Genomic DNA, 115,343 nt, shown 5'->3' with positions numbered 1-115,343 from the left:
TCGTCGAGAAGCCTACGCCTTGTGCTCCGGCGCCAACGACTTGATCAATGTTAGCGATTGTTGCAGCATTACTCAGTCCCATTCCGCCTGCTGGAGTCGTTCCCAGCTTAATATCTTTACCTGTTTCGGAAATAAACTGAATTTTGTTATCTTTGGACAGAGAAGCTGTAATTTTGCTATCCATTCCAGCTTCTTGCAAAGACGCATTGATGTCTTTAATCAAACTATCCATTGCAGCCTTAGCTACGTTTGGATCTGCATTGTTAGTATCATAGCTTTTTGCAGATGTGCCTTTGTTAAGGTCAATTGTGACTTCGCTTTCAGATCCAACAGTAAATTTAATTGTTGCACCTACAGCGAGACTAACAGCAGCAGCTGTGAGCGAATTCCCCGCTTGAAGTCCAGCACGTTCTACTGTCGAAGGGTCACCTTTGACTGTTGTACCTACTTGTGCTGTAGCCAAACCGAAGTCACCATTAGCTCCAGTAAACTTCAATTCGCTTTTGGAGCCAGTAGATTTCGCCGAATACTCCATTACACCTGTCGAACTAACCTTAATATCAACCAAATCAGACAACTTAACCCCACCAGATGTGGTTCCGTCGAGTGCTGTTTTCAAAGCTGTAGCAGTTTGTAAAGCGTTAGCAGTTGATGCTACATCAACATTTACACCGGATAAATCAAACGTTCTGTTATCCACAACAATAGTCGATCCCGCCGAGAAAGTAATATCAGTACCAGCTGTGATAGCAGCAGTAGCTGTGATTTTAGCGCTTGTAGCTTGTGTCAGCTTGTCGCTGCCGTTAGATCCAATACCACCATTCAGCAACTTCTGAGTATTGAACTCAGTTGTGTTACCGATACGGTTGATTTCGGAAGTCAGTTGGTTCATTTCATCTTGCAGCGCTTGACGGTCGGAATCGGTGTTCGTTCCGTTCGCGGATTGGTTCGCGATTTCGCGTTGACGTTGCAGGATGGAGTGAGTTTCGTTGAGCGCGCCTTCAGCCGTTTGAATCAGCGAGATACCGTCTTGAGCGTTACGGGAAGCTTGATCGAGACCGCGGATTTGACCGCGCATTTTTTCGGAAATTGCCAGACCGGCAGCATCGTCGCCTGCGCGGTTAATGCGAAGACCGGACGCCAGTTTCTCGATGTTTTTGTTCGTGTTGCTCGTGTTGATCGACAATTGGCGGTGAGTATTCAAAGCTGGAATATTATGGTTGATAATCATTGTGGTATTTCCTCCCTGAAATTGTTTAATTCCACGTCCATGTGGATGGTTTGGTTTGCTATGAGCTGGGCTTTGAGGTCGGCCGCCCCTGTCACCAGCTCATGATATATATATCGGCACTGTGCAGAGTTTGTTTATAGCAATTGGAAACTTTTTTGAAGACTTTTTTATCAACCTTATTCGTTCTTGCTTACCGGCATTTTAATTCGCATCTGCTGCATCAGGCGTTCGAAATCACTGGCGGCCGGAGCAGCGGATTCCACATTGGATTCCTGGATAGAGAGATAGACCTCTTTGCGAAAAATCTCGACTTCCCTCGGAGCTTTGATGCCCAGACGCACTGTATCTCCTTCGACGCCCAGAACAGTCAGTTCGATATTATCCTGAATAACGATCGTTTCTCCCTTTTTGCGCGAAAGTACGAGCATCTCATAAGCCTCCTTCTATTGAAGCAGATTCTTGGGTAGTGTCGGCTGCCCACAGTGGATAGCGGGTCTGGTACGCCGAATTGTGCAGAACGACCTGCTTGCTTTTGCGATTTGAAGGATTGAATACGATCGGCGCCAGGATATTCATGCTCGATTGTTCGATCTCTTCGTGCAGCGTTACAATGCAGCGAACAAAAATATGCTCGCCAATACCAAGTTCAGCAGCGTCTCCCGTGCCCAATTCAAATTCGTAAGCCGGGAAGAAAATGAAAGGATCCGTCAGCAAGAATGACAAAGCTCCCTGTTTCAATGACTGCAAATAGAAGAAAGGCCCATCTTCCATCGGCAGCAGCGCGAATTCCGTCTCGTCTTCGAAACCAGGAATGCCTTTTTCAAAGCGGTAAATCTGTTCGACCGTAATTTCTTTGCTTCCCCAGGCCGATGTCTCGATAATCATTCGATTCACTCCTCGTGTTCGGTTAACTTCAGGTGTTTAAATAACAATAAAAGAAAAAGCCTATAGATCACAATCTCTTGCGCATCTAAGGCTTGTTTGTTTTATATTTTATACGAATTATAACATGGTATCCAGAGCAGGCGGAATATATTCCACCTTATTGTATTGCTGAACATACATATCGAGCTTTCCCCGTGTGTATCCAATTTCGGGACGATTCACCTGGACTTGAATATCGACCTCGGCCGGGGTGAAATGGATTTGAGGCGGTCGCACATTAAACGTCACATCGACATTATCCATGGAAGCTTTTCCTCGGAACTCAGGAAGCGGATTCCCTTCTGTGTCGGCTGCGTAAATATCCGCAATCGGATTACTGCCTTTTTCGTTAATAGCTGCCATCCGTTCACCAAGCTGAGCCCGAGCAGCCAGCGCCTGCAAAAAATTCTGTTGAAACCCCGCAATCAGGCGATCATTCATTTCTTTAGGTTTCCCACCATGATAAGCGGCAAAGGCGCGACTCTGATCGACCCGAAGTTCAGGTTTGTACTGCTCAATAGACAGCTGGGCCGGCTGTGTATGCTGCTGCAATTCAGCTTTAGGCTGACTTATGGAAAGTTGGCCCGGATCGGCATCAATCATGAATACGGCTGGCGTCTGACGGATTTGCAATTGAGGAATCGGCAGCATCAATATCCCTCCTTGTGCGTTATCTCATGAAGTCGACAAGCGACATATTAATAATTTTAGATCCAACGGACAATGAAGCGTTATAGATGTTTTCTTCAATCTTCGATTTGATCAGCAGTTCCGCGTAATCAGCATCTTCCGTTTTGGATTGAAGCTCGGTCAAATTCGATTCCAAATCTCCCAGACGCATCTGCATCAGTTCAATCCGGTTCGTTTTGGCTCCGATTTCGGCATGGACAGAAGAAATCTTCTCAGTCCGCTGATCGATAAGCCCCAGCTGCGCAGAAATATCCTTAAGATTACCGTCTTTGAGAGCTACATCCAAATTATTGATAATAGCAAAAATGTTATCTTCTTCATCTCCGCCAAAAACTTCGTTACCTGTAGTATTGATCGACATTTGCACACCGGCTCCAACCGCATAATTCACTTTTGCATGATCTGTCTTCAAAGAGCGAACATTAGTAGTCTCTGCTGTTCCGTCTTGGCCTTTAACAAAGTCATAAGGCTTCTGATCGTAAGTTTCTCCATTAAAAATATATTTGCCGTTCAGCTTGCTGTTCGCAATATCGACCAGTTGGTCTTTGAGCTGCAGGACTTCCTGACGAACACTATCATGGGCCGATGCGGGATTAGTTCCATTTGCGGCTTGAACGGTGAGTTCACGCAGACGCTGGGAAATAGAATCCACTTCGGATAGCATCTTATCGTTAAAGTCCAGCCAGGATACCGCGCTATCCACGTTGCGTTGGTACTGCTCATTTGAAGCAATCTCCTGACGATAGCGCAGCGAGTAAGTCATACCCGTTGGATCGTCCGAAGGCTTATTGATTTTCATGCCTGTCGACATCTGCAGCTGCGTATTGTTCATCTTGGAAGCATTGCGGTTCAGGTTGTTCAACAAAGTGGCGCTCATCATGTTGGACGTTACTCTCATCGGATTAGTTCTCCTCCCTTAATGGATTAGTTTATCGGCCGACTGTTCCGGTGCCGTTGATTAGCTTGTCGAGCATTTCGTCATATGTGGTCATAAAGCGTGCAGATGCATTATAAGCCTGCTGGAATTTAACCAGGTTCGTCATTTCTTCATCCTGCGACACGCCGCTGACCGACTGCCGATTCGTATCAACCTGTGTCGTGAGCGACTCCGCATTGGCGACTTTACGATTGGCTTCTTGAGCTTGAATGCCCAATTCGCCTACCATACCGCTGTAACGGTCTCCGAGCGTCGCCGTTGTTACTCTGCCCGAAGCATCGGTAGTCGTGAACTTGCTGTCTTTCAAAGAAGCGAGGATTAAGGACAATCCGTTGTTGCCTTTGATCGCGTTACCGTTCGCATCCAACCGCAGCGAGGAGGCGATCTTGGTCGGATCCTGCGCGATGGTAGGATTCAGCGTAATACTTCCGGCCGTAACGTTAGTCGTTCCGTCTGCATTCGTGAAGAAAGCGACGCCGCCCTTAGAACTTCCGTCTGTCGTGAAGCCCAGCTGATGCAGTCCGTTAAGGCCGGCTACCGTCAGTTTGGTTTCTCCCTGCAGCGAAGCGCCTTTCGGGAAACCGGTCCCCGCTGTCAGCGTCGTACCGTCGGAGAGGGTTACATTCCCAGACAATATTGTACCTTCCGGGAACGAAGACCCGGCCGGAATCGTAACATCCACGTTTCCGTTAGCCAGCGTATTTGCAATCTTATCCAGTTCATTCCGATAATCGTTCGTAAATTTATCCCGAGCAACAAACATGCCGTGAATTTCTCCGCCTGAAGCGCCGGACAATACCGTTTCCAATGCATTCCCCGGTACCAGAGGCGTCCCCGCATCCGGAAGGATCGCTGCCGTTTCTCCCGTGACGAGAGCCGCACCGCCGTTACCGAGCGTGATATTGTAACCAGCGGCTGTATCGGTAACGGTTACGTTCACGATTTTGGACAATTTGTCGGTCAACAGATCCCGCTTATCCCGCAGATCGTTGGCATTGTCTCCCAGGCTCTCGATCCGGCCGATCGAACGGTTCAAATCTACAATAGAGTCCATATACGACTGCATTTCTTTGCCTTTGATCGCGATGTTGGTTGTAAGGTCGCTGGTCATGTTATCCAACTGACGAGCCGTCTGATTAAGCGCTTCAGTCAAAGCCAATGCATTTTCCTTCACGACTTTGCGAGCTGTTACGCTTTCCGTGTCTTTACTCAGATCGGACATCGATTTCCAAAAGTTATCCATAACGGTGCGCAGTCCTGTCGTCGAAGGCTCGCTTACGATGCCTTCAAGCTTGCTGAGCGCTTCCGCCTGCTTTGTCCAGCTGCCGAGCGAACTGTTTTCGTTACGAAACTGCGTATCGAGATATCCTTCTCTGATGCGCGTGATGCTCGTGAATTCTACACCTGTACCGAGTTGGCCCGGGTTGAGCGAACGCATTGATCCGTAGGCTTCCATAGGGATTGAAGCCTGCATATTCACACGTTGGCGCGTATAGCCTTCCGTATTGGCGTTTGCGACATTATGTCCGGTTGTTTCCAATGCGGCTCTTTGAGTTAACAAACTGCGACGCGCCGTTTCTATTCCATGAAATGTAGATGCCATAAGATCCTCCTAATTCTCTATGTTAACCTCTCGCATTGAAAAATCCGGGATTGCGATGAGCAGCTCCGTAATTGTTAGCCGGGTGAGTATAAGTGTAGCTGTCTGCCGGTGTTCCGACCATAAGATCAATCGAAAGATTGATGAACGAGAGCGACTGCTCGGTGAGCTGCTGATTAATGTCATTTAACGATTTGAGTTCCCGGAGAATGTGGGCCAATCGCGCCTGAATCTGCAGGAGGCGATTCTTGTCTTCGGGATCAAATAGGAGCCGTGCCAATTCGGTCATCGTCAGATTAAGCTTCGATTTGATCCCTTTTTCCTGCATAAGAGCATAAGCTGCTTCCGCACGATGCTGATCCAGCGCCCCGATCGCTTTGATCATTTTGGATTCCTGGTTGTTGATCGCGATCAGCCGGTCCACATCGTTCTTCATGATCGCCGTTTTCTTCTCTTCGCCAAGCTCGAGCATCCGCTGGTGCGCCGTCTCCATTTGTTCCAAAATTTCAAGCAGTCGGTTCAATGCCACTGTTCATTCACCTATCTTTTTCATAGTATTTGGTTTCTGTATAAAAAGAGGACTTCTTCAAAAACGCCGGATTGACCGGGTCTTTGAAAAAGTCCCCCATTCCGTTATAACCTTTATCGGTTATTACGCCAGATATGGTAAGAGCTTTTCGGCAATTTTATTCGCATCCACCGAATAAGTTCCTGCAGCAACCTGCTGCTTCAGATCTTGGATGCGTGCAGCGCGCTCGCTGTCAGCCGGCTTGTTTGCTGCGTGCAGCATCTCCATCGCCTCCGTGGAAATTGTCACTTCGTCTTTGCGGGCCGACTTCTTGGTTTCTTCGGTACGCTGGGTTTCGCTTGTCCGTTGGTAAGGGTTAAGGGCACCGATTCGAGCTGTGTCGTTGATTTTCATAATATGATAACCTCCTGAAGGTTTAATTTTCGCCGTCTAAGTAAAAGCACCGATAAGCTTATAATAAGTTTATCGGCGCCTGTTCAAACAATGTTTAGAGCTATTCAAAGAAAAAAATTAAATTGTCAAGCGTAAATTTGGGCTATTTCTGTTTCGCAGTTCCTATTGCTGGGTAAAGCGGCACGGATTTTTTAGTCTCTTCTCAAGCGATCGACCGTTTTATAAGCGCCTCCGCCCTGTTTCTTAGGTTCTTCCACTTTCTCTTTGCCGGCTTCACGCAAATCTCCGGCCAATTTCGTGCGGCACGAATCGCACATATTTCCTTCACGGATAAAGGTTCCGCACACTTCGCAGGCGTAACTGAGATTGGGTGCGTTGGCAATCGAAATGCGGCCTTCCCGGATAAACGTCGTGATCTGTTTGACGGCAACTCCCGTGTCTTCAGACAGTTCCTGCATATTCGCGCCTTTGTTCTCACGCAGATATTTGACGCAGGCCTCGTATTCGTTCTCGATATCTTTTGCGCAGTTTGCGCAGATTCCTTTGAAATTCATTACAAAAACCTTGCCGCAGCGCGGACAGTTGGCCAAATTCATAGGGTAGTTCCTCCTTGTCGTTCTCTGCCGATCCAGCGGCATGTTCTACACTTATATATCGGATAGCTGTCATCTATCTGTTAAAGTTCGATTCCACTCCTACCATTTTAACGCAAAGATCCATGATTACAAGCGCTTTTACGAGCGGGCAAGCGTCAGGCTGTACACAAGAACGGGGCGGCCGAAGCCGATCTCCAGTGTCTTGAGTACGGAGGCGCAGACGGCGGCCGTCGTTCCGGTTGTGTAAATATCGTCGATCAATAGGATGCGTATAGGAAAAGATCCTCGGGGATCTTTCCCACTTCCTATAGAGTCCCATTGTTTAAAAAACCGGGGGTCTAAATTAGGAGCCAAGCAAAAGGCCCCGTCCAAATTCTGCAGCCGCTGGGCGCGCGTTTTGAAACTTTGCTTGCCGGTATGTACGCTGCGGGCCAATAATTCGCCAGCAGGCAGGCGCAGACGCCCGGCTAGCCGTCGTCCCAGCAGCTCCGCCTGGTTGAATCCGCGTTCTTCCAGACGCTCGGCGCTGACCGGAACCCAGGTGATCCAATCCGCGCTCCAAGCGGAGGAACGCCGCGATGAATCGAACACGGACCGCGGAAAAGCAAAAGGACCGGATTCGGCAAAAGGCTTGGACAATTCGAGCTGCATGCGGCGGTAGGTCTGTTCCAGCAGGATCGAAAAAGGTTCGGCAAACCGTTCCCGGGCACCGTATTTGTATTCGGCGATCCACGCTCGCATCACAGCATCGTACACCACGGCACTCCGGTTCATGACGAAAGCCCGCAGCGCTGCTTCCGGCCGCAGACAATCGGGGCAGCCGTGCGCGCGCCCGCAGATCGGGCAGCGGGGCCGGGCGATCCGCGGAACCCTGGCCGCGCAAGATTCGCACAGCAGAGGCAGCGAAGCTCCTAACCGGGCGGAGCGTCCGCAGACCAGGCAGCTCTCAAGGCGCGGAGACAACAACCGCCGCAGGGCGCCGAAAATTCCCGTGGCTTCGCTCATCGTTTGGGCGTCCGGCTTGATTCACGTTCGGTAGGCAGCAAAAAAGGAACGGCCAATCGGTTCATCCGCCGAATTTGGCGCCGGGCACCGGCTTGGGCCCGCGTTTTCTGTACGGCGGCGAATACGACGCGGCCCCGTGGATCGTCGGCCGAACGTCCGGCACGGCCGGCCATCTGGACAAGCGAGGCTTCGTCGAACAGCCCGCTGTCCGCGCCCCATACGTAGACGTCGCTTCGCGGGACCGTGACTCCCCGCTCCAGAATCGTCGTCGTCACCAGAATCCTCACGTCCGCCGAGCGGAACGACAAGACTTTATCGCTTCTTTCTTCATCCTGCGAAGAAGTGGCCCCGATCGGAACTTCCGGGAATACCCGCCGCAGCAGCGCAGCGAGAGGCTCAGCCTGTACAATCTTCGGCACGAAAATAAAGATCTGCGCTCCGCGCTCCAGCGAATGCCGCCAGCGCTTCAGCAGCGGATCCGGCAGGCTTCCCCGGCGTAGGCAGTCCACAAGCGGCGATATCCGCAGCAGCTCGGGGACGGGCAGCGGATACCGGTGGTAGCGCACCGGCACTTTCGCGCAGGCCAGCCGGCCGCTTCGGACCAACGACTGCAAAGATTTCGGAGGTGTGGCGGACAGGTACACCGTTCTGCCTCCGGCCGCCCGGCACTTCTCTGCGGCGTAAGCCAGCATCGGATCGCCGTGAAAAGGAAAAGCGTCCAGTTCATCGATTACCACGAGATCGAAGGCACCGGCAAAACGCATCAGCTGATGCGTAGTGGCCAGGGTAATCCCGCTCCGGCGCCAGCGTTCTTCGCTTCCTCCATATAAAGCGGCCGGCGCTTCATCCGGAAAGGCCGCCCGCAGCCGGGGTACAAGCTCCAGCACGACATCGCGCCGCGGCGTAGCGACCAGAACCTGGCCGCCCCAGCTGCGTACGCTCTCGATCAGCGGAAACAGCATCTCCGTCTTGCCGGCCCCCGTGACGGCCCACAGCAGAAAGCGGCTGGCCGGATCGGAAGCGGCATAGCCGGAAGAATCGGGGCGCCGGCCGCCGGAAGCTGCGGCGGCTGTCTCGGCCCGCGCGGCGAAGAATCCGCCGCCGCGCCGCAGTTCGCGCCCGGCCCTGCCGGGCCGCGCAGGTCCCGGTTCCGCTTCGAGGAACCGGACCGCAAGCTCGGCCGCGGCGGTCTGCGCCGGGCTGAGCTTCCAGCGCGCGAGCCTTGCGCGCAGAGCGGCCTGCGGCAGCGAAGCTGCCGCAGGCCCGCTTCCGGGCCGCGCAGCGCCCGGAAAGCCCCGCCCGCCGCGAGCTGCGCGCGGCGGGCCCTGCAGCAGCAGCCCGCAGGAGCGGCTGCGCCCCAGCGCGCGGCACGCCTCGCAGCGTGCGCAGTCCGCCGAACCGCAGGCGGCGCAGGCTCCGCCCGCAGCTTCGCTGCCGCAGCGCATACAGCGATGCGCGGGCAGGCGGCCCCCGGCGCTGCGGAGCCGGATCTTCCCCGGCAGGCGGTCAGGTAATCCGCCTGCGTCGAAGCTTGATCCTATGCCCTGTTCTTCCCCGCTTTTCCCTACTGCGCTGCACAGCTTGATCCGCCGCTGTAAATAAGCCCATTGGACGATGGGCTTCCAATGCGGCTCCATCTCCGGTGCCAGTTCCCGCAGCATGGAGATCAATTCCTCGCTCAATAGAGATCTTCCTTCCATTAATCGAACGAGCGTATCGGCATGCTCCGGCAGCCGAAGCTTCCAATGAGGCTCTGACAGCGAATCTGAAGCGTCCAATCTATCCTGCCGGTTGCTCCAGCTCTCCTCATAAGGCCCTCTCCCTTGGACTTGGGGTTCCACCTCCAGACCAAGCAGCGCAGATCCGGTTTCGGGCTTCTCTATATTCAACTCGTGTCTCAGACTGCTGCGAATCCAACGTTCCCAGACGGCTGGCTTCCCTTTTGCAAATCCAGAAGGAAGAGATTGCCCGGCCAATCGCGAGGCCCACTGCAGCGGCATGCCGAAAGAGAGGACACGAAGCCCCTTCTTCGGCAGATCCGAAGATCTATGCTTAATTCGATTTGCATAAGGAGCAGAAGACGTTTCCGGCCGAGACGCCCACCATGTCCGGTCCACTCTCAGATCCAGAGACAAATAAATCCGCACCCCATTTTCTTCGTCTACCGCGTATACAGCCGCATTCATCGCAGTTCCCCCATTTCGCATTTTCAAAAAATCCACAAAAAAAAGCACATCCTTTTCGCCCATTTGAGCGTATAAGGAGTGTGCTTCGTTCCTCGGGGCCGACGAAAACTTTCCGACCCTCACGTTATTTTATTCACTTACTAACAATTAGCAAGCATTTTCCGGCGAAAAAGCCGGATTCCCAAAGTTGGGGTTCGCCTATCAATTCCCTACTTTCGCTCATAAAATGAAGGACGTTTTCTCCCTTTTGCGGAAAACGCCAATTTACAGCGTGACCCAGCCCATTTTGATCGCATTGATTACGGCCTGCGTACGGTCTTCGACTTCCATCTTCTGCAGAATACTGCTGACATGGTTTTTAACCGTTTTCTCGCTGATAAACAGGAATTCTCCGATGGCTTTGTTGCTCTTGCCTTCGGACATCAGACGGAGCACTTCGGCTTCCCGGCGCGTGAGCGGATTGTCTTCGCCGCCGATAAACTTAACGCCGGCTTCTTCGTCGCGCTGGTTGTCGTACAAGGTTCCGCGCTCGTTCGTGAACGTCATTCTTTGCAGCTGCTGAATCAGTTTGCCTGTCACTTTCGGATGGATATAAGCGTGACCGGCGGCTACGCTGCGGATCGCGTTAATCAACGATTCCGCTTCCATGTCTTTCAAGAGATAACCGCTTGCTCCCTTGCGAAGCGTCTCGAAGACATAGCTTTCATCATCGTGGATCGACAGCATGATGACTTTGATGTCCGGGAAAATTTCGCGGAGTTTTGCTGTCGCTTCCACACCGTTCTCATTGGGCATGTTGATGTCCATCAAGATGACATCGGGTTTGTAGGCGTTGCAGAATTCAAGTACCTGGATGCCGTCGCTGCATTCGCCGATGACCTCGATATCGTCCTCCATGTTCAAAATCCTTTTCAATCCTTCACGGAACAATTGGTGATCGTCAGCCAAAAGCACTTTAATTTTAATTTGTTCCGAGTTCATGCTCTCCATCTTCATACCCCTTTCCATTTTCTACATTCGTCGGGATATGGATCACGATTTTGGTTCCTTGATTCTCGGCTGATTCGATCTCCATTCTTCCCTCAAGCAGCTCGACTCTTTCCCGCATTCCTATCAAACCGAAGTGCGTATGCTGGTTCGCCTTTTGTTCCAAGATTTCCGTGTTAAAGCCGCTTCCGTTATCCCGAATCGAGATTTTGACAAGCTGCGTCTGGTAGGCGATCTCGACGACGACATGAGTCGGGTCTCCGTGCTTGGCCGCGTTGGTCAGCGCCTCCTGGATCAACCGGAAGACGGCAGCCTCCATTGCGGAAGAAAGCCGATACTCTTTGCCTCTCGTCTCGAATACGGTGCGAATCCGGTTCTTGTCCTCGTAATCGCGCGTATACTTGCGAAGCGTCGGAATCAATCCGAGGTCGTCAAGCGCCATGGGCCGGAGATTAAAAATGACTTTGCGGATTTCTTCCAGGCTGAATCGCACCTGCTTTTTGAGATCCGCCACTTCTTCTTGAACGCGGCCGTATTCCTGTTTCCCCAGCATGCGTTCGACGATCTCGGTCCGGAGCGCCAGGTTAGCCATCAGTTGCGCCGGACCATCATGAATTTCCCTGGAAATGCGTTTGCGTTCTTCTTCCTGAGCCAGAATGATTTTCAAACCGACCATTTGGCGGGTTTTGGCGGATTCCAACATTTTGGTCGCCTGTCCGACTTCTCCGCCGGACAAGTATTCGGTAACGACACTCATTTGCGAACCCAACGTCTCCGCGCGTTCGATGGAATTCACCGAATTCCGCACACGAAGTTGGAGCTCGTCACGCCGTGCTCTCAAATAAGCTTCTTTTTCCTTGTACACCGAAAGCTCCAACTGGAACTGCGTCGCCCGCTCATAAGCCTGCCGAATATCATTCTCCGTATATTTAACGAAATCCCGGCTCACTTCCGTGAGCCGGATACGGGAAAGACGAAATTTCCCTTCGAGATCATCCACGTTGTCGGCGGTATCCGAAGTTTGTTGAATTACACTCTGCAGTTCCTCGGTGAGCGAGTTGAGTTCGGCACGGGACTGATCCAATATCTCAAAAATTTGATACTTGCTGTCTTCGACGACTTGGATGGCATTTTTGATGACTCGGTCTAAAGCATCCGCTTGGAAATCCACGGGCAAAATCGACTCCATTCTCTCCGGCGTTCACCATGTATTGGATTCACGTTCAGATCCGGTGATCGTTCAGAACCTATCGTATCATGACTCGATAGTCACAGTCTTCGTTTCTTGTTCCCATTTTACGGACAATCCAAGCTGCTCTGAAACCAGTCTAACCGGGACTAAAGTCCTATTTGATACACTTATCGTTGCCGCGTCGGCTGTTTTAAGCTTTCCATTTAGAATATAGTCCTTTTTATTCAAGTTTAATACAAGCAGTTTGTCGCCGCGCAGAATACGGATGGTACCCGTCTTGGCATTCCAGCCCGAGGTTCCGCCAAACGCATCGGTAATGTATTTGACCGGCAGATACGTGACGCCTCCGCGAATAACCGGAGCCGCATCCATCGTGCTGGATGCCGCGTTCGTCAGCAGCGTCTTCGAACCTACGGTCATTTGGGCACGGATACCGGTCGGAAGTCCAAACGAGCCGGATGCGGCCGGAGACGTGGTCTTGATATTATCGATCTCCACAAAGCCGCTGGACGAACGTTCATCCTGCCCTTCTGCCAAGTTTACCACATAAATGCGTTTGACCTTAGCCGGATACGCAATATTTCCGTATTGGTTCAAATTGACGGTCAGCCTTTTCCAACCCGTAAAGTTAAGGGTCTTCGCCAGATCGACGTAAACCGTCTTGCCGCCGGCATCCACGATCTCGGCACGAAGCCAGTTGTAGCTGTTGTCTCCGAGCAGATCCAGACTCATCGAACTTGCGCCCGAAGTAAGCGTCTGTCCCGAAGATCCGTTCAGATTGGCGTATGCGTATTTGCTGCCGGTTCCCGCCGTCATGTCGTAATCGATTCGAAGAACCTTCGAGTTCGAGTGGGTACCGCTTCCCGCTTTGATCTGCGCGCTGCCGGTCACAGACGAAGGACTGCCCGTGAAGGTAAAGCCGGACTTGGCCGTTTCGAAGTTTTCCCAATCGGTCTCTTCGACGTCGGCAAGCGTAAGCATCGTCTCGAACCCTTCGTAACTTGCGATCGCATAGCCGGTCTTCGCGCCGCTGTCGACCGAAGTCACAGTCAGTGCCCCGTCTTTGATACTGCCTTTGAATCCGACGAATTCCCATTTGAGCGCCGCAGGGTCAATGCTGACCGTACTGCCGTTCTTCAGCATGGCCGCTGCCGAAAGAGGCACTACCGTACCGGCTTTGAGCGGCGCGGATACGGCTCCAAGATTAAGGCCCGTCAACGAGTCGGCACCCAACACTTCGACTTGAAGCGTGGAAGCGACTCCGCTGCTCGATGCCGTAAGCGTAGCTGTTCCGGGCTTTTTCGCTGTCACGGTACCGCCGCTGACGACTACGTTCGCATTGTTCGACTTCCAGGACGGATTGATATTGGCAGCGGCAATCGGATTGTAGTACGTATCGTAGCCTTTGACGCTGTAGCTCACCGTCTCTCCGATCAGAAGCTGTTTCTTGCCGCTGACCGCGAAGCCTTTGAGCTTGCCTTCCGGAGCCGTCGTATACACACCCAACCCGTTGACTACGCTGCGCTGGACTTCTCCGCCATACTCGGTCGTAAAGGTCAGCTGCGCCTGTTCTTCGCCAAGCGGGCGCGTGACCATGGTCGTCGAGCCGCCGCCGTCCAGGTTGATGCCTTTCCAGACGCCTATATTGGTCATCAGCGACTGCAGCTCTCCGAGAGACATGCCGCTGCTTGCCGCGTTGTCCTGCACCGTAACGATGTAGGCATAACGGCCGCTCTGCGAATAGCCAAGCGCGGTCCGGGCCCGGTAACCGCCGATCGAATCGACATTTCGGGAGAACGAAGAAGGCTGGCCGTTATCCACCAGTATCGTATGGCCGCCGATCATGACTTCGAGCGAAGTCGGATCCAGTTTTTGACCTGTCGTTTTGGATACGAGGCTGTAGTCGGTTTGCACTTTCGCTCCGACGGTCAGGTTTTCTTTTAAATAAGCCGCCGCCGTTCCGTGTGCCCGCAAAATGTACGCGCCTTTGGGTACGGTCCCCGCCAGCGCTTTGCCGAGCGAGACTTTGGTGACGATACCGTTCTCTACCAGCGCTTCGGAAGGCGTAGTCGAACTGTTCTTGGGACGCTGCTCGTTGCCCCACGCATCCGTATAGATGTACATCGCATTCACATGACTGAGACTCTTGTCCGCTTCAAGGGTATAGGAGACCAGGTTGATACCGGAAAGTTCGAACGGCTGATCCGTACCGGACGTAACCGTGCCCGAGAAATCGTACTGATCGATCACCGGCTTGCGGTCTTTCGTTACGCCGAACGCATACATGCCTTTGAGCTCGGAAGGGCTGGACATCAGCACCCCGTTCGACACTTGGGCTCCCATCGGAGCGCCTTCCGCAGCCGTATTGAAGTAGTCTCCATTCACGCCGGCAACGGCATCCGTTTCTTTGGCCATCCCGCTGACGGTCTGCAAGGTCGTAAACTTGCCGCCCCGGCCTGTCATCACATCCAACTTGACGTAAGGGTTCTGCAGATCCACCTGGATCACGTCCGCCAATCCTGCTGCCGTTTTCCCCGAACGGGGCACGGAATATTTATAGGTCAACAGCTTCGCGCCCGATGTCAAAATTTCTTCCGACATCTTGTCGATCGACACGGCTGCTGCCGCAGATACCGTCTGCGCACCCGTAAGCGCTCCCCAACCCGGTACGGCCAGAGGCTGTACGACCAGTGCTCCGGCCAGTACCGCGATCATCCATTTTCTGCCTGCTTTCAACGTGTTGCTGCCCTGCTTGTTCATGAGGTTCGGTTTCGCTCCCTATCTGTACAGATTCGTTCGCGTATGTATACGTGTAGGCCTGCAGCCAATCTTATACGCCACTATAGATAATAGACTGTAACGGCGGACAAAAGTTCCTATAGATCTATAAAAACCGGCAAGCTCATCGGCCTGAACCCGGTCCCTCGATCCTTTATCTATGATACAACACCTTATTTTACCTTACTTCGATAAAATAAAAAGAGAAAAGCGATCGATTCCTTAAAATTTTAAGGAATCGATCGCTTTTATTGAGGGTCTTAAAAAACCTATGCGTACACGCCATAGATAAAACAGTTTTTGTGACCAGATGAATAGTTAGTTCAAATAGCCTGCTTCTTGAAGCACTCTTTGCAGCATAGTAGCCGCTTCGGCTTGAGTCGCGTTTCCTTTCGGATTAAACTTCCCGTCGGAGCCGCCTTTGATGACTCCGGCTCGGACCGCTTTGGCCGATTCCGTCGTAAAGGTGATGGCTTTGTTGTCTTTGAATTTGCCCAGCACGTCTGCCGTTCCGTTATTCAGCGTCGGATCGATTCCGGCATAATGCAACGCGCGGACCATCATGGCGGCCATCTGTTCGCGTGTGATCGGATCGTTCGCGCGGAACGTACCGTCGGTGTTGCCGTTGATGATGCCGGCTTTCACCGCCGCGCCGATCGCGCCGCCGAGGTAGCGGCTGTAATTGGCGTCTTTGAACTGATTAGCCGCGACCGCATCGTACGGCAGCCCCATTCCTCGCGCGATATACTCGGCAAACGCCCCTCGGTTAATGGTCGCGTTCGGTGAGAAGGCACTTCCGTTTTTGGTTTCCAAAATAAATTTGGAGGCCAATTCGTTCACCGTGTCTTTTGCCCAATGCGAATTCATGTCGGCGTATGCGTAGGTCGTGGTCACGGGTGTTAATACCCGGCTGCCGACGGTCGTTCCGTTTATGATCGTTCCTGTCTTCGAAGCATCCAGGTAGCTCGGTACGAAGAACGGACGCGAAGAATCGCTGTCTTCATAGACGACCGAAGTCTTCTCCTTAGGCGAAGAAACGGGCAGCTTGAAGTAATAATTGCCGGTTACGGCCGGCGCATTCGCGCTGTCCGACATGCCGGAAGTCAGCGGTGTAAGGCGAATATCGACTGGATCGGTCAGCGCTTCGGCACTGCTCTCCATCAGCGTGGAACGCAGCGCGATCGACGCTGCCGCCGGTACCGGTTCAATGGCCACCTGCACGTAAGCGCTGGTCGGTGAAGCGCTCATCAGCGACTGCACACTTTTGAGCGGCAGCTCAAGCAGCGTGTTTTTATACCGAACCGCTACGGAGAGATTGTTCGACTTTCGGGCCATTTCCGCCAAAATCGGCAGCGGGATATTGACTACGCCCGAGTTGTCGGTCGCAGGCGTATCGAACACGACCGAGCGGGTGCCGTTGGTCAGCGAAGTTTCCAGCGCCGATTGAAGTGCGGCCGGCTGCAGCGTATACGTATGCGTATCCTGATTGTATTTGGTGTTGGAGATGGTCGATGTGGCCGCTCCCATGCCCAGGATCGACATGCTGCTTCCAAACTCCGATCCGCTCATGACGGGCAGAGATTGGCCTCCGGCCGCTCCGCTTCCTGCAGCGGTTCCTGTCAAGTTGTCTACGGCCAGGCGGCTAAAAGCTGGAACAGGGGTATTGCCTGCGTTTTTGAGCGGTTCCTTGCTTGGCGTGTACGATATCTGTACTTTTTGACCGGCTTTTACCGGACTGCTCAGATTGAGGCTGACCGTGCTTCCGGTAATCGAGACATTCGAGATTCCCGCATACGCTTCATCGGCGAACACGTTGAACTGCTCGACTTGCGGAACGGCCGAAGCCATCAGCGCTCCGGTGAACGTAAGCTGCAGCGCCGTGCCGTTCACAGTCGCGGAACGGATGCCGCTGCTTCCCGATGCGGCTCCGACCGGCTGCAGGTTCAAGTAACCAGCCGCATTCAGATTCAGGTCGGTCAGTTTTAGTACGCCCGGCACATACGAAACACTGATACCGCTGGCGGCAATCAAGGAAGAAGCCAGCGTCAACCGGACTTTGGGGCCGTCTACCGCCACTGCGGTCACGTAGACCGGCAGTCCACTGGCCAGCACGGAAAATTGACTATTCGTCGGCAGCTGGTCCGTAGCGAGTGCTTCGTTATAGTTCAGAATCAATTCTTTGCCTGACAGTTCCGCCGAGACGAATTCGGGCGGACGACGGTCCAGCAGATTGCGAACGTTGAACGATTGGAAAGCCGACAGGTTCTGCCCCGACGAATCCTTGATCGGATAAGCGCCCGGCGAGTAACTGACGCTGACGATCGAACCGTCCGGAATGGTGGATGTCGTATACAAAGTGATCGACTTGCCGGTATAGGTGATTCCTTCGATGCCCAGAGTCCCCCCGTCCGCCGTGGCTCGGAACTGTTCGTAGGCCCGATTATCGATCGACCCCAATGGGCTGGCGAACGTCAAGTTTATGCTTCGGGAATACGCGGTCCCTTCCACCGGTTTCGGCAGCGCCGTTTCAATCTTGTTGGTCACGGCATAGCTGTTCAAAGCCGCGGCTTTGTTACCCTTTAGGTCGCGCAGCGGACGCACATCCGGCACATAAGAGATCTTCACGTCTTGGCCGACGGCTGCTCCCGTGTCCAGAGTCAGATATACGCTCTCGCCTCTAACGTACATATCGTTCACGCTGCGCTTCTCCCCGTTGACGGTTACCGAATAGCTGCTCAGCAGCGGGTAGCTGACGCTGTCCAACTGCTTATTGTACGTCAAACGGATCTGATTGCTGCTGTTCATGGCCGCGCTCTGGATTGTCGGCAGCGTAGTGTCGGCAGCTGCCGTGCGGAAGCTCCACCGCTCCTGACCGTTAAGCCCGGCATATTGAATCCCGGTGCTTACGGCGTCGGTCACCGATCCGGCAGGCAGATCGACATAATAAGAAGTTCCCGCGTCCATCACCGAAGCAGGTACGATCAGAACTTCAGCGGTGTTCGACGGATTCACCGATACCTGCGCCGCTACCTTGGTTCCATTTCCTTTGTTTAACGTAATGTTTCCGCTGCCGAGCGCCACTTTCCGGTTGAACGCAATACGGATCGGCGCGTCCAGCGGAACGTCGATGCTCCGGTCAGCCGGCGAGAGCGAAGTCATGGCGATCGACTGACCGTCCGTAATGGTCGAGAACGACCAGTTCAACGGACGCTCGGCACTTGGGAATGCATTGCCTTCCGCATCTTGAAGCGAGCCGTTCATCAATGCGACGGAGTAGACATATCCCGCTTCAACCGGCTTGGTCAGCGTCACCTTCAACGTCGATGTGCCGAATCCCGACAGCTGTCCCGAGCTGAGCGGCAGCGTCTCGTGCACCGCTCCGCCGCTTCGCGTTACGGTCAGAGAGGCGCCGCTGATCGAAGACGGATAGATCGGCCGATTGAACGACAGCTGCAGATTACTCGATTTGGCAGCGCCGACCGCGCCATTGGCAGGGCTAAGCGCTGTTAACGTCAGTGCGCTGCCCGTGCTGGCTGTCGTGAATGTCCAATCGCTCGCCTTGGACGTTCCGGCATAAGGGCGGCCGTCCAGATCGATGAGCGCTCCCGCGTCGACCGTCACATAATAAGAGAATCCACTGACCAGCGCGGCATGAGGAACCAGTATGATCCGCGGATTATCCGTATCCACGGTCAACGAAGAAGCGTCTACCGTCTCAATCAATTGATTGGTATCCAGCCGATAGATCTTAACCGATTGCTTCTCGCTGTCCGCCGCAGGCAGAATCGGCTCCGAGAACGTTAGCGCAAGCGGATCGTTTAGAGAAGCTCCTACTACAACCCCCGGACGCGGAGAAAACCCAGTAACAACAGGCGGCTTATCGTCTTTGGCCACGGTGCGGAACTTCCAGCTTCCTGCCGCAAGCGCGGCTGCCGGATTGTTCGCCGTATCCGCAAAGACGGCAGCGGTATAGCTAACTTGGTATTCCGTGGAATTATCCAAATTCAAGCCGCTGATCACGATTCGAGCCGTATTACTTCCTTTCACTTGATCAGCAGTCAATAGGATCGGCGGTCCGGCTGTGCCATTAGTTCCGTCGAGCTTGGCGATTCGCAGGTTCTCGATCTCCGCTTCATTAAACTCCACGTCTTCATCGAAGTCCAACACAAGCTCCGACTTGACCGGAACCGCTATCGTTCCATTTTTCGGCAGCTGCGCCCGCAGCTTGGGAGCCGTCTTGTCGTCCGCGTCCGCCGCCGTATGGAACGTCCATGTCGTCTTGGCCGTCGACGGAATGCCGGCCCAAGGCACAGCCACTTCCTGAGCCGTGGCAGGCTTGGTCTTCAAGATGCCTGCCGAAGCTTCGACGTAATAGTCCGTATCGGCTTCTAGCGCGGTAGAAGCATCTGCCCATACCGCAGCTTCCAACGGCAGGTCGACCCTCAGGCCGTCCGCCGATATCCGCAGTTTATCTCCGCGAATCGTGAACAAGGGAGCATCGATACCATCGGTTTTCTTATTCATTGTGAAAAATTTACCGGTCGGCGTATCGCCGAGCTGCACCGGGCTCTTGAACACGATCGACAGCGCAGGACGCTGCGATACGCCTGTTGTCGTGATCGTTGGAGCAAAAGCAGCCTGCAAAGCTACGACTTCCCCGGCAGCCTGCGCCACGGAATAACTGCCCGTGATTGGGATCGGTCCGGCTGCAAGCAAATTGGCCGCCAGTACGCATACCAGTCCTGCGGCGATTTTGTTTTTCATCGTAAGTTCCTTCCCTTCTTGACTCCTTCTATCCATGCCCGTCAAAACACATTCTTTATTATTTGTCGGCAGGAGCAAGCCAGAATGTTAGGGAATGGTTGGGGGAAACGCAAAAAGAACCCCCTAATATCAAGAGGGTTCTCATTTGGTGAAATCGTATAATTAATCGCCGGCTTGAGCTTTAAGCTCTTCGGCTTTGTCAGTACGTTCCCACGGCAGATCCAGATCGGTACGACCGAAATGACCGTAAGCCGCCGTCTGTTTGTAGATCGGACGGCGCAGATCCAGCATGCGGATAATGCCGGTCGGGCGCAGGTCGAAGTTGTCGCGCACGAGCTTCACCAGCGTTTCTTCGCTGACTTTGCCGGTTCCGTACGTGTCGACGCTGATCGAGACCGGGTTGGCTACGCCGATCGCGTACGCCAATTGAATCTCGCATTTGGCGGCCAATCCGGCTGCTACGAGGTTCTTCGCGACATAACGCGCCGCGTAAGCGGCCGAACGGTCGACCTTCGTCGGGTCTTTGCCCGAGAATGCGCCGCCGCCATGACGCGCATAGCCGCCATACGTGTCCACGATAATCTTGCGTCCGGTCAGACCGGCATCGCCCTGCGGACCGCCGATCACGAAGCGGCCAGTCGGGTTGATGAAATACTTGGTCTCGTCGTCCAGCAGTTCAGCCGGAACGACGGACAAGATGACCTGTTCCTTGATATCACGTTGGATTTGCTCCAGCGTGATTTCTTCGGCATGCTGCGTCGACACGACGACCGTATCGACACGCACCGGCGTATCGCCGTCGTACTCGACCGTAACCTGCGTTTTGCCGTCCGGGCGTAGATATTCAAGCGTGCCGTCTTTGCGTACTTCCGCCAGACGGCGGGCAATACGGTGCGACAGCGCGATTGGCAGGGGCATTAGTTCCGGCGTCTCATTCGTTGCAAAGCCAAACATGAGCCCCTGGTCACCGGCTCCGATGTTCGCCGTCTCAAGCTTCATCTGCTCGGTATCGCGCGTCTCCAGAGCAGAGTTAACGCCCTGAGCGATATCGGCCGACTGCTCGTTAAGAGCCGTCAGCACCGCGCATGTATTGTAATCGAATCCGTACTTGGCACGAGTATAGCCGATATCCTTGATCGTCTGACGAACAATAGACTGAATATCGATATATTCCGACTTCGTGCTGACTTCGCCGATTACCAGCACCAGTCCCGTAGCCACCGCAACTTCGCAGGCGACCCGAGCATTCGGATCATTAGTTAAAAAGGCATCCAATACCGCATCGGAGATCTGATCGCAGATCTTGTCCGGATGACCTTCCGTTACGGATTCAGATGTAAACAAACGCCGTCCTTGAAGCGACATAAGCGTGTACCTCCTTGAATTGTTGCAAAAAATTCCCGTATACAAAAAACGAACCTTGCCCGGTAAAGGGGAAGGTTGGGGTGTTCCATCCTCGTCTTCAATCCTACTGAATTAAAATGAGACTGTCAAATAAAAAAAGAGAGCCATAATGGCTCTCTTTTTCGAAAAATTATTATTGCAAAGCAACTGGAGCTGCAGTTGTATTACCAAGTGTATCAGTTACTGCAATTGGAGCAATAGTTCCAACTGTTACGTTGTTAGCTGGATCTACCACTGTAATACCAGTTACAGTGATTCTGAGCGTGCTATCGTCAACCCAAGTAGTGCTGACAGCTGCTGTACCGTTTGGATCCAAAGCAGCATCAACGACCGATTTAACGTTAGCTTTGCTCGAAGCATTCAGATCTTCGCTGAATACCAGATCGTCTGTTACGTTAGCTTCATACTCGAAGCCAGCTACTGGAAGAGTGGTTGTTACTGTTGGAGCGAACTGATCTACTGTCACAGTAGTAGTTTCTGTATCAGTACCACCAACGTTAGTAGCTGTAGCAGTAATAGTGTACGCTGTGCCTGGAGCTGTTGCATTCAAACCAGTCAACGTTACCGAATAAGTGCCGTTAGCAGCTGTTACAGTTTTAGTATCTGCCGTTGTTGCAGGAGTACCTGTAGTAGCAGAAACTACAACTTGCGAACCTGTAGGAGCTGTACCCGTTACAGTAACACTAGTTTGGTTAGTTCTAGCTGCCAGAGGCGCGATTGTAACAGTCGGAGCTGCTACGTTGCCTTGAGTACCAGTAGTGTACAGGCTAGATTCAGCAGCTTTGTTCTTAGCAGCCGAAGCATCAGTGATGGTAGTATTACCAGCACGTACTTTTACGCTATATTGAGCAGCTGGAGCTCCTGTCAGAGCAATTCTGATGGACTTAGACGCAGCATCCCAAGTTGTAGTGTAGCCTGTCGAAGGAACAACATTACCTGTAATGCGGTTAGTAACGATCAGATCCCCAGCCCAAGCGCCTTCGTTAGCTGGATCTAAGTTCTCGCTGAATGGAAGCAAGATTACGTTGTTTTGGAAAGTCAGTGTAGCATTATTAGCTACGTTTACTTCCGGAGCAACTTTATCTGCTACAAGAGCTGTAGTAGGAGTCACTGTAGTGTCTACGCCATTACCAGCTACAGTTGTAATTCTATTGTTTGCTGCAACTTTAACATCCAAACCAACAGAGCTTGTACCCACGTTTGCGGAAGTAGTCAGAGTTACTTTATCTCCGCTAACTGTTGCGTTTTGAACAGTAGCGCCAGTAACCACAAAGTCTGTCGCACGCGCAGATTCAATCGACTGATCGAAAGTTACTACGATTTTGTTGACATCAGTAAGTTCCGCAGTCAAAATGTCTGCTTGAGCTGCCGATGTAAGGATAGCTGTACCTGGGTTATTAAGTGGATTGTTAGCGAGATCTGTCACGCCTAAAGGAGTAACCGAATCCAATGCACCCATATCAGTAGCAACATTGTTAATTGTGCTTGGCAGAGTAATTACTACGCTCTTATAGTTGTTAGCTACACGGATCTGAGCGTTAGTTGGGAGACGCATTTGACCGTTATAATCGATCACGTAGTTATTCGTATCTTGAAGTTTAGCAGGATCCATAGCTTCGTCGAACGACAATGTAACTGTTCTGTTAGCAACATTTACTACAGCTGCTCCAACAACGCTAGGATTAGCTGTATCACCGACAGTGAATGGTCTAGTTACTGGCTCAATAGCGTTTTCCAGAACCGTTCTGTCTTTAACTCCAGCAATAGCCAACGAGTAAGTTCCGCTTTCCAATTGGTTGTTAGGAATGCTCAGGACTGCAGTTCTTGTACCAGTTCCAGCCGCGCTCAGAACTGCAACAACTTTGCCGTCAGAATCTGTCAATGTAAAGTTCGTAGTTGTAAAGTTTACATTGCGATCGAAACGAACTGTAATTTGTCCAGCATTAGCACCAGTTGTGTTGTAAGTGATATCTGTAACTACTGGGCGAGTTTGGTCAACCACTGCAGTTACTGCGAATTGTTTCACAGTATTAGCATTACCTGTGTAATCGCTAACCGTATCTACGAAGAGGTTAGTTGTGTATGCAGGCAACACGCTTGTACCTGTGAAGAGCAACTCGTATTTGTTACCAGCAAGACGATTAACTTCCGAAGGGTAATTCTTCGTAGTACCGTTCAACCAGTAGAAGTCAGAAGTTGCAACCGTGTTAGGGTCGATTTCTTCGCTAAACGTTACAACTGCTCTTTCCAGAGTAGCGGAAATTTCCGATACTGTTGGAGGAGTTGTGTCAGTAGCTACTGTGAATTCGTTGTTTGCGCTCAACGATTTCAGACCAGCGTAGTCTTCAACCAGCGAAGAAGTCAGCGTGTGCGTTCCTACAGGGAATGCAGTGTAAGGACGCAGTACAGCTTCACGGTGGTTTTCGCTCAGTTCTACCGAACCCACGAAAGCAGTGTCGTTAAGACGGAAGTTGTTAGCGTTAGCTGTACGAATTGGCTCAGAGAAGGTCACTTTAACTGCTTTTGTTCCCAGACCTGTTACAGCAGTTACTGTAGGCAGTACATTGTCCAGTGGACGGAATGTCAGGTTAGCAGTTGGCAGTGTTGCTGTACCAGCTGTTACGCCCGTTACACGTACAGTGTAGTCTTCTTGGTTAGTGAAAGTAAGAGCGTCTTTCAATGTCAGACGAACAACATTTCCACCTTCCAGAAGTTCAGCAGAATCAACTGCATCAGTAGCCAGGGACGTAATCACGTATTTGCTCTTGTCTTCTGCAGTAGAAGCGTTAACTTCGCCGTTAAAAGTAACGTCAACTTCTTTAAGGTTAGTAGCTGCTGCCGATTCTGCTTTAGTAGCTGTCGTAACTTTCCAAGTTACGCTTTCGCTGTACTCTTTACCAGCGTAAGTGAATGTTACTGTTGTTGCTACGTTAGCTTTCAGAGCAGTAGCAGGTTTAACTGTTACTTTTTCTCCGTTAACCAGTGTGAACACTACAGTTGCGCCGTTGTCTGTTACTTCGTACGAAGTTACAGCCGGTTTAACTACTGCAGTTTGGTAAGCGTAAGCTGTGTCAACCAGCAGACCGCGAGTTGCAGCTGCCGAGAAGTTAGCTGTTCCGCTTACGAGGCCAGCGTTGATTGCTGCTTGTACTTCACCTTTAGCCCAAGCCGATGCTGTGTTGTTGATTCCTGTAGTAGGAATTTCCAGCTTAGCTGCGCGTACCAGTGTAGCTGCCATTTCTTGAACTGTTACTTTACCGTTCGGGTTGAACAGTTTTTTAGCTCCAGTTGTTGTACCTTTCATGTAGCCGGCTTTAGTAACGGCTTCCACGTAAGATTTGTACCAAGCGTTCGCATAGTTTTTGTCCTGGTAAGTGTTAGTACCAGTAGCTGTAGTGTCAAGGTTAGTGAGCAGAGCTACAACTTTTGCGAATTCCGCACGAGTCATGTCTTTGTCCAGGTAAGCTTGGCCGTTAGGGTAACCAGCGAAGATTCCTTGAGTTACCAGTGCGTCATACTTTTCTTGCGTAGTCATTGTTGCTGCGGAGCTGACCGAAGCAAACATCGAGAGAGCCATAGCCGTAGAAAGGGCCAGGGATACAATTTTCTTCATACCTTTGTGTTCTCCTCCTTGGAGTGTAACTGTGTTTTTTTTGTCTGTAGTTGGTTCGCATTCGCTCATGATACTCATTAGCTGATTGCACCCCCTTTCCAGAGTTGAGCATGTTAAGTATAAATCAGGTCTGTGACGGGTATCACAGAAACATAGAAACCATGATGTCGGATAAGTAAGCACAAAACAAAGGATACCCAATCCCGCTTCCCGTATTATACATTGGTCGCTAACCCTAGTAAAGTCCAATTTCGCACAAACGCACACAACTTTACGGTTTTACGGCCAAAGTTTGGAAAATCAGGGGTTTTCACCGCCTTGTTTTGACACTCATTGATTTAGACGTATGAGGTTACAATAAAGTTGCGACATTTTAAAAACTTTTTTGCTTTTTTTAAAAAACACTCAAAACCTTATGTGCGTCAAGGATGTCCACTCATTTATTTAAACCGGCAGACTTTTTTATAAACAAAAAAAGCGCCGTAATTCGACGCTTTTTATCCCTGTGCGTATTCTTCTACTATTATAGAAAGAATCGGATTCGAAAAGACGCTGGTCTTAACGAATGCGAAGCGCCAGCTGGATGATTCTTGCACGCATCTGCGGATCGACATCCAGCTTCTCGTACATTTCGTCGATCGGTCTCTTGTTGTCTTTGTATGTCTTATCGTGCTTGATGGTCGCGTGCGACCAGGAGATCAATTCGCTCTCGGCTTCGGACAGGTCGTTGAACGCATTGTGGAAGCCGGTCTCGATCACCAGTTTCTCCATGAGTTCCTGTTCCACTTCTGCCGTCTTCTGTTCTTCGGCTACTCGAGCTTCCAGTATTTTGGAGCGCTCTTCGAATTTCGTTTTGGCTTTTAAGTAATCGATCTGTGCTTTTGACTTAATCGGTTTCATCGTAACGTTATCCACCTTCACAGTAAGTATTGTTATTCGCTATTTTAACGCAAAACGACTCAAAACACAAAATCTTATTGGAAGACCTCCCAAAACCGACAAAAAAACCCGAACCCGGCCTACAGCCGGATTCGGGTTTTTCGAGTCTTCAGCGCCGTAAGAGCAGGCTTAGCTGAAGTTTTTCGGGAAGATGCTGGTACTCTTCTGGAGCAGTGCTACCGCGATTTTCGCAGCTTCCGCACGAGTCAGATTGGCTTTCGGGTTGAAATTGAAGCTGGCTTGCTTCTGTCCTGGGACAGTTACCGCTGCGCCCGACATGATCTTGGCACTGTTTACGGCCATGATTGACGGCAGCGAGTAGCTATCTGCTTTGGTCGAATCCAGGAAGGCTTTGGCCGCTTTAGCTTTGAGCTTATCGCCGTTGGCATCGGTCTTGAGCTTGAGCGCACGGGTGATCATGACCGCAGCCTGCTCGCGGTTAATCGGTTGATCCGGAGCAAACACTCCGTCAGTCAAGCCGCTGACAATCCCTGCGCGAGCTGCCGTTTCGATATGCGAGTAATCCCAAGTCGAGGATTGAGCGCCCGGAACCAGATCGACAAAGGTTTGTTTGCCGCCCGAGTTAAGCGGCAGCTGCAGTCCTTTGACGAGCAGCGTTGCGAACTCGCCGCGCGTCGTCTGGTCATCTGTACCGAATTGATCGAATCTCAGGTTGTTCATCAAGCCTTTGGAATACATGCCGTTCAGAATGTTCCGTGCCCAACCATGGTTAGTCACGTCCGTGTAGCTGCGGCTGAGCTTGACGACTTTGTAATAACCGAAGTCGTCAAATGGTACGGTGACGGTATGTTTCTTGGCATCGACGTCGCCGCCGATATTTTTCCATTGTCTATCCGCTCCGTAATGAAAGACCGAGATCGTCGTACCGGCGTCTTCAACAACGTTTTTATTATAAGCAAGTGTCAGTTCACCGCGCTGCGAAGGCGTAACGATCCGCTCCGAAGACATCGCCGGATCTCCGAACAAACCAGATACCGAATATGGAGCCAGGCCATTCGTTGGAGGAATGTAATCCGATTGACCTTGGTTGCCTCTTTCGCCTAATCCGCCGCTGATCCAGTAGACGTTCGATACCGGGGTGAAATTCCGAACGCTTTCTTGAGAGTTGAAGCGCAGCAGGTATTCGTCCGGAATGCTCCATGTCTTCAGGTTTGTTTCCGCTGTTGTCAGGCCGATCCCCGGGAAGCCGATCAGGTTGCCGTAGTCGTTGCGACGTTCTACGACGCCATCTGTTGGATCGGCAATACCGAACATCAGCTTCGTATCCGGATAATACTTGGTAATTCCGTTCAGTGTGGTGGATTCCAGTACGGTCCCTTTCGGTAAGCTGAGATCCAGCGATTTGTTGAATACACTGTACTTGGCTGCGACTTTCGGTGCCATATAAGCGGCATCGACCGCTACAGTGCCCGTATAGTACACGTCGACTTGGCCGTTGATTTTGCCGCCCGTTTGCTCGATCGTGAATTTGATCGTCGTGGACTTATCCTGCTTCAATCCCACGTAATCGTAAGTGAAACGGTCTTTGCCCAGGTCAGGACGTTTGAGTGCTTCTTCTTTGCCGAACTTTACGGAAGTCGCCCCTTCCGCTTCAATATCGAAGTGGATGTAGTTGCGTGTTACGACGTATTTGTCGTCTACGCTAGGCTGAGGTGCCAACAGGCGATACGCGCTGACTTCACGTACGATTTCGATCTTTTGGCTCGTTTTCGCTCCCGTATCGTTGATCAGATCCAGGGTATAGAAGTAACTTCCCGGATTTTCGGACAGCAGATCACGTACGCGCAGAACGAAATCTTTTTGGCTTCCCGCAAACTCGTACACGTACGTTTTGCCGTCGTAGACAAAGTTCCCGGTTCCCTGCGCGCTGTTACTGTCACTTGGGATAGGAAGAGTAAAGACCTGCTTAGTTCCCTGGCTGATAACCAACTGAGCAGCGCCGCTGCCCCGCGCCACAAGATCATGCTGTTTGAGGCTCGTCGTATACTTGTTATCGTTGTAGATGAAGTCTGTCGTCAGGTTGAACATTTTAGCTATATTTGGGTCTTCCGCGGAGAACTGGCCTGTAGGCAGCTCGATACGGTTGTTACTGGATGCCGGAATGAAGTTCGATACGGTGGACACGTTCTCATCAACCACATAGATTCGGAGTTCTTTCCGAATCTCGCGGCCGATTCCTTTTTCGTCTTTGCCCGTGCCCGTAAATACAATCCGGTTCTCGCCGAAGACCAGAGGTCCGGTTGCCGCGGAAACGCCAAGAGAAAGAGAGAATTTACCTTTGCCGCTAACCACGGTCGATTTGAAGCCCGAACCCGATGCCGGCGTAACGCCGTTCACGAATACTTCCGCTCCGAAGAAACTGTTATTCAAATCAAAACCGATATACTCGCCTTTGACGATGATCGTTTTGGACTCACTCGAATTCATCGTATACGTCTGCCCGTCCTGCAGGTTGGAGACGTAAATGTAGTTTTTCGATACGAACGAAATTTTGACGTCTTTGTACGCCGAAGCATCTTTATATTGGAAACGAACATTTTGCGTACCGTTCTGGAAATTGGTAACCCGATATACGAATTTGGTGTTTGAAAGGGTCTCAATCAGTTCCAAATTGATTGCGGCTACTCCAGTCGGCAAGTATTTGGCTTCCAACGCCGTGGTCGGAACACTGGACGTATCGACCTCAATCTCGAAGCTGCTGCCATTGACTTCGGCTCCGTTAAGAGCTTTCTTGGCTCCACGGTCCGAAGCGGACTGATACCCTTGCAGATAATACAAGCCAGTGATTACGGTTTGGCCCGGTTGGTACGTAAAGCTGAACGTTTTGCCGCGGTTTACGGTCGTTCCGTACGTCAGGCGAAGTTCATGGTTTTGCGTAGGCGAATCGGGTACGCCGTTGGTTTGTTTGAAAGCCATGTTCGGCAGTTCGAAGGTTACTACGCGGTAAGTCGGTACGACGCCGCTTGTTCCTTGAATCACCTTTTCCGAAATCACTGTGGCCTCTTGACCACTGCCTGTCTCATTGGGATCGACGATGATCTTGCCATCTACTTTGAATTCTTTTCCGTTATCCGGAATCAGAACCTGACCGGTAAGTGTAGGCGTTGTCGTCGCTGTCCAGGTCGGCTTGTCGTTCAGCAGATCCATATCGGTGTCGGTGTCTTTCAAACCGAGCGACGTGAACGGATTGGTCTCATCATAGTAATAAAGTTCATGATCGATAACGATGCTATCCGAGCCGTTTTTGATTTTGAATTTGAGTTTGTTCAGTCCCGGCAGCAGCTTCAGCTCCGGCGAGAAGAACGAACCGTCCGCCAATAGCGAAGTCGATCGATCTTCTGCTCCGTTCAGGGAGACTGTAACACTGGTAGAGTTCTGAACCTTGCCTCGCATCGTGATGCGTTCAAGCGGCACGACAACCTGTGTACCTTCATTCAAGTTTATCGGGCTGGAGCCTCCAAGGATCTGCAGGCTTTCGATATAGGCAACTTGATCGAACAAGACGTAAAACACTTCCGAACGAGTCATGCTGCCTTGTTGACCGGAGAACGTAATCATATTCATACCTGGATAGAGCGTAAGGCTTGCTTTGAAGCGATTATCGGGGCTTGTCGTGTCTTCGTTGATGACGCCCGGCGTCACTTTCGAGCTGTCCTGCGTCCAATTCCCGGTTGTCGGATTCTCGTTTAACTGCCGAACTTCAGCAGAAAGGGTAGAACCGGCTACTTTGAAATAACTGCCGTTAACCGAATAGTTACCGCTCGTTACGACCGGCACGTTATCGCGCTTCGGCTTGGTACCGCTATCGAGTTTGAAAAGGACCGTGCTGCGCAGCATTGAATCGTCCGGGCTGAAAAAGCTCGTCGTTACGTCGGCCGCCCGTGCCATTCCTCCCGGAATCAGCGTTATGACAAGCGCTGCAGCGAGCAGCAGGCTGATGAATGACTTAAATTTTGCTTTCAAAATATGTCCCCCTTAACTATTTTACGATTGTCAGTGATCGGAAACGACATCTTCAAATCAATCTCCAAAGCCTCGCTCCTTTCTCCTCGTTATGCTTTTTATCGGCCTTCCCTTTCTAATATGTTATAAAAACCCCCTTATTTTTTTGAATTCTTCCAAAATAGTCGGATAAACGAAAAAAAGCTCCGTTTCCGCCGAGATCGGTGGAAGCAGAGCTTTGGTTAGCGATGTCTACATGGATGAAGCAGGAACGCTTAAGGTTCCGTGCGGTCTCCCGGTTTGACCCGCAGTCGGGAAAGGAACTGCAGAACGGGCCGCTTGGTCTGTCCGACCAGCCCGATGACCTCCGCACCGATCTGCATAAAGAACATCATCACGCAGATGACGACGAAAGTCACCCAGTTTGCTTCGAACATGGCCGAAGCCGATTGAATGACGGCCAGGACTCCGAAGAATGCCGCGATTCCGTAGATAATCAGCACCGTTTGGCGGTGGCTGAATCCGAGTTCGCGCAGGCAGTGATGGAGATGGCCTTTGTCCGGCGCAAAAATCGGCTTCTTCTGAAGTTTGCGGCGCACAATTGCGAAGAAGGTATCCGACAGCGGCACGCCGATAATGATCAGCGGCGTGATGAAGGACAATACGGCGATCTGTTTAAAACCGAGCAGCGAAAGCATGGCCAGACTGAATCCCAGGAATAAGGAGCCCGTGTCGCCCATGAAGATCTTGGCGGGATGGAAATTGAAGAACAGAAATCCGATAATCCCGCCGAGCAGCAGAAGACAGAGCAGAGCGACAAGCAGATTGCCGTTGATCAGTGCCATCACGAGGATCGTGCCGATCGCGATACCGGATACCCCTGCTGCCAAGCCGTCCAGGCCATCGATCAGGTTGACCGCATTCGTTACGCCGACAATCCAGAAGATGGTCAGCGGAATGGCGATCCAGTTTTCAAGTGAAGAATAAGCATCCATAAAAGGGATATTTACGAAATTGACTTTGATATCGAATCCGAATACGACGACAGAAGCCGCAGCGATCTGAATAAGAAATTTGAGTTTGGCGTTCAGATCGAAACGATCGTCCAGGGCACCGGTGAGTACGATGATCGTACCGCCTGCAAGGAAGGCTTTGATGAAGTTCCCGTCTCGCTGCGACAATTCGAACGGAAGGAAAGGCATAACGGCCAGCAGCGCGATGACAAAAGCGAGAAAAATCCCAAGTCCGCCGAGTCTTGGCATAATGCGCGTATGCACTTTACGGGCGTTCGGTACGTCTACGGCTCCCACCTTGATGGCGAAGCGTTTGACCAACGGCGTCAGACCGAGAGCCAATCCGAGCGCAAGTACGAAACCGAGAATATAGACGATGACCATGATTGTCTCAAACCTCCAATGTGTTTCAACCGGGAATCATTATACCGCGCCCCGCGGCCGAATACCAGCACGAATATACGGATTCATCCGTAGTTCCCTGCTTATTTGACGCTTTTTTTCACTTTTTTGATTTTTTGCATAAACCGCGGCAGTGCCATCATGCGCGGCAGACGCGAAGGTTCCTTGGCCAAACGATAGAACCATTCCAGTCTCATCTTCTGCATGAAGACCGGGGCACGTTTCGTTTTGCCGGAAATGACATCAAAACTTCCACCTACTCCCATGATGACCGCAGCTCCAAGTTCATGCTTGTGGCGGGCAATCCAGGGTTCCTGCGTCTTGGCGTCCCTTGCGACAAACAGCAGATCGGGATTGGCTTGGCGAATATTCCCGATGATTTCGGCATTCTCCGCTTCTCCGAAGTAACCGTTGCGGACGCCCGCGATTCGAACTTTCGGATATTGTTTCTGTAACCGGCTCGCCGCTTCCTGAACCACTTCTTCCGCCGCGCCAAGCAGATAGGCGGTCCATCCCAGCTGCTCGCCGCGTTTCATCAGCTCGTGCAGCAGGTCGAATCCGGCGACGCGTTCGGCGACCGGATCCCCGAGCTCTTCCGCCGCCCAAACTACGCCCGCACCGTCCGGCACGATCAGTTCGGCTTCACGCATGGCCCGCATATTCTCTTCACTTTCGAGTGCGGCCATGATCATGATAGGGTTCGCGGTAATGACCTGATGCGGTTTGCCGGAAGCCACGGCGCGTTCGAGAACCTTTACGGTTCCCGCCATATCCAACTTCGACACATTCACTCCAAGGATTCGGGTAACCGGCACCTGTCCGATTCCATCCTCACGCTGGGTTTGACTCATAGGTTTCGCTCATCCTTTTTGTGCAAAATATTCGGCGATCGCCCGCGCGGGACGAGCCGCTTCCGCCTGCAGCGCGGCAATCAGCGGCTCCCGGTCCATTTTCCAGCTCTCGGCCTCGTCCAGCAGATGGGCCAATTCTTCGGACAACCGTTCGGGACGAACTTCTTCGCTCGTGCCGATCGCTTTAACCTTCAAACGGCTCAAGAAATTATCGATTTTCGGATCGTACGAGATGCCGGCCAGCGGCACACGCTGCGATGCGGCATAAATCAAGCTGTGCAGACGCATTCCGACAAGCGCCGAGCAGCGGCCGACTTCGAGCAGCATCGCCTGCGGATCTTCTGTCTGGCGCGTTGTAATCTTGGAGCCGAGCGAAGCGACGTCGCCCATACGCTCGATCACGTAGTTGGATGCCGCTTCATCATCCGGCAGATGGAAAGGCAGGAAACAAAAATGGACATTCCGGCTCTCTGCCAATTTGCGAAGGCCTTCGGCGATTCCCGAAAGTTCGGCGCGGTCCGAATTCCAAAACCGGACCGAGACGCCGATCTTCGGCAGATCTCCCGGTTTTTCGGCGGGAAATTTCGAGACGGCACCTGTCGGAAGCGGCAGTCCCATGACCGGATCCGGAACCACTTCGATGCGTTTGCCGTCCATTCGCATGGACTGCAGCAGCTGCGCCGACTCCTGATCGCGAACCGAGATATAATGGCTGCGTTTGAACGCACCGTGAATCAGGGGATAAAAAAGCTTGCGGCTGACCGGGCCTACCCCCTGCGCATAGATGAAGACCGGTTTGCCGATCCATTGAGCCAATCGGATAATGCCGACGTAATAAGGGATTGTTTTTGAACTGGTCGCATCCTGCAGCAGGCTTCCGCCGCCGCTGATCAACCCGTCGCTTTCCCGAATGGCCTGACGCACTTCCTTCATGCTCATCCGGTGTACCGCTTTGACGCCGTATATGCCCGAAGTCCAGGAAGGATCGCCGGACAGGACAATCGGTTCAAACGCGATACCGCTTCTTTTTCCTTCTTGCTCCAAAGCGGTCAGAATCGATTTGAGTACCGCTTCATCCCCACTGTTGCGGAATCCGTAGTAGCCCGAGATTACAATTTTGCGAGCAGCGGCGACCATTTCTTCCAACACCTTTCGATGATTTGCCATACGAGCACAAAGGCAAGAGCGACAATAATGCCGAGTCCCATGCCGAGCAGGTCGCGGACCAACGAGATCCAGAGCGGCGTATGAATATGTGCGAACGTATCAACCATGGAGAGCTGGCCGATGGACGCAATAATCATAATGTAGATCGCATGACGATATTTCAGAGCGATAAATACTCCAACGATAAAGATCGGATGTCCCATCAGGAACTCTTTGAAGCGCGGCCGGACACCTACCGTATTTTCAAGCAGGGTACGGAACGTTTTCTCAAGTCCGCTGGCGCTGCCGCTGTTGCCTGTACGCGACAGATAATACCAGCCTGCAACGGCCGCGACCAGAGCGATGGCTACCATAGCGAACGTAATCGGCATGCGCATAATCTTGCCGACGCTTCCGAAAGCCGAATTTTTACGATAAAAGAACACATACAGAGCCGTCAGCGCGATCGGGGCCAGGTGCAGCAGGCTGACTCCACGGAACTGATCGAGTACCAGCTGATACGTGACGTGGTTTAAGAGCGCGATAATGAACGGAACCGCGATCAGGGCCATGGCACTGGTACGAAGGAACAGCAGGATGCTGTGCGTCAATCGTCTGCCTACGCTAAAGTTCCGTCCGTTCTCATGGAGACGGTCGATTTTGCGTATCGCGAACACCATCGCGATCGTCGGAGCGCTGATGGCCGCAAACAAAGCCAGGGCTTGTTCCATCATATGCGGACGGAGCACATACAGCCCAACGGCTCCGATCAATCCCACTACAAAGGAAAGCAGCGTAAGCGGAGGAACAAAGATCGATACGAGCAGCGCAATCAGGGCAACTGCACCGAGGATGGAGATCCAGCGGAAATAGTTCTGTCCGGCCATTTCGGCCACTTCGAACGAAGACGCCGTTCCCATCTCGAAACCGTAATTCTGAATACGCTGGATCGCGCCTTCCGGTCCTTCCAGACTTTCGACGATATTCTCGAGCGTGTCGGTAATCCGGCCTTCGACACTGTTCGTCTGTACCGCCGTATGGATGAACATCATACGAATATTCCGGTCTTTCGCCGCGAGTGCGAAACGATCGGACAGAATTTCCGGATCCAGAGCCGAGTCTCGTCCGCTGAGCGAATACAGACGGACCACATTATAATTGGTTTCCTTGGCCAACGTCTCGAAACCGCGCTGCGCGCCCCGCAGATTCTCGATCGCAGCAATGCCGATTCCGCGTTCGTTGAGAAGTTCCGCAAAATGATCCAGATGCCGCTCATCCGGTTCTTCCGCATATCCCGGTACTTCTTCGCCTTCGAACAAGATACGGTCGACTCCCATCGCTTTGAAGCGATCCAGCAAAGACGCAAGCGCCTCCTCGTTGTAGACCGAGCTGTTACCCAGACGCGGAAGCAGTTGGAACCCGCCCGCTTCGATCTGCTTCATGGAGATCGGATCCGGCTCCATCGTTTTCAACACCGCGTTTTGTACCGGCGTCGCAATTTTCAACCCGCTGCGTCCATTCAACGACCAGTCTTCGACCGCGATCTCCTGACTTGCGAAAGCTTTGCGGATCATCGGTTCGATCTGCTGCTGGGATTCCGCATCCGTAAACAGCAAGTATGTAGCATTTTCGTTGGCCGTCAGCACCTTACCGGTCAGACGGGCCATATCCTGCTCGCTGTATACGGTGATTCTGCGAGCGTTGGACAGTTCGGTCAGGGTTGCTTCGTAGACCGCCATCGTATGAATGCCGGCGTCTTTCAATACCTTCAGCTGCTCTTTGATAAATGCGTTGGGATTTCCCTGATAAGAAGAAAGTTGAATCAGATCCCGGTAATCGAAAACCATTTCCACATTTTTGGACGTTCCTTCTGTCCGGATCCGATCATAAGCCACCGGGAGAGAAGCAACGATCCCCAAAATCACCAGGATCCATAATCCTTTTACTGCAGCCTTATTCCACTGCCGCCATTTCTGACTCAAGTTCGATATACCTCCTTGCCGGGCGTTAAGTCCCGGCATTGTTCAAGTTGATAAGTCAGACGCCTCCTGCCGAAACGCGCCGATTCGGCGCGCTTCGGCAAGAGGCATCGTCGGGACTTCCGGAAATCCGGCCGCTTCCCTATGAATTCCGGGGCGCGGCCGGGCTGATGTCAACTGCCAAACAGAATCATAGAACTTAGGCGTCTACTCGTGCCGTCACTGCCGTAACAAGGCGCTGTACGGATTCTTCCGCGCCCGCCAGCGAATCGCCGCGTACCGCGAAGTAGACTTTGATCTTCGGCTCGGTTCCCGAAGGCCGCAGCACAAACCAAGAATCGTCTTCCAGGATATACTTCAGCACGTTCTCCGATGGCAGGCCGTCGATGCCCTGCGCATAATCAAGCGTCTGTACGACCTTGACGCCGGCCACTTCCGTCGGCGGATTCTCGCGCCAGTCGGACATGATCGATTGAATCTTGGCCAAGCCGTCTTTGCCTTTCATCGTGCGCGATTCCAGACGTTCGATAAACGTACCGAACTGCGCATACAGGCTTTCGAGTACATCGTACAGCGTTTTGCCCTGCGTTTTGTAATAGGCGGCTGCTTCCGCAATCAGCATGGAGGCCAGTACGGCATCTTTGTCCCGTGCGTAGCTGCCAGCCAGATAACCGTAACTTTCCTCATAACCGAACAGGAAAGTATGCTCGCCCGTTTGTTCGAACTGGGTCATTTTTTCTCCGATATACTTGAATCCGGTCAGGGTATTCAATACTTCCGCTCCATAATGACGGGCAATGGCCGCACCCATCTCGCTGGTCACGATCGTCTTGATGACGGCTCCGTTCTTAGGCAGCGTCCCCGCTTCCTGCATACGTCCCAGTACATAATCAACCATAATCGCGCCCGATTGGTTGCCGCTCAGGACCACATACTGTCCTTCTTTGTTGCGTACGACAGCGCCCATACGGTCGCAGTCGGGATCGGTGCCGATCAAAATATCGGCGTTCAGCTCTTCGCCAAGCTTCATGGCGAGCGTAAACGCTTCGCGTTCTTCCGGGTTAGGCGATTTGACCGTCGGGAAATCCCCGTCCGGCTGCTCCTGCTCCGGCACGACCGCCACATTCTTGAACCCGATCTTCTCCAATACCTGGCGCACCGGCAGGTTGCCGGTACCGTGCAGCGGCGTGAATACGATCTGGAGATCGTCTCCCTGGCCTGCGGCCAACTGCTCGCGGCTCAAGGACAGACCGGCTACGGTCTCGATAAAAGCTTCGTCTTCCGCATCGCCGAGCCAGACCAGAAGTCCCTGCGCTTCCGCTTCTTCACGGGTGATCCGTTTGATTGCGGAAAACGACTGCACGCCCTGTACGAGGCTGATCACACGTTCCGCTTCGTCGGGAATCAGCTGTCCGCCTTCATGATTATAGACTTTGTAGCCGTTGTATTCCGGCGGGTTGTGGCTCGCCGTAACCATGATGCCGCCATCGGCCTGCAGATGACGCACCGAAAACGACAGCTGCGGCGTTGTGCGAAGAGAAGGATACAGCTTGGCCACGATTCCGTTAGCCGCTAACACAAGAGCCGCTTCCAGAGAAAATTCAGGGGAAAAGTGGCGTGAATCGTGCGCAATGATCACAGACGGCTGTCCGTCTTTGCCCTGCGCCGTTTCGAGTATGTACTCCGCCAGACCCTGGGTCGCTTTGCCGACCGTGTACCGGTTCATACGATTGCTTCCCGCGCCAATTACGCCGCGAAGTCCGCCCGTTCCGAATTCAAGCTCCCGGTAGAAACGATCTTCCAGCTCATCCGGCTGCGATTCCAGCCCGCGCAGCTCCTGCTTGGTTTGTTCGTCGATGCTTGGGTCTTCCAGCCATTGGCTGACTACCGCCGCGGTTTTTTCGTTCAACATATTTCTTGTACCTCCCTGTCCGGATTGTTGGGGTGAAGAGGCAGCCGTGCGACTATTCGCGGTCCGCGAGCGCAAACATCATGTCGCCTTCGGCTACTACTTTTCCGTCCACTTTCGCCACGGCGTGTCCTTTTCCGATCATTCCTTTGAAGCGGGTCATTTCGACCTCAAGCCGCAGCGTGTCGCCGGGCTTGACCTGGCCGCGGAAACGGAACCCGTCGATGCCGGCAAAAAAACCGAGCTTGCCGCGGTTTTCTTCCACGATCATCATCGCGACGCTTCCGACTTGGGCGAGAGCCTCAACTATTAATACCCCCGGCATGACCGGATAACCCGGAAAATGCCCGGCAAAGAAAGGTTCGTTCACGGTTACGTTTTTAATGCCGACCGCACTTTTGCCCGGTTCGACCTCCAGAATCCGATCCACCAACAAGAACGGCGGGCGGTGCGGAATAATTTCTTGAATCTGCTGCGAATCCAAAATCACATGCAAAACTCCCTTCAGCAATTTCCCCCATCATTATACAGTTTCCAGCAGCAAAAAGAAATCGCGGAAAACCGCAGCACAAAAAGAGCCGTCCGGTCGCAAAGACCCGAAGAACGGCTCCGATTCGCGTTTGGACACGGCTCTTTCTTCCAACAACCCCGATCAAGGGCGAAAATCATAAGGCTAGGGAGCGAAAACGAGGTCGAACACATGTCTCCACGTTTCGGGCCGAAGCGCTTCTTGCCATTCCTGTTTTCCCATATAGACATAACCGAACACCATACCTCCGGCCAGACACAACGCGAAAAAAAGCAGAAAAAGAGTAAACCGAAGCATCCGTCTGCCAAACGTTCTTTTGCGGCGTACGGGAACTTCGCTTTGCTCATCCATCACCTTTTCCACTTCGACTCCTCCTTGCCGCAAAGTCCGAAGCCCCGGAATGCATCCGGAGCTTCGGACTCTTTCATAATGAAGCTTATTAGTTTGAAATTCTATTATTGACGGATCCCGTTGGCGAGTGTCGCCATCGTATCGCTGGATGTGAGTGCTTTGGCAGCCAATTGATACGCTCTTTGAACCTGCAGCAGATCGGTCATCTGTGCGGTCAAATCGACGTTCGACTGTTCCACATACCCTTGTCTGACTTGAGCGGTCACTCCCGTATTCGTCAGCACTTCCGCTTCGTTTGCGCCTTCCGCCAGAACGAAGATGTTACCGTCCGTCTGTACAAGACCTTCCGAACGGTCTACCCGTGCTACGGAAAGCCGGCCGGCCGGTGTGCTTGTACCATTAGGATTCAGAGCGCGTACCGTACCGTCGCTGTCCACTTGCAGCTTGGAATTGGCAGGAATCCGGATCGGCTGACCATTGGTACCCATAACCGGGTGTCCTTGATTGGTCATCAGATAGACGTTCCGGGCATCATCGCCGAGCGAAGCCAATTGGAATCCGCCTTCGCGTGTCCAGGCTTTCTCTCCGTTCACCTGAACTTCGAAGACCCCGTTGCCTTCAATCGCGATATCCGACAAACTGCCGGTTTCTTTGAGTGGGCCTTGGGTCAGGTCGATCGTCACTTCGCTCATCCGGGCACCGAAACCAAGGTTAAAACCGGCATCCGTACGTCGTCCGTCCAGTTGGAAGTCTTTTCCCTGGCTCTGAACGCGGGTCAGCGTGTCTTGAAAGCTGCCTTGTTTGGCTTTGTAGCCGACCGTGTCGACATTGGCGATATTGTCCGAAATCAGGTCGAGCTTGCGCTGGAGGCCGTTCATTGTCACCGCAGCGCTGATCATCGAGTTATTCATGAATGTGCCTCCTTAGTTATACTCTTCCGACTTCGTTAACCGCTTTTTCCAAACTCTTATCATAGAACTGCACAACCTTCTGGTTGGCTTCGTAAGCGCGAAGGGCTGCCGTCATATCAACCATCGACTGGGCCGCGTCTACCGTGGAACGCTCCAGATGCCCTTGCTTCACATCGATCTGATCGGCGTCCGTCGCTGCGCGAAGCGAAGCCGCTCCCTGCGTTTTCTCCGTGAACAGCCCTTCGCCGTCGCGGGTCAGTCCGTTCGCCTGTTCCGCAACGGTGATGCCGATCCGTCCGGATGCCGCGCCTGTCGCTTTGTTGAAGATCGTTCCGTTCTCTCTCACCCAGTAGTCGTCCATGGAACCGGTCAGCACGATCGGCTGTCCATCCTGTCCGAGTACGTTACGATTCATCGAAGTCACCAAACGTCCGTCCGAAGACAAGTGCAGATCGCCGTCGCGTGTATAGCTTACGCCGCCCTGCGGATTTTCTACGTTAAAGAAAGCCTGAGGCTTGTAAATGGTATCGCCGTTTGCCTGAATCGCTTTGCCCGAAGCATCAAACACCACGTTTCCGCCCTGCGGATTCACGACCTGAATATCGGAAACGAGCGCCAAGTCGTCCGAAGACAGAGTCTCCGTCACGTCGCCCTGAACCATCATCGAAATGCTCTCTTCGGCAAACACACCGGTATTCAGCTTGCCGACCTGACGGTTATCGCGGCCTGCATCGCCGTTTTGCAGAGCGACCATCACTTCCGGGAAAGAACGTGCCGTGCTCTCCACCTGTTTGTATCCTGTGGTGTTCAGGTTGGCGATGTTCTGTGTAACCGTATCGTGTCTGCGCTGCTGCGTCATCATGCCTGCGGTAGCCGTATATAATCCTCTAAGCATTCGATGTGTTCCCCTTTCCGATATCGCGGATGCGGTTTGACTTCTGGAGGTGAATGAGTCAGGCTGTCATCGTCCGTGTCCATGCGGCTGGAGCTCCAAGAAAAAAGCCCCCGGCCTTGTTGTATTATATATCGGCAGATCCGGGAAATAGTTAAGCGAATTTTAAAACTTTTTTTTGGCTCTTTGATCGAGGTGGTCGAGCATCTTCTGCGTACCCTTGACCACGCAGTGCATCGGATCTTCCGCGGTCCAGACCGGCACTCTCAACTCGTGTGCGAGCAGATCGTCCAGGCCGTGCAGCAGGGCCCCTCCGCCTGTCAGAACGACGCCGCGGTCGATAATATCGGCGGACAGTTCCGGAGGTGTGCGTTCCAGTACCGATTTGGCGGCACTAACGATCAGCGCAACCGATTCGTCCAGCGCTTCCTTGACCTCGGCCGAAGTCACCGATACGGTGCGAGGAAGACCGCTGACCATATCGCGTCCGCGGATATCCACTTCCGCCTGACGGCCGTCCGGATGTACGGAAGCGATATTGATCTTGAGATCCTCCGCCGTCCGTTCGCCGATCAACAGCTTATATTTATTTTTAATGTAACGGATAATCGATTCGTCGAAGGTGTCGCCTGCCACTTTGATCGAGGAAGACGTTACGATGTCGCCCATCGACAGCACGGCCACATCTGTCGTTCCGCCGCCGATATCGACGACCATGTTGCCGCTTGGCTGATAAATATCCATGCCTGCGCCGATTGCCGCCGCTTTGGGTTCTTCTTCCAGGTAAACGTCTTTCGCTCCGGTACGCTGGGCCGCTTCACGGATCGCTTTTTGTTCGACGGAAGTAATATTGGTCGGCGCGCAGATCAATATCCGCGGATTGCTGTACCAGCTTCGTCCGCCTACTTTATTGATAAAGTAACGCAGCATCGCTTCCGTAATATCAAAGTCCGCGATAACGCCGTCACGCAGCGGACGCACCACTTCGATATTGCCGGGCGTACGTCCGACCATGCGGCGTGCTTCTTCGCCGACAGCCAGAACGCGTTTCGTTTCTCTCTCCACGGCCACAACCGACGGCTCGTCGATCACGACTCCCTTGCCCTTCACGTAAATCAGCACGTTCGCCGTGCCCAGATCGATCCCGATATCCTTGCTCAACATGTCTTTTCGCGGCCTCCAGCATCCTTGTTATTCGGCTTTTTTTACTGCGCGCTTCCGTCGGCGCCCTAGAAACTACCAGCTTTTAACATACCATATTTATAGGGCCTACATCAACGGGCATTCCGCGGAAATCGGGACCAAAAACGCAAAAAATCCAAGTTCAAAAGAACTTGGATTTGCAAAGCGGAAAGAATGAAGAGGAAAGGTTAAGCCCAGGTCGGCTGAACGGTGAAAGCCGGCGACTCGCTGCGCACAGCCGTTTCCGGTACCGCTGCCGTTTCCTTGGAAACTTCCGGCATCGAAACGCGCCAGATGTCCGCTCCAAGGCCTACCAGCTTTTCGGTCAGATTGACGTAGCCGCGGTCGATGTGATGCGTACCGCCGACTTCCGTCGTACCTTCCGCTACCAGACCGGCACAGATCAAGGCTGCACCCGCACGAAGATCCGTCGCCGTTACTTTGGCGCCGACAAACTTCGTTTCGCCGCTGACGAACGAAGAACGTCCTTCGACTTTGATCTCGGCATTCATCAGACGGAACTGGTCGACGTGCATAAAGCGGTTTTCAAATACCGTTTCGGTCACGACGCTTGTTCCGGTTGCGCTGAGCAGCAGAGCCATCATCTGCGACTGCATGTCGGTCGGGAAGCCCGGGTACGGCAGCGTCTTGATGTCGACAGCCCGAAGCGGCTTGTCGGCAATCACGCGGATTCCGTTCTCGTCCGGCAGGACCGTAACGCCCATTTCTTCCATTTTGGCCACGACAGGTCCCAGGTGGTCGGCAATAGCGCCTTCCACATAGACGTCGCCGCCCGTAATCGCAGCCGCTACCATGTAGGTACCTGCTTCGATCCGGTCCGGAATCACGGTGTGCGGAGCCCCGATAAGCTTCTCGACGCCTTCGATACGGATCGTGCCCGTACCTGCGCCGCGAACCACTGCACCCATAGCGTTCAGATAGTTGGCCAAGTCGACGATTTCCGGCTCTTTTGCCGCATTCTCGATCGTCGTTGTGCCTTCAGCCATTGTAGCTGCCATCATGATGTTTTCTGTCGCGCCTACACTGGCTACGTCGAGATAAATCTTCGCACCGCGGAGTCTGCCGTCGCTTTTGGCTTCGACGTATCCTTCGCCCAATGTAACGGTCGCTCCCATCGCCTCGAACCCTTTGAGATGCAGGTCGATCGGGCGCGTACCGATTGCGCAGCCGCCCGGCATCGAGATGCGGGTAGAGCCCAAGCGCGCAAGCAAAGGCCCCATTACGAGGAAGGAGGCGCGCATCTTGCTCACCCATTCGTAAGGCGCTTCAGATGAAGTCAGATTCCGTGCATCTACGCGGATGACTTCATCCTGGTATGTAATGCCCGCTCCTAACGATTCCAAAACTTTGTTAATGGTCATAACGTCGTCAAGAGGAGGCGCATCAGAGATGACGCTAACTCCTTCTTGTCCCAATAGACTGGCAGCGATGATAGGAAGCACCGAATTTTTGGCACCGCTAACTTTGACGGTTCCGGTCAATCGTTTGCCGCCGCGGACGATAAATTTGCTCATCTACGTATTCCCTCCGCGCGTTTAATTTGCGTTTAATTGTTTGTGTTTGTGGTATTGTGCACATGCCGGTTTAGAAAAACCGGTTCATCTTTTGATTAAAGGGGCCAAACAAACCTAATCACTGATTAACCCAAGCGTTCCGACTTAAAACAATTTCATGACTTTACAAGCCCAATCTGAGCAGCTGCGACCATCCGATGTAATCCAACATGAATTTCGCGACGAAATGCCCGAGCACAATCGCCAGCAGTACATGCAGCATTTTCCCCTGCGGACTCTGCGGATGACGGGTAATCAAATCGAGCTTCAAATTCTGCAGTGCCCACCAGGCCAGAATGATACAGCCCAGCGATACGACCATAGACAGAATGCCGGAGACCCCGGTTTGCGAGAAAGATTCGAGGGCGCTTCTCCCCATCGTCTTCACTCCTTTCATTCGTCTGGTCTTGCTTTGCATCCGCACATCGGTATTTTTGCGGACTCCTCTATAATACTGGGAAGTGAGCGAAGAATCCAGCACATTTCAAACAATTTTTACAAAAAGACGCCCATAACTTCCCATAGATGCCCGTTCTTTGCCTTTTGCTTGCTCGCTTAAAAAATGTAAGCGTTACATCCGAACCAGGCGCTTTCAAAGTCCTTTCCTTTTATCGGTTGGTATTTCCGGGGAAATAAGACTTGATGCAAAAAAAGCCGATCTCCGAAGAGACCGGCCCTGCATTATTTGTTGACATGATCCGTCGAAGTGACTCCGATTCGAGTCATGGCACGTTTGAGAGCGAGTTCCGCACGGCGGTGATCAATCTCGTCCTGATGCATTTTGATGCTTTCGATCCGCAGCTCAGCTCTTTCCAGGGCTGCGCGAGCGCGATCGACATCGATGCTTTCCGGCAGTTCGGCGCTTTCGGCCAATACAACGACCTTGTCGCGGCGGACTTCAAGAAATCCGCCGTGCACAGCGATATGCGAACGTTTACCGTCATGCTGCACGGTAAGCGCGCCGATTTGAAGCGGAGCGACCGTGGCTACGTGGCCCGGCAGGACGCCCATATCGCCTTCTACGCTTTTGGCGATGATACTGGTGACATTACCGGAGTAAATCAAACGCTCCGGCGTGACGATTTCCAGCAAAAAGGTGCTCACTTCTATCCCTCCTCACCCGAAGCATGGAAGCTTACAGGGTTTTCGCCTTTTCAACGGCTTCTTCAATCGTGCCGACAAAGAGGAATGCCGCTTCCGGCAGATTGTCGTGCTTGCCGTCGAGAATTTCACGGAAGCTGCGGATCGTTTCCTTAACCGGCACATAACGGCCTTTGAGGCCCGTGAAAGCTTCGGCAACGTGGAACGGCTGCGACAGGAAGCGCTGAATTTTACGTGCGCGCGATACGATGATTTTATCATCCTCGCTCAGCTCGTCCATACCGAGGATGGCGATGATGTCCTGCAGCTCGCGATAGCGGGCCAGCAGCTGCTTAACGCCTTGGGCAACGTCGTAGTGCTCTTCGCCTACAACGTCCGGAGCCAGAATCCGCGAACTCGAAGCCAGCGGATCGACGGCCGGGAAGATACCCATTTCGGAGATCTTACGCTCCAGGTTGGTTGTTGCATCCAAGTGGGCGAAAGTCGTCGCCGGAGCCGGGTCGGTATAATCGTCCGCCGGTACGTAGATCGCTTGGATCGACGTTACGGAACCGGTTTTGGTCGAAGTGATCCGTTCTTGGAGCTGACCCATTTCGGTAGCAAGCGTAGGCTGGTAACCTACGGCCGAAGGCATCCGGCCCAGCAGGGCGGATACTTCCGAACCGGCTTGGGTAAAGCGGAAGATATTGTCGACGAACAGAAGAACGTCACGGCCTTCTTGGTCGCGGAAATATTCCGCCATGGTCAGACCCGTCAGAGCGACGCGAAGACGCGCACCCGGAGGCTCGTTCATCTGGCCGAATACCATCGCCGTTTTGCTGATAACGCCGGATTCTCTCATTTCGTGATACAAGTCGTTGCCTTCGCGCGTACGCTCGCCAACGCCTGCGAATACGGAGATACCGCCGTGTTCCTGGGCAATGTTATTGATCAATTCCTGAATCGTAACCGTTTTGCCTACGCCTGCACCGCCGAACAAACCGATTTTACCGCCTTTTGCGTATGGAGCCAGAAGGTCGATAACCTTGATGCCGGTTTCGAGCATTTCAGCCTGTGTCGACAGTTCGTCGAACTTGGGAGGCTCACGGTGGATCGGGTTGCTGACAGCAGCTACCACTTCGCCCGCTTCATCGATCGGCTGACCAAGAACGTTAAATACGCGGCCCAGTGTAACTTCGCCGACCGGTACGGTGATTGGAGCACCCGTATCGACCGCCGCGCTTCCGCGCGTCAATCCGTCGGTGGAAGACATCGCGATGCAGCGCACCGTGTTGTCGCCCAAATGGTTGGAAACTTCGAGAGTCAGTTCGATCGTCTGGCCGTTTTCCGTCGCTTTTTGAACCTTGAGCGCATTGAGGATTTCCGGAAGCTGACCACGTTCGAATTCCACGTCGACAACCGGACCCGTGATGCTGATGATGCGTCCTGTATTCATGCTTGGTTTTCCCTCCTACAAGCTTCAGCTTTGTGCGGCGCTCGCGCCCGCCACGATTTCGGTAATTTCCTGGGTAATGGCCGCCTGGCGCGCCCGGTTGTAAGTCAATGTATATTCGTTGATCAGCTTGGATGCGTTCTTGGTTGCCGAACCCATTGCGGTCATCTTGGCTCCAAGTTCGCTCGCTTTGCCTTCCAATACGGCTTTGTAAATGAGTGTTTCCGCATAACGCGGCAGCAGCTCACCAAGTACGACTTCCGCCGAAGGCTCGAATTCGTAGGACTGAAGCGCGCCGCCATCGAAGGAGACCGGCTCCATCGGCAGAAGGGCTTCAACCTGCGGAATTTGAGTAAGTGCATTCACGAACTGGTTATAGCATAAGTATAGGGCGTCGGTATGTCCCAGCTCGTAATCCTGTACCGCACGTGCGGCCACCGTTTTGATATCCGCAAAAGAAGGCGAATCGGACAATTCCGTTACCGTTTCCGCGATCTCGATTCCGCGTCTGCGGAAGTAATCGCGGCCTTTGCGGCCGATCACGTACAGCACGTACTCGTCCGGAGACGAATGCCGATCGCGAAGCTCGTTGGATACGCGGCGCAGAACGTTCGCGTTATAACCGCCGGCCAGACCGCGGTCCGAAGTGATGACGAGATAAGCCGTTTTGCGGGCTTCCCGTTTCTCCAGCATCGGATGACGGATTCCCGTACTTGCGGATGCGATACTCGCTACCACTTCACGCAGTTTCTCGGAGTACGGACGTGCCGCTTCCGTCTTTTCCTGCGCGCGGCGCAGCTTGGAAGCTGCTACCATCTCCATCGCCTTGGTGATCTGGCGGGTATTCTGGGTACTCTTGATCTGACGCTTGATCTCGCGTATTCCTTTTGCCATTTTGTTCACCTCCAGACTTTGCGAAGCAAAGTCACTTCGTAAGCATCTACCACAGACTTTGCGAAGCAAAGTCACTTCGTAAGCATCTACCACAGACTTTGCGAAGCAAAGTCACTTCGTAAGCATCGTGCCCGATCAGGAAACGTACGCGCAAAGCCGCTCTCCCCTTGCGGAGAGGATGCGGCTTTACCCATTCGCAGCCCTAGGGCTTATCTTAAAGACCTGCACAGCTGCGATTAAGCCGATGTCGCAAATCCTTTTTTGAACTTTTCGATTGCGGCAACCAGTGCCTTCTCGTTGTCGGACGTCAAGTCTTTGGTCTGGATGATCGAGTCCAGGATCGCTTGATGTTCAGTCGTCATGTACGCGAGGAATTCGCGTTCGAAACGGCGAACGTCGGCAACCGGGATATCGTCAAGCATGCCTTTGACAGCCGTATACAAGCTTACGACCTGCTGTTCGACCGACAGAGGCTGGTTTACGCCCTGTTTGAGGATTTCCATCATACGCGCACCGCGGTTGAGGCGGGACAGCGTCGATTTGTCGAGGTCCGAACCGAACTGCGAGAAAGCCTGCAGCTCCCGGTATTGAGCCAGATCCAGACGCAGGGTGCCGGCCACTTTCTTCATGGCTTTGATCTGCGCGGAACCGCCTACCCGCGATACCGAGATCCCGACGTTGATCGCCGGACGCTGACCGGAATAGAACAGGTCGGATTCCAGGAAGATCTGTCCGTCGGTGATCGAGATTACGTTTGTCGGAATGTAGGCCGATACGTCGGAAGCCTGCGTTTCGATAAACGGCAGTGCCGTCAACGAACCGCCGCCGCGGGCATCGCTCAGCTTGGCTGCGCGTTCCAGCAGACGGGAGTGCAGGTAGAAGACGTCACCCGGATAAGCTTCCCGACCCGGAGGACGGCGGAGCAGCAGGGACAATTCGCGGTAAGCGGCAGCCTGTTTCGACAAGTCGTCGTAGATGACCAGCGCGTGCTCGCCTTTGTACATGAAGTATTCGCCCATTGCGCAGCCCGCGTAAGCGGAAATGTACTGAAGCGGAGCCGGATCCGAAGCCGATGCCGTAACAACGACCGTGTATTCCAGCGCGCCGGTACGACGCAGGGTTTCTACAACTTGGGCAACGGTGGACTGCTTTTGTCCGATTGCGACATAGACACACTTCACGTTGTTGCCTTTTTGGTTGAGAATGGTATCGATTGCGATCGTCGTCTTACCCGTTTGACGGTCGCCGATGATCAATTCGCGCTGTCCGCGGCCGATCGGAACCATCGAGTCGATGGCTTTGATCCCGGTCTGCATCGGCTCATGAACCGATTTCCGGTCGATAACGCCCGGAGCGGAACCTTCTACAGGGCGGAAGTGCGGCGTATCGATCGGACCTTTGCCGTCAACCGGCTGTCCGAGCGGATTGACAACGCGTCCCAGCATGGCTTCGCCAACCGGAACTTCCATAATGCGGCCCGTACGTTTAACCTGGTCACCTTCACGGATATCCTTGTAAGGACCGAGGATAACGATACCGACATTGTCTTCTTCCAGGTTGAGGGCCATGCCCATTACCCCGTTGGAAAACTCAAGCAGTTCTCCCGACATTACATTGTCGAGTCCGTGCGCACGCGCGATACCGTCGCCGATTTGAATAACGGTACCCACTTCGGCGACTTCGATTTCATTTTGATATTGTTCGATCTGGCTCTTAATCAGCGTGCTGATTTCATCAGGTCTGATACTCAAGTGGTTTCCCCCCTGTCACTATGCTTGTCTTTCAAAAGACTTTTCGAGACGGGCCAACTTGCCCGCCAGACTTCCGTCGTAGAGCGTATTGCCGATAACGACTTTCGCGCCGCCAAGCACACTTTTGTCCACGATATTTTGGATCGTGATTTTCTTGCCGGTCAGCAGGCCAAACCGTACAGACGCTGCCGATTTTTCTTCTTCGGTCAAAGGGAAAGCGGTATATACCCTAGCGTCGGCCAAGCCGAGCGCTTCATTGGAGATCTGCTCGTAACTCTCGCGCAGTTCGCCGAACAGCTGTGTCCGACCCCGTTCGATCAACAAATCGACCGTGCGGATGACCGACACGGATACGCGGCCTTCAAAAGCGCTGTTCAGCACTTTTTTCTTGTTTTCCACGGATACACCGGGCGAAGATACGAACTTGCGCAGGGCCGGATCGGACGCGAAAGCTTCCGTAATGGCACGCAGCTCGGCCTGGGTCTCGGTCACTTTGCCTTCGGCGAAAGTCACTTCGAACAGTGCGCGCGCATAACGTTTCGCGACCCGCGTGTCGCGGCTCATGATTTCGTCCCTACGTCTTTCAGGTACTGATCGACCAGGCCTTCGTTCGATTTCTCGTCGATTTCCTTCTCGATCAGCTTGGAAGCGATCTGAACGGAGACTCGGCCGACTTCGCTGCGCAGGGCAGCCATGGCTTTGTTCTTCTCGCTCTCGATGTCGCGGAGAGCTTCGTCTTTGAGGCGAACCGCGTCTTCCTTGGCCGAGGCGATCATCTGATCGGCCTGCTTGCCGCTGGTTTGTCTGGATTGTTCAATAATGTCGTAAGCTTCCTTACGCGCCTGCTGGAGAGCTTCTTTCTGTTGTTCCACGTATGCGGACGCTTCTTCGCGTGTGGCAGCCGCTTCGTTAAGCTGGCTGAGCACCAAATCACGGCGCTTCTCCATCATGGACATCAGAGGTCCAATCGCGTAACGATTCAGCAGCAAGTAAAGAATGATGAAAGCGATCAGCGTAATTACTGTAGAGGTCCATACAAATTGCACTAAGGGTCACTCCTTTCCAGGCTCGTCAATCACACAATCAGTTCAAAAAGAAGGCGCGGAGGCTGCTGCCATCCCCGCCATGGTATGTTTCGAAAAAGTATTAAGCCGCTGCCCAGAAGATGAAGGCAAGAACGACACCGATGATCGGAAGGGCTTCGACCAGACCTACACCGATAAACATTGTAGTTTGCAGCGTGGATTTCGCTTCCGGTTGGCGAGCGATACCTTCTACCGTTTTGCTGATGATCAAACCGTTACCAATACCCGCGCCGAGAGCGCCCAAGCCTACTGCGATTGCAGCGGCGATAAATGCCATAGGTCCCATTAATAAAATCCTCCTTGGTTTGTTGAACTTGAATTTTATAGTCAGCCGAAGCTGCGGTCCGTTGAAAGAACGCATTCCGGCTTAAGACTCGTGTGCCGCATTGCGTTCTGTAAGATGCCTAATGCTCTTCGTGCGATTCGATCTTCTGAGATATGTAAACCATAGCCAGGATCATAAAGACGAAGGCTTGAATGGCGCCTACAAAAATACTGAATCCTTGCCATACCATCATCAGCGGAATCGCAGCGATCATACCGACCACATTGACCGCAGCCAATTTCAGGATCACGCTGATCAAGACCTCGCCGGCAAAGATGTTGCCGTATAGACGCATGCCGTGCGTGAGCAAGCTGGAGAACTGTTCGATCAAGTTGATCGGCAGGAAGACGGGATACGGTTCGAGATAGTGTTTGAAATAACCTTTGGCATTGTTCTTGATCCCCAGGAAATGCACCATCACGAATACCAGTGCGGCCAGCGCCATGGTAACGGAAACGTCGGCGGTAGGCGACTTCCAGAACGCAACCTCGATATGAGGATGTGCGGTTCCGGCAGCGGCTGCTGTGTTAAACGCATCGACGACGGAGACAATCGGTTGACCGAAGATGGTGGCATCTTCCACATGTTCGTATCCGAACACGATACCGAATGGAAGCCCCAGCATGTTGCTGACGAAGATGAACATAATCAGCGTAACGCCAAGCGTGATAAACTGCTTGCCTTTCTTCAAGTCCATTGTCCCGGCAATCTGGTTCTGAACGAACTCGATCACCCATTCCATGAAGTTTTGAAGTTTGCCCGGATTCTCGATCGACAGGTTGCGTGTGGCCAGCTTGGCGATCAGGAAGACGACCAGGCAGCTCACAATCAGCATCGTAATGATCGAAAGGTCGAACGGAATTCCTCCGAGCTCGATTATCGGAGCTTCATGCATTTTTTTCACCCCTTTCTTCAGCTAATCTTGCTTTCTCTTTCCGCCGCTCTTCGAAAAGGGCCATTTCGGCCCGGCTTTCTTCGCGATTCGCGGCGATACCCGCAATCAGCAGAATGAACGGAGCGACGACCAGACTTCCCAACAAGGCCTGCAAATTGACTTCGTGCGGAAACTCGATCGCGACGACGATGGCGCCGATCGCTGCGAGCGCACGTAAGGAAAACCCCAGTCCGCCGCGGGACTTTCGTCCTTCCGCAGCGGCTTCGGTAATCTTTCTCACTTTGTATCCCAAATAGTAGGCACTCATACAGCTTACGCTGGCTCCGAGGCCGATCCCCAATACAACCGGATGATGGTGGGGAGCAATCAGCATCCAGACCGCGCCGATCAACAAAACGGTATAGGTGACGCGCGTTAAAAGCCGCATGTATTTCGGTAATTCGCTTTGCGGATATTCACTCATCGCTTCCCTCCAAGACTTTACGGACGATGGCATAGATGCCAAACGCTCCAAGGACAAGGCCGATCAGCACGCCGAACCCGATCCACAGACCGGAGCCGCCCAGCTTTTCGTCCATCCAGCGCCCGAAGAGAAACCCGACCATCGTAAAAACGGCAAGGTCGATACCAATCGCGCTGACAAGCCCGATGGCTTTCCACGGGCCTTTGTTAAGACCGGTTTTCGTATGCTTGTTCATCGGCTGTCAACCTCATAATCCCCATTCATTTTACTGAACAGTAGGAGTTATTGTCAATTCGACGAACTTTTCCTTTTGAAGGGTCAATCCCGCACCACTCCAAGGTTTTAAATTCGCAGAACGACTCCTCTCCGCGGTGTTTCGGCCAAGGCCGGCACTGCCGAGAGGCGATGACGATGGTTTGACTTCAGCCAAACGATTTCCGTGAAAGCGTATTAACCGTACAGCTATACTGTATACTGTTTACCCGGTAAATCACAATGCAACTTCGGGACCATTTGTGTCTATTGTGTGAAATTCTTCCGGACGTTCCGTTTTAAATCCGAAACTGTGAAGAATCGCATTGACAATACGTTGCGACGCTTTGCCGTCTCCGTACGGGTTGGCGGCCCGGCTCATGGAGTCGTACAAGACCGAATCGCTAAGCAGAGCTTGAGTCCGTTGATACACCTTCTCTTCTTCCGTTCCCACCAGCTCAAGCGTGCCGGCTTCGATGCCCTCCGGACGTTCCGTCGTATCGCGCAGGACAAGTACAGGTACGCCGAACGAAGGCGCCTCTTCCTGCAGACCGCCGGAGTCGGTAAGGATCAAATGGGTATGCGGATAAAAATTGTGCAGGTCCACGACGTCGAGCGGATCAATCAGCGAAATGCGCGGATGATTGCCGAGGATTTCGTGGGCAGGCTCTTTGACGGCAGGACTCGGATGGACGGGATACACGATCGCTACGTCTTCGAACTCGTCGGCGATCCGCTTAACCGCGCGGAAAATGTTGCGGTGCGGTTCGCCCTGCGACTCGCGGCGGTGGGCCGTCATCAGAATCAGGCGCTTGCCTTTGGCCCAATCGAGCACCGGGTGGGTGTAATCGGGCCGCACGGTATATTGAAACACATCCGTAACCGTGTTGCCTGTGACAAAAACGCTTGACTTTGACTTGTTCTCTCTGGCAAGGTTCCCGCCGGACCATGAGGTCGGCGCAAAATGCAGATCCGCGAGAACGCCGGTCAGCTGGCGGTTCATTTCTTCCGGATACGGCGACAGTTTGTTCCAGGTGCGCAGACCCGCTTCCACGTGGCCGACTTTGATCTGCTGCATGAAGGCCGAGTAGCTCGCCAGGAACGTCGTCAGGGTATCGCCGTGCACAAGCACGATATCCGGATTCGCTTCGCGCAGTACCGGCTCAAGACCCTGCAGGACACGGATCGAAATTTCGTTCAGCGTCTGGCGGTCTTTCATCACGTCCAGATCGTAATCCGGCGTGATCTTGAACACTTCCAGCACCTGGTCCAGCATCTGGCGGTGCTGCGCGGTCACGCAGACGATCGATTCTATCTCTTCCGGGTGCTTCTCCAGCTCAAGAATAAGCGGAGCCATCTTGATCGCTTCCGGGCGCACGCCGAAAATGGTCATGACTTTGATTTTCTTCATCGGTTTGTTTGCTCACCTTTCCGCTCGGTATCCGGCTGTTCGGGCAGCCGGTCCGGTCGCTGCTCAAATGAATTCCTTCATTAAATAAAGCGCTTTTTTAAATACGGAAACCGCACCGATTTTCACGGCCTGCGCGGGAGACGGCCGATAAGGCGTTCCCTGCGAAGCCGGAGACAAGAGCAGTCCGGTGCAATTCGTGTTTCCTGCTTTTACTTGGTGCCGTACAGACGGTCGCCCGCATCGCCGAGACCGGGCACGATGTAACCGTGGTCGTCCAGTCTTTCGTCGAGCGCGGCCACATAGATATCCACGTCCGGATGGGCTTCCTGCACCGCTTTTACGCCTTCGGGCGCCGCGATCAGGTTCATCATTTTGATCTGGGTGCAGCCGCGTTTCTTCAGCACGTCGATCGCCGCGATTGCGGAACCGCCGGTTGCCAGCATCGGATCGATCACGATCAGCTCGCGTTCTTGGACATCCGTCGGCAGCTTGACGTAATACTCGACCGGCTGCAGCGTGTTCGGATCGCGGAACAGACCCACGTGTCCGACTTTTGCGGCAGGCAGAAGTTTCAGCACGCCGTCAAGCATGCCAAGACCCGCGCGCAAGATCGGTACCAGGCCGAGCATACGGCCCGAGATGACTTTGCCCTCGGTTTGCGTAACCGGCGTTTCAACCGGAATCGACTCCAGCGGGATTTCGCGCGTAATTTCGTACGCCATCAGCGTTGCGACTTCGTCGACAAGCTCCCGGAAATCTTTCGTGTTCGTGTTCACATCTCGGATAAAAGTCAGTTTGTGCTGGATCAGCGGATGATCGCAGATCACCAGTTTACTCATAAGGTTCGTCCCTCCGTACAAGGTTAGGCTCCGTCTATCCGGCGCCGGTTTCGGGAAATTCGTCTCGAATTCCGTTTCGGGTGCAGGCTCCCGCGGCACAAGATAGGCCTGGGTGCACCGTAAATCTTGTCCATTATAGCACTCCGGCGCTCCTTGTGCATCCGCATTAAACGGTCCGACACAAAAACGTGTCCTTTTTCCCCACTCCTTCGCTCACGACGCGGCTCCTAGAAAAAGCCCCCGACCGAAAAGATCGGCCGGAGGCGCTGCGCGGAACTTTTTTCAGCCCGGGATTGTTAGCGGACTTTGAGATTGTCGTAGGAAGCCTGAAGGTTGTTCAGCAGCTGTTCCCGCGTATCGCGGCCCGCAATATATGACTGCATCTGATTGGCGTAATCCTGGGGCGTTCCGATCGGCAGCTGCTGGAAGTACCAGTTGAGCGCTTTGCCGTCTTGGATATACGCGATCAGATCGCTGCCCAGCGGTCCGATCTCTTCGGTGTTCGTCTTGATATGGTTGAACGCCGGAATAAACTGGAACTTCTCGGTCAGGAACTGCTGCCCTTCCGGCGTACCGGCCATCCAGTCAAGCAGCTCTTTCGCTTCTTCCTTGACCGGCGAATCTTTGTTGATGACCCAGTAGGTCGGCACGCCCACGAACAGTTTGTCGTTGGCCTGCGCGTCGTCGCTGATCGGCATCGGCATCATGCCCACGTTCAGATCAGGATTGATTCCGTCGAGCGTCGGCTGCACCCAGTTGCCCTGCTGCGTCATCGCCGCTTCGCCGTTCGCGAACGTGGACATCTGCGTATTGTAGTCCGTCGTCAGCGGATTGGCATTGCCGTATTTGAGCGTCAGATCCAGCAGATCCAGCCAGCCGTCGAAAATCTTGTTGTTCACGATATCCGCGCTGCCTTCGTCGAGCTTGGTCATGAACGCTTCGGGATCGTCCTGCCGGGCAAAAGGAACGTTCACGTTATGGTTGCCGAGTACCCACCACTCCGCGTACGCATTGACGAACGGTGTATAGCCGGCGTCTTTGATCTTTTTTGCCGCGTCTTCAAGTTCGCTCAGCGTTTTCGGAATTTCCGTCACGCCCGCTTCCTTGAAAATATCTTTGTTGTACAGGAAACCGTAGCCCTCGTAGTTCAGGGGAAATCCGTACAGTTTGCCTTCTGCGCTCATCGGGTCTTTGGACACCTGATCCATATGGGCGACCCAGGGCTGATCCGACAGGTCTTCCAGATACTCCAGCCACAGATCGCGCTCCTGGAAGCCGCTGATCGTGAAGATGTCGGGTTGGGCCCCTGCGGAAAAACGCGATTTGAGCGAGGCCGCGTAATCCGTGCCGCCGCCGACCGACTGGATATTCAATGTCACGCCGGGATGCGACTTCTCGTACACCTGTTTCATTTCCTGCAGCTGATCCGAGATTTCGACTTTGCCCTGATAGATATTGATTGTTTTGCTTCCGGCTTCGCCGGCGCTGCCGCCCTGCGTACATCCGGAAAGCGCGGCTGTCACGGCCAGGGCGAGAGCGGGCAGAAGCATGCGTTTTTTGCTCGACATTGTATTCTCCCCCTTACCCTTTCACGGCGCCGGCCGCAATGCCGGACACGATGTATTTTTGCATAGCCAGGAAAAAGACGATGACCGGAGCGATCCCGAGCACAAGAGCCGGAAGCGCCAGGTCCCACTGCTTGGTATATTGACCGAACAGCATGTAGGTGGCAATCGGAATGGTCTGGAGATGTTCGCTCGTCAGGATCAGGGAAGGCAGCAGGTAATCGTTCCAGATCCAGAGCGTGTTCAAGATAATGACCGTCACGTACATGGGGCGCATCATCGGATAGACGATCCGGAAAAAGACGCCGTATGTGCCGGAGCCGTCTACCCGCGCCGCCTGTTCGATTTCCAGCGGGATCGCCTTCATGCTGCCGTGGAACAGGAAGACCGACAGCGGGGCTCCGAAACCGATGTAGCAGACGATAAGTCCCCACAGGCTGTCGCTGAGTCCGAACCGGCTCGTGATGTCCGTCAGCGGAAGCATGATCGACTGGAACGGAATGACCATCGCCGCGACGAACACGCCGAACAGAATCCGGTTGAACATCGAAGGCCGGCGCACCATTTGGTAAGCGGCCATCGAACTGAGCAGGACGAGCAGCAGATTGCTGACCACGGTGATGATAAGCGAGTTTTTGAATGCCGACGGGAAATGGATCGCTTCCCAGCCTGCTTTGTAGTTCTCCCACTGCAGGGCGCCTGGCAGAGCCGCGGCATCGGACAGAATCTCCCCGAACGTCTTGAGCGAGTTCGACAGCAGGAAATAAAAAGGAACCAGGAACAGCAGCCCGACGAGTACAAGCAGAATCTCGAGGATCAGCGTCCCTATGCGGTATCTCGATTCTTGTTCCATTACGCTTCAACCTCCCTGCTCTTGGTAGCCCGTACCTGAATGGCCGTGATGATCGCAACGATGACGAAGAAGATGACCGCTTTGGCGGTACCAAGGCCGAGCCGGCTGTTGGTGAACGCTTCGCGGTAGATGTCGAGCGCCACGGAGCGGGTTGCGTTAAACGGTCCGCCGTTGGTCAGCGCCAGATTCAGGTCGAACATTTTGAACGACCAGGAGATCGTCAGGAACAAGCAGACCGTAACGGCCGGCATGACGAGGGGCACGATAATCTTCCAGAGCACCTGGGTCCGGTTGGCTCCGTCGATTTCGGCCGATTCCAGCACGTCTTTGGAGACGTTGTTCAGCGAAGCGATATAGATGACCATCAGGTAACCGGCATACTGCCAGACGAACACGATCACGATCCCCCAGAAAGCGGTCGGTTCATTGCCCAGCCAGGGAAGGTTGAAAAATCCGATACCCGTCGCTTCTCCGATCGCCGCGAAACCGCGCACAAAAATGAACTGCCAAATAAACCCGAGCAGCAGGCCTCCGATCATGTTCGGCATGAAAAAGACGGTTCGCAGCACATTTTTGCTCTTGAGCGGCTTGGTAAGGAAATACGCCAGGAAGAATCCCAGCAGATTGGTCAGCAGAACGGCCACCACCGTAAAGCGTACCGTAAACCAGAAAGCGTTGCGGAATTCCGGGTCCGCCGTGAAGACATGAACATAATTGCTTAGTCCGACAAATTCCAGATTGCGCGAGACTCCGTTCCAATTGGTCATGGAATAATAGATTCCGAGCAGGAACGGGATCAGGACGATCAGTGCGAAAAAGATCGTCGTGGGTCCCACGAATACGAGCTGCTGGGTCAGCTGCGAAATTTTTTTGCGGCTCAACCGAATTCCCTCCTCTGTCAGCATATTGGTGATTCCCGAGCAATAGAGCAATGACAAACGCACTTTTTATATACCCCGTTTTAACCGCTTTCCTTCAGTTTCGGGCAAGAACCTTAACTCTCTCTCACGGCTTCTATCGATTGAACAAAAGGAAAACGCCAAAAAGCCCCGGCTCGGAAGAGTCGGGGCAGATCGGGCAAAACGCGCCGAACCGCAATCTTAGTACTGCAGATTCGGGTAAAGCGGGAAGCGGTCGGTCAGGTCTTTCACGTCCGCGCTTGCTTTGGACAGGACGGTTTCGTCTTTTGGCGATTTCAACACGGAAGCGATAATGCGTCCGATCGACTTCATCGCGTCTTGGTCCATGCCGCGCGAAGTGGCAGCCGGCGTGCCGATGCGGATCCCGCTCGTGATGAACGGGCTCGTCGTATCGAAAGGAATCGCGTTCTTGTTGACCGTGATGCCGACGGAGTCGAGCACATGCTCGGCTTCTTTGCCGGTAATGCCTACGCCGCGCGTGTCGATCAGCATCAGATGGTTGTCGGTACCGCCCGACACGATCTCCAGGCCTTCCGCGACCAGGGTCTCGGCCAATACGCGGGCGTTGTCGATCACGTTCTGCGCGTACACTTTGAACGAAGGGTCAAGCGCTTCGCCGAACGCGACGGCTTTGGAAGCGATCACGTGCATGAGCGGTCCGCCCTGCGTGCCCGGGAACATCGCTTTGTCGATCGCCTGCGCCCAAGGTTTCTTGCACAGGATCATGCCGCCGCGCGGTCCGCGCAGCGTCTTGTGCGTCGTAGTCGTCACGAAGTGGGCATGAGGAACCGGCGACGGGTGCAGGCCTGCAGCCACAAGGCCCGCGATATGCGCCATGTCGACCATGAACAGCGCGCCGACGTCGTTCGCGATCGAAGCCATCGCTTCGAAGTCGATCGTACGCGGATAAGCGCTTGCGCCGGCTACGAGCATGCGGGGGCGGTGCTTGAACGCCGCTTTGCGCACTTCGTCGTAGTCGATACGGAAGTTGTCTTCGCGTACGCCGTACGCCACGAAGTTGTACAGAATACCCGAAGCGTTAACCGGGCTGCCGTGCGTCAGGTGACCGCCGTGGGCCAGGTTCATGCCGAGAACGGTGTCGCCCGCTTTGAGCGCGGCCAGATAGACGCCGAGGTTCGCCTGTGCGCCGGAGTGCGGCTGTACATTGACATGTTCCGCGCCGAACAGTTCTTTGGCACGGTCGCGCGCCAGATCTTCCACGATATCGACATGCTCACAGCCGCCGTAGTAGCGCTTGCCCGGGTAGCCTTCCGCATATTTATTGGTCAGCACCGAGCCCATCGCTTCGATCACCGCTTCGCTGACGATGTTCTCGGATGCGATCAGCTCGATGTTGGCTTTTTGACGGTCCAGTTCGAGTCCCATTGCTTTCAGTACGGCCGGGTCGCTTTTTCTCAAGTTCTCCATGTTTACGTATTCCTCCCTGGGTTTGAAAAGTATCGTCTGTACGGTTCATTGGATCAAATCGGACAAGCTGCTGCTTCCTTCACTGCCGCGCCGCGGCAAAGCCTCTACTTATCTTCCGGGCAGGCTCTGCACCGAACCTGCCCGGTTTACTGCTGTTATTCGCAAAAAGTCGAATCCGCTTCCTCCGGAATCCGGTACATCGCCCGTTCTCCGCCGATGAGCGGCGGACGGGTCAGCGCGGCATTGACGCGGGCTTCGCCGATCTGCCGCACGGACAAGCGCAGCGGAACCGCTACCCGCCGCAGATGCATCCCGATCAGCGTCTCGCCGATATCGATTCCGGCATGAGCCTCGATCGTCTCGGCCAAAGCCGGTTCGGCCATGGCGCGGTAAGCGGCGGAAGCCATCGAACCGCCGGCTTTGGGCACCGGAACCGCCGAGACTTCGCGCAGATTGAGACGTTCAAGCACCGGGCGTTCCAAGACAAGCGCCCGATTCAAATGTTCGCAGCATTGATAGGCGACGTCGAAGCCGAACTCGGCCTGCACCGCACCGATCCCTTCAAGCAGCGACTGCGCCACATCCAGCGCTCCGGAAGTTCCGATATGACGTCCGGCTACTTCGCTGGTACTCGTGCCGACAACCAATATTCGGCCCGGCTTGAGTCCTGCCGTCTGTGCCAATTCCCGGACCGCAAGCTCCGCTTGTTCCCGGATCGTATCTCCGCTTGTTTGTTTCTTCTCCATGCTTCCACTCCTTCGCTGTCGCATTCGCCGTCAAACCGGACGCAGGTGTGTCCGGCATTTCTCTACCGATCATAACGCCGAATGGAAACAAAGGAAAGCCGCCGTGCAGGTGAAACCCGCTGTCAAAAAAACAAAAAGAGCGACCTCGCGTAAAAAACACGCGAAGCTGCTCTTTGCCCAGGCGACCGGCCGATAACTCCGGTGCTCCATCGTGGTTGAACCCACATTTGTCGCCAGTTACACCGGATCTGTAATTTAAGTTCATCATAAGGGAACAACCGGCAAAAATCAACTTAAAAATCGAGGAAAACCCGGACAAAAACCGGGGGAGGCCGTTTGGCGTTCGGAAGAGAGCAGCGGAAGAGACTGAAGAGATCAAGCAGCCGATTGAAGGACTTGTAATCGCTGCAGCCCCGTTTCCAAAAACCAAAGAACCCTCAAATAGCGTGACGAGGGTTCGTTAGGCGTCTTTCTATTGCGTCAGGAAGCAGGAAGCTTCGTTCAAGCGTATTGAAACGTACCGGAGTCCGTCTGATATCGTCGAGTCTCAAAGCTTGTCGAGCAGCCGGTCCAGCGCGGTACGGATTTCGGCAGCCGTCGACTCGTAATCGTCGCGCGAGCCGCCGAAAGGATCGGAAATGTCGAACAGCGGAATACGCTGCCGCAGTTCGATCATTCGCTGCAGCGCCGCCGGTTCGGGTTCTTCGCCCAGGGCACGCGACAATTCGGAAGCCGCGGTCAGGCTGTCGAACTCCTCAAGGTCCCCGAGTACGTTCGGATCGTCTTCCACATATTCCTTGAGCGTGTAGGTCCGTTCGTAAGCGGACGGAAAGTGCCGCAGCACATGGCTCTTATGCGATCCGGTGAGCGTAAGGATCAGATCCGCCCACTCGACCAACTGCGCATCAAGCGGCGAAGACGTCAATCGATCGGCGATGCGGTGATCGCGCAGCACCGCTTCCGCATGGCGGGACATCGGTACGCCCCGGGAAGCGGATACGCCCGCGGAGCGAACCTCTACTTCCACACCGCGCTGGCGCGCCATCTGCCGCAGCAGCGCCTCCGCCATCGGACTGCGGCAGGTATTGCCGGTACATACGAATAATATGCGTTTCAAGCGAACCGTCTCCTTTACCCGAAAATGAAAATACCGATTTGGATTGGGGGCAAACAGCAGCCGGGCAGTCTTCGGGCAGCGGACAGACCCTCCGGGGTTAGACCCGGTGAATCCGCCCGCCCGCCGCTTTGCTCAGCCGGTTCATCACGGCCGAACCGATCCCCTGTTCGCTGCAGCCTTCGGCCAGCATGTACGTGGTGCCTTCTTCGTCAAAACGCCGCAGCGCCGCGTACAACCGCGAAGCCGCCTGCCGCAGATCGAGCAGGCTGCCGAGCGGCAGCGCGACGTCCGCCAGGTCGCGGTAAGACTCCAGGTGCTCGTCGAACGCGAGCACCCCGGTCTTCTCGCCGCGCTCCCGGGCGGCGGCAAGCCGTTCGCGGATCTCGTCCGCGGCCGCTTCTTCGGCGCCCAGCACCACTTCGAGCCGGCCGCTTGGCGCGTAGTGCGTGTACTTCATGCCCGGCGAACGGGGCGCTTCTCCCGGCGGCCCGGCTTCGCCGCGGGCCGCCAAGACCTGCCCCGCGGCCGCAGCCGCCGCGGGATCCACATCCGCGGTATCATCCGCGGATACGGCGCGAACTTCCGCGCCGAGTACCCGGCCGATATCCTCGGCCGGAATGCCGCCCGGGCGCAGCACGGTCGCACCGCCTGCGGCGTTCGTCCGCACGACGGTCGACTCGACGCCCACGCCGGACGGCCCTCCATCGACAATTCCGTCGATGAGGCCGTCCAGATCCTCCCGCACGTGGCCGGCGAGAGTCGGACTCGGGCGTCCCGAACGATTCGCGCTCGGCGCCGCGAGCGGACAGCCCGACGCGCGGATCAGCGCCAGGGCGATGCCGTGATCCGGCATCCGAACCGCAACCGTATCGAGTCCCGCCGTCACTCTCGGCGACAAAGCCCCTGGCCGAACCGGCAGAACCAGCGTCAGCGCTCCCGGCCAGAACGCATCCATCAGCTTCCGGTCCGCCTCGGTGACTTCGAGCACCAGAGCATCGAGCTCGACGCGATCGGCAATATGCACGATCAGCGGATTGTCCGACGGGCGGCCTTTGGCGGCGAAGATGCCTTCGACCGCAGGCGTACTGCGGGCATCCGCTCCGAGCCCGTACACCGTTTCGGTCGGAAACGCGACCTGCGCGCCTCCGGCCAGCAGTGCAGCGGCTTCGCGAATGGATGCGTCCTCCATCCACAGCAGCGAAGCGGCCTGAGCGTCCTCCCGGGAAAGACTCTCCCCGCGAGCCGTATCCCCGCCTCCGGACAGAGCGACCTGTGCGGTCGACGGGGCGGAAGGTTGCGATCCGACCGGCTCGCCGCTGCCTTGCAGACGGACCCCGCCGGATTCCGAACCCTGTTCTTCTGTCCGATTGTTCCCCGTGGAACCCTGCGGCCCGACGGTCCAGATTCGGGTTCGTCCTTGTCCTTCAAGACCTGCGTTCATGTTTTAACCTCTTTCCTCCGCTTGAATCACTTTCCCGGAAGCGGCAGAAGACCGGCACCTTTCGGAGACGGCCTTCGCATACTCCGGAATCTTGGCCGGAATTATTCTTTTTCGCCGCGGGCGGCACCCGTACGTCCGAACCCGAGGGATGGAAGCTTGAATCGGCGGCCGCTTTTTTTGTCGGCTTCGTCCAGATGGTCGGTTCGCAGCGTATTGTCCAACCGGATCGTTTCCTGATTGTGGACATGGATACTCATGACGATACCCATACAAGCCATATTGATCAGTAGGGAGGTTCCTCCGTAGCTAATAAACGGCAGGGTAATCCCCGTGATCGGCATCAAGCCGATATTCATCCCCACGTTCTCGAAAATCTGGTACAGGAACATGGCGACGATCCCGACGATGATAAAAGGTCCCGCACGGTCCCGGCACTCCAGCGCGATCACGATCATCCGGTGGATGAGAATGAAATACAGCAGCAGCAGAAAAGCCATCCCGATAAATCCGAATTCCTCGCCCACGACGGTAATGATGGAATCGGCGTAGGTATACGGCACTTTTTGCGACAATTCGCCGTTCATATACCCTTTGCCCAACATGCCTCCGCTGGCGATCGCTTCGAGCGCATTTTTGGCATGATAATCGTCTTTGGCCGCGCCCGGCAGCAGGATCGGATCCAACCGGGTCAAATAGTGGTTTTGTTCCGGCATATTATCCTTCATGAAGTTCACGATATCCGCATGGAAGGTCCGATACGCGGTCACTCCTCCGTAGAGCAGTCCGCCGGCCAGCACAATAAAGATCAGCGCATGCGTGTATTTTATATTCCCGATCCACAGCAGCGCAGCTACGATAATCGCGTAGCAAAGCGCGTTGCCCAGGTCGTTCTGCGCGATAACGATCAGGAACGGCAGCAGCACCACGAGACCGACAGGCACAACGTCTTTCCAAAACCGCAGTTTATCGCGCTGTTTGCGGACCAGGAACGCGCCGATGCCGATAATAAGGATCAGCTTGAACACCTCGGCGGGCTGTACGCTTACCCCGACATTGATCCAGCCTCTTGCTCCGTTGATCACGACGCCAAGCGGCGACCAGACCAGCATCAGCATCCCGATTCCGACGATATACAAATACAAAGCGTATTTGACCAGCAGCCGGTAATTGAAAAAAGTCATCCCTACGACCAGAATAAATCCGAGCACGTAGTAAGGAATCATTTTCATGGCCGAATTCACAATTTTCGTATCCGACGAATCGATCACTGCGCTGTGTATGACCGCAATCGAAATTCCCGCGAACATCAGCAAAATGGTGATAATCGTCCAGTCGATATTTTTGATCTTGCCCAGCATCGCCGCAGCCTCCCCGGTAATACGCGCAGTGCCGCCGCGTATCGGTAGATTTCCAAATCGATCAGCGTCCCGCCCATCATCGGAGATGTTCCCCGCGCTTTGGCGTTACGCTTTGCCTGAACGGCCCATGCGCGACAAAGCCGCTCCGATCCCTCCGTCATTGCTCGCGCCTTTGACATCGGCAAATTCCTCTTTGACGACATCTTCTTTGGTACAGGCCCGGATGCTCATTACGACGCCGATACTCGCCATATTGATCAGCAGCGACGTGCCGCCGTAGCTGATAAAGGGCAGCGTGATCCCGGTCAGCGGCATCAAACCGATAAACATACCGATATTCTCGAAGATCTGATACATGAACATCGCCACGATGCCTACAATGATATAAGAGCCTGCCCTGTCCCTGCATTCCAGCGCAATCACGATCATCCGGTGGATCATGATAAAATACAGCACGAGCAGCAGCGAGATGCCGACGAATCCGAACTCCTCGCCGATCACGACAATGATCGAATCCGAATACGTATACGGAATCAGCGAACCGGTCGGATTCTGCACCATTTCTCCCTGTTTGAAGCCCTGGCCGATCATCCCGCCGCCCGCGATCGCGTACTTGCCGTTCTTGGTCTGCCACGAAGCGTCGCGGCTTGCTTCTTCCGGCATCAGCCACGGATCGATCCGGTCCAGCCAGTGGCCCCGATCCAGCGTATTCTTCATAAAGTCCGACACCTGGTCATGGTAAGTCACATAAGCTTTGATTCCGCCGAACAGCAGTCCCGCGCCCAGTACGAGAATAAGGAACGCATGCAGAAACTTCAGGTTGCCGATCCAGAGCAGACCCAGCAGAATCAGCACATAACTGAGCGCATTCCCCAAGTCGTTCTGCATCATCACGAGGGCAAACGGCACAAAAGCGACGATCCCGATCGGGATGACATCCGCGAAAAACCCCAGTTTGTTTTTGTTTTTGCGCGCCAGCAGCGAAGCGATCGTGATCACGAGCGCCAGCTTGAACAGCTCTGCCGGCTGCATGCCGATCGGACCGAGCTTCAGCCAGCCTTGTGCGCCGTTTTGCGTCTGTCCGAGCGGGGTCAGTGTCAGCAGAAGCAGCAGCAGGCCTCCGCCGTACACGACCCAGAAATACTTGGTGTAGAGCCGGTAATCGACCAGCGTCATCAAGAAGACCACGCCAAACCCGAGAATGTAGTAAAAGATCATCTGCGTATCCAGACCCCTGAACTTGTCGCTGTTGGCGACCGCGCTGTGCACAACGGGAATACAGATGCCCATCATCATCAGAAGAATCGTAATCAGGGTCCAGTCGGTGTGTTTCCATTTCGTCAGCATGCTGTACGTTTCCTCCGAGAAGCCTGTTCAAGGCCGGTTATTCCCTCTTGCCGCGTATGCTTGCACACGTGCCGCCCCGCGGGCTGCGGCGCAGCTCCGCCGGCTTTCTCCGGGTTGCCCGTCGAACGGGCCCTGCTCCCCCTGCCGGACATGGCCGGAGAACGGCGGTTCCGGCAGCGGGCTTCGTGTATATATTGTAGGGCATAATAAGCCCCTTGTCATGTCGACGACAAGCGGCGCATCCATCCCTGCGAACGCGTCAAGAAGGCGAGAAGCATCGGCGGCTTCCCGCTTCCGTTCCTCGCCTCCTTGATCGACCGATGTTAACCTGCGGCTGCCCGGCATTTCCCCGGGTCCGAGCCTCCGTCAGACGATTCCGATCACATGCCGGCCGATCCCGGCCAGATCGAACACGGTCTCGACGGAAGTCCAGCTGCCGCGCGCGCGCAGCATACTCTCCACCGCTTCAGCCTGGCCCATGCCAAGCTCGAACGCGATCAGCTTCGGATCGCGCTGCAGCAGATCGAGCTGCTTCATCATTTCGCGGTACGGCCACAGTCCGTCCGGTCCGCCGTCCAGCGCGCCGCGCGGTTCGAAGTCGCGCACTTCCGGCTGAAGTTCCTCGATATCGGCCGCCGGGATATACGGCGGATTCGATACCAGCATATCGAAACTTCGGCCTGCGAACGGTTCAAGCAGACTGCCTTCGCGGAATTCGACGTCCGCGCCGAGCCGCTGGGCATTGCGCTGCGCCACTCCAAGCGCCCCTTCCGAGATATCGCTCGCGGTAACCAGGAGTTCCGGCCGCAGCAGCTTCAAGCTGACGGCAATCGCACCGCTGCCGGTTCCGACATCAAGCACGGAAGGCGATCCTTCCGGCCACAGCGTCTTCGCCCGGGTCAGCACCGCTTCGACAAGCAGCTCCGTTTCCGGCCGCGGAATAAGCACTTCCGGGGTGACCTCGAACGTAAACCCGTAAAACTCCTGATCCCCCAAAATGTACTGCGCCGGCTCGCCGTCGCCTTTGCGGGTGATCGCGTTCTCGCAGCGCTCCCTGAACTCGTACGGGAAAGGCTCGCGCAGCGCCATCACGTACTGTGCGCCCGACATGCCCAGGATTTCCTTAAGCAGCAGCCGCGTATTCTCGTCGGCTTCTTCCACGCCCCGTTCCCGCAAAAAAGAAGAAGCCTCCGCAAAGGCTTCCCGGAGCGTCAAGCCTTCGCGCAAATGAAAGCCGCCCCGGCCCGAACGTACTCTGTTCAACAGATTCAAACTCCCTTTTCGTCGATCAGGTCGGTCTGTTCGGCGATCGTCAGCGCGGATACGATCTCCTGGATATCACCGTTCATGATCTGGTCCAGTTTGTGCATGGTCAGGCCGATGCGGTGGTCGGTAACGCGGCTTTGCGGGAAGTTGTAGGTCCGGATCCGTTCGCTGCGGTCGCCCGTGCCCACTTTGCTTTTGCGTTCGCCGGCATATTTGGCTTCTTCTTCCTGGCGCATCACGTCATAAATCCGGGAACGAAGCACCTGAAGCGCTTTTTCTTTGTTCGAGTTCTGCGATTTGCCGTCCTGGCAGGTCGCCATGATGCCCGTCGGAATATGTGTCACGCGCACGGCGGATTTCGTCGTATTGACGGACTGTCCGCCCGCTCCGCTGGAACAGAACGTATCGACGCGGATGTCTTTGTCGCTGATGATAATATCCACTTCTTCGACTTCCGGCAGCACGGCTACCGTCGAGGTCGACGTATGGATCCGTCCGCCCGATTCGGTGGCCGGGATCCGCTGTACGCGGTGTGCGCCGCTCTCGTACTTCATTTTGCTGTAGGCGCCGCGTCCGTTGATCATGAAGATGACTTCCTTGAAGCCGCCCAGATCGCTTTCGTTCACGTCCATCAGCTCGACTTTCCAGCCCTGCGCGTCCGCGTAGCGGCTGTACATGCGGTACAGATCGGCCGCGAACAGCGCCGCTTCGTCGCCGCCGGCCGCGCCGCGGATCTCGACGATGACATTCTTCTCGTCGTTCGGATCTTTCGGCAGCAGCAGTACGCGGATTTTTTCTTCCAGCTCTTTTTTGCGCGTCGACAATTCGTCGATTTCCATTTTGACCATTTCGCGCATCTCGTCGTCCAGCTTCTCGCCCTGCATTTCTTTGGCGGACTCGAGACCTTCGACAACCAGTTTGTATTCCGAGTAGGCTTCGTAAGACGGCTGAAGATCGGACTGCTCTTTGGAGTAGTCGCGCAGCTTTTTGGAGTCGCTGGCCACGTCCGGGTCGCACAGCAGTTCGCTCAATTTATCGTAACGGTCAACCAATGCCTGCAATTTATCCAACAAGGTGGATCACCTCTTTGTATTAGATTGGAAATTCCGGATTTAAGTCTATTGTGGTTCTGTTTTATTCCCGCTTATACGTACACGCTCGTGAACTTCATCACCCTGTCTTCGTCTTTCGGACCTGCTAAGAAGAAAAAGGTAGAAAAAGAGCCGTTTGCATCGGTGTGCAACGACTCTTTATTATAACACAGGCCTCCAAGCTTGCCTATCGAAACTTCCTCTAAATCTCTTCATTTTCTACTTACATTCTATCCTGCATCTGTCGATATTATACTACATACGCTGGACCTGGCCTAGCTCCGTTTCTTATGGCTGTTGGACACTGGACGAACGGCGTACACTCACTTTACTCAGGCGAAATGTACCACAGGGAGAAAGGAAGGGTCATATGTCAGCTGTAAGAGTCGTAATCGTGGATGATTCACCCTTTTCGATAGCCGTCATTCGCAACATCCTTGAAGAAAATGGATTCGAAGTCGTAGGGGACGCCGGAACCTTGGAAGAAGTCAAAGAGGTAATCGAAGCCACGCAGCCCGCGCTGGTTACGATGGACATGACCCTACCCGGAACAGACGGATTGGAGTGTACGCGCGCCGTTCACGCCATCAATCCGAATATCAAAGTGATCGTGATCAGTTCCATGATGGACGACGAAATCCTCAAGGAAGCCAAAGAAAATCATGTATCCGGCTACATTCAGAAACCTGTAGACGCCGATGAACTGCTTGGCGAGATCCAGCGGGTCATGGCTTTCAATGAAATGTTCCAGGAACTGGAAGAAGCTTACTTCGAAGTGTTCAAGGAAACGTTCAAAGACGGACTGAACCGCATGACCAAGACCCTTCTCACCTACACCGGCGAACAGGAACTGGACGAAGATTTCGAATCGCGGGGAATTGCCGTAATCGTAGGAATCATCGGCAAATTCTCGGGCAGACTGATGATCGACCTGAGTAAAGACACGGCCCGTGCGTTGGTCGCGGCCATGATGAAGAAAGAACCGGCCAGCACCAACGAGATTACTGCCGCTCTTGCCGAATATACGAATATCGTGGCGGGCAATGCCTGCTCGATCCTGAACAAGAAAAATAAAGCGTTTGGTTTGCGGCTTGCCCCTCCATCGGTGATGCATGGCGAACACATGCTGATCTCCCAGGCGACGTTCAAGACCATGAGCGCGACCGCGGATACCAACTATGGAGAAATGCTGCTGAATATCGGCTTTAGAAGAGGTGAGGACAAATGGATGTAGCGCACGTTAATCCCTTTATCGATTCGTTTATGAATGTGATGCCGCAGCTCGGGTTTACCGACGTCCGCAAAGGCGGCCTCAGTGTCAAAGGACAGGAGCTCACCTGTTCCGGCGTGATTATCCTCGTCGGGATCGTAGGAACGCTCAAAGGAAATGTCGTGTACCGGATCGATACGGAAAGCGCCAAGAAAATCGCCTCCACCATGATGATGGGAATGGCGGTCGAACAATTAGACGAGATGGCCCGAAGCGCGTTATCCGAGCTGTCCAATATGCTGACTGCTACGGCCGCAACCGGTTTTGCCAACAACGGTATCGCCATCGATATTTCCACTCCAACCCTGCTCTCCGGCGAAAATATCTCGGTCAAAATGAGTTCCAAACAAGTATTGAGCCTGGAAGTGCTGGCCAACGATATTCCGGTCGAAGTGCTGATCTCGTTCGAAAAATAAACCAGCTTCCTTGCCGTACCAAAGCCGCTTTCGTCGTTTGAAACGAAAGCGGCTTTTTGTCGAGCAAACAAAAACGGAGTTCGTCTATCAATTGACAAACGATATGAGGTAATGTTTATATTTATATAGACAAACTGCATTTATATCTAGCCTAGACCAAACAAAGAGAGGAATTGTCTCTATGAATATGACGGATACGCTGTGGAATGCTCCGATCGAAGACCTAAAAAAAGGTTATGCCCGGAGCGGAGAATTGTTCGTCTGTCTGTTCTGCGGACATTCGGCGGAACAGGGAGTCATCTATGCGGAAAACGGCTCCTTCTACGAAGCGGAGAAGTTTATGCGGCGGCATATCGCGTCGCAGCACGGCTCGGCTTTTGAAGCGCTCATCGGACAAGGCAAGAAAGCGACGGGCCTGACCGATCATCAGAACGCCCTGCTCCGGCTGTTCTACAGCGGACGCAGCGACGACGAGATCAAGAAGGAGCTTGGAATCGGAAGCGCTTCGACGATCCGCAACCACCGGTTCGCGCTGAAAGAGAAAGAGCGGCAGGCGCGCCTCTTCCTCGCGCTGATGGAACTGCTCAAGCAGCAGGGCGACAGCGAGCCGGCCTTTATCGAGCCGCATCCCCAGGCGGGAACAAGAGACGACCGTTACAATCTGACGGAAGAGGAAGAGCGGCAGATTCTCGGCAGTGCTTTTCCGGACGGTCCGGACAAACCGCTGCGCACTTTCGATCTGAAGGAGAAGCAGCGTTTGGCCGTGCTTCGGCATACGGCTGCGAGGCTTGACGACAAGCGCCTGTATACGGAAAAAGAAATCAATGCGGCACTCGAACCGGTTTATGCCGATTATGCCATTTTGCGCCGCTTCCTGATCGAATACGGATTTCTGGACCGCGAATCGGACGGCAGCGCTTATTGGACAACCCGGGGCGGAAAGCCCGAATCCGATCTATCCCCTACCCAGAAGGAGGAACTTCCCATGAATCGCAGAAAAGAACTTCAGGAAATCTACAAAGAGATCAAGCAGGAATCCGGCGTATACCGGATTGTCCACAAAGAAAGCGGACGCTCGTTTATCGCTTCGCTGCCGAATCTCAAATCGATGGAAGGCCGACGATTCGAATTGAATAACGGCAGTTTCAAAAATAAAGCGCTGCAGCAGGATTGGAAAACGTACGGCGAAGAAGCGTTCGAATTCGAAGTGCTGGAAGTGCTGAAACCGTCGGACAACGCTTATATTTCCGTACGCGACCAGCTTGGAGAGCTGGAAGCCAAATGGATGAACCAGCTCCGGCCGTACGGCGACCGAGGCTATCATCGTCCGCCGGCCGAATAGAAAAGCGATCCGGCGGACGGGTGCCGAAGAAGGTCCAGGCGCCTCGTCCAAGCAGCGTGAACACCGCTCTCGTCGGAGCCGGAGCACCGGACTGCAGGATGACTACGGACGCCGCTCCGGTTTCTCCGCGGCATGACCCGCCCTTTTCCCCAGCAAAAAGCCGCTTTCCCCTTGAGGGAAAAGCGGCTTTTTGACTAGTTTGCCAACGATTAAACGTTGAAACGGAAGTGCATAACGTCGCCGTCCTGCACGATATATTCTTTGCCTTCGAGGCGCAGCTGGCCGCGTTCTTTGGCACCGTTCATGGAACCCGCGTTGACCAGATCGTCGTAGCCCACCACTTCGGCGCGGATAAAGCCGCGTTCGAAGTCGGAGTGGATCACGCCCGCCGCGCCCGGTGCTTTGGTTCCTCTGCGGATCGTCCAGGCGCGAACTTCCTGAACGCCTGCCGTGAAGTACGTATACAGACCCAGCAGCTTATAGGCCGCTTTGATCAGCAGATTGAGGCCCGACTCTTCGATGCCCAGTTCTTCGAGGAACATCTGTTTGTCTTCGCCTTCGAGTTCCGCAATCTCTTCTTCCACTTTGGCGCTGATCGGCACGACTTCCGCATTCTCGGCCGCCGCAAACTCGCGTACCTTCTGGACATAGGCGTTGTTTGCCACATCGGCGATTTCGTCTTCGGCCACATTCGCCGCATACAGAACCGGCTTAAGCGTCAGCAGATGCAGTTCGCGGATGATCTGAAGTTCGTCTTCCGTCAGATCGAGGCTGCGTGCAGGCTGGTCGTTGTACAAAGCTTCTTTGACTTTTTCCAGCACTTCGACTTCCTGCGCGGACTGTTTGTTGCCGCCTTTGAGGTTCTTTTTGGAACGCTCGATTCTTTTGTCGACACTCTCGATATCGGCGAGAATCAGCTCCAGGTTGATCGTTTGGATATCGCTGATCGGATCGATCTTGCCGTCCACGTGGGTGATGTTCTCATCCACAAAGCAGCGAACGACGTGTACGATTGCGTCTACTTCGCGGATATGGGCCAGAAATTTGTTGCCCAGGCCTTCGCCTTTGCTCGCGCCGCGCACGAGACCCGCGATGTCTACGAATTCGAATGCCGTCGGCACCGTTTTCTTGGGCGTCACCATCTCCGTCAGTTTGTCGAGACGCTCGTCAGGTACTTCGACGATCCCGACGTTCGGGTCGATCGTGCAGAACGGATAGTTGGCGGACTCTGCGCCCGCCTGCGTGATTGCGTTGAACAATGTGGATTTGCCGACGTTCGGCAAACCTACGATACCGGCTTTCAATGCCATATGAATACACAACTCCTCTGAGTTTGATCGTAAATGCCCATTAAGATATTCCTGCAAAAAGCATCAGCGTATATTATAACAGGATTTCGGGTGAAGAGATACGGAAGCGTCCCCGGCGGTCGAGAAGATTTCACGGCAAAAAAAGCGGACGGTTGGGTTCCGTCCGCTTGTCGCGCTTCGCCGCGTTTCTGGTACCGCTTTCTTTTTTGTCCGTTCAAAGAATCTTCGGACCGCCGGAAGCCCACTTTCAGTTTTTGTGCTGCAGCTCTTCCAGTTCTTTGGACAACCGGGCAATCGTGGCGACAAAAGCGTCAAGCTCCTGGGCGGCCAACACCTGCTCCTCCGCATACCGGGCATTCTCAAGCGAACTGCCGCGCACTTCGTCAAGCGAACGGAACATGACTTTGAGCCTGTCGTCGATCAAACGCAGCGCGTCTTTGGATTTGACGGCAAGCTTGCGAACTTCGCTCGCGACGATGCCGAATCCCCGGCCCTGCTCGCCCGCGTGCGCCGCTTCGATCGCGGCATTGATTCCGAGCAGATGCGTTTGGCTGGAGAAATCGTCCATCACGGTGCCTACGCTGCGTACGCTGCGTACCTGTTCCACTTCGCCCGAGAGCCCTTCCAGACGTTTGAACGACTCCGCGTGGTGATCGGCCGACAACCGTGCGGACTGCGACATTTTTCGGCTGCTGCCTTCCAGCGTCCCCATCATGGAAGCGAGCTGCTGAACGGCGCTTCCTACCCCTTCCAGCAGCTTTTTTTGACTCTCCGCGAGTCCCCGAATCTTGTTCTTCTCGTCTTCTTCGTAGGCTTCGAGGACGAGCTGCGAATCGAGATTGAACATTTTGGTGAGCGCATGGATAACCGGCTGCCATTCATCCGTCGATTCTTTCAGGTACACCGCCGACAAATCCAGGTATTTCAGATAAGTCCCCAGATACCAATCCGTCGTCAATCCGATCCGGGAATGGACCCGGCCGATAAAAAGGCGGTTCTCGATGTATGCTTCGTCGATCCTTCCCGAAGTCATCGACAGATAATATCCCCGCTGCATCTGCTTAAGACGGTCCACCGTGCTGTGCGCGCGAATAATCTTAAGCAGGTGCGGCTGGGCGACAATATGGTCGTACAGCGCATCCACTAACCGGTCGACGATTTGTTCGAACGCCCGGCTCTGTCCTTTGAGAAAAACAAGATCTTCTTCCGTGATGCCTACATAGTGGATCTGGGTCAGTCTCTCACCCGACAATTGAATCATTCCGTTTCCCCCTGCCCATGGATTCAAAATTCTGAAACGAAAGACGGTACGGCGAGAAAGCGCTCGCTGCTTCCGACAGCATCGGACAGGAATATTATACCCTTTCGATCAAAAAAAGTCTTAACTCCCAGAGGCATCAACGGATGGAAAATAAAAAATAGTTTTTCTCGCAGCCGGGCATCCGCACGGCCAAATATACTATCTGCGCTGCAGCCGTTTGGTGCCTTGAAGCTCCGATACGGAGCCTGCGCCGATCCCGAACATGACCGTGCGCAGCTCGAATTCGGCCTGCTCCATGGCCTTCGCCGCACTCTCGGCGGAATCCACGGCCGGGCCGAGCAGCGCCCGGCCGAAGCCCGCAAGATCGGCGCCGAGCGCGATCGCCTTCGCCGCGTCCACACCGCCGCGAAGACCGCCGCTTCCGATCAGCGGCAGATGCGGCAGTTCGCCGCGGATCTCCGCGATGCAGTCCGCCGTCCCCGTGCCCCAGCCGGCGAACGCTTCCGCCGCGGCCCGGCGCATGGCGTCGGAGCTGCGGAACTTCTCCACCTGGCTCCATGAGGTGCCTCCCGCGCCCGCCGCGTCGATAAACGCGACGCCGGCTTCCGCCAGGCGCAGAGCCGTCTCGCCGTCGATGCCCCAGCCGACTTCCTTCACGCCGACCGGCACGTCCAGATCGCGGCACAGCTTCGCGATCTTCGGCAGCAGCCCGGCAAAGTTCGTATTGCCTTCGGGCTGGAACACTTCCTGCAGACTGTTCAGATGCAGCACCAGCGCGTCGGCTTCCGCGATATCCACGGCACGCCGGCATTCGTCCGCCCCGAAGCCGTAATTCAGCTGAACCGCCCCCAGATTGGCGATCACCGGAATGTCCGGCGCTTTGTGCCGGACCTTAAACGTCTCCGCCAGTTCACCGCGTTCAACGGCGGCGCGAACAGAACCGAGTCCCATCGCCCAGCCGCGCATCTGCGCCGCTTCGGCCAGCCGCTCGTTGATCCGTCCCGTACCGGCGCTTCCGCCGGTCATCGAACTGATCAGCATCGGCGCACGCAGCTCGCGTCCGAGAAACGACGCCGACAAATCGATATGGTCAAAATCCGTTTCCGGCAGCGCATTGTGCCGGAAGGCGTAACGTTCGAATCCGGTCGTTACGCCGACACCGCCCACTTCCTCTTCCAGGCATAGACGAACATGCTCGCTTTTGCGGTCTCCGGTCGATACGGAATCATTCTTTTCTCTCGTCATGGCCTGTCCCCTCTTTCTTTTCAATTCCCACAATCTTCTCCGTATAATCCGCACGCCGTTGCCGCCAGTTCCAGGCTTCGGACAGATAAGGCGCAGGGGCCGGAATAAACAGCGCACTGGCTCCCGGGGATGCGGAGGGCGGATGCCGTATAGGCCCAGATCGGCTTCGACATGGGCCAGCATCGGGCTTTTTTATCCGTATCTACGGCCTTTCCAGGTATGGCCTTTGCCGTTCAACCCGCCGGCAACGCTTGCCAGGGCGATCGCAAGGGTGCAGCAGACGGTTGCAGCCATGAAGACGCCGCGCCAGGCCGGCAGACCGCTCCGGATGTCGCACACCGATTTGACCGTCATCCCGAGCAGCATGGCCAGGCCGCTGAACCCCGCCAGGTGAAGATTGCCCGAGAACAGGCCGATGAGCAGCGCGATCGGCGGCAGGATATACAGCGCCGTATACCACAGCAGCATCACGGCCATGAGCACATAATTGCGCCCCATTCCGGCAAACATATTTTTGCTGAAGCCTTCCCAGACTTCGCGCGCCCCATGGTACATCCGCATCTCGGCATGTTTGCTCATATCGGCCAGCATCATTTTGTAACCCGCCTGTTTGACTGCGCGGGCCATGGCCATATCGTCCACCATCTCGTTCTTGAGCGCTTCGTATCCGCCGACCGATTCGTAGGCGGAACGTTTGATCAGCATATAAGCGCCGTGCGCCGCGGAAAACAGGCGGCTGCTCGAACGGGCTACCATCGGAATCGGCAGATGGCACAAGATGACGAATTCCATCATCGGGACAACCAGCCGTTCCATCCAGGTCCCCGTGATCTGTTTGGGAAATCCGCTGAGCAGCCCGACTTTCTTCTTCATGGCGGAACGCAGCGTATCCCGGATCGCCAGTTTGCCGACTCTTACATCGGCATCGAGCATCAAGTACCAGCTGCCGGATGCCTGTTCGGCGAGACGGTGGCAGGCGTAGCATTTGCCTTTCCAGCCCTCGGGCAGTTCGTCCCCCTGCATCAGGCGGATCCGGTGGTCTTCCATCGCCATACGCCGGACGATGCCTCCGGTATCGTCGCTCGAGTCGTCGTCGTAGACCATCACCTCGAGCCGGTATTCCGAATCGTCCGAAGCCAGCACATGGGCCAGACATTCCTCGATATTGCGTTCTTCGTCGCGGGCCGGAATCAGTACCGACACCAGCGGGCGGTTCTCGATCCTGCGCGTGCGCTTGCCGGGAACCGGCAGGGCACGGCTGTTAATCAGCGCGAAGACCAGCTGCGCGGCGAGCAGTACGCAGACGGCTGTTAGAACCCAAGTCATAATCAACGCTTCGTCCTCTCCTTTCGCCTGTGCCGATCGCCATCCAGACATCGAATACGAGACCGGAGATAAAAGCCGCCCGCTCCAGACGGCTTTTATCTCCGGCTGCCCGCAGGCGTAGACGGGTCTGCGATCCGTCCATTAAGACACGGCTGCGCTGTCCGCGGAATCGTCGGCCGCGCCGAAGCTCGCCATGACGCGCAGAAACAGCGCGCCTTTCTCTTCATCCGGCACGATGGCCCGCCGGCCGAAAACGTCATAACCGTTGCGCCGCACCTGATCGAAGATCGCTCCGTAGAAAGCGGCGGCCAAGGCTACCGACAAGCCGCTGCGCTTCGGATAGCTGTCCAGATTGGACAGCCCCTGCTCCAGCCAGATGGCGGCCTGCCCGTGCAGTTCGTCGATCATGGCGGTAAACCGCCCGTCGATCACCCCGCGGGACAGATGCTCTTCGGTATAACCGTGCCGGCGCATCAGATCCGCCGGAATATAACGGCGTCCCCGGCCCAGATCTTCGCCGACATCGCGAATGATATTGACGATCTGCATCCCCTTGCCGAGAGCAATGCCCGCTTCGGCCGCCTCGGCATGCAGATCGTCGCGGAGTACCGGAAGCAGCATTTCCCCTACCGTACCGGCGACCAGATAGCAGTAATGTTCCAACTGTTCCATGGTCTCGTAGCGCAGCAGGGTCAGATCCGATACTTGGCCTTCCATCTGATTCAGGAACGGCTGGCGTCCCAGGTTCGGAAACCCGGCGAACAACCAGCGCAGCGCCGGCCAGATAAAATGGTCGTTCGCCTGTTCCAGATCAAGAAACCGCTCGCGCAGTTCATGGATGGTAAAAGGCGAAGTCTCCGGCTCATCGACGCTGTCGTCGATCAGGCGGCAGAACGCATAGATGACGTAGACGGCATGACGCCTCTTCTCGGGCAGATCCCGGAAGGCGTGGTAAAACGAGGATGATCCCCGCCGCATCGAGTCCTCGCACTGCTGCATGATGTGTTCATTCATGGATTCCACTCCTTCAAAAGCTGATTTACGGCCATTCTTGCTCCCTGCATCACGATCGGCACGCCGCCGCCGGGATGCACCGAAGCGCCCGCCGCATACAATCCGTCTATCGTCTGAAAAGGCTTGGGCTGCGGCCGGTAAGGACCGGATTGGGTCAAAATCGGAGCGATGCCGAAACTGCCTCCGACATAGTTCCCGTCTTTGCGCGAATCTTCCGGCGTCCGAAGTTTGATCCATTTGATCGAGTCACGCAGACCCGGGAATCCTCGGCGTTCTGCGGTTTGGAGCACTTTGCGCGCGAGGCGCCGGCCTTCCTTGGCCCAGGAGATCCGGGAAGCATCGGGAGCCGGGATCAGGAAATACAGCAGACTTTCCCCTTCCGGAGCAGCGCCCGGATCCAGCTCGATCGGATTAAAGACATAAAACGACGGATTGGCGGGAATCATCCCCCGTTCGAACACAGCCTGCAGACTGTCGCTGAGGCTTTCCGGGAGGAAGAATTGGTGCGCCGCCGTATCTTCCCAACGCTTGGAAGTTCCCATATAGACCATCACGCAGCCCGAGGACGGACGGTAAGACTTTTTGCGATTGGCTTCGGGCTGACCTTCGAGCAGCGGCAGCAGATTCGGAAAATCCCCGTTGAACAAAACGGCGTCGTACTCTTCGCGCACACCGTCCACGACAATCCCCCGGCAGCGGCCCGTTTCGACGGATAGCCGCTGCACGCGGGTATTCAAGCGGATCTCGACATTTCGCGCACGCAGCTCTTCTTCCAGAATAACCGGCAGGCGCGCATAGCCGCCTTCGATCATCCAGATGCCGAAATCGTGCTCCGCGTACGGCAGAATCGAATACACGCCCGGCGTTCCGGCAGGTTGTCCTCCGATATACAGCGACTGCAGCGAATAGGCATCGATCAGATCTTTGTGTTTGAAGTATCGGGAAGCCGCGGCTCTTACGCTGCGGTGCGCCTGCAGCCTGCCGAGCATACGCACCTGGCGCGGCGCGAAGAAGTCGCGCTTGCGGGGAAACGTCCGTTCCAGTACCGAAGCTTTGGCACCCGGATACATATCCCGCATTTGGTTCATATACCGGATATACCCTTCCGACTCCCCGGGAAACAGCCGCTCGATTTCTTTGGCCTGGTCTTCCGGCTTGCGGCGCTTGGTCATCATTCGTCCATCCGAATAATGAATACGATAGAGAGGGTCGGCTTCGATCAATTTGATCCGTTCCCGCTGGACGCCGCCTTCTTCGAGAATCGACAGCAGCATCTCCGGCAGCAGTACGATCGTCGGCCCCTGATCGATCTGCGCGGCCGGTTCTCCGCCTTGTTCAAAAGCGATTCGGCCGCCCAGACGGTCGCGGCCTTCGAGCAGCGTGACTTCCGCGCCCTGCCGGCTGAGCAGCAGGGCCGCCGTCAGGCCGCCGATGCCGCCGCCTACGATGGCGACTTTCGGTCCGCGGGTCATTCGGTTCCTCCGGCCGCGCCGAGCGGCTGGGGAGCCGCATGGGCGCGTCTGCTGCCGTCGGCTTTCTCGATCAGGTCGACGCTGATCCGCGCCGATTCGAAGATGGTCGGCAGTCCGCTGCCGGGATGCGTGCCGCCGCCCACCAGCCAGACGCGGTCGACTTCCTCGAACTTGTTATGCGGGCGGAAAGCCATCATCTGCCCCAGATTGTGGGACAAATTGAAGGTAGCCCCCCGGTATACGTCAAGCGAATCCTGCCAGTCCTGCGGCGTGAAGAACGCTTCTTCTTCGATGCGCCCACGCAGTCCTTTCAGTTGGTCGATCATCTCCACCCGGTCGAGCATCCACTCTTTGAGTTCTGCTCGGCGGCCGCTCCAATCCGCGTCGCCTTTGAGATTCGGGACCGGCATCAGCACGTACAGCGCGGACTTTCCGGCCGGCGCCAGCGTCGGATCGAGTTTGGAAGGATTATGCACATAGATGGAAGGGTCTTCGGACAGCTTCTGGCTGCCCGTGATTTCTTCGACGTTCTTCGCATAATCGTCCGCAAAATGGATCGAGTGGTGCGGGAGGTCGATCTCGCCGTCGATGCCCAGATACAGCATGGCCGTCGAACAGGAATACTTTTTCGCTTCCAGTTTCTGCGGGGTATATTTCTTGAGTACGCCGGGTTCGAACAGATGGTTCATCGCCGAAGCGAAGTCGGCTCCGATTACCACATGTTCGGCCAAGCGGGTCTCGCCGCCCGGCAGGCGTACGCCCGTGGCGCGTCCCTTGTCCGTCACGATGCGTTCGACCGGCGTTCCCAGATGGAAGCGCACGCCGTGTTCTTCCGCTACCTTGACCATGGCGTCCCACAGCGCGGAGATGCCGCCTTTGGGATGCAGCAGACCGTAGCGGTGTTCCATAAACGACAAAATAGTAAAAGTACCCGGACAATTCCAGGCAGACATGCCGAGATATTTGGATTGGAAGGTAAACGCATATTTAAGCCGCTCGTCTTTGAAATAACGCGAGAGCTGACCATAAACCGTATCGGTAATTTTGAGATAAGGCAGTGCTTTGATCGCATCGGCTTTCATATAATCGCCGAATCCGCCGAAAGGACGGCGCAGCAGCGGCTCCACATGTTCGTACTTCACTGACTCATCGGTCATAAAACGATAGAATCCGGCTTCTTCTCCGGGAAAAAGAGCTTTGATCCGTCTGGCCGTCTCTTCATTGTCGCTTGAAGGCATCAGCACGGTGCGACCCCGGTCGAAATACAACCCGTAGAGAGGATCCAGCTTGTGGAGTTCCACATAATCGTGTACGGAACGCCCGGCCTGCTCAAACAGCTCTTCGAGCAGCTGCGGCATCATCAGAAACGTCGCGCCCCGGTCAAACGTATATTCGCCAAGCTTAAGCCTGCCCGAGCGTCCACCCGGAACGGACTGCTTTTCATAAACATCGACCTCGTATCCCTTCGCGCCAAGCAGCATCGCCGCCGCCAGTCCGCCGGGTCCTGCTCCTACGATGACCGCGGTTTTACTTTTTTCATTTCGCCCCATGCCGATTCACCTTTCTTGATTCAGACTTGCCCCATCGTCTTTTATTACCCAACAACCGGCCTTCCGGCTCGTTTTGCGGATGAAGAATTGTGTAAAATCGGTGCGAACACGATCTTTTTGTATGAAATTTTAACTTTCGAAGCTCAAGAGATCTCCTTTAGCGTACCATAACAACCTTGATCCCACAAACGTCTTTTATTCGGGGCGTTCCACGTCCGCACGCCAAGAAGGAAAGGAAGCGCGTCCGCGGCGAATTCCTTTCCTTTTCGGTTCTGATCCGCTTTGCATACCGCGTCTTCCGCCTCCTGTTCACAGCAGCGGAGACAGCAGTCGTGCGGCGGATTCCATAAACCGCAGAGCCATGCGTTTGCTGCCGAATGCGGCCGGATCGATCATCGTCGTGTTGAGCAGGTCTCGCTCGAAGTCGGCCGTGATGCGTTTCACGCTGGCATTGTTCATGAGCAGCGCATTGACTTCGAAGTTGAGGTGGAAGCTGCGCATGTCCATGTTGGCCGTACCTATACTCGCCGTTTCCCCGTCCACGATCAGCAGCTTGGAATGCAGAAATCCTTTTTCGTATTCGTAAATCTTCACGCCTGCATCAAGCAGAATCGGGAAATACGAGTGCGAGGCCCAGAACGGCAGTTTCTTGTCGGGTTTCGCAGGGAACAGCAGACGTACATCCAGTCCCGACAAAGCGGCGGTGCGCAGGGCAGTCAGAATGTCTTCGTCGGGAATAAAATACGGCGTGGCGATCCAGACGGAACGCTTGGCCGTCGTAATCATGGTAAAAAAGATATGTTTGAGCGTCCGTCGGTCGTTGTCGGGTCCGCTTGCGATGATCTGCACGGCGCCGAGCGCGGGATCCGGTTTGCTTTTGGATTGGAAATAACCCGGTCCGGTCGGCTGCTCGCCCGTCATATGCCGCCAATCCCGCAGGAAAATACGCTGCAGCGTGCTGACCGCGTCCCCTTCGATCCGCATATGCGTATCCCGCCAGAATCCGTACGTCTTGCTCCGGCTGAGATATTCGTCGCCCACATTCAATCCGCCGATAAAACCGATACTTTTGTCGATCACGACGATCTTGCGGTGATTGCGGTAATTGACCCGGCTTGTCGCCAGCAGAAACTTGGTTGCGCCGAACAGCGCCACCTTCACCCCGGCAGCCCGCATCTCGTCCAGGAAGCGGCGCGGAAGCTGGATACTGCCGACCGCATCGACCATAAACCGGACTTCCACGCCCGCTTTCGCTTTTTCGATCAGCAGCTTCTGGATCTGGGTTCCGATATCGTCCGCCCGATAAATGTAATATTCCATATGGATATGGCGGCGCGCGCCGCGCAGGGCGGCAAGCAGTTCGGAAAAAGTGCTGCCGCCGTTGGTCAGAACCGCCGTGGGACTCGAGTACGAGACCGGAGTCAGCGACAAACGGCGCGACAAACGCAGAATCCGCTGCTGTTCGTCGCTGAAGTGCGCCGTATTCTCGACGCCGGCCAGCGTGTCTTTTTCGCTCCATTCGTAAATGCGGCGATCCCATTCGGCTTTCTTGTCATACTTGCGGCGGCGGAAATAATTCTGTCCGAACAGGAAATAGAAGATCAGTCCGACGACCGGCAGCAGACCGAGTACCAGGATCCAAGACAGCGTACTCGACGGATTGCGGTTGTCCATGAAGATGACGAACGCGATCGAAACGACGGTCAGGGTAGAGAAAATGCTCATGACGGCAGCGGCGGTCGCTCCAAACAAATCGACGCCAAAGTAATAGAAGACGAACAATAAAGCGGCGAGCAGGAACACAATCAATCCACGTCTCATGTTTAACTCCCCTTCCTGCGGCAAGATCGCGATTATTCCGCTCTGTATATTCCGGTCATTACGTTCCAATGCGCTATCGGTTTCACTCTTCAGGCCGCCAAGCCTGCGAGTTTAACCCACGAACTCCTATTCGCCGCCGGACCTTTTTTCGCCTTTTTCTTTGACTTTGCGAATTCAGCGTGCTATTTTAAGACTAACGACCGTTAGTTTGTTTGGTATTCCCCGGTCAAGGAGGCGTTCGAATGACCCGCAAGCCTTTTATAGAAGATACTGCGCTGAGCCTGTTTGCCGCGGAGGGATTTGAAGGAGCTTCCCTGGGACGGATCGCCGAAGTCGTAGGGATTCGCAAGCCTTCGATCTATGCGCATTTTCGCAGCAAGGAAGATCTGTTCCTGTCCGTGTTCACCCGGGCGCTTCGGCGCAAGCGTCTGACGCTGTTCCGGTATGTACTGGAAAAGTCGGACGGCCCGCCGGAAGAAGCGATGTACCGGCTGGCGGAGCGGCTGCTCGACGATTACGAGTCGGACACGGAGACCCGCTTTTTGCTGCGAATGTGCTATTTCCCTCCAAGTGCCCTGCACGATGAAGTCACGACCCTCGTCAATCCGTTCTTCAGACAGGCGGAACGCGCGCTCACCCGTATGCTCAAACGTCCGGAGAATGCAGCGCGCCTGCATCCCGGCGGAGCCGAAGAAGCGGCGCTGGCCTACGTGACCGTACTCGACGGTATCATGGCCGAAGCCATCTACGGTAGCCGTTCCACCGCCGCCCGCCGCCTTGCCGCGGTCTGGCCGGTCTACTGCCGGGGCATCTTGATCCGTTAAGCCTTTTGTGAATCATCCAGTCATTAAATGAAGGAGCTGTCATTGTTATGAGCCGCACAAACCGCGGATGGACCTATGTTTTGATCGGAGGAATGTTTGAAGTCGCCTGGGTATCCGGACTGAAGCACTCCTCGAATATTTGGGAATGGCTGCTGACCATCATCGGGATCGCCGCCAGTTTCTGGCTGATGATCGGCGCTTCCAAAGTGCTGCCGATCGGCAGCGTATATGCCGTATTCACGGGACTCGGCACGGCGGGAACCGTCGTTGCCGAGACGCTGCTGTTCGGCGAACCGTTCAGCCTGGCCAAGACGCTGCTGATTCTGCTGCTGCTGTCCGGCGTAGTCGGGCTTAAGCTTGTCACCGACGCGCAGCCGGCGGAGAATGGGTCTTCGGCCCAAGGAAAGGAGGCGGTCTGAGATGCCTTGGCTCGCTCTTGTTCTCGCAGGCTGCTGTGAAGTATTCGGCGTTATCGGTCTAAAGCAGGTTTCCCTGCGCAAAGGATTGCCTGCCTACGTGCTGCTGATTGCCGCTTTTACCGGGAGCTTCTCCCTGCTCACCTATGCCATGCAGCATATCGCGATGGGCACGGCTTACGCGATCTGGACCGGAATCGGCACCGTAGGCGGCGCCCTGGTCGGCATGTTCATGTACGGCGAACCGAAGGAAGCGCGGCGAATCCTGTTCATTTCCATGATTCTGGCGGCGGCTGTCGGATTGAAGCTGATTTCGTAAAAAAACTCGATCGAACGACCGCTTTCGACCCCGGTTTTCCGGCAAAGTTGAGGCGGCCGTTTTTTTGGTTTATACTACTGTTGACCCAATAGTCGATTATGGAACTCATCAGTCAAAAGAAAGGGGACTGCTTTTGCTTACCGATAAATCCGCGGAACGCAGACAAACCATTTTTACGGTGGCACTCGGTTTGTTTTCGGAACGGGGAATCCAGGAAACTTCCATGCAGGATATCGCGGAACGCTGCGGTTTCTCCAAAGGAACGCTTTACCAGCATTTCCGCTCCAAAGAAGAACTGATTGGCGCCATTCACCAGTACGCGCTGGGCATGCTGCACGAAAAGTTGGAAAAAGCGGCTTCCGCCAATCTGCCGCCCCGCGAAGCGTTTTACGCCCAGATCGAAGTCCTCCTGCATTCGCTGATCGAATTCAAGGAATTCATCTTGATGCAGATCCGCGAACGCGAGTTCAGCGGGATCGGCGAAGACCTCGCTTCGGATAAGGGTTCCAAAGTCTGCGGGCCTACCGCCCATCACCCCCTGCTGGCTTCCGCGTTCGTCCAGATTCGCCGAAGCCTGATCGGGATCTACGGTCCCGAGATCGATCCGTATTCCGGGGACTTCGCTATCGTCGTCGGCGGTCTCGTCTTCTCGTACCTGCAGCTGACCGACTGGGGCATGCCCGAAATTCCGATTGCCGAAGTGCTTCGCCATCTGGAATTGACGCTTGATGCCACAGCCGAACGCGTACTGGGCATGAAGCCGGATCCGCTCGTTTCTCCCGCGCTGTGGACCACCTGGGTAGAAGACGCTCCCGAAGATCCTTCCGTTTCCAATCGCCCGTTTATCCTGATCCGCCAAATGCGCGATACGCTGGCCTGGAGTCCGATCGGCCGAAGCGAACGCGAAGACGCTCTGGAAACGCTGGGTGTGCTGGAGGAAGAATTGTCTGCCGAACTGCCCCGCCGCTCTGTCGTCCGGGGAATGCTCGCCAATCTGAAAGACGTTCATGCCCTGCACGGAGCGCTGGAACAGCTGTCCCCGCTCGTGCTCTACCGCTTGGACGAGATGCGTTCCCATTGAGCCAAAACCATACTGCCGCCCCGCCCCCGCCTTATCCGGATCGAGACAAAGAAGCCCGGTACACGGGCACAGCCCATTTATTAGAGGAGTGGAGAATCTTTTTATGAAAAGTATTATCGGCTTTTCCCTGAGGAATAAGCTCGCCATCTGGTTTCTGACGATTGTAATCACGGCTGCCGGCATCTACGCAGGTTTGACCATGAAGCAGGAAACGATTCCCGATATCACCGTCCCGTTTCTGAGTATTACGGCCGTCGATCCGGGCGCCGCCCCGGAAACCGTCATGAACGAAGTCTCTATTCCGCTGGAGCAGATGCTCCGCAATGTCAACGGCGTACAGAACGTGACTTCTTCCTCGATGGAAAATGTAGCGTCGATCGCCGTCGAATTCAACTTCGGCGCCAATCTCGACGAAGCCACCGCGCAGATCCGCGAAGGCCTCAACCAGATCACCCTGCCGGAAGGCGTGGAGCGTCCGACCATCACCCGCTTCAGCCTGAATTCCTTCCCGGTCGTCTCGCTGAGCGCATCGGCGGACAAAGGTACCGACGATCTGGAAGAACTGTCGCGGATCGCGCAGGAACAAGTGCTGCCGGAGCTTGAGAAGATTGAAGGCATCGCCTCCGTTCAGGTCTCGGGCCAGTACGTCCGCGAAGTTCAGCTGACTTTCAATGCCGAGAAGATGGCCGAATTGGGCTTGACCCCGGACACGGTGCAAAATATCGTGAACGCTTCGTCCGTCCGGGCTCCGCTCGGCCTGTTTACGCTGGACGATTCGCAGTCCGCGGTAGTGGTGGACGGCAACGTCACCACGCTTGAAGACCTCAAAGCGCTGGAGATTCCGGTCACCCCGTCGCAGGGCGGAGCTGCCGCAGAAGCGGCTCCGAACGCTTCCGGCACGCAGGGACAGGCTCCCGGCGGAGCTGCCGGCGCGGAAGCCGTTCGTCCAACCGAAAGCCAGGGCGCCGCAGCGGCAGGTACGCCAACCGGCACGGATAATGCCGCCGCGCCGGTCGCACCGGTTCAGGGCGAGGAAGCCGCGGCCGGAGCGGCTGCGGCTGCAGCCGGTCTGCCGACCGTCAAACTGAGCGAGATCGCCAAGATCGAAGTCATCGGCAGTTCCGAGTCCGTCTCCCGTACGAACGGCCTGGAATCGATCGGCATCCAGATCGTCAAGACCAACGATGCCAATACCGTCGACGTCGTGAACGCGGTCAAAGATCGTATCGCCGATCTGGAAAGCCAGTATTCCGGCCTGAACCTGACCGTTATGCTCGATCAGGGCAAGCCGATCGAAGATTCGGTCCGGACCATGCTGGAGAAAGCGATCTTCGGCGCGCTGTTCGCCGTCTTGATCATCCTGCTGTTCCTGCGCGATTTCCGCTCGACGATCATCTCGATCATCTCGATTCCGCTGTCGCTGCTGATCGCGGTGCTGCTGCTCAAGCAGATGGACGTCACCTTGAACATGATGACGCTCGGCGCCATGACCGTGGCGATCGGCCGGGTTGTCGACGACTCGATTGTCGTCATCGAGAACATCTACCGGCGCATGTCGCTGGATACCGAGAAGCTGCGCGGACGCCAGCTGATCAGCGCCGCAACGCGCGAGATGTTCCTGCCGATCATGTCCTCGACGATCGTCACGCTCGCCGTGTTCGTTCCGCTTGCTTTTGTCAGCGGGATGGTCGGCGAACTGTTTATGCCGTTCGCGCTCACCATGGTATTCGCGCTGCTGGCTTCGCTGCTGATCGCGATTACGATCGTTCCGATGCTGGCGCACAGCCTGTTCCGCGGCGGTCTCAAAAAGAAAACGTCGCACGACAAGCCGGGACGCATGGCCGAAGGATACAAGCGTATCTTGAACTGGTCGCTGTCGCACAAGCTGATCACATTCCTGATCGCCGTGTTCCTGCTGATCGGCAGCTTGTTCACCCTGCCTTACGTCGGAACCAGCTTCCTGCCCGAGCAGGAAGACAAGACGTTCACGTTCACGTATGCCCCGGAAGCGGGCGCGACCGACGAGCAGGCGCAGCAGCGCATGCTTGAAGCGGAAGAATTCGTACGCGAACAGCCGAATCTCACCAGTATGCAGTATTCGATCGGCGGATCGAACCCGCTGGGCTTCGGTTCGGCCAACTCCGCCTTGTTCTATACCGAGTTCAACAGCGATACGAAGAATTTCGACACGGTCAAAGAAGACCTGCTCGCAGGTCTTCAAGAACGCGTACCGGAAGGCGAATGGAGCCAGATGGATATCGGCGGCGGCCTCGGAGGCAGCCAGCTCAGCGTCAGCGTCTACGGCGACAGCACGGATGATCTCAAACCGGTCGCCGACGATATCCTCAAGCTGATCCAGGAAGATTCCAACTTCGAAGAAGCCGAGAGCAATCTCGCGGAAGGTTACAGCCAGTACACGCTGGTAGCCGACCAGCAGAAGCTCAGCTCCTACGGCCTGACCGCCGGGCAGATTGCCATGACGCTCGCTCCGGTCACCCAGCGTCCGGTATTGACGGAAGTCGACCTGGACGGCCAAAACCATAACGTCTATATCGAAACGGAAAGCAAAACGTTCAAAACCCTGTCGGACATCGAAAAAACCGAGCTCACTTCTCCGCTCGGCATCCAGGTTCCGATCTCGGACGTAACGGAAGTGCAGGAAGGCATTGCGCCCGACACCATCTCCCGTTCGAACGGCAAGACCGTCGCCCAACTGTCGGCCAATATCGTCTCGTCCGACGTCGGCGGCGCTTCGACGGCTCTTGAAGACAAGATCAACGCTCTGGATCTGCCGGACGGCATCACCGTCGAATTCGGCGGCGTAACCGAGCAGATCAACGATACGTTCTCGCAGCTTGGACTTGCCATGCTGGCCGCGATCGCGATCGTCTACTTCGTCCTCGTGGTCACGTTCGGCGGCGGCCTGGCTCCGTTCGCCATCTTGTTCTCCCTGCCGTTTATCGCGATCGGCGCCTTGATCGGCCTGCTGATCGGCGGCGAATCGCTCAGCGTATCGGCGCTTATGGGGGTACTGATGCTGATCGGGATCGTGGTTACCAATGCCATCGTCCTGATCGACCGCGTTATTCACAAAGAGCGTGAAGGGATGTCGACCCGCGAAGCGCTGCTGGAAGCCGGTTCGACGCGTCTGCGTCCGATCCTGATGACGGCGCTCGCCACGATCGGTGCCCTGATCCCTCTGGTCGCCGGCTGGGAAGGCGGCGCCGGCATCATCTCCAAAGGTCTCGGCATCACGGTTATCGGCGGTCTGATCAGCTCTACGCTGCTGACGCTCGTAATCGTGCCGGTCGTCTACGAATTCCTGATGAAGATCAGCTCCAAATCGCGCGCCAGACGCGCCGAAATGGAAAAGCTGGAGACTCCTCTGAATTAAACGGCGGCTCCGAAGACTTTCCAAACACAAAGAACCCTTCACCCCGCGAACCGTGCGGGGTGAAGGGTTCTTTTTTTGTCGTGAGACGAAGGGACGGCGAACTCGGGCAGGGAGCTGCGGAGCTTCCGCGTATCTCCTTTTGCGCGAAGCCGCCTTATTTCTCCGGTACAGTATGCTTCGCTTCGCCTTCTTCGCTCTCGTCTTCGTGGTTCACGCCCGTTCCCCGTTGAAGCTGCGCAATCTCCGGGAATACCGGTTCAAGCTGATCGTACACCCGCTTGAACAGCGAATAATAACGTTCGTACGTTCCGAAGCGCTGCGGGTCCGGCTCATGCGTGCGCAGGATGCCGATCCGCTCCTTCACTTCGCTTAGATCGCCGATCGCGCCGTCCGCCAGCATGGCGACGGAGGCTGCGCCAAAAGCCGAAGCTTCATACGTATCCGGCACAATGACGCGAGTGCCCGCCAGATCCGCCAGCATCTGCGTCCAGGTTTCGCTTTTGGCGAATCCTCCGGAGGCCAGCAGCGACCGATTGGATACGTCATGCTGCGTCAAGGCATCGTAGACCGTGCGTACGGCGAACAGGACGCCTTCCATGGTGGCGCGGCCAAAATGGGCGCGGCCGTGATGCAAAGTCGCACCAAAATAAGTCCCCCGGGCATCTGCATTCCAGTAAGGTGCCCGTTCTCCGCTTAAATAAGGCAGGAACAGCAGCCCTTCGGAACCGGGCGGCACGGAATCCGCCAGCTGCATGATCCGGTTCAACGCTTCTTTCTCCTTGAGGTCGGCACTCTCGCCTTCGCCGATTACGAATTTCTCCAGATACCAGCGCAGCGCGATGCCTCCGTTGTTGGTCGGACCGCCGATCAGCCAGCGGTCCGGTTCGAACGCGTAGCAGAAGGTCCGGCCGCCGATATCCGTACTCGGATGTTCGGCAAACGAGCGCACGGCACCGCTCGTTCCGATCGTCACCGCCGTTTCTCCCCGTTCAAGAGCGCCTACGCCTACATTGGCAAGCGCTCCGTCGCTTGCGCCGGCAATCCACGGCGTCTCCGGCCGCAGGCCCATTCGCCCCGCAAGGGCCCGGTCCATGCCGCTGAAGCGTTCCGTGATCGGCACGATCTCACCGAGCCGTTCCGGGGAAAGGCCGGTCAGACGCAGTGCCGATTCGTTCCAGTCCAGCGTATTCAGATCGAGCATGCCTGTCGCCGAAGCGAGCGAGACATCGATCGCATAACGGCCGAACAGCCGATAGAGCAGATACTCTTTAAACGAAATGAATTTGGCCGCCCGCTTGAATAGTTCCGGTTCGCGGCTGCGCAGCCAGAGCAGCTTGGTCAGCGGCGACATCGGATGGACGGGAGTCCCTGTCGCCCGGTACAGCCTTCCGGCTTCGCCGTTTCGGCGCAGATCGTTCGCCTGTCCGAGGCTTCGGTTGTCCGCCCACGTAATCAGCGGCGTCAGCGGCTTCCCTTCGCTGTCCACGGCCATGACACTGTGCATGGCCGCGCTGATGCCGACGGCCGAAATCTCGTCCGCCCGGGCTCCCGCATCCTGCATCGCGCCCCGGATCGCTTCGATTACGGCATCCAGCAGCTCGTCCGGGCGCTGCTCGGCGCGTCCCGCTTCCGGTACCAGCAGCGGATAAGCCTGCTGCGAACCTCCGCGAATCCCGCCTTTCTCATCATATAAAAAGGCTTTGGTGCTTGTCGTTCCGATATCAAGTCCGATATATAGTCCCATGACGGAATCCTCCTTCGCTTTCGGCCCAAATGGTACCTTGACCCACCCTAATCCGAGGTTTACGTTCTCTTCAAGCACACGCGCTTTAGGTGCGTTTGAAGGGGGCGTACCCTTACCTTTAACTTGGTCAAGGTATTGGTCTATGGCCCATTTGGACACCCGGCAGGCAAACGAAACATTCATGACAAAAGCCGCCTGCATGCTTCTCCGAACGGAGAAGCATGCAGGCGGCCTGTTGGGTTATCGGTTATGGATACGGTCAGTCGTCGATCCGGGCGCTGAGCCACTGGTAATCGCGGGTAATCAACGCTTCCAGCATGCCGCAGAGTTCCAGATACAGCGCGCTTTCGGTATGGCTACGAAGCTCGGCGCAGAATGAAGGCACCCAGGTCAGCAGATGGCGCTTCACGAATCCCAATTGGATCCGGGCCAGGCGCTCGCGCTCTTCACGGGAACGTACCCCTTCGGTCATCCGCTCGGCCAGTACCGTCATAAATTCCAGTTCCACGCTCAGTTCGTCGTCTTTTTCCCCGGCCGTTTTATTCAGGATTACGCCCGCACGGTCGTATTCCGCACTGGCCCGGCAGGCTGTCACTTCGGCGGTGCCGCCGGCATAGAACGACTCCCGCAGAGGGATGCCGCTGGACTGCCGCCGTCCGACCAGACGTTCGTATTCGTGCGACTCCGCTGCACAAAAGGCAGGCAGCGAAGAAGTATCCCGATCGGCGACCAGCACTCGGAATCGTCCAAAAGCTTCATTGTCCCAGCTAATCCGTTCGAGATGGCGGCGCCATTTCATCAGCAGATGGACACTCGGTTTATAAATGATAAAATCGCTCAGCAGCTGATACAGCGTCAATCGGGTATATGTCCAGTGTTCGTCTCCGTGGGCGGCCGATTCGGGTCTTTCCATCATTGCGGTCGTCATCAGCGTGAACCTCCTTAGGGAATGGGCGTCCGGAAGTCCCTAACCAAGTGAAGGAGGCCCGTCGCCTGAAATATAAATTTGTCCGTGTCATGGATCGTTCGGTTTGTACACGCTTACAAGTCAAGTATACCCGCAATTTGAAACAGATAGTCCTGCATGATGTGACAAAACGGTTGCAGTTTGCGGAAGCCCCGTACAGACGGCTTTTCGGGTCCGATTCCTTCTTTCTTTCATTAACGCTGTGCATTATTTTGTTGTAATCTGTCTGAGGAAGGACTATATTGTCGATTAAGGGTATGCCGTCCGACTTGGTTCCCGGCCTATATGTGACTTAAGATGTAAGCCCTTACTTAAAAAGAAACGGATTTTCCGCAAGGGGTGTGCGCGACGTGTTAGAACGACAAAAGAACAATCCTCAACCGACCTCCTCCCATACGAATCACGCCGCTTTCCTTCCGCTCAAAGCCTTCAACTTTTTCCTTTACGGTGCAATCGCGGTCTTTGCCAGCTTTTTTCCGCTCTATCTTCAAGACGCGGGCATGAGCAAGCTCGAGATCGGAACGCTGATGGCCATCGGGCCGTTCGTTTCGCTGATCGCCAATCCGTTCTGGGGTTACCTGGGCGATCGGATGGAGAACACGAGGCGCATGCTGATTCTGATGCTGGCCGGCACCCTGGTGCTGGCGCAGTTCGTTTTCCATGTGCATTCGTATGCGATGATTTATCTGGCCATGATTGCCTTCTTCTTTTTCCAGAGTCCGATGTTCGCGCAGAGCAATACGATGATTCTCGGCTATATCGACGGGAGCGGCCGCAAATTCGGCGGTTTTCGTCTGTGGGGTTCGCTCGGCTGGGCGCTGACTGCGGCGGCTGCGGGCTTCGTTATTGACCGAACCGGAACGTCTCCGGGCATGCCCTGGTTGTTCACGGGACTGCTCTCGATGACGCTGCTCTGCGCGGTTATCCTGCCTTCCCTACGCCGTCCGGCCGCCACGTCGACCGTGGCGCCGGGCGGATTCCGCAAAGTGCTCACCAATCCGACCTTTGCCGCGTTCCTGCTGCTTGGCGTTCTCGTCTCGATTCCGAACGCCATGAACGGCACGTTTATGACCTTGTATATCACCGACCTGGGCGGTTCGCGCGAAATGGTAGGCTGGGCGGTATTCTCGGCCTCCGCGCTGGAAGCCGTATTCTTCCTGATCTTCGACCGGTTCTTCCGCCGCCGGCTTGGCTTTATGATGATCTGCCTGACAGCCGTGAGCGTGCTGTTTGCGCTGCGTTGGTATCTCATGTCGGTCGTAAGCGATCCGATGTCGATCATCTATATTCAAATGCTGCACAGCGTAACGTATGCCGGTTATTTCTATGTCGGCACGCATATGACCAGCATGTTCGTACCCGATTCGTACCGCGGCACCGGACAGGCGCTGTTCACGCTGTCCTGGAGCGGGATCTCCGGCGTTGCAGCCGGCATTATCGGCGGCTGGATGTTCGACAATTTCGGCGCGCCGATGATGTATCAGAGCGGCACCGTACTCTCGGTAATCGGAGCCGCCGGCTTCGCGGCAATGGGCTATACGCTCTACCGCAGCGGCCGGCAGGTTCCGGTCGCGGCCCCGGGCAAACAGTAGCGCAGGAATGTTGGGTTAGGTGAATTCGTCAAAGACCCCCGGTTCTCCGTCAGCGGCGGAGAATCGGGGGTCTTTTTGCAGGTGCTATTTGATTTCGGGTACAATCCGTCAGTCGTTCTTGCGAGCTTGTCCGCCTTTGCGTCCGGCTTCCTCACGGCTCATCTTGCCGTCGTTGTCGTCGGAATCCGAACCGCCGCGCGCTTTGCCGCCTTCGCTGCCGATCTCCTGATAGAACTCTTTGTCATGGGAAGCGGAAGTGGCCTCGCCGCCTTTTTGCCCGATTTCCTGGTAAAATTCTTTGTCGTGATTGTTCGATGTAGCTTCGCCGCCCAGTCGTCCTGCTTCTTCGCGGGACATCTTGCCGTTGTTGTTCTGGTTGTCATTGCTTGCCATGATTAATCACTCCTTGATATTTTTTGAGAAATCTGATGAGCTACAGCCTTATTTTACCCGCTGCAAACGAAGTTAAACATTTCTTCAAAAGTAATTTAAATCCATTTACAAACAGCGCAAAACGGCTGCTGATTCGGACGGAAGGCCGGAACCCTAACTATTTTGACTGACCGGATGTTGGATACGCTGTGTTAGGTCCGCCGTCGTCCACGATGTATTTTTAACCTGTATTTTTGGTTTTAAACACGTAAAAAAACCTCCCCTGCTTTCTGTCTCGCACACTGTTTTCACTGCGGTAAATCTCTGTCTGTCACTCGTCTGAACCCTTCTGTCATGAGGTTTAAAGCCAGCAAAAAACCGCTTCGACCGAAGCGGTTTTTTTGGCAGCTCTATTGCGGCTAAAATTTCTTTTTTTATTTTTTCGGCATTTTGAACGAGCTCTTCATCGACACGATTCGGCCGAAGACCGGCTTGCCCGGCTCCGACAGCTGCGGATCGACATTGAAGTAGCCGTGACGGAAAAATTGGAACTTGTCCTGCGCCGCGGCGTCTTTCATCTGCGGTTCCACAAAGCCCTGCACGATTTCCAGCGAATCTTTGTTGACCTTCTTGAGGAAGTCGTCCACTTCGTCCGCGGAAACGTCGTTCGTCTCGTCGGTCGCCAGTTCTTCCGATTCCTCGTCTTCGCCGAGCAGCGGCTCGTACAAACGGAACTCGGCCGGCACGGCGGCGGAAGCGTCCACCCAGTGAATCGTGCCTTTGACTTTGCGGGCGTTGAAGTCGCTGCCGCTCTTCGTCTCCGGATCGTACGTGCAGTGGATCTCGACCACTTCGCCGCTGTCATCCTTGATGAAGTCATGGCACTTGATGAAATACGCATGCTTCAGGCGCACTTCGTTGCCCGGGAACAGACGGAAATATTTGCTGACCGGCTCTTCCATGAAATCGTCCTGCTCGATATAAATCTCGCGCGAGAACGGAATTTGGCGAACGCCCATTTCTTCGTTCTCCGTATTGTTTTCGGCCGGCAGCAGCTCGCTTTCGCCTTCCGGGTAGTTCGTGATAACGACTTTGAGCGGACGCAGCACGGCCATCGTTCTCATTGCTTTCATCTTCAGGTCTTCGCGGACGAAGTGCTCCAGCGTCTGGATATCGACCAGGCCCTGGCTTCTCGAAATCCCCGTCTCGTAAATGAAATTCTTGATCGCGTCCGGCGTATAGCCGCGGCGGCGCAGTCCGGAAATCGTCGGCATGCGGGGATCGTCCCAACCGTCGACCAGATTCTCTTCGACCAGCTTGCGCAGTTTGCGCTTGCTTGTCACCATCGTGGACACGTTCAGGCGGCCGAATTCGTACTGGCGCGGCTGCGCCTCCATCTCGCATTGGCTGACGACCCAGTCGTAGAACGGACGCTGATCTTCGAACTCCAGCGAGCAGAGGGAGTGCGTCACGCCTTCGATGGCGTCTTCGAGCGGATGCGCGAACGTGTACATCGGGTAGATGCACCATTTGTCGCCCGTGTTGTGGTGCGTCGTATGCGAAATCCGGTAGATGACCGGATCGCGCAGGTTGATATTCGGCGAAGCCATGTCGATCTTCGCGCGCAGGACGCGTTCGCCGTTCTTGAACTCGCCGTTTCTCATCCGCGTGAACAGATCGAGGTTCTCTTCGACGGAACGGTCGCGGTACGGGCTGTTATGGCCGGGTTCCGTCAGCGTGCCGCGGTTCTCGCGAATCTCGTCGGCCGATTGGTCGTCGACGTACGCGAGGCCTTTGTTGATGAGCAGCACCGCACGGTTGTACATTTCGTCAAAATAATCCGAAGCGTAATATTGGTTGTCCCACTCGAAGCCAAGCCACTTAATGTCTTCCTTGATCGAGTTGACGTATTCGACGTCTTCCTTGACCGGGTTCGTATCGTCGAAACGCAGGTTGGTGCGTCCGCCGAATTCGTCCGCCAGCGCAAAGTCGATAAAGATCGCGCGTACGTGTCCAATATGCATGTAACCGTTCGGTTCCGGAGGGAAGCGGGTGACGACCTCTTTCACTTTGCCGCTCTTGAGGTCTTCTTCAATAATGCTTTTAATAAAGTTCGGTGGGGTCTTGGCATTCTCCACGGATATCAACCTTTCGTTATTCCCAGATTCTTTGACACAAAAAAAGTCTCGTTCCTTATCCAGCTTGCTGCTTCTAAATATAACGCAACCGGCAAAACCGTTCAATCGAAACACCCGGGTCCGCGGGGTCAGGCAGCATCTTTCGTTTCTTTTGACGGCCTCTGCACGATCGGGTAGCATGAAGGTTATCATCCCCACCCAAAAGGAGCGAAAGGCCGTATGTTCGTTTTTCCGTTAAAAGAATCCCTTATGCTCAAGCCGCTGCGCAGCGGGCATGCCCGCGAACTGCTCGCACTCGTCGAAGAATCCCGCCACACCCTGCGTCCCTGGATGCCCTGGACGGGGCAGATGCAGAGCCTTGCCGATGCCGAGGAATTTATCGCGGCGGCCGCAAGGCTCTACGCCGATAACGATGCGGTCACGGCCGGCCTCTGGGAAGATGGGCGCCTTGCGGGAGTGATCGGTTTTCATGAGATTAACTGGCGCAGCCGCTCTGCGCAGATCGGCTATTGGCTCGGCGGTTCGTTCGAAGGCCGGGGCCTGATGTCGCTCGCCGCGCGCTCTTTGATCGATTATGCGTTCATCGAGCTGGACCTCAACCGGATCGAGATTCGCTGCGCCACCTTGAACCGGCGCAGCCGGGCCGTTCCGGAGCGGCTCGGATTTCTGCTCGAAGGTATACTGAGACAAGCGGAGAAACTGGAAGGCGGTTATATGGATCATGCCGTTTACGGCATGCTGGCCGAAGAATGGAGCGCGAAACGGCCTCTTTTGTAACCCGCCTTGGCAGCTACAGCAGCCAGCAGCTCATCAATACATCGTCCACATATTGTCCTTCGATCACATATTCCCGCGCAAGCCTTCCTTCTTCCCGAAAGCCGCAGCGTTTGTAGAAGCGAATCGCATCTTCATTGGTCGACAGCACGCGCAGACGCAGTTTTTTGACGCCCCGGCGGAGCGTGTGCAGTTTGACGGATTCGATCAATTTGCGGCCGACGCCCAGCCCTTGATAAGCCGGATGCACCGCAATATAAATTTCCGCGACATGCGAGTTGGTGAACATCATCGTAGGCGGCCGCCAGCCGATACAGCCGATCACAAAGCCGTCGCATTCGGCGACAAGCTGGTTCTCCGGCGGACAGCTGCGCAGGTAATGCGTACGCGACTTCCAGACCGGAATTTGCGGCGAATTGCGCGAGTTCCAGACCAGCTTGTCGATTTTCATGAGCGGCTTGGCATCCTTGATCTGAGATTCCCGAATCGTCACTTCATTTTCAATCACCCGCTTCATCCCCGCTCCTCCTCGGCCTATTGTCTTTCTATAGCGATCGCCCTGCCGGAGACCTGGAGCCTATGATTCAATACGAAGAATCCGAACGACAGGACGGCGGCCGCCACGGCCAGCCAAGCGACCGGTTCGAGGCCGCCGCGGTCGTACAGAATCCCCATGATGTAAGGTCCGATCACCCTGCCCGCCTGTCCGATCCCGCCCGATATGCCGAGATAGAACGGTGCGTTGGCGCTGGTGCGTTCGGAGATAAAAGCCGGCATTGCCGGTTGGAACAAAATCTCCCCGATCGTCGCCAGAAACATCGCCGCAACCATCGCCCCGTACTGCGGAAACAGCAGGATTACCGTATAGCCCGCCAGGTAGAACAGACTGCCCGCCGTCATCTGCGTCTCCGGCTTGCGAGCGAACGTCCGCTTCATCCACGAAATAAGCGGTTGGAGCGCGAAGATCAGGACACCGTTCATCGTCCATAAGATGCTGTAATGCGAAGCGGGCTGGCCTTCGGACAAGATGGACGGCGACACGCCGCCGTTCCAGATACAGTTGCCCAACCACAGAAACAAAGCGCCGATCCCCATATACAGATACACACGCGTGTTCAGGAGCAGCGGCAGTGCCTTTTGCTCCCTCTTCGACGTCTTCGCTTCGATATGCAGACCGCCGGAGCGGTCTACCCGATTCAGATAGACGAAAAAGTATCCGGCGAACAGCAGGCAGGTCACGCCGTTCAGCACGAATGTCAGCGGAAACGACAGGTCCGCCAGCGGTCCGCTGATCGCCGTCCCGAGCGCCACGCCGATATTGTTGCCGACGTAGATCGTATTGAAGATCTCGCCGCGCCGGGAAGCGAAGCGGAAACCGACAAATGCCTGGATCGCCGGCAGTGTCATGGCATTGCTGAAACCGACGATCAGCATCGTCAGCATGTATACCTGCCAGTGCGAGCTGACGATCGGCAGCGCGAACAGCGACAGTGCGTTGATCAGCAGCGAGCCGACCAGCAGCTTCTTGACGCCGATCCGGTGATACATCGCTCCGCCGACCAGCTGTCCGCCGATGCCGCCGAGCGACTGCAGCAGGATGACCAGGCCGGCATCCTGCATGCTGCGGCCAAGTTCGCCGAAGACGTACATCGTCGTCAGCGGCCACATCAGCGCGCTGCCGGTCGAGTTGATGAGACTCGCCAGCAGCAGCGCCTGAATTTCTTTGGGATATCGTTGAAGCCAGTTCATGAGCGTTCTTGCCCTTCTTTCGTCCTTCGTTCATGCCGGATGCCCCGGCATGATGATCCGATTGTCTGACAGCGTACGGAACCGGATCCGGTTCCGGTCAGGATGCCGGGTCGGCAGAATCCGCTTCCGCCGGGCGGATCTCGACGGTCGTCGAGAAGAATGTCGCCCCGCCGCCAAGGTCGGCGATCCGGGAAGACGTCAGCGCATTGGCGAGACGCTTCGAAGCCCGGGGGCCGTCTTCCGATCCGCCGGACCACCATAATCCCTGGCTGACCACCGTACCGGGCAGCATGAGGTTGGTGACGGAAGCCTTGAGTCGGTAGGAGCCGCGGTCGTTGTAGGCTTCGACGAACTGTCCGTCTTCGAGGCCTCGGGATTCCGCATCCAGAGGATGGATCTGGAGCAGCGGTTCTTTTTCCATCGACTGATGCTTGCCGACGTTCGCGAACGTCGAGTTGAGGAAGTTATGGTTGGGTGGACTGATAAACATCAGCGGATAACGGCCCTGCCGCTCTGCCCGGTTCTCGCCATCGAAGCCTTCCTCAAGCGGCAGATAGGTCGGCAGCGGCGGCAGACCCAGCGCTTCGAGCTGCCGGGAATACAGTTCGATTCGGCCTGAAGGTGTCGTCAGGCGGTTCAGGTAATCGGCTTTGGGCGCCAGATCGAGTGCGACGAACCGCTCTTCCTTGAGACGTTCCAGCGTCACCCCGTTCAGATACGGATTGTCCGGGTTGTCGAGCGCGGCGGCGATCACCGTCTCCTCGCTTTCTTGGAAAGCCTCTTCTTCGAAGCCCATCGCTTGGGCAAGCAGCTTGAACAGTTCGAAATTGCTTTTGCTCTCGCCGGCCGGTTCGATGACCGGCTGCTGAAGCTGGACATAATGATGCCAGTACGACGTATACAGATCGGTATTTTCGAAGCTGGATGTGGCCGGCAGCACGATATCGGCGTACTTGGCCGTATCGGTCAGGAACAGCTCGTGCACGACCGTGAACAAATCTTCCCGCTCTAGTCCTTCCCGTACGCGCTCCGATTCCGGCGCCACGACGGCCGGATTGCTGCCAAATACGAACAGCCCGTGCACCTTGGGCTGCAGGGTCAGCAGCGCGTCGGCCAGTTTGTTCATATTGATCGTGCGTACGCCCGGGTTGGGACGCAGTTCGGGACGCTGCAGCGCCCCGTCGTTGAGCGACGCATACGCGCCGTTGGATTTGAACGCCCCGCCGCCCCGCTTCCATTGGCCGGTCAGCGCCGGCAGACAGGACACGGTCCGCACGGCCATGCCGCCGTTGTCGTGATGCTGAAGCCCGTTGCCGATATGAATATGGCTCGGAGAAGTCTCGCCGTACATCAGGGCGAGCCGGACGATATCTTCCGCCGGCACACCGGTGATACGCGAGACCCGCTCCGGCGTATACGCCTGCACATGCTCGCGCAGCTCCTCGTGTCCAAGCGTATGCTCCCGCAGGAAAGCCTCATCCGTCAGCCCGCGTTCGAACAATACGTGCATCAAGCCTAGCGCAAGCGCCGTATCCGTGCCCGGATGCAGCGGAATAAACCAATCCGCGCGCCGTCCGGTCAGATTCTTGTGCACGTCGATCACGACGACGGTCGCGCCGTTCTTGCGGGCCTGCTCCATCAGCACGGCCTGGTGCATGCTCGTACTGACGATATTGCCGCCCCAGACGATGAACAGCTTGGCGTTCAGCGTGTCCTGCGGGCTCGAGCCTCCGCCGAAGCCCATCGTGTAGCGCCAGCCGGCGTTGCCGGCCGAGTTGCAGATCGTATAGTCGAGTTTGGAAGCCCCCAGACGGCCGAAGAAACGGCGGTCCATGCCTTCGGCGTTGAGCACGCCCATATTGCCGTAGAAGCTGTAGGGCAGAATGCTCTCGCTCCCATGTTCCGCCGACAGACGATTCAAGCGGTCCGCGATTTCCGCAATCGCTTCCGGCCAGGAGATGCGGACGAATTCCCCGGAACCTTTCGGGCCGGAGCGTCTCAGCGGATATAGCAAGCGCTGCGGATGGTTCACCCGCTCCGCCATATTTCTGACTTTATTGCAGATCGCTCCCTTGGTCTCGGGATGATCGGGGTTACCGGTAACTTTGACGATTTTTCCGTTTTCCTTATGCAGCAGCAGGCCGCACGTATCCGGGCAGTCGAGCGGACAGACTGCCGGAAATACGCCGCTCGGCCGTTCGGTCATGTTCATGACGGACGGCTCCTTTCCCTTGTCGACTCGTAATATCTTTCCGGCCTTTATTGTAGCATAATTTCTTCGCGAAATATTTTCCCGAATCCTCGAGGGGAATGTTTCAATCCGGAGGGCTCCGGGGTATTAAAAAGCATTGGCAAATAGGCAGTACATGATGTCCCCTTCATAAGCTGTTCCTGCTGCCATATCATGGACCACTCCCGAAATTAGCCTTCACAAGATCCTTCCCCCGGACTTGTGAAGGCTAATTTGTTTTGTCCGAACTTTTTCTCCGCGGCAGGCGTCTATTCATAGAGATCCGCAGTTCACCCAGATCCGCAGCCAAGGAGGCGAAGACTTTGCACCCAAAAAAATTATGGATCCCCGCAGCGGCCTGCATGCTGGCGCTTACCGCCTGCTCGCCAACGCAATGGGCCAATAAAGTGATCGAAGAGCGCGTCATTCAAGTCAAACGTTACCCCGATCAACAGAAGCCGTATGTCGGCTATGCTTCGGCGTTCAAAGGATATACATGGAAAAAAGGCGAAGAGACCACGCCTAAATCAGCCTGGGAAGATGTGCCGGAAGCGGAGTCGATAGGCGATCCGAATGAGATCGATATCTCCCCCAAGTCCTCGTACAGCTCCAATTGGTCCGGCCTCAAACACAAAATTTCGGGAAAGTCGCTCGCTTCGCTGGTCGAACGCGCGGCTGCTTACGAATATAAGCATCAAGTGAGCGGGATCCGAATCGACTCCAGCATCGATCAGGGCGAATATACCCTGGCTTCTTTTGGCTACCGCTACAAAGAAGAAAACTTTATGGGTATTATGTTGACCAAACGCGAAGCGGATCGCTACGTCTATCAATCGCTTAACTTCTCGTGGGAACTGACCGACGAAGGCAGGATGCTTCCGTTCGTTCCGGGTACCGGTGCGATGAGCGTAGACGACCAAAAAGGCAGCAGCGTCTATTGGCTGGGCGGCACGGTCAACGACGAGCGGATCAAACAGATCGTCATGCATTTCGATAACGTCAGCGAAGTCATCCCGATCGAAGATGACCAGCTCACTTATCTGATTAATGACGAACGCGGCGCAAATGGCGAAAGCGACCGGGAGCTTCAATACATCGAAGGCCTCGACCAGGACGGCAAAGCCGTCTATACCTGGCAGTATTGATAGCAGTATTGGCAAAAAGAACCTCGAGAGGTGGAGGCCTCGGGGTTTTTAGTCTTTTTAACGCATTTTTACAACCCCTTTACCCGACGTTCGGACTGTGCGCTTGTTTACCGTCATGCTATATTTAGAGCATACGTCTTTTTTCGCGACCTCATGACTTTCCACAAAAAGGAGACTTGCATCATGCCAAACAGCATAGCGGTATTCTGCGGCTCAAGAGAAGGCGCTTCGCCCGCATATATGGACAGTGCCCGAGCCTTGGGCCGCGAGATGGCTCGCAGAGAAATCAAATTGGTCTATGGCGGTTCACGCATGGGTCTGATGGGCGCAGTCGCCAACGCAGTGTTGGAGAACGGCGGCCAGGCTGTAGGCGTGCTGCCGGACTTCATGCAGGGCCGGGAGATTGCCCATACGGGCCTGACCGAGCTGATCATGGTCAAATCCATGCACGAACGCAAAGCCAAGATGGCGGAACTGGCCGAAGGCTTCATTACGCTGCCCGGCGGCTCCGGTACGATGGAAGAATACTTCGAGATCTTCACCTGGGCGCAGCTCGGCCTGCATACGAAGCCGACCGGCGTGCTGAATTCCGACGGCTATTACGATCCCCTGATCGCTTTGTTCGACCGGATGACCGGCGAAGGGTTCGTCATGCCTCATCATCGGGCGATGATGCTGACGGCCGAAGACCCCGCCGACCTGCTGGATCGTATGGAAGCTTACCGGGCGCCGGAGAATCCTCAGGTGCTGACCGAAGAACGCACCTGATCGGGCCGGTTCTTTTGGACACAAACGCAAAAGAACGACTCGAACAATAAACACGGTGCTCTCCCCTGCTTTCCAATCTGCCAAAAGACCCGCCCAAGCCGTTAAAACGGCAAGGAGCGGGTTCTTTTTAGATCGATTCGGCTTTATTCGGTTCGTTCTTAAGCGTGCTTCTGCAGCTCGGGAGCTACGTAACTGGGTGATTGGGCCGCCTCTGCCTTGGCTTCGGCGGGTTTGCGCAGATAAGTGCCCCAATAGGCGGCGCCGACAAAGATGGCACCTCCGGCCAGATTGCCGAGCCATACCGGTACAAAGTTCACGAAATATTGTCCCCAGGTGAAATGACCTTCGAAGATGGCGGCCGGAATCAGGAACATGTTGGCGACAACGTGCTGGAAGCCGATCGCGACAAACGCCATGGTCGGGAACCAGATGCCCAGAATCTTGCCGCTCATATTGTCCGCTCCGTAGCTGAGCCATACGGCCAGAGCCACCAGCCAGTTGCAGCCGATCCCGGAGATGAACGACTGCAGGAAGGTACTGTCGATCTTATGTCCGGCCATGTCGACCAATTTGTCCAGGTAAGGACCCGAAGCGGTAAGGCCTACGATATGGCCGAAGAAATAGGCGACGAAGATCGCTCCGGCAAAGTTGGCGATCGTAATCAGAACCAGATTCTTCATCATCTCGCCTGTCGTGATGCGCCGCGCCATACGGGCAAGCGGCACCGCCATCATATTGCCGGTCAGCAGTTCTCCGCCGGCCAGCAGAACCAGAACGAGCCCCACCGGGAATACGGCTGCCCCGATAAAGTTGGCCATGCTGCCCCATTCTTCCGGCGTGTTCGCGATTACCCGGATATCGAGCAGAAATCCAAGTGCAATAAACGCTCCGGCCAGGAATCCAAGAATCAGCACGGAAGAGAGCGGATTATGCGCCTTTTTGACGCCGTTCTCAACCGTGACTTCCGCGATTTGCGGCGGTTTGTTGTAAGCCATTGTTGATGTCCCCTTTATAGCTAAAATTTGAACATTCCCTTGTCGTAACCCATTTTAGCCCAGAAGATCGGACAGGTACGTGATAAACGTCATAAAATCCGAAATAAAGTGAAAACTTTCACTTAATTTTCTTTCCTCTCTTTTTTGCTGCTTCGGTATACTAAAAGAGAAGGTGGACAAACTCCTACGAAAGGTGGCGACCGCCGTGAACAGCAGCTTTTCCAAGCAAACTCCGATCCCTCGCTGGATGCAAGCCATTCCCGGTTCCGATACCTGGATCAGCGCCGAACTGATCGACAAAGGCTGGTCGGCCGACCGTAAATACCGGATTGGCGCGACAGGCGGTGTCTCCATGCTGCTGCGGGTATGCGAAGCTTCGCTGGCCGAATCCAAACGTGCCGAATATATCCGGGTCGGTCAGGCTGCTTCTCTGGGCATTCCCAGTTCGAAACCGATCGATTTCGGCATCTGCGGCGCGGACTCGACCGATCCCGACGATCCCGACAGCGCTTCGTTCGTCTATTCGCTGCTAAGCTGGATCGAAGGCGAAGACGCCCAGGATCTGCTGCCGGATCAGACCGACGAAGCCGCTTACCGTTACGGACACTCGGCAGGGACATGGCTGCGCCGTATGCACGGACTGCCGGCTCCCGTTCATACCGAACCTCCCGCCGTTATGCTGCGCCGCGAGCTGGAACGCAAACGGGCCGCTTACGCCCAATGCGGATACCGCCTGCCGTTCGGAGAACGCCTGCTGTCGCAGATCGAAGCACGGCTGCCGGTTCTGGATGAAGCTGTGCCCGGTTTCCGGCAGGGCGATTACCATCCCGGCAATATGATTATCGGTCCCGACGGGCAGCTGAACATTATCGACTTCAACCGTTCAGGGTACGGCGATCCGTACCGGGACTTCAACCGGCTGGAGACGTTCACCAGCCGGATCAGCCTGCCGTTTGCCCAAGGTCAGCTCGACGGCTACCGGGAGAGCGGTCCGCATGATCCCGATTTTTGGCGGAGAATATCGCTGTACTGCGCCATGGAATGCATGTTTGCGATCCTCTGGGCTGTTCCGTTCGGCGAACCGGAGATCACCGACACCTTGGAACGCTCGGAGCGGATCTGGACCGATTTCTCGGGCTTTGAGCAGGATGTTCCGCTGTGGGCGGACAAGGCCTGAGTCTTCGCTCCCGAGTGCAGCCTAACGCGAAAAGCCCGCCGGGTAGGCGGGCTTTTCTTATATATTCCGGAGAGCGGCATTCGCAAACAACCCTCCCTATACACAGCTTAACGATTAGACGTTGGTTTGTTCTTTGACGGAACGGGCCGCTTTCTCTTCGATCTCGGCAGTCGGCTGGGCTTCCATCGCGGCAAAACCGAGGGAGTTCAGGTAGTTCCAAGGTTTGTTGTAATGCGGTTGGAAGAAGAAGTCGACAAAGGCCAATTCTTCGACGGTCATCTTGTTCTGGATGCAGACCGACAGCGTATTGATCGACTGGGTCAGATCCACTTTGGACATCAGCTGCGCTCCGACGATGCGGCGGCTGTCTTTTTCGAATACGATCTTGAATGTCGCTTTCTCGTACTCGGGCATGAATTCCGGACGATAGTTGTCTTCGAACATCGCCGTTGCCACATCAAGTCCCGCTTCCACAGCAGCCGCTTCGGTCATGCCGGTAGCCGCGATATTGTCTTCGTAAATCTTGATGCCGCTCGTACCTTGGGTGCCCATATAAGCAATCTTCTTCTCGACCAGGTTCAGCGCGACGAGCGTACCCATACGTACCGCGTTGGTTGCAAGCGGGATATAGGCGGCTTTGCCGGTCGGGTTGTAACGGATCGCGCAGCTGTCTCCGGCCGCATAGACGTCTTTGACGCTGGTTTCCATATAGTTGTCGACCAGGATAGCGCCGTTCGGCAGCATATCGACCTGACCTTTGAGCAGTTCCGTGTTCGGACGGAAACCGATGCACAGAATGACCAGATCCGCTTCGTGTTCGCCTTTGGTCGTGACGACTTTTTGTACGCTGCCGGCCTGGCCTTCAAAACGCACCACTTTTTCATCCAGAGCCAGTTGAATGCCTTGTTGAGTCAGCGATTCTTCGATACGGTCCGTAAATTCGGCATCCAGGTATTTGCTCAGGATACGCGATTCGGCATCGATCAGCGTCACTTCTTTGCCGTTCATTTCGAAAGCTTCGACCAGCTCGACCCCGATGTAGCCGGCACCGATGACGACGACTTTTTTCGCCGTTTTCGATTTTTCGATAATGGTATTGGAATGGTTGAAGTTTTTCGAAAGAATGATGTTCTCCAGCTCGATACCTTCGAATTTCGGTACGATCGGCCACGATCCGGTAGTCACGATCAGCTTGTCAAACGTATCGCCGAACTCTTCGCCCGTTTCCAGGTTGCGAACTGTCAGCGTTTTGCCCGAAGCGTCCACGTTCAGCACTTCGTGCCGCATCCGGGTTTGAACGCCCAGCGTCATCAGATGTTCAGGGGAAGAATAGAAGAGGCCGTTCGGGTCTTTGACGACTCCGCCGACATACAGCGCGATTCCGCACGACAGGAACGAGATATTGTCGTTGCGCTCGTATACCGTGATTTCGGCATCCGGGTAGAGCTTGGCGGTGCGGACGATAGCGGCGGTTCCTGCGTGTGTACAACCGATAACTGCGATCTTCATGAGTGAATTCCTCCAATAGGATAGTTTTATGTGAGTGAAGCGAATAAAGACAACTTTTCATTTGTGAAAATAGGTACATATCAAGTTAAAAAAAGAAGCGGGATAAGCTTGGCCGGAAAGTCTGTTCTCGTTCAAGTGATTGTGAATTCGTTCACCTGATATCCCTATTATAGTGTGACATATTTCACATTGCAAGCCCGAAATACATGTTTCTTCTCGATTTCACCGTTCCGACACAATGAAAGCGGTAATCAAGTCTTTAAGAACGCGGTATCGTGCCTTTTGTCACTGTTTTCCAAAAACCCAAAAACCGCGCCCGGCAAAAGCCTGCCAAAGCGCGGTTGATGGATACAGCGAAAAAGAAGACTCGATCTGCGTCAGAGGCTCGCCGCGGTTCGCGGTTACTGCGAAGCGGTACGAAGCGTGTCTACGCCCGGAGCAATCGCAGCGGGACCTACGCCGGTGCCGCGCTTGCGTTCTTCGGAGAGCGCATAAAGCGCATAAGGCAGACACAGCGGTACGCCGGTACGCGGATCGGTTACGATATCGGCTTCGATGCCGAAGACTTCGTGCATAACAAGCGGACACATGACTTCAAGCGGCGTACCTGCGGCCAGCGCTTCGCCGTTCTTGATCGCGATCATATGCTGGGCGAAACGCGACGCATGGTTCAGATCGTGCACGACCATGACAATGGTACGCCCTTCCGTCTTGTTCAGATCGTGCAGCAGCTGAAGCACCTCGAGCTGATGCGCCATATCGAGATACGTGGTCGGTTCGTCCAGGAACAGAATATCCGTTTCCTGCGCCAGTGCCATCGCGATCCAGGCCCGCTGGCGCTGGCCTCCGGAGAGCTGATCGATCGGGCGGTCATGGAATTCGCGCATGCCGGTCACGTCAAGCGCCCATTCCACGATTTTTTTGTCTTCGGCTTTCAGCGAACCGAACCCTTTCTGATGGGGGAAACGACCGTAGGATACCAGTTCGGTCACGGTCAATCCTTCCGGAGCGGTCGGAGTTTGCGGCAGGATGGCCAGCTGTTTGGCCACGTCGCGGGTCGACTGCTTGTGGATCGATTTGCCGTCGAGCAGTACGCTTCCGCTCTTGGGACGCATCAGACGGGCCATCGTTTTGAGAATGGTCGATTTGCCCGAGCCGTTGGCTCCGACGAGCGCAGTGATTTTGCCCTGCGGGATTTCAATATTAAGATCTTTGACGATCAGACGGTCCTCATAGGCAATATCGAGATTCGTTGTGCTTAAACGGAACATAGCTTGAACCATTCCCTTCCGGAAAATCTTGGGCCGTGACGGCAAGCAAATTCACGAACCTCTATACGAATAACATCGGCAGTGTCGGTTGGAATTAACTATCGGATATAAAGATCATCGGATCTTCACGGTTTCTTCATTACTGTCTAAGATACTGATAATCATTATCAAATGTCAAGTTAAATTTGCCGCAGCTCTGGTCGATAGGTATCAAAAAAAGGCCCGAAAGCCCCCTTGGCTTTCGGACCTTTCCCGTACTCCGGCGGCATTCCGGGATACGTTCAAACGAGAGTGCGGCGCAATCAGGCTTTGTACTTCAGCTGCTTCTTAAGCTGGCTGACACGGCTCTGGCTGATACCCAACATTTGGGCGATCTCGCTCTGGCTGGCTTCCGGATGGTCGATCAAAGCCTGCTCCAGACGCGGCAGCATATCCGACACGCGGATCCGCTTTTTGGAAGAAGATTCTTCGATAGCCGGCGACTGCTGCACCGGCACTGCCGGAGCGTGCTTCAGCTGCTGCAGACACGAAGCGCATACGAATTGATCCTTGTAGTAAATCACGCTGTCAAGCGTACGGCAGAACGCACACTCGGTGGACTTATACTTGCGCATCACGAGCATGCCGTCGTCCGTTACGAAAAATTCCAACGAATCGCCGATCTCGATATTTCGTGTTCCCCGAATCTCGCTGGGAATTACAATTCTTCCGAGACTGTCCAAGCTACGAATCATTCCGGTATCCTTCATTTTGAATTCCTCTCTATGTGAAGTTAGAGTTTAGCAAAAGGTTTATTTAATACGCAGTATAACATATTTCGGATAAATTGCTACTTTTTGTTCGAAAATATATAAAATCCTAGATACATTACGTAATAAGCGGTGCCTTTTTTCTTCATTCTGTTTGCTCTCTAATGTAAGAGCGCAAACGGTCCGAACCCTTGGCGGAGCCCGCTTTATAAGCAAGCTCAATTTAAATTCATTGTAACTGCAAAGAGTGCTTACATCAAGATAACAAAAAAATAAAAAAATAAAAAATGTAAACAACGGCGCATTTTTCATCGGCGGTTCGCTTTTTTCATATTTGCGTACAGAAAAGAACCGCTTTGGTCAAAAGACGGATCGGTGGAGCCGGAATCCATACGTTTTGACAAAACGGTTTTTTACGAGGTTTAATGCTACGGCTTCAGCGTCATCCCTGACGAGAAAGTCCTATAAGTAGAAAGCCGTCAGACACCGTTCGACTTCCCGCAGGCGGCTTACTGAAGCTTTCTTGCCCGCACATTCGGAGGCTGCGACTTCTGCCGCTGCGCGAGTACAATATAAGCGTCCAACCGCTGGCTCAATTCGACAACGTCCCGGTCACAAAAACTTTTATGTTCCGTGATCTTTAGCAGTTCATGTCGCAGATGCTCGATCATGGTGTACAACGGCTCTTCGTTGCGATATGAATGGTAAGCCAATGCGGTCACCTTCTTTCTCGTGCTTACTTTTTAATCATAGGTGCTGATAGTAAAAAACAATTTTTGCTAAATTCACATAAAAGCATACTTTTTACAATGCAGCCTCACCTCGTCAAGAGAAAGAAACAGGCGGATGTATTGACGAAGGCTTCTTCGGTCTGTTATATCTGAACGTACGTTTGGAGAGCGATCTATTGAACGATCTCTCCCATACTCTTCACCCGAAAGGAAGAAAACAAGTGCCGCCCGACTTCACCGAAGATTCTACCGAATTGACGCATCTGTTTATCCGGACGCTTCGCGCGCATCACAGCCGCATGCATGAAGCGCATCAATCGATCGATATCCATCCCGGCCAAGCGCCGGTCTTTTTTATCCTGTCCAGCCAGGAAGGATTGAACCAGAAAGAGCTGGCCGAGCGGATGCATATCAAGCCGGCAACCCTCACCGTCATGCTGACCCGCCTGGAACAGGGAGGCTTTATCGAACGCTTCTCGGATCCTTCCGATCAGCGGGTATGGCGGGTTCGGCTTACCCGGGAAGGGCATGAAATTTCCCGCCGCGTCCGCCAAGCCGTCGAAGAGATCGACGGCCTCGCGTTTGGCAATTTCTCGCCCGAAGAACGAGAGCAGTTCCGGGGACTGATGAACAAGATGTACGGAAATTTAAAAAAAGGGCCCCAGGAAAATCCCTGAGGCCCTTTTGCCATGCCTTATCCCTGCACGGCCGTTTGCTTAACGGCGCCGACTGCCGCGGCTGCCGGAATCGGAACCCCGTCCGCCGCCTTCCGGACGGCCTCCGCTGCTGCGTCCCGATCCGGAGCCGCTCTTGCCGCCGCGGCCTTGTCCCTGGCCGCCGCGTGTCGGTCCGCCGCTGCGCTCCGAATCGCCGCCGCGCGAGTACCCGCCGCTTCGGCTCGGCTCGCTGCTGCGCCCTGGGCGTGCAGCTCCCGCCGGGCCGCTCTCGCTGCGCGCGGCTCCGCTCCGGCCCGCGCTGTCGCCGCGCGAACTGCCGCCCCGGCGATTGGCGCCTGCGCCGTCGCGTCCGGCACGGTCTTCGCCGCCGGCTACGCGGCGCGTGCCGCCGCGCGAACCTTCGCCGCGTCCCTGCTCGCGGCTTCCGCCGCCTTCGCCGCGGCGTCCGCGGCCGCCTTCTTGATTGCTGCGCCCTCCGCCGGAGCCGCGCCGCGCGCCGCCCTTGACGGAACCTTCGCGGCCCGCACGTTCTTCCCGTCCTTCGCTTGGACGGCGCGTCGCATCGGCAACCCGGATGATGCCGCCATTCTGGAAGGCGACGCGTTCCGGACGCTGCTTCGTCGCGTCTTCGATCAGATCAAGCGTGCTCTGCTCGCGCTGCGTAACGAATGTATAAGCCAAGCCTTTGTCTCCGGCGCGGCCGGTACGGCCGATCCGGTGAATATAGCTGTCCGTATCCTGCGGGATATCGAAGTTGAAGACGTGCGAGACGCCTTCGACATCAAGACCGCGTGCCGCGACATCCGTCGCGATCAGGATCTGCAGACGCGCGTCACGGAACGCGCGCATGACCTGCTCGCGTTTGTTTTGCGACAAGTCGCCGTGCAGTTCCGCGGAATTGTACCCTTCCATCTGAAGCTCTTCGTTCAGCTTGGAAGCGCGGCGCTTGGTACGGCAGAATACAACCGCCAGATAAGGATTGTCGCGGTTAATCAGAAACTTGAGCGCATCGTATTTGTTGCGGTCCGTACATTCAAGCGCGATCTGGCGAATATTGCGCGCCGGAATCTTCTCAGTTGGCGTAATGCTGATCTGCTCGGCGTCTTTGGTATACGCGCCGGCCAGATGACGGACCGTATCCGGCAGTGTCGCCGAGAACAGCATCGTCTGGCGGGACGGAGGCGTCGCTTCGATGATCGCCTGGACTTCTTTCAGAAAGCCCATATGCAGCATTTGATCCGCTTCGTCCAGCACCAGCGTCTTGACTTTACCCAACTTCAGCGTCTCGCGGCGGATATGGTCCAGCAGACGTCCCGGCGTACCGATGACGAGATCGCAGCCGCTTTTGAGCTTGTGCAGCTGCGCTTCGACGTCCTGGCCGCCGTAAACGGACAGAATCCGCATTTCCGGTCCGGCCATTTTGCGCGCTTCCACGGTGATTTGCAGAGCCAGTTCGCGCGTCGGCGCCACGACCAGAGCGGGCGGAAGGCCCATGCCTTCCGAGCGTCCGCCGTCGTTCCATTCCCGTCCGGCTGCAATCTTGTCCAGGATCGGCAGGATAAAGGCCAGCGTCTTGCCTGTGCCCGTCTGCGCCTGAACCATCAGGTCGCGGCCGGCCAGTGCCAATGGAAGCGAAGCCTGCTGCACCGGAGTCGGTACGGTAATACCCTGTGCCTGCAAACGGTCCAGCACCTCGGGAGCGATCCCCAAATCTTTAAATGTCTTCATTCTGTTCATTCCTCCGTATGGGGACTTCTTCCGCGATGCTGGCATTCGCTTGCGCGAATTCCAAAAGAAAGGGCATCCGTCCAAGCGGATACCCCTTTTCCGAAATCAATGGCCCGAAGGCGCGGAAAGTCCCGTTTTTTCAACTGCTTTGCGGCCCTCGTCGTTCAGTCCGCGAATCTCTGCCTGCTTGCCCAACTTGTAATACTCGAATTTGACCCGGGATACCGCCGAAGCGGCCGAGTGATCCCATACCTGCGAATGCGAAAAGTCGATAACCACCTTGTCCGGATCGTCTGCAGGCGTAAAATGATCTACAAAATACGACGCCGTTCCGAAGAACATCTGACCGCGCACTTCGTATACTTTTACCCCGTCTTCCATGCCTGCCGTCACTTTCAGCTTCGCGATCTTCCAGCCGAAATGCAGCGTGCACAGCACGACGCCCACGCCGACGCCGATCGACAGATTATCCGTAACCACGACGATCCCGACCACAATGAGCATCACGATCGTATCCGCAATCGGAATCTTGTTCGCCCGGTAGAGCGAGCTCCAGTCGAACGTCCCGATCGACACCATGATCATGACGCCGACCAGCGCCGCAAGCGGAATCTGACTGACCACATTGCCGAGCAGGACCAACAATACCAGCAGGAATGCGCCGGCCGTAAATGTCGACAACCGCCCGCGGCCGCCCGACTTGATATTGATAACCGACTGTCCGATCATCGCACACCCCGCCATGCCGCCAAAAAATCCGTTGACGATATTGGCGATCCCCTGACCGCGCGCTTCGACGTTCTTGCTGCTCTTGCTGTCCGTCATATCGTCCACGATCGTTGCCGTCAGCAGCGATTCCAGCAGGCCGACCAGCGCCAGGGAAATCGACACCGGCAGGATGACGCTGAACATCTCCCAGGACAAATCGATCTGCGGGATATGGAAAAGCGGCGGCGTATTGCCAAGTTCTCCCATTTCCCCGACCGTCTTGACGTCCAGCTTCAGCCATACGGCAATCAGCGACATGACGATAATCGCGACAAGAGGCGCCGGGACGGCTTTGGTAAACCGGGGCAGGATATAAATGATGGCAAGCGTTCCCGCGACCACGATATACATCGCCGGTCCCGCTCCGACAAACTGCGGAATCTGCGCCATAAAGATAATGATCGCCAGCGCATTGACGAAACCCGTCATGACGGGCTTCGGGATAAACGTGATAAACCGTCCGATACCGAAAGCTCCGAGCAGAACCTGGATAATACCGGCCAATATGCCCGCAGCGAGCAAATACTCCATCCCGTATTCGCGGTACAATCCGCCCATCAGCACGGCCATCGCGCCGGTTGCCGCCGAGATCATGCCCGCGCGGCCGCCGACGAAAGCGATCACGATCGCGATCACGATGGACGCGTGCAGACCCACGATCGGATCGACACCCGCCACGATCGAGAATCCGATCGCTTCCGGAATAAGTGCGAGCGCCACCGTGATCCCGGAGAGAATATCGCCGCGCACATTTCCGAACCACTGCTGTCTTAGCTCCATAACCAACCTCTATTCTATTCGCGTTTGCAGCAAACGCGCGGCTTAACAGGGTTCATCGAAACTTGTCCTGTTCGCGTTTGGAACAAACCCGCGGTATAAAATGTGAGTTTTCCCCTTTCAGAAAAACCCGGGTCCGTTGTAGTCAAGACCCTCATTATACCCAATTCGAACAGCTACGGCTACAGAAGCAGTACGGCAAAAAATGAAGCCAGAAGGCGATTTTCGAACATTTTCGCCTTCTGACCCGTTTAATCCCGCATTTTCAGCAAATTTGCAGGTTATATCTATGTTTTTTCGCTAGAATCGACCTGATTTGAAAATCGAGAACAGCAGCAGCAGAACCATCAGCACCGCGACGCCCAGACCCATTTCGATAATCGGATAGTTCCAGATCACCGTTTCTTTCTGGGACAGCGAAGCTCCGACCACAAGTCCCGCCATCACGATACTGAAAGCCAGCAGCACGATACTGAACGCGAGGCGGTTGACCAGCCGGTCCACCCCTCTCGACGCTTTGCGCAGTTCCGGCATTTCGAGCTCCACTTTGACGCGTCCGCCGCTGATAAATGAGGTCAGGTGGCGCAGCCGATCCGGCAGTCCCGCAAGCGAATCGGCCAATCCGAGCGCTCCGTTGATCGTTTTGCGGCGCAGCCGTTCGGGTCCGAATTTTTCTCTGGCCAGCTTGCGGCCGAAAGGCTCCGCCAACGTCACAATGCTCAGCGTAGGGTCAAGCTGCTCCACCATGCCTTCCGTCGTCACCAGCGCTTTGCCCAGCATCAGCAGGTCCGGCGGAATCCCGATCCCGTGCTGGCGCGCGGTCGAGAAAAAGTCGTTGATGACCTGGCCCAGATTGACATCGGAAAAAGCGACATCGTAATAACGCTCTCTCAAGCGTTCCAGATCGCGCTTCAACGCGCTGACATCGGTATCTTCGTGGATCATGCCCATCCGCTCGATCGCCCGGACCATTGCCGGCGTATCCTGCCGCATCAGCGCGATGACCAGCGAAGACAGATATTCCCGCATATCCGGACTGAGCCGGCCGACCATGCCGAAATCCAGAAACGTGATCGAACCGTCTTTCATGATCAGCATATTGCCGGGGTGGGGGTCCGCATGGAAAAACCCGGCGATAAAAATCTGGTTCAGCACGGCGTTGACGATCCGCGAAGCAATTTCTTTGACATCGTAGCCGCGATGCTCCAGGTATACCCGGTCCGTCGGCTTGACGCCTTCGACAAAAGCCATCGTCAGCACGCGTTCGGAAGTGCAGTCCCAGAATACCGCAGGCACATGAATATGTTTGTCCTGTTCGAACTGCGCGGAGATCCGCTCCATGTTGCGGGCTTCCGACGTGTAATCGAGTTCCGCTTCCATCGATCGGGAAAATTCCTCGACAAGCTGGGTTACCTGATAACGGTTCACCCACTCCCAGCGTTTCTCGCCCAGTCCGACCAGATCGTGCAGAATTTCGAGGTCGCGCATCACCTGACGTTTGACGCCCGGACGCTGCACTTTGACCGCCACCCGCTGACCGCTGTCGACCATGCGGGCGCTGTGCACCTGTCCGATCGAAGCGGCCGCGATCGGCTCTTCCGAAAATTCGCTCATGAAATCTTCGATCGGACCGCCGAGTTCCAGTTCCACAATCCTCCGTGCTTCCGCCGCTTCGAACGGCGGCACTTCGTCCTGCAGCTTCGACAATTCCTGCACAACGGAAGCCGGCAGCAGGTCCGAACGCGTACTTGCGAGCTGTCCCAGCTTGATAAACGTAGGGCCCAACGCTTCCATAACCAGCCGGATGCGTTCGCCCAACGTTTTCGTTTCCGGCGCTTCGCGCCGAATCCAGCTGATCGGGAGGCGCAGTACGCGCGTCAGGCCCATTTCTTCGACCATATAGCCGAAGCCGTGCCGGATCAATGCGACCGCGATTTCCCGGTAGCGGCCGGCATGCCGGATATGGACAGCCATTTACTCGGCCGTCGTTTCTCCCGGCGCATTCGTCCGGTAGTTGTTCATTTCCGCAGCCGGGTCTGCCGTTACCGCAGGCTTACCGCTCTCAAGCTGGACCACGCGCTGCTCCAGTACCGCGATCCGCTGCTCCAGACTGTCTACTTCGCTTCCCGCCGGAACGTCGATTTCTTTCAATACGCGGCGCACCTGCTCTTGTACCATGTTTTTGATCGCCGAACGTTCTTCTTCTCCCCGCTCGATCAGCTTGCTGACGACCGCTTTCGATTCGGAAGGAGCAATCTCGCCTTTTTTCACCAGATCGTCTACCACTTTTTCTACCTTTTCCTTGCTTGCCACCGTCAGGCCGATTCCCAGAGACAACGCCTTTTTCAACAGATCGCTCATCAAAGATTCCTCCGTTTTCAAATAGGATACGTTCGCTTGCCCGGTTCCGCCTTCACAAGCGAGAGCCCGGTTACAAAGGGACTTCTTGTTCTCCGTCTTCCGTACCGGGCTCGTTTTCGTTTCGGGAAGCCGCATAATACTTCGCGAGTTCCACCATCATGCTGCCCATACGTTCTTCTTTTGGAGCCACGACGCGTGCGATTCCTTCTTCGTGAATCGATTGGGCCGTGACTTTGCCGACCGCAACCGCCACCACTTCGTGTTCGAACGAAGCACGCAGTGCTTCTTCCTTACCGCCTTCGGCCGCATGCCGAATCAGGAACCTGACCTGCGGCCCGCTGGTAAACGTTACGGCATCGACACGGCGTTCCAGAATATCGCCCAGCAGCTGCTCCAACTGTTCTTCCGGCGGCGCGATATGCTTGTAGGGCAGAATCGTACGGACCGAAGCCCCGCGCTCTTCCAGCCAGGAAACCAGACGGGGCGCCGGATCGCCGTGCAGCTGCACGATAACGTTCTTGCCTGCAAAGTCATGTTCCTCCAACTGGCGGATCAGACCTTCGGTGCTTCCGTCGTCGTCCCGCACAAGCGGGGCGAGTCCGCGTTTCTTCAGGGCGTTTACCGTCTTGTACCCGCGCGCCGCAATATTCGAACGGGCGATCGCTTCCATAAAAGCCTCCGACAATTCCATTTCCTGCGCGGTGTTGATCAGGGCTTCAAGCCCCATGCCGGTTGTCAGGATCGACCATTCGGGCTTGAGGCGAATCCATTCCGAGATCCCGCCGCCCAGTTCCGGTTCGTCCAGAAAGACCGTTCCCTGCGCCGGACGAACCAGCGCGATTCCGCCCATGTTCTGCACGATTTTGCTCAATTCTTCGGATTTGCGCGGACCGGTGATCGCCACGCGCTTTCCTTCAAGTCTTTTCATCGGCCGATTTGCCCCTTCCTTATTCGTATAGAAGGCTGTTCCGTGCGGCTGTGCCGCTTTCCACCTATTTTCGCTTCCCGGGCGCAAAATTGCAACCGCGCGCCGCGGAAAGACCCGCAATCCGGCTTCCTCATTCCTATTCTTTTCTTTTGCGTCAAAAATACTTATATTCGTTATAGACCAAAATTACTATCACGTACGCCTGTTTCCTTCCGATATATAACTCAAAGCTTCATTTCACGGCGTATGGCAAACCCATTTCCGTCTTCCGAAGGCCCGGAGGACAGAGTTTTTTCCGCCGCTATGCCATTCGGTATTTTCCTGCGAGAAAAGCGATTGACCTGAATTCCTTCCGTCCTGTATATTGTAAATTACTAGTATTAAAAGAATTATATGAGAAGCTGAATGTCAAATGGACTTTAGCAGCGTGAGCGAGGTGCAGAGATGGAAACGACAATGACTCTCCGTTCGGAAATTGAAAACGGGATTGCGGAACTTGGGATGAATTTTTCCAGTTTCGGCGAATTATCCGGCATTAACCGCGGGATTTTCAGCGCCATTCTTAACGGAAGCCCGCCGAAACCGATCTCATTGAACCAGATGGAAACGATCACCCGGGCATTCGGCAAACCGGAAGGCTGGATGTTCGACCTGTATATTGAAGAATGCTTCTACGACGGCAAGCCGAATCGCCGCCGCGTCGAACCTTTCCTGATCCGCTGTGCCGAACTCGGCCGCAAGGATTGTATTCGCGAAGTGCTGTCTCGCCTGCTCGAAGACCTCAAGCACGTCTCGATGATCTTCGACATTGCGGAGACGCTTTTCACGACGGGAAAAGTCCAGGAGTCGCTTATTTTTTATGAGTGCGTGGTGGAGAACGAGAAATACCATCATTCGGAGCGTTTGGCGGTCAGCCATTATCGGATTTTCCGAGCCGTGATCGGTGCAGACAATGAACAGAACCTTAGGGCGGCACTGCGATTTGAACCATTCTGCGGAAAGCTTCCCGATCATCACCGTTTGGATGGGCTGCTGCAGTTAACTACAGTCTATTACTCCCTCGAACGATGGAAGATTGCCGGGCATTATGCAGATGAATTGATCGCATTCTCTGCAAACGTATACGAAAACGAAAATATGAAGAGAATCAAGTACAAGAAGTATGAACCATTGCTTACGGAACGACCTCTTGTGAAATATTATGGGCAGGGCTACTTGGCCAAAGGAATTATGTTTGAAGCTCAAGGCGAATACCAGCAAGCCAAATTGTACATCGAAAAATATGCGAATTTAAGCTGGTTTGAAATCTTGGACGACCAAGCAGAAAAAGAAGTCGAAAAGTTCAAGCTTTTTGCCAAAGCCAATCGATTGAATCTCGAAATTTTAATGGGCAACACAGAATACTTGGATGAATATTCCGAGTTTCTGGAGAAAAATCCTCAAGAAGTTCTTTCCGGTTTATTGACAATCATAAAATCCTCGAATCAATACGGGTTTTTCATCGACTCTATCATTCTTAAATTCTCCACTTATCTCATCGACACAGATCAAGTGTTCCAAGCCAAAGAGAGCTATTACGATCAAGCTACGATTACCCATACCATGTCAAATATTTTCTATCACCTGGCCGAATACTACATTCGAAAAGAAAACTATGTGACAGCGATCGATTACTCTTTACAATCTCTTCAAGTTTCTATTAAAATACGTAATAAGAACATTTTTATGAAGTGTATTCCTTTCTTCGAAGAGTTTAGGAATTTCTCAACAACAGCGCAGAACCAAAAATATGAAGCGCTTATGAAGGAGATGTATCGTAATGCGTAAATCAATCGCAAGTATCGTTTTAATCCTGTCCGCTACTTTCTTGATTGTCACTTCTCCAGTGACTACGGTATCTGCCGATCAAACCCCTACGTTCAGCACAATGGGTCATGGCATGGGAAGCTGATTCACCCAAAAATGCCACTATGCGCCTCTAAGCGCATAGTGGCATTTTTTATTGGACGGATTGTAAAATGAAGTGCAACACCTCGAACTGAATATAAAAAGGCCCACGGCCGGATTCGTGTAGAATGAAGT

General features: G+C 54.9%; 94 protein-coding genes and 1 riboswitch (1 of these 95 running past the window's edge). Of the genes, 15 read left to right on the top strand and 79 right to left on the bottom strand.

Annotation, left to right across the window (positions count from 1 at the left end):
* The 54 genes from HRQ60_RS13670 to prfA form a co-directional block, all read right to left on the bottom strand.
* A protein-coding gene (locus tag HRQ60_RS13670; RefSeq protein ID WP_172196389.1) for a flagellin N-terminal helical domain-containing protein crosses the window boundary here: on the bottom strand, positions 1-1,231 show its 5' portion. 458 nt of this gene lie to the left of the window's left edge; the window shows 1,231 of its 1,689 coding nt (coding positions 1-1,231); it begins with the start codon at positions 1,229-1,231; the stop codon falls past the left edge of the window.
* A gap of 176 nt (positions 1,232-1,407) precedes the next feature.
* Positions 1,408-1,659: a carbon storage regulator CsrA gene (csrA, locus tag HRQ60_RS13665; RefSeq protein ID WP_172196388.1), complete on the bottom strand. Its 252-nt coding sequence runs from the start codon at positions 1,657-1,659 to the stop codon at positions 1,408-1,410.
* A gap of 1 nt (position 1,660) precedes the next feature.
* A complete protein-coding gene (gene fliW, locus HRQ60_RS13660) occupies positions 1,661-2,116 on the bottom strand; it encodes a flagellar assembly protein FliW (protein ID WP_172196387.1) in 456 nt (151 codons plus the stop codon).
* Between the two features lie 117 nt (positions 2,117-2,233).
* Positions 2,234-2,806, bottom strand: coding sequence for a DUF6470 family protein (locus tag HRQ60_RS13655; RefSeq protein WP_172196386.1), 573 nt, complete (start codon positions 2,804-2,806; stop codon positions 2,234-2,236).
* 19 nt (positions 2,807-2,825) lie between these two features.
* Complete coding sequence (gene flgL, locus HRQ60_RS13650; protein WP_172196385.1) at positions 2,826-3,743, bottom strand: flagellar hook-associated protein FlgL; 918 nt, start codon at positions 3,741-3,743, stop codon at positions 2,826-2,828.
* Between the two features lie 31 nt (positions 3,744-3,774).
* Positions 3,775-5,385, bottom strand: a complete 1,611-nt coding sequence (gene flgK, locus HRQ60_RS13645; RefSeq protein ID WP_172196384.1) for a flagellar hook-associated protein FlgK — start codon at positions 5,383-5,385, stop codon at positions 3,775-3,777.
* 22 nt (positions 5,386-5,407) lie between these two features.
* Positions 5,408-5,911, bottom strand: a complete 504-nt coding sequence (locus HRQ60_RS13640) for a flagellar export chaperone FlgN (protein WP_172196383.1) — start codon at positions 5,909-5,911, stop codon at positions 5,408-5,410.
* Between the two features lie 123 nt (positions 5,912-6,034).
* Positions 6,035-6,304, bottom strand: a complete 270-nt coding sequence (gene flgM / locus HRQ60_RS13635; protein WP_172196382.1) for a flagellar biosynthesis anti-sigma factor FlgM — start codon at positions 6,302-6,304, stop codon at positions 6,035-6,037.
* 191 nt (positions 6,305-6,495) lie between these two features.
* Complete coding sequence (locus HRQ60_RS13630; RefSeq protein ID WP_172196381.1) at positions 6,496-6,900, bottom strand: TIGR03826 family flagellar region protein; 405 nt, start codon at positions 6,898-6,900, stop codon at positions 6,496-6,498.
* A 138-nt stretch (positions 6,901-7,038) separates the two neighbouring features.
* Positions 7,039-7,905 carry a ComFC family protein gene (locus HRQ60_RS13625; RefSeq protein WP_172196380.1) on the bottom strand — a complete coding sequence of 289 codons (867 nt, stop codon included), beginning with the start codon at positions 7,903-7,905 and terminating at the stop codon, positions 7,039-7,041.
* Positions 7,902-10,091 carry a helicase-related protein gene (locus tag HRQ60_RS13620; RefSeq protein WP_172196379.1) on the bottom strand — a complete coding sequence of 730 codons (2,190 nt, stop codon included), beginning with the start codon at positions 10,089-10,091 and terminating at the stop codon, positions 7,902-7,904. The genes HRQ60_RS13625 and HRQ60_RS13620 overlap by 4 nt, the downstream gene beginning before the upstream one ends.
* Positions 10,092-10,355: 264 nt before the next feature.
* Entirely contained in the window at positions 10,356-11,081 is a 726-nt protein-coding gene (locus HRQ60_RS13615; RefSeq protein WP_172196378.1) for a response regulator, read from the bottom strand.
* A complete protein-coding gene (locus HRQ60_RS13610) occupies positions 11,053-12,249 on the bottom strand; it encodes an ATP-binding protein (RefSeq protein WP_172196377.1) in 1,197 nt (398 codons plus the stop codon). Before HRQ60_RS13610 ends, HRQ60_RS13615 begins: the two co-directional genes overlap by 29 nt.
* Before the next feature lie 84 nt (positions 12,250-12,333).
* A complete protein-coding gene (locus HRQ60_RS13605; protein WP_172196376.1) occupies positions 12,334-15,030 on the bottom strand; it encodes a stalk domain-containing protein in 2,697 nt (898 codons plus the stop codon).
* A 336-nt stretch (positions 15,031-15,366) separates the two neighbouring features.
* A complete protein-coding gene (locus HRQ60_RS13600) occupies positions 15,367-19,812 on the bottom strand; it encodes an Ig-like domain-containing protein (RefSeq protein WP_172196375.1) in 4,446 nt (1,481 codons plus the stop codon).
* 162 nt (positions 19,813-19,974) lie between these two features.
* Positions 19,975-21,177 (bottom strand): methionine adenosyltransferase, encoded by a 1,203-nt coding sequence (metK, locus tag HRQ60_RS13595; protein ID WP_172196374.1) that lies wholly within the window; start codon positions 21,175-21,177, stop codon positions 19,975-19,977.
* A 172-nt stretch (positions 21,178-21,349) separates the two neighbouring features.
* A complete protein-coding gene (locus tag HRQ60_RS13590) occupies positions 21,350-24,829 on the bottom strand; it encodes an S-layer homology domain-containing protein (protein ID WP_172196373.1) in 3,480 nt (1,159 codons plus the stop codon).
* Positions 24,830-25,387: 558 nt separating this feature from the next.
* Entirely contained in the window at positions 25,388-25,729 is a 342-nt protein-coding gene (locus HRQ60_RS13585) for a hypothetical protein (RefSeq protein WP_172196372.1), read from the bottom strand.
* 168 nt (positions 25,730-25,897) lie between these two features.
* Entirely contained in the window at positions 25,898-29,752 is a 3,855-nt protein-coding gene (locus HRQ60_RS13580; protein WP_172196371.1) for an S-layer homology domain-containing protein, read from the bottom strand.
* 254 nt (positions 29,753-30,006) lie between these two features.
* Positions 30,007-31,128 carry a glycosyltransferase family 4 protein gene (locus HRQ60_RS13575; RefSeq protein ID WP_172196370.1) on the bottom strand — a complete coding sequence of 374 codons (1,122 nt, stop codon included), beginning with the start codon at positions 31,126-31,128 and terminating at the stop codon, positions 30,007-30,009.
* Between the two features lie 101 nt (positions 31,129-31,229).
* Positions 31,230-31,997, bottom strand: coding sequence for a WecB/TagA/CpsF family glycosyltransferase (locus HRQ60_RS13570; protein ID WP_172196369.1), 768 nt, complete (start codon positions 31,995-31,997; stop codon positions 31,230-31,232).
* 9 nt (positions 31,998-32,006) lie between these two features.
* A complete protein-coding gene (gene csaB, locus HRQ60_RS13565) occupies positions 32,007-33,134 on the bottom strand; it encodes a polysaccharide pyruvyl transferase CsaB (RefSeq protein ID WP_172196368.1) in 1,128 nt (375 codons plus the stop codon).
* Positions 33,107-35,164: a DUF5693 family protein gene (locus HRQ60_RS13560; RefSeq protein WP_425501677.1), complete on the bottom strand. Its 2,058-nt coding sequence runs from the start codon at positions 35,162-35,164 to the stop codon at positions 33,107-33,109. Before HRQ60_RS13560 ends, csaB begins: the two co-directional genes overlap by 28 nt.
* Before the next feature lie 157 nt (positions 35,165-35,321).
* Entirely contained in the window at positions 35,322-37,034 is a 1,713-nt protein-coding gene (locus HRQ60_RS13555; protein ID WP_172196366.1) for a phospho-sugar mutase, read from the bottom strand.
* Positions 37,035-37,086: 52 nt separating this feature from the next.
* Positions 37,087-37,518, bottom strand: coding sequence for a 3-hydroxyacyl-ACP dehydratase FabZ (gene fabZ, locus HRQ60_RS13550; RefSeq protein WP_172196402.1), 432 nt, complete (start codon positions 37,516-37,518; stop codon positions 37,087-37,089).
* A 186-nt stretch (positions 37,519-37,704) separates the two neighbouring features.
* Complete coding sequence (locus HRQ60_RS13545) at positions 37,705-37,923, bottom strand: DNA-directed RNA polymerase subunit beta (protein ID WP_343044685.1); 219 nt, start codon at positions 37,921-37,923, stop codon at positions 37,705-37,707.
* Positions 37,924-38,015: 92 nt separating this feature from the next.
* Positions 38,016-38,822 (bottom strand): flagellar hook-basal body protein, encoded by an 807-nt coding sequence (locus tag HRQ60_RS13540; protein WP_172196365.1) that lies wholly within the window; start codon positions 38,820-38,822, stop codon positions 38,016-38,018.
* 16 nt (positions 38,823-38,838) lie between these two features.
* Positions 38,839-39,717, bottom strand: coding sequence for a flagellar hook-basal body protein (locus HRQ60_RS13535; RefSeq protein WP_172196364.1), 879 nt, complete (start codon positions 39,715-39,717; stop codon positions 38,839-38,841).
* A gap of 162 nt (positions 39,718-39,879) precedes the next feature.
* Positions 39,880-40,878: a rod shape-determining protein gene (gene mreB, locus HRQ60_RS13530; protein ID WP_172196363.1), complete on the bottom strand. Its 999-nt coding sequence runs from the start codon at positions 40,876-40,878 to the stop codon at positions 39,880-39,882.
* Positions 40,879-41,084: 206 nt separating this feature from the next.
* Positions 41,085-42,431: a UDP-N-acetylglucosamine 1-carboxyvinyltransferase gene (gene murA, locus HRQ60_RS13525; protein WP_172196362.1), complete on the bottom strand. Its 1,347-nt coding sequence runs from the start codon at positions 42,429-42,431 to the stop codon at positions 41,085-41,087.
* A gap of 163 nt (positions 42,432-42,594) precedes the next feature.
* Positions 42,595-42,867, bottom strand: a complete 273-nt coding sequence (locus tag HRQ60_RS13520) for a DUF1146 family protein (protein ID WP_425501676.1) — start codon at positions 42,865-42,867, stop codon at positions 42,595-42,597.
* A gap of 284 nt (positions 42,868-43,151) precedes the next feature.
* Complete coding sequence (locus HRQ60_RS13515; RefSeq protein WP_172196360.1) at positions 43,152-43,574, bottom strand: F0F1 ATP synthase subunit epsilon; 423 nt, start codon at positions 43,572-43,574, stop codon at positions 43,152-43,154.
* A 31-nt stretch (positions 43,575-43,605) separates the two neighbouring features.
* Positions 43,606-45,006: a F0F1 ATP synthase subunit beta gene (gene atpD, locus HRQ60_RS13510; RefSeq protein WP_172196359.1), complete on the bottom strand. Its 1,401-nt coding sequence runs from the start codon at positions 45,004-45,006 to the stop codon at positions 43,606-43,608.
* Between the two features lie 24 nt (positions 45,007-45,030).
* On the bottom strand, positions 45,031-45,897 hold the full coding sequence (atpG, locus tag HRQ60_RS13505) for an ATP synthase F1 subunit gamma (RefSeq protein ID WP_172196358.1): 867 nt from the start codon (positions 45,895-45,897) through the stop codon (positions 45,031-45,033).
* A gap of 236 nt (positions 45,898-46,133) precedes the next feature.
* Positions 46,134-47,648, bottom strand: a complete 1,515-nt coding sequence (atpA, locus tag HRQ60_RS13500) for a F0F1 ATP synthase subunit alpha (protein WP_172196357.1) — start codon at positions 47,646-47,648, stop codon at positions 46,134-46,136.
* 18 nt (positions 47,649-47,666) lie between these two features.
* The gene (locus tag HRQ60_RS13495; protein WP_172196356.1) at positions 47,667-48,212 is read right to left on the bottom strand and encodes a F0F1 ATP synthase subunit delta; all 546 of its coding nucleotides are present in this window, start codon (positions 48,210-48,212) and stop codon (positions 47,667-47,669) included.
* Complete coding sequence (gene atpF, locus HRQ60_RS13490; RefSeq protein WP_172196355.1) at positions 48,209-48,694, bottom strand: F0F1 ATP synthase subunit B; 486 nt, start codon at positions 48,692-48,694, stop codon at positions 48,209-48,211. Before atpF ends, HRQ60_RS13495 begins: the two co-directional genes overlap by 4 nt.
* 100 nt (positions 48,695-48,794) lie before the next feature.
* Positions 48,795-49,019, bottom strand: coding sequence for a F0F1 ATP synthase subunit C (gene atpE / locus HRQ60_RS13485; protein WP_172196354.1), 225 nt, complete (start codon positions 49,017-49,019; stop codon positions 48,795-48,797).
* A gap of 118 nt (positions 49,020-49,137) precedes the next feature.
* On the bottom strand, positions 49,138-49,953 hold the full coding sequence (gene atpB / locus HRQ60_RS13480) for a F0F1 ATP synthase subunit A (protein ID WP_172196353.1): 816 nt from the start codon (positions 49,951-49,953) through the stop codon (positions 49,138-49,140).
* Positions 49,946-50,416 carry an ATP synthase subunit I gene (locus HRQ60_RS13475; RefSeq protein ID WP_172196352.1) on the bottom strand — a complete coding sequence of 157 codons (471 nt, stop codon included), beginning with the start codon at positions 50,414-50,416 and terminating at the stop codon, positions 49,946-49,948. The genes atpB and HRQ60_RS13475 overlap by 8 nt, the downstream gene beginning before the upstream one ends.
* A complete protein-coding gene (locus tag HRQ60_RS13470) occupies positions 50,409-50,651 on the bottom strand; it encodes an AtpZ/AtpI family protein (protein ID WP_172196351.1) in 243 nt (80 codons plus the stop codon). Before HRQ60_RS13470 ends, HRQ60_RS13475 begins: the two co-directional genes overlap by 8 nt.
* Positions 50,652-50,906: 255 nt before the next feature.
* On the bottom strand, positions 50,907-52,079 hold the full coding sequence (gene wecB / locus HRQ60_RS13465) for a non-hydrolyzing UDP-N-acetylglucosamine 2-epimerase (RefSeq protein WP_172196350.1): 1,173 nt from the start codon (positions 52,077-52,079) through the stop codon (positions 50,907-50,909).
* A gap of 209 nt (positions 52,080-52,288) precedes the next feature.
* On the bottom strand, positions 52,289-52,918 hold the full coding sequence (gene upp, locus HRQ60_RS13460; protein ID WP_172196349.1) for a uracil phosphoribosyltransferase: 630 nt from the start codon (positions 52,916-52,918) through the stop codon (positions 52,289-52,291).
* 296 nt (positions 52,919-53,214) lie between these two features.
* Complete coding sequence (locus tag HRQ60_RS13455) at positions 53,215-54,486, bottom strand: ABC transporter substrate-binding protein (RefSeq protein WP_172196348.1); 1,272 nt, start codon at positions 54,484-54,486, stop codon at positions 53,215-53,217.
* A 13-nt stretch (positions 54,487-54,499) separates the two neighbouring features.
* Positions 54,500-55,336: a carbohydrate ABC transporter permease gene (locus HRQ60_RS13450; protein WP_172196347.1), complete on the bottom strand. Its 837-nt coding sequence runs from the start codon at positions 55,334-55,336 to the stop codon at positions 54,500-54,502.
* Positions 55,336-56,217, bottom strand: coding sequence for a carbohydrate ABC transporter permease (locus HRQ60_RS13445; protein ID WP_172196346.1), 882 nt, complete (start codon positions 56,215-56,217; stop codon positions 55,336-55,338). The genes HRQ60_RS13450 and HRQ60_RS13445 overlap by 1 nt, the downstream gene beginning before the upstream one ends.
* 219 nt (positions 56,218-56,436) lie before the next feature.
* The gene (locus tag HRQ60_RS13440; protein WP_172196345.1) at positions 56,437-57,684 is read right to left on the bottom strand and encodes a serine hydroxymethyltransferase; all 1,248 of its coding nucleotides are present in this window, start codon (positions 57,682-57,684) and stop codon (positions 56,437-56,439) included.
* A 155-nt stretch (positions 57,685-57,839) separates the two neighbouring features.
* Positions 57,840-58,430, bottom strand: a complete 591-nt coding sequence (locus HRQ60_RS13435; RefSeq protein ID WP_172196344.1) for a TIGR01440 family protein — start codon at positions 58,428-58,430, stop codon at positions 57,840-57,842.
* Between the two features lie 168 nt (positions 58,431-58,598).
* Positions 58,599-58,681, bottom strand: a riboswitch (ZMP/ZTP riboswitch).
* 296 nt (positions 58,682-58,977) lie between these two features.
* Positions 58,978-59,547: a low molecular weight protein arginine phosphatase gene (locus HRQ60_RS13430; protein WP_172196343.1), complete on the bottom strand. Its 570-nt coding sequence runs from the start codon at positions 59,545-59,547 to the stop codon at positions 58,978-58,980.
* Positions 59,548-59,644: 97 nt separating this feature from the next.
* Positions 59,645-60,736, bottom strand: coding sequence for an L-threonylcarbamoyladenylate synthase (locus HRQ60_RS13425; RefSeq protein WP_172196400.1), 1,092 nt, complete (start codon positions 60,734-60,736; stop codon positions 59,645-59,647).
* A gap of 353 nt (positions 60,737-61,089) precedes the next feature.
* Positions 61,090-62,346 carry an FtsW/RodA/SpoVE family cell cycle protein gene (locus HRQ60_RS13420; protein WP_172196342.1) on the bottom strand — a complete coding sequence of 419 codons (1,257 nt, stop codon included), beginning with the start codon at positions 62,344-62,346 and terminating at the stop codon, positions 61,090-61,092.
* 105 nt (positions 62,347-62,451) lie between these two features.
* Positions 62,452-63,693: an FtsW/RodA/SpoVE family cell cycle protein gene (locus HRQ60_RS13415; RefSeq protein WP_172196341.1), complete on the bottom strand. Its 1,242-nt coding sequence runs from the start codon at positions 63,691-63,693 to the stop codon at positions 62,452-62,454.
* A gap of 366 nt (positions 63,694-64,059) precedes the next feature.
* Positions 64,060-64,956 (bottom strand): peptide chain release factor N(5)-glutamine methyltransferase, encoded by an 897-nt coding sequence (gene prmC / locus HRQ60_RS13410; RefSeq protein WP_172196340.1) that lies wholly within the window; start codon positions 64,954-64,956, stop codon positions 64,060-64,062.
* A 5-nt stretch (positions 64,957-64,961) separates the two neighbouring features.
* On the bottom strand, positions 64,962-66,032 hold the full coding sequence (prfA, locus tag HRQ60_RS13405; RefSeq protein WP_172196339.1) for a peptide chain release factor 1: 1,071 nt from the start codon (positions 66,030-66,032) through the stop codon (positions 64,962-64,964).
* Positions 66,033-66,420: 388 nt separating this feature from the next.
* Here prfA and HRQ60_RS13400 point away from each other — a divergent pair, with 388 nt between their 5' ends.
* From HRQ60_RS13400 to HRQ60_RS13390, 3 genes are all read left to right on the top strand, one after another.
* Positions 66,421-67,284 carry a response regulator gene (locus tag HRQ60_RS13400; protein WP_172196338.1) on the top strand — a complete coding sequence of 288 codons (864 nt, stop codon included), beginning with the start codon at positions 66,421-66,423 and terminating at the stop codon, positions 67,282-67,284.
* Positions 67,275-67,736 (top strand): chemotaxis protein CheX, encoded by a 462-nt coding sequence (locus tag HRQ60_RS13395; protein ID WP_172196337.1) that lies wholly within the window; start codon positions 67,275-67,277, stop codon positions 67,734-67,736. The genes HRQ60_RS13400 and HRQ60_RS13395 overlap by 10 nt, the downstream gene beginning before the upstream one ends.
* Before the next feature lie 181 nt (positions 67,737-67,917).
* Positions 67,918-69,078 (top strand): DUF2087 domain-containing protein, encoded by a 1,161-nt coding sequence (locus HRQ60_RS13390; RefSeq protein ID WP_172196336.1) that lies wholly within the window; start codon positions 67,918-67,920, stop codon positions 69,076-69,078.
* 209 nt (positions 69,079-69,287) lie between these two features.
* Here the strand turns inward: HRQ60_RS13390 and ychF are convergent, their stop codons facing one another.
* From ychF to cls, 8 genes are all read right to left on the bottom strand, one after another.
* Positions 69,288-70,388: a redox-regulated ATPase YchF gene (ychF, locus tag HRQ60_RS13385; protein ID WP_172196335.1), complete on the bottom strand. Its 1,101-nt coding sequence runs from the start codon at positions 70,386-70,388 to the stop codon at positions 69,288-69,290.
* Between the two features lie 247 nt (positions 70,389-70,635).
* A complete protein-coding gene (locus HRQ60_RS13380; protein ID WP_172196334.1) occupies positions 70,636-71,649 on the bottom strand; it encodes a globin-coupled sensor protein in 1,014 nt (337 codons plus the stop codon).
* Between the two features lie 198 nt (positions 71,650-71,847).
* Positions 71,848-72,894, bottom strand: a complete 1,047-nt coding sequence (fni, locus tag HRQ60_RS13375) for a type 2 isopentenyl-diphosphate Delta-isomerase (RefSeq protein ID WP_172196333.1) — start codon at positions 72,892-72,894, stop codon at positions 71,848-71,850.
* Between the two features lie 192 nt (positions 72,895-73,086).
* Complete coding sequence (locus HRQ60_RS13370; protein ID WP_246281320.1) at positions 73,087-74,220, bottom strand: glycosyltransferase family 2 protein; 1,134 nt, start codon at positions 74,218-74,220, stop codon at positions 73,087-73,089.
* 141 nt (positions 74,221-74,361) lie between these two features.
* Entirely contained in the window at positions 74,362-75,234 is an 873-nt protein-coding gene (locus tag HRQ60_RS13365; protein ID WP_172196331.1) for a phytoene/squalene synthase family protein, read from the bottom strand.
* Positions 75,231-76,706, bottom strand: coding sequence for a phytoene desaturase family protein (locus HRQ60_RS13360; protein WP_172196330.1), 1,476 nt, complete (start codon positions 76,704-76,706; stop codon positions 75,231-75,233). The genes HRQ60_RS13365 and HRQ60_RS13360 overlap by 4 nt, the downstream gene beginning before the upstream one ends.
* Positions 76,703-78,256 (bottom strand): phytoene desaturase family protein, encoded by a 1,554-nt coding sequence (locus HRQ60_RS13355; RefSeq protein ID WP_172196329.1) that lies wholly within the window; start codon positions 78,254-78,256, stop codon positions 76,703-76,705. Before HRQ60_RS13355 ends, HRQ60_RS13360 begins: the two co-directional genes overlap by 4 nt.
* A 309-nt stretch (positions 78,257-78,565) precedes the next feature.
* The gene (gene cls, locus HRQ60_RS13350; protein WP_172196328.1) at positions 78,566-80,077 is read right to left on the bottom strand and encodes a cardiolipin synthase; all 1,512 of its coding nucleotides are present in this window, start codon (positions 80,075-80,077) and stop codon (positions 78,566-78,568) included.
* A 242-nt stretch (positions 80,078-80,319) separates the two neighbouring features.
* Between cls and HRQ60_RS13345 the strand changes: the two genes are divergently transcribed.
* The 5 genes from HRQ60_RS13345 (at position 80,320) to HRQ60_RS13325 (ending at position 86,111) form a co-directional block, all read left to right on the top strand.
* The gene (locus HRQ60_RS13345) at positions 80,320-80,901 is read left to right on the top strand and encodes a TetR/AcrR family transcriptional regulator (RefSeq protein WP_172196327.1); all 582 of its coding nucleotides are present in this window, start codon (positions 80,320-80,322) and stop codon (positions 80,899-80,901) included.
* Positions 80,902-80,948: 47 nt separating this feature from the next.
* Positions 80,949-81,320, top strand: a complete 372-nt coding sequence (locus tag HRQ60_RS13340; protein WP_172196326.1) for a DMT family transporter — start codon at positions 80,949-80,951, stop codon at positions 81,318-81,320.
* A 1-nt stretch (position 81,321) separates the two neighbouring features.
* Positions 81,322-81,636 (top strand): DMT family transporter, encoded by a 315-nt coding sequence (locus HRQ60_RS13335; RefSeq protein WP_172196325.1) that lies wholly within the window; start codon positions 81,322-81,324, stop codon positions 81,634-81,636.
* A 133-nt stretch (positions 81,637-81,769) separates the two neighbouring features.
* Positions 81,770-82,717, top strand: coding sequence for a TetR/AcrR family transcriptional regulator (locus HRQ60_RS13330; protein WP_172196324.1), 948 nt, complete (start codon positions 81,770-81,772; stop codon positions 82,715-82,717).
* A 103-nt stretch (positions 82,718-82,820) separates the two neighbouring features.
* The gene (locus HRQ60_RS13325) at positions 82,821-86,111 is read left to right on the top strand and encodes an efflux RND transporter permease subunit (RefSeq protein WP_172196323.1); all 3,291 of its coding nucleotides are present in this window, start codon (positions 82,821-82,823) and stop codon (positions 86,109-86,111) included.
* 154 nt (positions 86,112-86,265) lie between these two features.
* Here the strand turns inward: HRQ60_RS13325 and HRQ60_RS13320 are convergent, their stop codons facing one another.
* Positions 86,266-87,855 (bottom strand): gluconokinase, encoded by a 1,590-nt coding sequence (locus HRQ60_RS13320; RefSeq protein ID WP_172196322.1) that lies wholly within the window; start codon positions 87,853-87,855, stop codon positions 86,266-86,268.
* A 259-nt stretch (positions 87,856-88,114) separates the two neighbouring features.
* Positions 88,115-88,783: a TorD/DmsD family molecular chaperone gene (locus tag HRQ60_RS13315; protein WP_172196321.1), complete on the bottom strand. Its 669-nt coding sequence runs from the start codon at positions 88,781-88,783 to the stop codon at positions 88,115-88,117.
* Between the two features lie 389 nt (positions 88,784-89,172).
* Between HRQ60_RS13315 and HRQ60_RS13310 the strand changes: the two genes are divergently transcribed.
* The gene (locus HRQ60_RS13310; RefSeq protein ID WP_172196320.1) at positions 89,173-90,414 is read left to right on the top strand and encodes an MFS transporter; all 1,242 of its coding nucleotides are present in this window, start codon (positions 89,173-89,175) and stop codon (positions 90,412-90,414) included.
* 108 nt (positions 90,415-90,522) lie between these two features.
* On the opposite strand, the gene HRQ60_RS13305 is transcribed toward HRQ60_RS13310, so the two are convergent.
* The gene (locus HRQ60_RS13305; RefSeq protein WP_172196319.1) at positions 90,523-90,807 is read right to left on the bottom strand and encodes a KGG domain-containing protein; all 285 of its coding nucleotides are present in this window, start codon (positions 90,805-90,807) and stop codon (positions 90,523-90,525) included.
* A 413-nt stretch (positions 90,808-91,220) separates the two neighbouring features.
* Positions 91,221-92,924 carry a glutamine--tRNA ligase/YqeY domain fusion protein gene (locus HRQ60_RS13300; RefSeq protein WP_172196318.1) on the bottom strand — a complete coding sequence of 568 codons (1,704 nt, stop codon included), beginning with the start codon at positions 92,922-92,924 and terminating at the stop codon, positions 91,221-91,223.
* A 219-nt stretch (positions 92,925-93,143) separates the two neighbouring features.
* Between HRQ60_RS13300 and HRQ60_RS13295 the strand changes: the two genes are divergently transcribed.
* Positions 93,144-93,701, top strand: a complete 558-nt coding sequence (locus tag HRQ60_RS13295; RefSeq protein WP_172196317.1) for a GNAT family N-acetyltransferase — start codon at positions 93,144-93,146, stop codon at positions 93,699-93,701.
* Between the two features lie 13 nt (positions 93,702-93,714).
* Here HRQ60_RS13295 and HRQ60_RS13290 read toward each other — a convergent pair whose 3' ends face one another.
* The 3 genes from HRQ60_RS13290 to HRQ60_RS13280 form a co-directional block, all read right to left on the bottom strand.
* Entirely contained in the window at positions 93,715-94,215 is a 501-nt protein-coding gene (locus tag HRQ60_RS13290; protein ID WP_172196316.1) for a GNAT family N-acetyltransferase, read from the bottom strand.
* A gap of 17 nt (positions 94,216-94,232) precedes the next feature.
* Positions 94,233-95,447, bottom strand: coding sequence for an MFS transporter (locus HRQ60_RS13285; protein WP_172196315.1), 1,215 nt, complete (start codon positions 95,445-95,447; stop codon positions 94,233-94,235).
* A 97-nt stretch (positions 95,448-95,544) separates the two neighbouring features.
* Complete coding sequence (locus tag HRQ60_RS13280) at positions 95,545-97,734, bottom strand: molybdopterin-dependent oxidoreductase (protein WP_172196399.1); 2,190 nt, start codon at positions 97,732-97,734, stop codon at positions 95,545-95,547.
* A 266-nt stretch (positions 97,735-98,000) separates the two neighbouring features.
* Between HRQ60_RS13280 and HRQ60_RS13275 the strand changes: the two genes are divergently transcribed.
* Both HRQ60_RS13275 and HRQ60_RS13270 read left to right on the top strand, forming a co-directional pair.
* Positions 98,001-98,822 carry a hypothetical protein gene (locus tag HRQ60_RS13275; protein WP_172196314.1) on the top strand — a complete coding sequence of 274 codons (822 nt, stop codon included), beginning with the start codon at positions 98,001-98,003 and terminating at the stop codon, positions 98,820-98,822.
* A 183-nt stretch (positions 98,823-99,005) separates the two neighbouring features.
* Positions 99,006-99,590 carry an LOG family protein gene (locus HRQ60_RS13270; RefSeq protein ID WP_172196313.1) on the top strand — a complete coding sequence of 195 codons (585 nt, stop codon included), beginning with the start codon at positions 99,006-99,008 and terminating at the stop codon, positions 99,588-99,590.
* 158 nt (positions 99,591-99,748) lie between these two features.
* On the opposite strand, the gene HRQ60_RS13265 is transcribed toward HRQ60_RS13270, so the two are convergent.
* The gene (locus tag HRQ60_RS13265; protein ID WP_172196312.1) at positions 99,749-100,585 is read right to left on the bottom strand and encodes a formate/nitrite transporter family protein; all 837 of its coding nucleotides are present in this window, start codon (positions 100,583-100,585) and stop codon (positions 99,749-99,751) included.
* A gap of 205 nt (positions 100,586-100,790) precedes the next feature.
* On the opposite strand from HRQ60_RS13265, the gene HRQ60_RS13260 reads away from it, so the two are divergent.
* Positions 100,791-101,762 carry a phosphotransferase gene (locus HRQ60_RS13260; protein ID WP_172196311.1) on the top strand — a complete coding sequence of 324 codons (972 nt, stop codon included), beginning with the start codon at positions 100,791-100,793 and terminating at the stop codon, positions 101,760-101,762.
* Positions 101,763-101,876: 114 nt separating this feature from the next.
* Here the strand turns inward: HRQ60_RS13260 and HRQ60_RS13255 are convergent, their stop codons facing one another.
* From HRQ60_RS13255 to HRQ60_RS13240, 4 genes are all read right to left on the bottom strand, one after another.
* Positions 101,877-103,271 carry an FAD-dependent oxidoreductase gene (locus tag HRQ60_RS13255; protein ID WP_172196310.1) on the bottom strand — a complete coding sequence of 465 codons (1,395 nt, stop codon included), beginning with the start codon at positions 103,269-103,271 and terminating at the stop codon, positions 101,877-101,879.
* A 401-nt stretch (positions 103,272-103,672) separates the two neighbouring features.
* Entirely contained in the window at positions 103,673-104,542 is an 870-nt protein-coding gene (locus HRQ60_RS13250; protein ID WP_246281316.1) for an ABC transporter ATP-binding protein, read from the bottom strand.
* Positions 104,543-104,844: 302 nt separating this feature from the next.
* Positions 104,845-105,291: an AbrB/MazE/SpoVT family DNA-binding domain-containing protein gene (locus HRQ60_RS13245; RefSeq protein WP_172196309.1), complete on the bottom strand. Its 447-nt coding sequence runs from the start codon at positions 105,289-105,291 to the stop codon at positions 104,845-104,847.
* 509 nt (positions 105,292-105,800) lie between these two features.
* Complete coding sequence (locus tag HRQ60_RS13240; RefSeq protein ID WP_246281315.1) at positions 105,801-106,004, bottom strand: aspartyl-phosphate phosphatase Spo0E family protein; 204 nt, start codon at positions 106,002-106,004, stop codon at positions 105,801-105,803.
* A 194-nt stretch (positions 106,005-106,198) separates the two neighbouring features.
* On the opposite strand from HRQ60_RS13240, the gene HRQ60_RS13235 reads away from it, so the two are divergent.
* Positions 106,199-106,699 (top strand): MarR family winged helix-turn-helix transcriptional regulator, encoded by a 501-nt coding sequence (locus tag HRQ60_RS13235; RefSeq protein ID WP_172196308.1) that lies wholly within the window; start codon positions 106,199-106,201, stop codon positions 106,697-106,699.
* Positions 106,700-106,738: 39 nt separating this feature from the next.
* Here the strand turns inward: HRQ60_RS13235 and HRQ60_RS13230 are convergent, their stop codons facing one another.
* From HRQ60_RS13230 to HRQ60_RS13210, 5 genes are all read right to left on the bottom strand, one after another.
* Positions 106,739-108,427, bottom strand: coding sequence for a DEAD/DEAH box helicase (locus HRQ60_RS13230; RefSeq protein WP_172196307.1), 1,689 nt, complete (start codon positions 108,425-108,427; stop codon positions 106,739-106,741).
* A 105-nt stretch (positions 108,428-108,532) separates the two neighbouring features.
* Entirely contained in the window at positions 108,533-109,975 is a 1,443-nt protein-coding gene (locus tag HRQ60_RS13225; RefSeq protein WP_172196306.1) for a SulP family inorganic anion transporter, read from the bottom strand.
* 297 nt (positions 109,976-110,272) lie between these two features.
* Positions 110,273-111,946, bottom strand: coding sequence for an ABC1 kinase family protein (locus HRQ60_RS13220; protein ID WP_172196305.1), 1,674 nt, complete (start codon positions 111,944-111,946; stop codon positions 110,273-110,275).
* Positions 111,947-112,333: a phasin family protein gene (locus HRQ60_RS13215; protein WP_172196304.1), complete on the bottom strand. Its 387-nt coding sequence runs from the start codon at positions 112,331-112,333 to the stop codon at positions 111,947-111,949.
* A 70-nt stretch (positions 112,334-112,403) separates the two neighbouring features.
* A complete protein-coding gene (locus HRQ60_RS13210; protein ID WP_172196303.1) occupies positions 112,404-113,261 on the bottom strand; it encodes a uroporphyrinogen-III synthase in 858 nt (285 codons plus the stop codon).
* A 444-nt stretch (positions 113,262-113,705) separates the two neighbouring features.
* Between HRQ60_RS13210 and HRQ60_RS13205 the strand changes: the two genes are divergently transcribed.
* Positions 113,706-115,088: a DNA-binding protein gene (locus HRQ60_RS13205; RefSeq protein WP_172196302.1), complete on the top strand. Its 1,383-nt coding sequence runs from the start codon at positions 113,706-113,708 to the stop codon at positions 115,086-115,088.
* The last annotated feature ends 255 nt before the right edge of the window (positions 115,089-115,343 follow it).

The organism is Saccharibacillus qingshengii, from assembly GCF_013185195.1.
Taxonomy (GTDB): domain Bacteria; phylum Bacillota; class Bacilli; order Paenibacillales; family Paenibacillaceae; genus Saccharibacillus; species Saccharibacillus qingshengii.
The sequence above is the reverse complement of the archived record's forward strand: the minus strand, read 5'-3'. Positions and strand labels throughout refer to the sequence as shown.

Bases quoted from the DNA above. Each gene is read 5' to 3' on its own strand.
- csrA (WP_172196388.1), bottom strand. From the start codon at position 1,659: ATGCTCGTACTTTCGCGCAAAAAGGGAGAAACGATCGTTATTCAGGAT.
- fliW (WP_172196387.1), bottom strand. From the start codon at position 2,116: ATGATTATCGAGACATCGGCCTGGGGAAGCAAAGAAATTACGGTCGAA.
- HRQ60_RS13655 (WP_172196386.1), bottom strand. From the start codon at position 2,806: ATGCTGCCGATTCCTCAATTGCAAATCCGTCAGACGCCAGCCGTATTC.
- flgL (WP_172196385.1), bottom strand. From the start codon at position 3,743: ATGAGAGTAACGTCCAACATGATGAGCGCCACTTTGTTGAACAACCTG.
- flgK (WP_172196384.1), bottom strand. From the start codon at position 5,385: ATGGCATCTACATTTCATGGAATAGAAACGGCGCGTCGCAGTTTGTTA.
- flgM (WP_172196382.1), bottom strand. From the start codon at position 6,304: ATGAAAATCAACGACACAGCTCGAATCGGTGCCCTTAACCCTTACCAA.
- HRQ60_RS13630 (WP_172196381.1), bottom strand. From the start codon at position 6,900: ATGAATTTGGCCAACTGTCCGCGCTGCGGCAAGGTTTTTGTAATGAAT.
- HRQ60_RS13625 (WP_172196380.1), bottom strand. From the start codon at position 7,905: ATGAGCGAAGCCACGGGAATTTTCGGCGCCCTGCGGCGGTTGTTGTCT.
- HRQ60_RS13620 (WP_172196379.1), bottom strand. From the start codon at position 10,091: ATGAATGCGGCTGTATACGCGGTAGACGAAGAAAATGGGGTGCGGATT.
- HRQ60_RS13615 (WP_172196378.1), bottom strand. From the start codon at position 11,081: ATGGAGAGCATGAACTCGGAACAAATTAAAATTAAAGTGCTTTTGGCT.
- HRQ60_RS13605 (WP_172196376.1), bottom strand. From the start codon at position 15,030: ATGAACAAGCAGGGCAGCAACACGTTGAAAGCAGGCAGAAAATGGATG.
- HRQ60_RS13600 (WP_172196375.1), bottom strand. From the start codon at position 19,812: ATGAAAAACAAAATCGCCGCAGGACTGGTATGCGTACTGGCGGCCAAT.
- metK (WP_172196374.1), bottom strand. From the start codon at position 21,177: ATGTCGCTTCAAGGACGGCGTTTGTTTACATCTGAATCCGTAACGGAA.
- HRQ60_RS13590 (WP_172196373.1), bottom strand. From the start codon at position 24,829: ATGAAGAAAATTGTATCCCTGGCCCTTTCTACGGCTATGGCTCTCTCG.
- HRQ60_RS13585 (WP_172196372.1), bottom strand. From the start codon at position 25,729: ATGAAACCGATTAAGTCAAAAGCACAGATCGATTACTTAAAAGCCAAA.
- HRQ60_RS13575 (WP_172196370.1), bottom strand. From the start codon at position 31,128: ATGGTCATCGTCTATATTCTCGGTTTCGTACTTGCGCTCGGATTGGCT.
- HRQ60_RS13570 (WP_172196369.1), bottom strand. From the start codon at position 31,997: ATGAGTCAAACCCAGCGTGAGGATGGAATCGGACAGGTGCCGGTTACC.
- csaB (WP_172196368.1), bottom strand. From the start codon at position 33,134: ATGGTCGCCGCTGCTCGCAAAATTGTAATCTCGGGCTACTACGGATTC.
- HRQ60_RS13560 (WP_425501677.1), bottom strand. From the start codon at position 35,164: ATGCCGGGACTTAACGCCCGGCAAGGAGGTATATCGAACTTGAGTCAG.
- HRQ60_RS13555 (WP_172196366.1), bottom strand. From the start codon at position 37,034: ATGTTGAACGAAAAAACCGCGGCGGTAGTCAGCCAATGGCTGGAAGAC.
- HRQ60_RS13540 (WP_172196365.1), bottom strand. From the start codon at position 38,822: ATGAATAACTCGATGATCAGCGCTGCGGTGACAATGAACGGCCTCCAG.
- HRQ60_RS13535 (WP_172196364.1), bottom strand. From the start codon at position 39,717: ATGCTTAGAGGATTATATACGGCTACCGCAGGCATGATGACGCAGCAG.
- mreB (WP_172196363.1), bottom strand. From the start codon at position 40,878: ATGTTGAGCAAGGATATCGGGATCGATCTGGGCACGGCGAACGTGCTG.
- murA (WP_172196362.1), bottom strand. From the start codon at position 42,431: ATGAGCAAATTTATCGTCCGCGGCGGCAAACGATTGACCGGAACCGTC.
- HRQ60_RS13520 (WP_425501676.1), bottom strand. From the start codon at position 42,867: ATGAAAGGAGTGAAGACGATGGGGAGAAGCGCCCTCGAATCTTTCTCG.
- atpD (WP_172196359.1), bottom strand. From the start codon at position 45,006: ATGAATACAGGACGCATCATCAGCATCACGGGTCCGGTTGTCGACGTG.
- atpG (WP_172196358.1), bottom strand. From the start codon at position 45,897: ATGGCAAAAGGAATACGCGAGATCAAGCGTCAGATCAAGAGTACCCAG.
- HRQ60_RS13495 (WP_172196356.1), bottom strand. From the start codon at position 48,212: ATGAGCCGCGACACGCGGGTCGCGAAACGTTATGCGCGCGCACTGTTC.
- atpE (WP_172196354.1), bottom strand. From the start codon at position 49,019: ATGGGACCTATGGCATTTATCGCCGCTGCAATCGCAGTAGGCTTGGGC.
- atpB (WP_172196353.1), bottom strand. From the start codon at position 49,953: ATGCATGAAGCTCCGATAATCGAGCTCGGAGGAATTCCGTTCGACCTT.
- HRQ60_RS13475 (WP_172196352.1), bottom strand. From the start codon at position 50,416: ATGAGTGAATATCCGCAAAGCGAATTACCGAAATACATGCGGCTTTTA.
- HRQ60_RS13470 (WP_172196351.1), bottom strand. From the start codon at position 50,651: ATGAACAAGCATACGAAAACCGGTCTTAACAAAGGCCCGTGGAAAGCC.
- wecB (WP_172196350.1), bottom strand. From the start codon at position 52,079: ATGAAGAAAATCAAAGTCATGACCATTTTCGGCGTGCGCCCGGAAGCG.
- upp (WP_172196349.1), bottom strand. From the start codon at position 52,918: ATGAGTAAACTGGTGATCTGCGATCATCCGCTGATCCAGCACAAACTG.
- HRQ60_RS13455 (WP_172196348.1), bottom strand. From the start codon at position 54,486: ATGTCGAGCAAAAAACGCATGCTTCTGCCCGCTCTCGCCCTGGCCGTG.
- HRQ60_RS13450 (WP_172196347.1), bottom strand. From the start codon at position 55,336: ATGGAACAAGAATCGAGATACCGCATAGGGACGCTGATCCTCGAGATT.
- HRQ60_RS13440 (WP_172196345.1), bottom strand. From the start codon at position 57,684: ATGGAGAACTTGAGAAAAAGCGACCCGGCCGTACTGAAAGCAATGGGA.
- HRQ60_RS13435 (WP_172196344.1), bottom strand. From the start codon at position 58,430: ATGGAGAAGAAACAAACAAGCGGAGATACGATCCGGGAACAAGCGGAG.
- HRQ60_RS13425 (WP_172196400.1), bottom strand. From the start codon at position 60,736: ATGGAGGACGCATCCATTCGCGAAGCCGCTGCACTGCTGGCCGGAGGC.
- HRQ60_RS13420 (WP_172196342.1), bottom strand. From the start codon at position 62,346: ATGCTGGGCAAGATCAAAAATATCGACTGGACGATTATCACCATTTTG.
- HRQ60_RS13415 (WP_172196341.1), bottom strand. From the start codon at position 63,693: ATGCTGACGAAATGGAAACACACCGACTGGACCCTGATTACGATTCTT.
- HRQ60_RS13400 (WP_172196338.1), top strand. From the start codon at position 66,421: ATGTCAGCTGTAAGAGTCGTAATCGTGGATGATTCACCCTTTTCGATA.
- HRQ60_RS13395 (WP_172196337.1), top strand. From the start codon at position 67,275: ATGGATGTAGCGCACGTTAATCCCTTTATCGATTCGTTTATGAATGTG.
- HRQ60_RS13390 (WP_172196336.1), top strand. From the start codon at position 67,918: ATGAATATGACGGATACGCTGTGGAATGCTCCGATCGAAGACCTAAAA.
- ychF (WP_172196335.1), bottom strand. From the start codon at position 70,388: ATGGCATTGAAAGCCGGTATCGTAGGTTTGCCGAACGTCGGCAAATCC.
- HRQ60_RS13380 (WP_172196334.1), bottom strand. From the start codon at position 71,649: ATGATTCAATTGTCGGGTGAGAGACTGACCCAGATCCACTATGTAGGC.
- fni (WP_172196333.1), bottom strand. From the start codon at position 72,894: ATGACGAGAGAAAAGAATGATTCCGTATCGACCGGAGACCGCAAAAGC.
- HRQ60_RS13370 (WP_246281320.1), bottom strand. From the start codon at position 74,220: ATGACTTGGGTTCTAACAGCCGTCTGCGTACTGCTCGCCGCGCAGCTG.
- HRQ60_RS13365 (WP_172196331.1), bottom strand. From the start codon at position 75,234: ATGAATGAACACATCATGCAGCAGTGCGAGGACTCGATGCGGCGGGGA.
- HRQ60_RS13360 (WP_172196330.1), bottom strand. From the start codon at position 76,706: ATGACCCGCGGACCGAAAGTCGCCATCGTAGGCGGCGGCATCGGCGGC.
- HRQ60_RS13355 (WP_172196329.1), bottom strand. From the start codon at position 78,256: ATGGGGCGAAATGAAAAAAGTAAAACCGCGGTCATCGTAGGAGCAGGA.
- cls (WP_172196328.1), bottom strand. From the start codon at position 80,077: ATGAGACGTGGATTGATTGTGTTCCTGCTCGCCGCTTTATTGTTCGTC.
- HRQ60_RS13345 (WP_172196327.1), top strand. From the start codon at position 80,320: ATGACCCGCAAGCCTTTTATAGAAGATACTGCGCTGAGCCTGTTTGCC.
- HRQ60_RS13340 (WP_172196326.1), top strand. From the start codon at position 80,949: ATGAGCCGCACAAACCGCGGATGGACCTATGTTTTGATCGGAGGAATG.
- HRQ60_RS13335 (WP_172196325.1), top strand. From the start codon at position 81,322: ATGCCTTGGCTCGCTCTTGTTCTCGCAGGCTGCTGTGAAGTATTCGGC.
- HRQ60_RS13325 (WP_172196323.1), top strand. From the start codon at position 82,821: ATGAAAAGTATTATCGGCTTTTCCCTGAGGAATAAGCTCGCCATCTGG.
- HRQ60_RS13320 (WP_172196322.1), bottom strand. From the start codon at position 87,855: ATGGGACTATATATCGGACTTGATATCGGAACGACAAGCACCAAAGCC.
- HRQ60_RS13315 (WP_172196321.1), bottom strand. From the start codon at position 88,783: ATGACGACCGCAATGATGGAAAGACCCGAATCGGCCGCCCACGGAGAC.
- HRQ60_RS13305 (WP_172196319.1), bottom strand. From the start codon at position 90,807: ATGGCAAGCAATGACAACCAGAACAACAACGGCAAGATGTCCCGCGAA.
- HRQ60_RS13295 (WP_172196317.1), top strand. From the start codon at position 93,144: ATGTTCGTTTTTCCGTTAAAAGAATCCCTTATGCTCAAGCCGCTGCGC.
- HRQ60_RS13290 (WP_172196316.1), bottom strand. From the start codon at position 94,215: ATGAAGCGGGTGATTGAAAATGAAGTGACGATTCGGGAATCTCAGATC.
- HRQ60_RS13285 (WP_172196315.1), bottom strand. From the start codon at position 95,447: ATGAACTGGCTTCAACGATATCCCAAAGAAATTCAGGCGCTGCTGCTG.
- HRQ60_RS13270 (WP_172196313.1), top strand. From the start codon at position 99,006: ATGCCAAACAGCATAGCGGTATTCTGCGGCTCAAGAGAAGGCGCTTCG.
- HRQ60_RS13265 (WP_172196312.1), bottom strand. From the start codon at position 100,585: ATGGCTTACAACAAACCGCCGCAAATCGCGGAAGTCACGGTTGAGAAC.
- HRQ60_RS13255 (WP_172196310.1), bottom strand. From the start codon at position 103,271: ATGAAGATCGCAGTTATCGGTTGTACACACGCAGGAACCGCCGCTATC.
- HRQ60_RS13250 (WP_246281316.1), bottom strand. From the start codon at position 104,542: ATGTTCCGTTTAAGCACAACGAATCTCGATATTGCCTATGAGGACCGT.
- HRQ60_RS13245 (WP_172196309.1), bottom strand. From the start codon at position 105,291: ATGAAGGATACCGGAATGATTCGTAGCTTGGACAGTCTCGGAAGAATT.
- HRQ60_RS13230 (WP_172196307.1), bottom strand. From the start codon at position 108,427: ATGAAGACATTTAAAGATTTGGGGATCGCTCCCGAGGTGCTGGACCGT.
- HRQ60_RS13225 (WP_172196306.1), bottom strand. From the start codon at position 109,975: ATGGAGCTAAGACAGCAGTGGTTCGGAAATGTGCGCGGCGATATTCTC.
- HRQ60_RS13220 (WP_172196305.1), bottom strand. From the start codon at position 111,946: ATGGCTGTCCATATCCGGCATGCCGGCCGCTACCGGGAAATCGCGGTC.
- HRQ60_RS13215 (WP_172196304.1), bottom strand. From the start codon at position 112,333: ATGAGCGATCTGTTGAAAAAGGCGTTGTCTCTGGGAATCGGCCTGACG.
- HRQ60_RS13210 (WP_172196303.1), bottom strand. From the start codon at position 113,261: ATGAAAAGACTTGAAGGAAAGCGCGTGGCGATCACCGGTCCGCGCAAA.
- HRQ60_RS13205 (WP_172196302.1), top strand. From the start codon at position 113,706: ATGGAAACGACAATGACTCTCCGTTCGGAAATTGAAAACGGGATTGCG.